Origin of the sequence: Amycolatopsis sp. ATCC 39116, from assembly GCF_000231075.2 — a bacterium.
Classification (GTDB): domain Bacteria; phylum Actinomycetota; class Actinomycetes; order Mycobacteriales; family Pseudonocardiaceae; genus Amycolatopsis_E; species Amycolatopsis_E tucumanensis.
The window spans coordinates 1-115,343 of sequence record NZ_AFWY03000018.1 but is presented as its reverse complement, the minus strand read 5'-3'; the positions used below and the strand labels follow the sequence as shown (position 1 = coordinate 115,343).

Genomic DNA, 115,343 nt, shown 5'->3' with positions numbered 1-115,343 from the left:
CGAAGACGTACGAGGAGGTCCGGCGCGGCACACTGCCCGAGCTGGCGGCCTGGGCGGCGGACGGCGTGCGCGGCGAGATCACGGTGGTGCTGGAGGGCGCCCGGCCGCGGGCGGTGTCGGTGACGGACCTGGTGGCGGAGGTGTCGGCACGCGTGGCGGCCGGTGAGCGGCTCAAGTCCGCGGCGGCCGAGGTCGCCGAGGCGACCGGGGTGTCGAAGAAGGAGCTGTACGACGCGGTGCTGGCGGCGCGGCGCGCCTGAGCGTCAGGCCGGGTCCTTCCGCATCGCCCAGGTGACCGGGCCGCCGTCGGGGAGGGGGACCTGCGCGGTCACCTCGAAGCCCAGCCCCTGGTAGAAGCCCACATTCGACTCCAGCGAGGTCTCCAGGTAGGCCGGGTGGCCCTCCTCGGCGGCGGCACGCAGCCCGGGCGCGAGGACAGCCCGGCCGAGGCCCTCGCCCTGGCGGCCGGGCGCCACGCCGACCGTGGCGAGGAACCACGCGGGCCCGGTCGGCCGGTGCGGGGCCATCGCCTCCTCCGCGGCCGCCGCGGCGGCCGCCCGGTCACCGGCCAGCTCGCGCAGCCGCGGGCCCAGCGCGTCCAGGTCGGGTTCGCCGGAGGTGGGCGTCGTCCACACCGCCACCGCTGCCAGGTCGTCGCTCACCCAGACCCGCCCACAGGGCAGCCCGACGTGTTCCAGGAACAGCCGTTGCAGGCCGGTCACCCGCGCGACGTGGTCCGCCGCGGCGACGGTGTGCCGCGTGAACGGGTAGTCCGCGAACGCCGCGCCCAGGGTCGCCGCCGCGCCGTCGAGGTCGGCTGCTGTGCCGAGGCGGATCAGGTGAGCAGTGCTTCCAGCGGGGCGGCTTTGTGCAGACATTCCTGCCATTCTGCCTCGGCGTCCGAATCCGCGGTGATGCCGCCGCCGACCCCGAGCGCGATCGAACCGCCGTGCACCTCGAACGTGCGGATCGCGACGTTCAGCTCCAGCCCGGCCACCGGCGACGCCAGCCCGACGGCGCCCGTGTAGACCCCGCGCGGCCGCGGCTCCAGCTCCGCGATCAGCTCCAGCGCCCGGATCTTCGGCGCGCCCGTCACCGAGCCGGGCGGGAAGGTCGCGGCCAGCAACTCCGCGTCCGAGGTGACCACCCGCCCCTCCACGGTCGACTCCAGGTGCCACACGCCGGGCGCCGGCCGCACCCGCAGCAGCTCGGGCACCCGCACGCTGCCCACCGCGCACACCCGGCCGAGGTCGTTGCGCACCAGGTCGGTGATCATCACGTTCTCGGCCACGTCCTTGACCGACTCACGCAGCCGTTGTGCCAGCACGTCGTCCGCCGGGCCGCGGCGGGGCAGCGTGCCCTTGATCGGCGTCGAGCGGACCCGGTCGCCGTGGCGGGCGAGGAACAGCTCGGGCGACAACGACACGACGCTGCCCCACTCGCCGGTGAGGAACGCGGCGCGGCGCGGCCGCAGCCCCCGTACCCCCTGCGCGAACAACGCGGCGGGCGAGCCCTCGAACGTGCCCTCGAAGCGCGTGCAGATGTTGGCCTGGAACACCTCCCCGGCCTCGATCGCGTGCACGCACGCCTTGACCGCGTCGCCGTGTTCCGCGGGCATCGGCCGGTGCAACGGCCCCGCCTGCCAGGCCGGGCACGGCGCCGGCCGGGTCAGCAGCTCCGCGAACTCCGCCGCCAGGTCCGGGCCGCCGAGCGATTCGAACCACCACCAGCCGTCCGCGTCCAGCCGCAGGACGTGGTCGGCCCAGCCCCACACCGCCGCGGGCAGCGCGGTGCGCCGGCCGGACGGGTCGGTGAGGTCGTAGGACAGGTAGCCGAACCAGCCGCCGCCGACGACCCCCTCCGGAGCTTCGACCCGCGGTTGCCGGTCCGGCACCTCGAACGGGTCGGTGACCGGGCGGAGCTGCACCTCGGGCGCCAGCACGGCCTGGGAGCCGAACCACTCGCCGCACAGGCCGGCCGCCGTGCCGATCCCCCGGGAGCGGGCGCGCTCGTCGAGGAGAAGCAACACCTCATCCGGTGTTCTTCCCCGGCCAAGCCTCGTTCGCGTCACCCGCACGGGAACATTGTGACCTACCGTCGGACGCATGCGTGTGGTCGAGACGGAGCAGATCTGCAAGGTGACGGGCGCCGATTCGATCAACCGGACCGACCGGTTCGCCATCCACGGCACGGATCTCGGCATCCTGTGGGACGGCGGTGACGGGCGGGTCTTCGTGTTGTTCGGCGACACCTTCGGCGAGGGCTGGGGCGGCGACGGCGGCGGCCCGAACAGCGCCGACTGGCGCAACAACGTCCTCGCCTTCTCGACCAGCACGGACCTGGCCGCCGGCCTCACCCTCGACGGCGTCGTCACGCGGCCGGACGGCACCGCCGCCCAGGTCATCCCGCGGGACGGCCGCCGGGACGAGGTGACCGTCATCCCGAACTCGGGCCTGGCGGTCGACGGGCTCCAGGTCGTGCACTACATGTCCGTGCGGCAGTGGGGCCCGCCGGGCAAGTGGACCACCAACTACTCCGGCCTCGCCGTGTCCGACGACGGCGGGGTCACCTGGGCCAAGCCGTGGAGCGCGCGCTGGATCAACCGCGCCGAGCGGGACGACCCGTTCCAGATGTGCGCGCTGGCCCGCGAGGGCGACCACGTCTACCTCTTCGGCACCACCAACGGGCGGCACGGCGACGCCTACCTGGCCCGCACGGCGATCCCGCACCTGCTGGACGCGTCGTCCTACGAGTACTTCGACGGCCGCGGCTGGACCCGGGACGAGTTCGCCGCCGCGCCGGTCATCCCGGGCCCGGTCGGTGAGCTGTCCGTGGCCTACGACGTCCACCTCGGACAGTGGCTGGCGATGCACCTGGACGACCCGGGCGGCGCGATCCTGCTGCGCTCCGCCGACCGGCTCACCGGGCCGTGGTCGCCCGGCCAGGTCGCCGTGCCCGGGCACCGGTACCCCGGCCTCTACGGCGGTTACCTGCACCCGTGGGCGCTGGACGGCCCGGACGTCTACTACCTGATGTCGCAGTGGGGCCCGTACAACGTGTTCCTGATGCGGAGCACGCTAGAGCAGTAGGTCGGCCAGCGTGAACGGGTAGACCAGGGCGTCCATGCCGATGGGACCGGACACACCGGGCATCGGCGGCACCGAGCTGTGCTCGTGCAGCGCCAGGCGCGGGTGGAACCAGCCGGGGCGGCCCGGGATGTCGTTGTGCCGTGCCACCCACAGCACGACTTCGCGGTCGGCCCACTTCTGCGGGTGCAACCGGCGTAACCAGAGCCCGTAATCGGCGTAGATCACGACCCGCTGGATGCCCGCGGACTGCCGCACGGTCTTGATCCACGCCTTCACGAACCGGTCGTCGACGCCCTCCGCCTCGACTTCGAGCGTCGGTGCGAGCGAACCGGGCCCGAACACGCCGAGCCCCCGGCCCGCGCGCACGCACAGCTCGGCCTGGTCGTGGGGCGCGCCGGGGCGCGCGTAATGGCGGATGCCGGTGCGGATGCCGGCCCGCTGCGCCGCTTCGATTTGTTTCCCGGCGCCGCGGTCGAGCCAGTTGGTGTTCTCGGTGACGGTGATGGAGGCGAAGGAGACCGCGCCGGACCGGACCGCGTCCCAGTCCGCCACGGTCGCGTGCAGCGCGAGGTTGATCCCGCGCTCCGTGCTGCCCTCCGTCAAACCGCCGCCTTCATTCCACGCAAATGCGCTCGCCAGGACACTGCGTAGTCACCATAAGCGCGAAAAGCCCCGGTTGCCGTATCGACGCACCCCCCGAAAAGGGTGTGACTCACGGCAAGTACCGGGCGTGGCGGCGCGGGGTGACGGCACGGTCACCGTCGGAGAGTCCACAGTGGAGGTGGCGCCGGGCGGAACCCCGGCCGCCGGCCCGCGGACCGGCGGCCGGGTCTGCTAACCCCCGATGCCCGAATTCCGGGCGGCTTCGACGATCGTGGCGGCGTCCTCGGGCAGCAGGTGGCCCGCGGCGACCGAGGACTGCGCGGCGGCCTGCACCTTGGCCACGTAGTCGGCGTTGGTCGGGTACAGGCGGCTCAGCACCGGCTCCGCGGTGGGCGGGAACGACGGGTCGGACGGGTCGCCGTCGTCGTGCCGGTCCCACGGGTCCGCGTCGCCGTTCCACGGGTCCCGCGCGCCGTAGAGGCCGCAGAAGACGCCGCTGTCCGTGGTGTCCCGCTCGCCGCTCAGCGTGCGCGTCGGCACCGCGACGTCGGGCAGCCGGATGCCGCCGGTGGCCAGGCCGGTGGCCGGGTCGCGGCGGTCGGCGTCGAGCAGCGCGCCGCTCGCCGGGCGCGGTCCGCCCTGCGCCCACATGGTCAGCGCCCGCAGCGCGGCGTTCATCGAGTAGTGACCGGGCCCGTCGTTGTAGGGCGCGGACCCCGCGGCGCAGCTCGGTTGCGGCGCGGCCGACCCGGCGGACTTCTGCACCGTCGGGCCGCCGAGGTCGACGGCCCACTGGTCGCCGTGGGCGGTGCCGGCCAGCTCCCAGTGCACGATGCGGTCGGTGTCCGGCTGCCGTGCCGCCGCCGCGCCCGGCACGTCGGTCTCGGTGAGCACCACGAACACCGGAACCGCGGTGTCGGTCCGGATGCGGCTCGGGTCCGGCATCGTCAGCACGTCGACGAGCCTGCCGCTGATCGGGGCCGCGACCGCGCTGTTGCTGTGGATCATCAGGCCGTCGTAGACGCGCGCGACCGGCTGGACGGCGTTGGCGTAGGTGGTCATGAACCCGGCCGACTGCGATTCCCCGTCGGCGAGCAGCGTCCGGATCTCCAGGCCGCCCAACGGGTCCGGCCCGTTCGGCGTGCGCAACGCCTGTCCCGCCTGGGAGAAGATGTCGTAGGCGTAGGCGTCACCGGGGTGCACGAGGCTGCCGTAGCGGGCCGGGTCCCAGCCACGCAGGCCCGCGATGTCGCCGAGCCCGCCGTTGACACCGACGGACTGCGCCGACACGCCGACCCACGCGTAGCCCTGGCGCAGCAGCTCGTCCCGCATGAACCAGTAGTCCGGCGACAGTTCGAGCTGAGCGCTGACGTTGAGCCACTCCACGACGACCGTGCCGTTGAAGCGCGCCGGGTCGCTCGGCCGCCGGACCAGCAGCCGGGTCCGGTACGCGGCCTGGGTGGTGGGCCGGACGTCCCAGCGGCCGGACGAGGTCCACAGCCCCGACTTGGCGTACGCGGTCGCGGTGCCCGAGATGAAGAACTCGCTCTCGGTGTAGCCGAACGAGCCGAGGTCCTCGGCCGCGGCGAGGAACGGGAACCCGCGGCTGCCCGCGGGTGGTGTGGTGATCGTCGGGCTCGCGGCCGCGGCCGTGGCGGGCAGCACCGCGGCGAACACCGCCAGTAACGTTGCGAGGACGGCTGTGCGCACTGGTCACCTCCGTGATCTGGGGAGGGCCAGTGTGGGGCGGCCGCGGTCGCCGCGGCATCGGCGAAATCACCGGTGTGGCGACCGCGGCCGCGCCGTTAGGCGTTCTCCTTCTGGAACGTGCGCGTGCCCCAGAACACGGCCAGCACCGTCATCACCACGAGGATGATCGAGCCGGTCATCAGCGCGTCCATCGTGAGGTCGCCGCGGAAGGTGGCCCGCTCGGCGTCGACGACGTGGGTGAACGGGTTGATCCGCGAGATGGCGTAGAGCCAGTCCGGCGCGAGGACGCTGGTGATCGGCAGCAGGATGCCGGACAGCAGCAGCACCGGCATCAGCACGGCGTTCAGCAGCGCCGGGAAGGCCTGCTCGCTCTTGAGCGTCAGCGCCACCGCGTACGACGCCGAAGCCAGCGTCGCCGCGACCAGTCCGACGATCACCAGGCTCAGCAGCACCCCGCCGACCGGCGCGTCCAGTCCGAACGCGACATACGCGAGCACCGTGATCAGCACCGCCTGGATGACCGCCTGGATCACGTTGTTGGCCACCTTGCCCAGCAGCAGCCCGACCCGGCTGGCCGGCGTCACCCGCAGCCGTTCCAGCACGCCGCTGCGGTAGTCCATCAGCAGCGCGAACCCGGCGAACGACGAGCTGAACAGCGCCAGCTGGATGATCAGCGCCGGGGTCAGGATGGTCCAGCTGGTGCCCGGCGGGAAGCCCGGCGTGCTGCTGACGACCTTCTCCATCAGCGGCCCGAACAGCACCAGGTACAGCACCGGCTGCATGATGCCGATCATGATCCACGCGGGGTTGCGCATGGACAACGTCCAGTCCCGCTTGAAGATCAGCCACGTGTCACGCAACATGGGCGGCCTCCTCGTGCTGCTGGGACTGCTCGGCGTCGCGCAGCGACCGGCCGGTGAGCGTGAGGAACACGTCGTCCAGCGTCGGCCGGTTCACCTGCATCGAGGTCATCGCGATGCCGTCGGCGTCCAGGCGCCGCAACAGTTCCGGCAGCGCGGTGTCCCCGCGCGGCACGCGGAACCGCACCTCGGCTTCACCGGTGGTCACCTCGTGCGCGCCGTCCAGGCGGCCGGCGACCTCGGCCGCGGCGTCCACGAACTCCGGGGCCACCCCGATCGTCACGCCGTCGCCGGACACCCGCGCCTTGAGCGAGTCCGGCGACCCCTCGGCCACGATCTCCCCGTTGTCGATCACCAGGATCCGGTCGCACAGCGAGTCGGCCTCGTCCAGGTAGTGCGTGGTGAGGAACAACGTCACGCCGTGGTCCGCGCGCAGCCGCCGGATGTGGTCCCACAGGTTGGCGCGGCTCTGCGGGTCCAGCCCGGTGGTCGGCTCGTCGAAGAAGATCAGCTTCGGGTCGTGGATCAGGCTCAGCGCGATGTCCAGCCGCCGCCGCTGGCCGCCGGACAGCGTCTTCGTCAGCCGGTCGTCCAGCCCCACGAGGTCGAGCTGGTCGATCAGCTCCCGGCCCCGCCGCAGCGAGTCCTCCTTCGACATGCCGTAGAGCCGGCCCTGCAGCTCGATCTCCTCGAGCACCTTCATCTCCGGGGTGACGCCGCCGCCCTGGGCGACGTACCCGATCTGCCTGCGCACGCCGACCGGGTCGGCCAGCAGGTCGCGACCCGCGACCTGCGCTTCGCCCGCGGTCGGGCGCAGCAGCGTGGTCAGCATCCGCAGCGTCGTGGTCTTGCCGGCGCCGTTCGGGCCGAGGAACCCCACCAGTTCACCCTCGGCGACGTCGATGTCGACGCCCTTCACGGCCTCGACGCTGCGGCCGCGCGCGGTGAACGTCCGCGCGAGGCCGCGTGCCTTGATCATGAGAATCCCCCTTGATTCAGTAGTCAAATTTGACTAGTGATGGCGGCCACTCTGCCCCAACTATCGCGCCGTAGTCAAATTTGATTACTTGATCTCCGGGGGTGCGCCGAAGTGGCGCCCCGGGTCGTCGGCCATGACGTACTCGCCGTCCTGCAGGCGCTTGATCAGGCCCCGCAGCCACTCGATGGTCGCCTCGACGTTCGTGCCCCACAGCCGGTACAGCTCGCCGACGTGCTCCGGGTGGCCCCAGTTGACTCCGCCGTCCAGCACGCTGCGGGTGGTCGCGAGCTGGCCCTCCAGCCACGTCAGGCGGTGCCGCAGCAGCGACAGGGCCCGGTCGCGGGGCAGGGAGGGCAGGAAGGTCAGCGCGGCGGCGAAGGCGAACGCGTCCTGGGCCCCGTCACCCTCGGTCTCCGCGATCATCTGGGCCAGCCGGACCTGGAACTCGGTCTCGCCGTCGTCGGTCAGCCGGTAGGCGATCCGGTCCGGGCCGCGTCCCTCCGGTTCGTCCGGCACCGCCTCCAGCAGGCCTTCGGCCGCCATCTTCTTGAGCGCGTGGTAGATCGACCCGGGCTGGACGTTCGCCCAGCGGTCGGCCGACCAGGCCAGCAGCTCACGCCGCACCTGATAGCCGTGCGCCCGGCCGTACATCCGTACGACGCCCAGCACCAGCAGCCGCGTCGGCGACACCCGACCTCCTTAAGCCTTCCCAGGTAACAATGCACGAGACGGCATCCGTACGCTAAACAGGCATGAGCATCCCTGTGTTGACGGCGGTGGCCTGGCCTTATGCCAACGGGCCCCGTCACATCGGCCACGTCTCCGGCTTCGGCGTCCCGTCGGACGTGTTCTCGCGCTACCAGCGAATGGCCGGCAACCGGGTGCTCATGGTGTCCGGGACCGACGAGCACGGCACGCCGATCACGGTCCAGGCGGACAAGGAGGGCCTCACCTCCCAGCAGACCGCCGACAAGTACACGCGCCAGATCGGCCAGGACCTGCAGGGCCTCGGGCTGACCTACGACCTGTTCACCCGCACCAGCACCGGCAACCACGCCGAAGTCACGCAGCAGATCTTCCTCGCGCTGCACCGCAACGGCTACGTCGTGCCCAAGACCACGACCGGCGCGATCAGCCCGTCCACCGGGCGCACGCTGCCGGACCGCTACATCGAGGGCACCTGCCCGATCTGCGGTTACGACGGCGCGCGCGGCGACCAGTGCGACAACTGCGGCAACCAGCTGGACGCCGCGGAGCTGATCAACCCGAAGTCGCGGATCAACGGTGAGACGCCGAAGTTCGTCGAGACCGAGCACCTGTTCCTCGACCTGCCCGCGTTCACCGAGAGCCTCGGCAAGTGGCTGTCGACGAAGACCGACTGGCGGCCCAACGTCGTCAACTTCACCAAGAACCTGCTCGACGACATGCGGCCGCGCCCGATCACCCGCGACCTGGACTGGGGTGTGAAGATCCCGCTGGACGGGTGGCGCGACCAGCCGCTGAAGCGGTTCTACGTGTGGTTCGACGCGGTGATCGGCTACTTCTCGGCCAGCGTCGAGTGGGCCCGCCGCAGCGGGAACCCGGACGCGTGGCAGGAGTTCTGGACCAACCCGGAGGCGCGCGGCTACTACTTCATGGGCAAGGACAACATCACCTTCCACGCCCAGATCTGGCCCGCGCTGCTGCTCGGCCACAACGGCGCGGGAGACAAGGGCGGCCAGGTCGGCCCGTACGGCAAGCTCAACCTGCCGGACGAGATCGTGTCGTCGGAGTTCCTGACCATGAGCGGGTCGAAGTTCTCCACCTCGCGCGGCACGGTCATCTACGTCAACGACTTCCTGCGCGAGTTCGGCCCGGACACCCTGCGCTACTTCATCGCGGTGGCCGGCCCGGAGACCCAGGACACCGACTTCACCTGGGACGAGTTCGTCCGCCGGACCAACTTCGAGCTGGCCAACGAGTGGGGCAACCTGGTCAACCGCTCGATCTCGATGGCGCACAAGAACAACGGCGCGATCCCGGCCCCGGTCAAGCCGGCGCCCGCGGACGAGGAGCTGAAGGCGCTGTCCCGCAAGGCGTTCGAGACCGTCGGCGGGCACCTGCAGCGGTCGCGGTTCAAGCTCGCGGCCACCGAGGCGATGCGGGTCGTGTCCGCGGCCAACCGGTACCTGTCCGACCAGGAGCCGTGGAAGCTCAAGGACGACGCTGATGCCACTGCGCGGCGTGACACTGTTCTCCACACCGCGCTGCAGGTGGTGTCGGACGCGAACACGCTGCTCACCCCGTTCCTGCCGCACTCGGCGCAGAAGGTGCACGAGGCGCTGGGCGGCACCGGCGTGTGGGCCGCGCAGCCGGAGCTGCAGGACGTCGAGGACCTGGACATCCCCGGTCGGATCAACCCGATCCTGACCGGCGACTACGCGGCCGAGCAGGCGCGCTGGGAGTCCATCCCGATCGAGGTCGGCCGCCCGCTGGCCAAGCCGACGCCGCTGTTCGCCAAGCTCGACCCGAAGCTCGGCGAGACCGGTCCGGAGTGGGCCCCGATCGCGCAGTGAGCAAGAAGGAACGGCCACCGGTGCCGGAGCGCCTGCCGGCGCCGGTGGTCGACTCGCACACGCACCTGGACGCCTGCGGCGCGGTCACGGCGGCCGACGTGGCCGAGCTGGCCGACCGCGCCGCGGCGGCCGGGGTGACCCGGATGGTGACCGTCGCCGACGACCTGGACGCCGCCCGCTGGGCCGCGGAAGCGTCCACTTGGGACGAGCGGGTGTGGGCCGCGGTGGCCATCCATCCCACGCGCACCAAGGACTTCGGCGAGGCGGAACAGTCCGAAATAGAGCGTCTGGCGCGCCAGGACCGGGTGGTCGCGGTCGGCGAGACCGGTCTGGACTACTACTGGGACTACTCGCCGCCGGACGCCCAGCAGGAGGCGTTCCGCTGGCACATCGACCTCGCCAAGCGGGTCGGCAAGCCGCTGATGATCCATGACCGGGACGCGCACTCCGACGTGTTGCGGATCCTGGACGAGGAGGGCGCGCCGGAGACCGTGGTGTTCCACTGCTTCTCCGGCGACGAGGACATCGCACGCCGGTGCGTGGACGCCGGGTACGTGCTGTCGTTCGCCGGCACGGTCACGTTCCGCAACGCCCGCGCGCTGCAGGCCGCGGCGCGGCTCGTGCCCTCCGGGCAGTTCCTCGTCGAGACCGACGCGCCGTTCCTGACGCCGCACCCGTTCCGCGGACGGCCGAACGAGCCGTACTGCACCGCTTATACGGTCGCGTTCCTCGCCGACCTCCGTTCGGAGGGGCTGGAACAGGTCTGTTCGGCGGTGTCGGAGACGGCCGAACGCGTGTTCCGGCTGCCGTCCGTCACAGCGGGTTGAACGGACTGCGACATCCGTGGAAATCAACCATCCACCTGGAGGAGTGACGAACGCCACGACATTCCGCCCGGTGTTTGCGCAACCTCGCGGGGTCCGTTACTGTCCCGTGACCGTGCCGCATGATCGCTCCAACCGGGCGAAGAGCGGGACACCCGGAGTCAAGCCAGTGCAGGTCGGGATCGGGGATGGCGAAGACTTCGGGAGCCGTAGTGCGAAAGGGATCGACCTGCTGTGACTGGTAGTAGATGGGCCGACGCGCGTCCGACTGAGGCGATGGACTGGTTCGAGTCCAGCCGTGGTGGCGCGGTGGGCACCCTCGACTGGCCCGACGCCGACGCGTTCTCGGACGACCTGGCTGTCACCGAGCACGACATCCGCACGGTGCTGGGCAACGACGCGGACGATCTCATGGCCGAGGCCGAGATCGACGTCGACGAGCTGATCCGGCTGATCAACGCCGAGACCACGATGCTCCCGGCCCTCGCCATCCCGGACGCGGCCGCACAGGACCGCACGGCCGCCGTGGAGGCCGAGGAGGAGCCGGAGAAGGCCCTCGTCTCCGCGGTCAAGACCTGGAAGCGGCGGTTCCTCCGCGGCTCGGTCCTGGCCCTCCTGATCAGCCTCACCGGTGGCGGCGCCGCCGCCCTGGCCATGAACAAGAGCGTGACCGTCGACGTCGACGGCCACACGCAGACCGTGCACAGCTTCGGCAAGACGGTCGGCGAGGTCCTCGAGGACGCCGGTCTCACCGTCGGTGAGCACGACGCGCTGTCCCCCTCGCCGCAGGCGCCGGTCGGTGACGGCGGCGTCATCAAGCTGGAGCGCGGCCGCAAGCTGAACCTGGTCGTCGACGGGGTCGCCCGCGAGTCCTGGGTTCGCGCGACGAGCCTGCAGGAAGCCATCACGCAGCTGGGCCTGAGCGGCCAGTTCGGCCCGGGCACCGCGTACTCGATGCCGCTGGACGCGGAGCTGCCCCTCGACGGCGCGACCGTCGAGGTCAAGACCCTCAAGAACATCACCGTCTACGACGGCGACGCCGCCCCCCGGCAGATCAGCACCACCGCGATCACCGCGGAGGAGTTCCTGGCGGAGCAGGGCATGTCGCTCGGCCCGGACGACGAGATCGAGGGCGGCCTGGCCCTCAAGCTGACCAACGGCGCCGAGGTGCACATCTCGCGCACCGGGGTCACCGTGATCAACCAGGAAGAGGACATCGATCCTCCGGTCCAGGAGATCAAGGACGCGACCCTCGACGCGGGCGACGAGGTCGTCCAGGACCCGGGCACCGCGGGCAAGAAGCTGGTGACCTACCGGATCACCAAGCGCAACGGCAAGGAGACCGCCCGCGAGGAGCTCTCGACGAAGGTGATCGTCGAGGCCAAGCCGAAGATCGTCCGGGTCGGCACCAAGCAGCCGGTGATCAGCGACAGCGCCATCTGGGACGCCATCGCGAAGTGCGAGTCCGGCGGCAACTGGTCGATCAACACCGGCAACGGCTACTACGGTGGCCTGCAGTTCAACAAGAGCACGTGGGACGCCTACGGCGGCGACCAGTACGCGGCCTACCCGCACCAGGCCACGCGCGAGCAGCAGATCGCGGTGGCGACCAAGGTGCGCGACGACCGCGGCGGCTACGGCGCCTGGCCCGTCTGCGGCGCCAAGGCCACCAGCTGATCCCCGACAGCACACACATGATGACCCCGGCCGGTGGCCGGGGTCATCTTTTTTTCCCGCGTACCGGCACCCGGCAACGAAAGCCCGAAACCCCCCGAACCACCCCTCTCCCGCAACCCGATCCCCAGCCAAATCGGTTGCCGAGCCACCGGGTCAAGCCACGCTTTCCCGGCTTGACGCGGTGTCTCGGCAACCGAACACTGAAAGATCGGGTTCGGGAGGAGCAGACCCGGGCGTAGCGAAGCGAAGCCCGGCGCCCTGGACACCCGCGTAGCGGCTACGATCCATCCCCGTGACAGCACTGCTCGGACCAGCCGAGATCCGTGGCTTGGCCGCCGAGCTGGACGTGCGTCCCACGAAGAAGCTCGGCCAGAACTTCGTGCACGACCCGAACACCGTCCGCCGCATCGTCGACCTCTCCGGGGTGGGCCAAGGCGACCACGTCCTCGAAGTCGGCCCCGGCCTCGGCTCGCTGACGCTCGGCCTCCTGGACTCGGGCGCGCACGTCACCGCCGTCGAAATCGACCCGGTCCTCGGCGAGCGCCTGCCGGCCACGGTCGCCGAGCGCGCCCCCGAGGCCGCCGCCCGGTTCACCGTCCACATCCAGGACGCCCTGAAGCTCGCCGCCGAGGACCTCGCCGACCAGCCCACGCACCTCGTCGCCAACCTGCCCTACAACGTCGCCGTCCCGGTGGTCCTGCACCTGCTCGCCGAGCTGCCGTCGCTGGCGCACGGCCTGGTGATGGTGCAGACGGAGGTCGCCGACCGGATGGCCGCGGGCCCCGGCAGCCGCACCTACGGCGTCCCGAGCGTGAAGCTCGCCTGGTACGGCCCGGCCCGCAAGGTCGCGCCCGTGCCGCGCGCCGTGTTCTGGCCGGTGCCGAACGTCGACTCCGCGCTCGTCGGCTTCGAGCGCGCCGCGGAACCGGTGTCGGACGCGGACCGGGACGAGGTCTTCGCCGTCGTCGACGCCGCCTTCGCCCAGCGTCGCAAGACGCTGCGTGCCGCGTTGTCGTCGTGGGCGGGCTCGGGGGAGAAGGCCGAGGCGATCCTCCGCGCGGCCGGCGTCGACCCCCGCGCTCGGGGCGAGCAACTGGGGGTAAGGGACTTCGCCAAGATCGCCGCGAGCAAGTCCTTACCACCGTTTGTGTGATCTCGCACCCTGATCCGGACCAGGGACTTGCCAAAAAGATGTGAAGTCCGTTCTACTCTTTGAGGTATCCATCCCGAGCGGCTGAGAGACCTGGCTCGCCGAAGCCGCAGCAACCACCCCACCCGGGGGCAGGTGCTAACGCCAGGACCGATGGAGGATTCCTGTGTACCGCACGATGCTCACGAGGCGCCGCGTCGTCGACGAATGTCGTCGCACGGTCTGTGCGTGTCGTCGCTGACCGCTTTCCCTTCACCACCATTTCCTGACTTCGCCTGACCGTCCTCTGTAGACGGTCTCCTTGGTGTGCGGTCGGCGCGTTCGCGCCCGTTGTGCTGGAGCCATTCGTGATCACTGTCGAAAACCTGACCAAGTCCTTCCCCGGTGCCGCCAAGCCCGTCCACGCCCTGCGGGACGTGAGCGTCGAGGTGCCCGCCGGCGCCCTGTTCGGCGTCGTCGGCCCGGCCGGCTCCGGCAAGTCCACCCTCACCCGGTGCATCGCCCTGCAGGAGAAGCCCGACCGCGGCGTCGTCCGCCTGGACGGGCTGAACACCACCGGCCTCGACGGGCGGAAGCTGCGTGAGGTGCGCCGCCAGGTCGCGGTGCTGGACGCGCAGCCGGTGCTGCACGCCGAGCGCACCGTGGCGGGCAACGTCGCGGCCCCGCTGGAGCAGCTCGGCCTGGAGGGCCCGCAGCGGCGCAGCCGCGTCGGCCGCCTGCTCGACCTGGCCGGCCTGACCCAGCGCGCCGCGCTGCGGCCGAGCGAACTCACCCCGGGCCAGCGCCGCCGCGTCGCGCTGGCGCGGTCGCTGGCCGCGGGCCCGGCCGTGCTGCTCGCCGACGACCCGACCGCCGGTGTCGGCGCCGAGGAGACCGGCGCCGTGCTGACCGTCCTCGACCGTGCCCGCGCGGAGCTGGGTGTGACGGTGCTGCTCACCACCCAGGACGGGGCCGCGGTGCGGCGCGTCTGCGACGGGGTCGCGGTGCTGGAGGACGGGCGGCTCGTCGAGCAGGGCACCGTGCTGGAGCTGCTGGCCAACCCGGCGAGCAAGGTCGCGCAGAGCCTGCTGCCCCCGATCGACACGCCGCGCAGCCAGTCGTCGAGCTACGACCGGTCCGTCGACGTGGTGCTGATCGGCTTCGCGGCCGTCGGCGCGCTGCTGCCCGAGGCCTCCGCCCGGTTCGAGGTCGAGCTCGCCACCATCGGCGGCGGCCTGACCCGCGTCGGGGACACCCCGGTGGCCCGCTTCCGCGTCGGCGTCAACGGCAGCCAGGCCGACGCGGCGCTGGCGTGGATCGCCGACCGGGGAGCGCACGTCGTGCACCCGAAGGAAGGCCCGAAGAGCATCGTCGCGGCCTGACCAGGCACGCGAGGAGGGGCGTCCCGGCCGGGCGCCCCTCCTCGTTTTCACTTGCCCCGCACCAGGACCCCGACCGCGATCGCGCCCGCGGCCACGATCGCCGCGGCCCAGCCGTTCGCCACGGCGTAGCCGTGCACGGTCGCCGCGGGCAGGGCCAGGCCGGCGACCGAGGCGGTCGCGCTCGCCGCGATCGTGTTCAGCGACGCCGTGCCGATCGACGCGCCGACCTGCTGGGACGTGGTGATGAACGCCGACGCCACCCCCGAGTCCTTCGGCTCCACCCGGGCGGTCGCGATGTTCATGACCGTCGGCATCGCCAGCCCGGCGCCCGCGCCCAGCACCAGTTCCACCGGCAGGACCAGGCCCCAGTAGGACGTGTCGACCGACAGCTGGGTCAGCCCGGCGAGCCCGGCGGCCATCAGCAGGAGCCCGGTCACCAGCAGCGGGCGCGGCCCGGTCCGCGGGATCAGCCGGCGCGTCAGCAGCGTCGAGACCGTGACATTGCCCAGCAGGAACGGCAGGAACGCCAGGCCGGCGCCGAGCGCGCCGAAGCCCATGATCGCCTGCAGCTGGTAGGTGAGAAACAGGAACATCCCGAACATCCCGAAGGCCGCGACGGCGATGGTCAGGAAGCCCGAGGAGCGGGCGCGGTCGGCCAGGACGTGCAGCGGCAGCAGGGGGTTCCGGACCCGGGCCTGCCGGAACACGAACCCGGCCAGCAGCGCCACCGCCGCGGCCAGCGTGCCGAGCACCACTGCCGAACCCCAGCCGCGGGTCGCGGCCTCGGAGAGGCCGTAGACAAGCCCGGCGATCCCCGCGCTGCCGAGCGCGCCGCTGATCCAGTCCAGTCGCGTCGAGCGGTGGCCCGGCACGTTCGGCAGCACGAACCAGCCCGCGATGGCGGCGGCGACCGCGATCGGCAGGTTCACGTAGAGGCACCAGCGCCAGGACGCGTACTCGGCCAGCGCGCCACCGGCGACCAGCCCGACCGCGCCGCCGGACATCATGATGGCGCTGTAGATCCCGAACGCCTTGGCCCGTTCCTTCGCCTCGGTGAAGGTGATGGTCAGCAGCGAGAGCGTGGACGGCGCCAGCAGCGCGGCGAAGACCCCCTGGGCCGCGCGGGCGGCGATGAGCAGACCCGAGCCGGTGGCCATCCCGCCGAGCGCGGACGCGGCGGCGAAGCCGAGCGCGCCCACGATGAGCGTGTTCTTGCGGCCCAGCCGGTCGGCCAGCCGTCCGCCGAGCAGCAGCAGACCGCCGAAGGTGAGCGTGTAGGCGGTGATCGCCCACTGCCTGGCCACGTCGGACATGCCGAGGTCGGCCTGCGCGGTGGGCAGCGCGATGTTGACGATGGTGGTGTCGATGATGACGAGGAGCTGGGCGAGCCCGACGACGGCGAGCGCCCACCACTTCCTCGAGTCGGCCGGCGCCGTCACCGGCGCCGGAGTGGTTGTCGTCATGGTGGAAACCCCCTGGTGGAGAACTGGGTTAGACTGAGAGCAAGCATTACTAGTCGGCCGACAAGTAATGGCGCTGCCGACACGGTAGGCCCATTCCTAGCCGGGCGTCAAGCAAGTTTGAGAGTTCCTCAGGAAGGACGGTCATGGCGGGGCGGCGGACCGACACGCGCGAGCGCATCCAGCAGATCGCGCTGGACCTGTTCGTCGAGCAGGGCTACGAGAAGACGTCGTTGCGGGAGATCGCGGAAGCGCTCGGGGTGACCAAAGCCGCGCTCTACTACCACTTCCGGACGAAGGAAGACATCGTCCACAGCCTGATCGAGGACATCGGCGCCTCGCTCGACGAGATCATCGAGTGGGCGCGGGCCCAGGACGATCCCGCGCAGGCCCGCGAGGAGTTGCTGCGCAGGCTCTCCGACCTGATCCAGGGCCGGTTCGGCCCGATCATGCGGTTCATGCAGGACAACCAGCCCGCGCTGAAGGACCTGCACGCCGGGCACGTGCTCGCGACACGGATGAAGGGGCTGTTCACCTTCCTCGTCCCCGCCGACGCGAGCCCCGAGGACCAGCTGCGCTCCCGGCTCGCCCTGGTCGCGCTCATGCTCGGCAACAACCCGCAGTTCCTGGACGAAAACCCGAGCGAGCAGTCGGCCGACGTGGCGCTGCGCGTCGCACTGGAGCTTGCCTCTCCGCGCTCTCCGGCGGGCACGTAGGCTTGACTGGTGCTCGCCGTCGTACCGCCACCTGTCACCGTCAGGGTGCCCTCCAAGATCAACCTGCACCTGTCGGTCGGCGACCTGCGCCCGGACGGTTTCCACGACCTGACGACCGTCTTCCACGCGCTTTCGCTGACCGACGAGGTCACCGTCGCGCTGGCCGAGGAGCCGGGTGTCGAGGTCTACGGCGAGGGTGAGCAGGTTGTGCCCACCGGCGCCAGCAACCTCGCGTGGCGCGCGGTCGAGGCGCTGGCCGCGCACGTCGGCAAGACCGACGGGGCCTCGAACGTCCGGGTGGTCCTCCGCAAGGGGATCCCCGTCGCGGGTGGAATGGCGGGCGGCAGCGCCGACGCCGCGGGCACGCTGGTCGCCCTCGCCGCGCTGTGGAAGCTGGACATCGGGCGCGACGAGCTCGCCGGGATCGCCGCGAAGCTCGGCTCGGACGTGCCGTTCGGGCTCTACGGCGGCACCGCGCTGGGCACCGGCCGCGGCGAGCAGCTGGTGCCGGTCCTGTCGCGGCACACCTTCCACTGGGTGCTCGCGTTCGACCAGCGCGGACTGTCCACCGAGCGCGTCTATGCCGAACTCGACCGGCTCCGCGAGACCGGCAACCCGCCGCGCGTCGGCTCGCACGCGCCGGTCGTCGAGGCGCTGGCCTCCGGCGACCCGCGTCAGCTGGCCCTGTTGCTCGGCAACGACCTGCAGGCCGCCGCGGTGTCGCTGCGGCCCGGCCTGCGCCGCACGCTGCGCGCCGGGGTGAACGCCGGCGCGCTGGCAGGCACCGTGTCCGGTTCCGGCCCGACGTGCGCGTTCCTGTGCGCTGACGCGGAGTCCGCGCTCGAGGTCGCGGCCGAGCTGGCCGGGGCCGGCGTGTGCCGGACGGTGCGGGTCGCGCACGGCCCGGTGCCGGGCGCGCGGCTCGTCGGCGGCGACGAACACCGGCCCACTCCTCCGCAGGTGCACGCGTAGTGGCGAATTTGATCAACCTCGAGGCGGTCTCCAAGTCCTACGGGGTCCGCCCGCTGCTGGACAACGTCTCCCTCGGCGTCGGCGAAGGCGAGCGCATCGGCGTCGTCGGCCTCAACGGCGGTGGCAAGACCACGCTGCTGGAGGTCCTCTCCGGACTCGCCGAGCCGGATTCCGGCCGGGTGAGCCAGGTCCGCGGGCTGCGGCTCGCGGTGGTCACCCAGCGCACGGAGCTGGCGGAGGGCAGTTCGATCCGCGACGCCGTGCTCGCCGGTTTCGACGCCGAGCACGAGTGGGCGGCCGACGCCCGGGTCCGGTCCATTGTGGAGGGACTTGGGATCACCGAGCTGGGGCTGGACAACCCGACCGCGACACTGTCCGGTGGGGAGCGGCGCCGGGTCGCGCTGGCCGCCGCGCTGATCGGCGACCTGGACCTGCTGGTGCTCGACGAGCCGACCAACCACCTCGACGTCGAGGGCGTGCGCTGGCTCGCCGACCACCTGCTGGCGCGGCGGTCCGCGCTCGTGGTCGTCACCCACGACCGGTGGTTCCTGGACACGGTGTGCGGGCGGACCTGGGAGGTCGCCGACGGCCGCGTCGAGCAGTACGAGGGCGGGTACGCGGACTGGATCTTCGCGCGCGCCGAGCGGGCGCGGCTCGCGGCGTCGATGGAGGAAAAGCGGCGCAACCTCGCGCGCAAGGAGCTGGCCTGGCTGCAGCGCGGCGCGAAGGCCCGCACGTCGAAGCCGCGGTACCGGATCGAGGCGGCCGAGGCGCTGATCGCGGACGTGCCGGAGCCGCGCGACACGGCCGAGCTGATGTCGTTCGCGAAGCGGCGGCTCGGCAAGACCGTGCTGGAGCTGGAGGACGTGACCCTCAAGGCCGGCGACAAGACGGTCGTCGAGGGGCTCACCTGGCGGATCGGGCCGGGTGACCGGTTCGGGCTGGTCGGCGTGAACGGGTCGGGCAAGACGACGCTGCTGAAGCTGCTGGCAGGGGAGCGCGAGCCGGTCGCGGGGCGGCGGATCGAGGGCAAGACGGTGCGGCTGGCGCACCTGTCGCAGGAGCTGGACGAGCTGCCGGGGCAGCTGCGGGTGCTGGAGGCCGTCGAGGAGGTCTCGGCGCGGGTCGTGCTGGGCAAGCAGGAGCTGTCGGCGTCGCAGCTGGCGGAGAAGCTCGGGTTCCCGCCGGCGCGGCAGTGGACGCCGGTGGAGGACCTGTCCGGCGGCGAGCGGCGGCGGCTGCAGCTGGCGCGGCTGCTGATGGCCGAGCCGAACGTGCTGCTGCTCGACGAGCCGACGAACGACCTGGACATCGACACGCTGCAGCAGCTGGAGGACCTGCTGGACTCCTGGCCGGGCACGATGGTCGTGGTCTCGCACGACCGCTACCTGGTGGAACGCGTGACGGACGCGGTGTACGCCCTGTTCGGCGACGGCCGGATCACGCACCTGCCCGGCGGAATCGACGAGTACCTGTCGCGGCGGGCGTCCGCCCGTGCCTCGGTGTCGGCGCCGAAGCCCGCGCAGAAGACGTCCAGCGCGGCGGAGTTCCGGGCGGCGCAGAAGGAACTGTCCCGGTTGGAGCGGCGGCTGGACCAGCTGCACGCGCGGGAGACGAAGCTGCACGAGCAGCTCGCCGAGCACGCCACCGAGCCGGACAAGCTGGTCGAGCTGAACACGGAGCTGAAGACGGTGCGCGCGGAGATCGAGGACGTCGAGGCGCGCTGGCTGGAGACCTCCGAACTGGTGGAGTAGGCGCACCGGGCTGCTTCGACGCCATCACTGGGGGTCTTGGTGCCGGTCTCCGGTCAGGCGCGGGCGTAGTCGCCGAGTGAGGGTTCCAGCAGGGCGAACGCCTGCTCGGCCTCCGGGCCGACCACGGCGGCGATCTCCGGGTTGTCCCGGCCGGCCAGGGTCAGCTCCTGGATGCGCGCGAACAGCACCCGGTGCACCTCACCGAGCACCGACGTCGAGGCGCGTTGGCTGGAGACCTCCGAACTGGTGGAGTAGGCGCGCCGGGTTGCTCCGAAGCCATCACTGGGGGCCTTGGTGCCGGTCTCCGGTCAGGCGCGGGCGTAGTCGCCGAGTGAGGGTTCCAGCAGGGCGAACGCCTGCTCCGCCTCCGGGCCCACCACGGCGGCGATCTCCGGGTTGTCCCGGCCGGCCAGGGTCAGCTCCTGGATGCGCGCGAACAGCACCCGGTGCACTCCACCGAGCACCGACGCCGCCGCGCGGGGTGTGATGTCGCCGGGTGCGGCTCCGGTCGCTTCGGCGAGGGTGGCGGCCAGCGCCTCCTCGCGCTGGTCGTGCAGGCCGCGCAGGCACACCGACAGCGTCGGGCTCTCCGCGATCATCCGGCTGAACTCCGGGCCCGCGAACCCCGCGACCGGGTCCTGCCGCTCGACCGCCCCCAGGAAGTCCCGGCGCAGTGCGGCCAGCGCCGACTCACCCGGCTCGCGGGCCACGACCGTGCGGGCCAGGCTCGCCACGAACTGGTCCTGGTGGTCGAACGCCAGGTCCTCCTTGCGCGGGAAGTAGTTGGTCACGGTCTTCTTCGCGACCCGCGCGGCCTCCGCGATCTCGGCGATCGTCGTCTGCTCGAAACCCTTCGCCATGAAGAGCCGGGTCGCCTGGTCGGAGATCAACTGCCGCGTCTCTTGCTTCTTGGCTTCGCGGAGGCCGGTGACGGTCATGAGCGAATCTTACCCTCGTCCTACTTTTACGTTGACAACTAGCCTGCGTTCAGGATAAGTTTACGTCGGTAGTAAGTTTACTCCTGTGAGGTGTTCGTGCCAGACCCCACCGTGCTCCACCCGCTCGCCGAGCACCCGCGCGTGGTGTTCCTGAAACCGCTGGTCACCGATCCGCGTTTCCAGGTCGGCGAGTTCACCTACTACGACGACCCGGACGCCGCCGCCGAGTTCGAGACCCGCAACGTCCTCTACGCCTACGGGCCGGAGAAGCTGATCATCGGCAAGTACTGCGCGATCGCCTCCGGCACGCGGTTCCTGATGGCCGGGGCGGAACACCCGACGATGGGGGTGTCGACCTACCCGTTCACGATGTTCGGCGGCGCGTGGGCGGAGTCCACACTGGACCTCGTCACGAACATGCCCAGCCGGGGCGACACGGTGGTGGGCAACGACGTCTGGTTCGGCTACGGCGCGACCGTCATGCCCGGCGTGACGATCGGCAACGGCGCGATCATCGCCGCGGGCGCGGTCGTCACCGCGGACGTGCCGCCGTACACGATCGTCGGCGGCAACCCGGCCCGGCCGATCCGCGCTCGCTACGAGCCGGAGGACGTCGAACGGCTCGAACGCGCCGCCTGGTGGGACTGGCCGGTCGAACTGGTCACCCGGCACGTGCGGACGATCATGTCCGGCACGCCCGCCGACATCGCCGCGATCAAGGAGGTAAGGGCTTGACGTTCGACGTGACAGCCGAATTCGACCGCCAGGTCGCCAACCTGGTGGACCGCGGCTACCCGGCGCTCGCCGGGCTCGACGAGGACGGCTTCCGCGCACTGGTCGAGCCGCTGCGCGCCGCGGCCCGGGCCGGCGACCTCGACCCGGAGGCGGGCCGCGTGCCGTTCCTGCTGGTCGTGACCCGGAAGGTCGCACCGATCGAGGAGACGATGCCGCGCACCACCCTGCACCGCGGGAGGCTGCCCGGGTTCGTCGACCACTCCTTCGAACCCGGATCGCTCGACCGGTTCGTGTCCACTGTGGACCTCCCGGCCCCGGACGCCTACCTGTTGTTCGACGTCGAGCGCGGCGAGGAGTTCTGCGGCGCGGTCCCGAACGACGCGATGGAGGTGATCGCCGGCCGCAGCCGCACCCTGCTCACCATCGAGGAGGGCATCGCCCTGATCACGCACTTCCCGGAGGTGCTGGTCAAGAACAAGTGCTTCTCGCTGGGCGGTTCGCGCTGCGGCGACCGGCGGGTGCCGGCGATCTGGATCAGCAAGCGGGCGCCGAAGCTCGGCTGGTGCTGGCAGGGCAACCCGCACACCTGGCTGGGCATGGCCTCGGCCGGCTCCCGCGCGGTGTGACCGCCGGTGCCGGGCGGGCCACCCCGCCCGGCACCGGGTCTCACATCTCGGTGCCTGCCGAGAACATCACCGGCCGGACCTCGATGCCGAGGCCGTCGACCGCGGCGTCCGGGATCATCGCGGCCAGTTCCAGTGCGCGTTCCCGGCTTTCGACGTCCACCAGGTAGTACCCGCCGAGGTACTCCTTCGCCTCCAGGTACGGGCCGTCGGTCACCACCTGCGCGCCGTCCCGCACCCGCACGACCGCGCTGTTCGACGGGTCGGCCAGCGCGGTCGTGCCGATGAACTCGCCGGACTCGCGGATGGCGTCCATGAACGGTCCGTGCCCGCTCATGATCGCGTTGCGCTCCTCCTCCGCCAGCGACTCCCACACGGCGGGGTTCATGTGCATGATCAGCAAGTACTTCACGGGTGCCTCCTCAAGGGCTGTCTTACCAGGAGGTCGGAGCGCGGGGGCGGGTTTCGACACCGCCGCCGGGACGATCCGGGGAACTTCGTCGCCGGATAAGGTGAGCGCCATGAGTCGGTTCGTGGAGACGCTCGTCCGCACCGCTGCGGAGGGTGGTCAGTTGCGTGGCATGGTCACCGGGGAGCCGAAGGAGCCGGTCCGCCGGACCTGGGCCGAAGTCCACGAGCAGGCGCGGCGCATGGCCGGCGCGCTCGTCGCCGGTGGCCTGGAGCCGGGCAGCGCCGTCGCCGTGCTGGCCGGGGCGCCTGCCCTGATCGCGCCGACGGTGCAGGCGGTGTGGCTCGCCGGGGGCAGCGTGACGATGCTGCACCAGCCCACCCCGCGCACCGACCTCGCGCTGTGGGCCGAGGACACGGTCAAGGTGCTGGGCATGATCGACGCGAAGCTGGTCGTGCTCGGCGAGCCGTTCGACGCGCTCGCGCCGGTGCTCACCGAGCACAACATCGGGTTCCGGATGATCACCGACCTGTTCGAGGGCGAGCCGATCGCCGAGCCGGTGGCGCGTGGCGAGGACGACCTGGCGCTGCTGCAGCTCACCAGCGGCTCGACCGCCGACCCGAAGGCCGTGCGGATCACCCACGGCAACCTCTACACCAACGTCAAGGCCATGGTGGAGCGGGCGGAGTTCGACTTCGCGAAGGACATCATGGTGTCCTGGCTGCCCACCTTCCACGACATGGGCATGGTCGGGTTCCTGACCGTGCCGATGACGTTCGGCGTGGAGCTGATCAAGATCACCCCGGCCGAGTTCCTCACCGGGCCGCTGATCTGGCCCGAGCTGATCAGCAAGTACCGCGCCACCACCACCGCGGCCCCGAACTTCGCCTACGCCATTGTCGGCAAGCGGCTGCAGCGGGTGGAGGACGAAAACGCTTACGACCTGTCGACGCTGCGGATCGCGCTGAACGGGGCCGAGCCGATCGACGAGTCGGCTGTGCAGTCGTTCGTCGAGGGCGGCGCCCGGTTCAAGATGCCCGCGGAGTGCGTGTTCCCCGCGTACGGCATGGCCGAGGCCACGCTCGCGGTGTCGTTCGCGCCGCTGTTCACCGGACTGACGCTGGACGTCATCGAGGCCGACGCGCTCGAGGCGGACAACCGGGCGGTGCCGGTGCCCGAGGGCGACCCGCGGCGCGGGACCGAGGAGGTCCGCTCGTTCGCCGTGCTGGGCCGCCCGCTGGACGGGCTGGAGGCGCGGATCGTCGACGACAGCGGCAAGGTGCTCGGCGACCGCGAGGTCGGGGAGATCCAGCTGACCGGCCCGGCCGTGACGCCCGGTTACCTGACGATGGAGGGCCCGAAGCCGACGCAGGACGCCGAGGGCTGGCTCGCGACCGGCGACCTCGGGTACCTGGTCGACGGGCAGATCGTGATCTGCGGGCGCCGCAAGGACGTCATCATCATGGGTGGCCGCAACATCTACCCGACGGACATCGAACGCGCCGCGACCGCCGTGGACGGGGTGCGGGCAGGCAATGCGGTGGCCGTGCGGATCGACGCGGGGACGCGCCGGGAGCGGTTCGCGGTGGTGCTGGAGTCGAAGCTGGCCGGCGACGCCGAGGCCGAGCGGAGGCTGCAGAAGGAGGTCGCGGCGCGGGTGCGGGACGCGGTGGACGCCCGGCCGTACGCGGTGGTCGTCCTGCCGGCAGGCAGCCTGCCCAAGACGCCGTCCGGCAAGGTCAAACGCGCGGCGACGGCGGTCCAGTACGCCGACGCGATCGCGAAGAACGCCGCCTCCTGACCGCCGCCCCACCCGGCCCGGGTGGGGAGTTCATTCGCTGGGGTGTGGGGTTCGCGGGGCCGGGCGCAGGGCTCGCTGGGCGTGGGGCTCGCCGGGTGTGCGCGAGCCCCACGTTCCAGGGAGTGTGGTCTGCGCTCAGGCGCGAGTTCGACGGTTGCTCACTCCGTGAGGGTCACCTTCGGGATCTCGGCCGGGTCGCCTTCCGCGCGTGGTGCGGTCGCCTGCGTGACCGTCCGGGCCTCGGGCACCGGGTAGGGGCGGCCGCCTCGGCGGGCGAACTCGTCTTCGACCTGGTCGAGGAACTCGTCGACCTCGCGCTCGTCGTAGCCCCGCTTCCCGAGCAGCGGCTTGCTGAACATGACGTGGTGCACCTCGGCGGCCGTCAGGTCGTCCTCGCCCACCAGGGTCCTGGCGATGCGCTCGACGAACTCGTCGACCTCGTGCTTGGCGTACCCGCGCCGGCCGATGGGGGCGTTACCGAACTCGACTCGATAAACGTCTTCGGCGGAAAGGGACATGTGGAGTGCTCCAGTTCAGCGTGGACGGGACAACTTCCCTAATCCCGTCCTAGCCGCCGGATCAAACCTCCGGAAGAGCATTTGTCCCCCTGGAACACCATGGAGCGGTGAGAGGAACACCTGTGGGTGACTGACGCTCACCCAGCGTGGAAGTCGTTTTGGGCCGCCGTCAGCCCTTTGCCGATCAGCGCTTCGACGGCGTCGGCGCACCGGTCCAGCTCCAGCGGGAGGTCCTTGCGCTCCACCGTGGAGAAGTCCTTGAGCACGAAATCGGCGGGGTCCATCCGGCCAGGGGGCCGCCCGATGCCGAAGCGCACGCGGTAGTAGTCACGCGTGCCGAGGGACTTGCTGATCGACCGCAGCCCGTTGTGGCCGCCTTCGCCGCCGCCGAGCTTGAGCTTCAGCCCGCCGAACGGCACGTCCAGCTCGTCGTGCACGACGACGACGCCGCTCGGGTCGACCTTGTAGAACTTCGCCGCGCCCGCGACCGGCCCGCCGGAGACGTTCATGAACGACCGCGGCTTGACCAGCACGACGCGACGCCCGGCGAGACGCCCTTCCAGGACCTCGCCGCCGGACTTGTGGGTCTTGAACTTGCCGCCGACGCGGGCGGCGAGCTCGTCGAGCACCATGAAACCCACGTTGTGCCGGTTGCCGGCGTAACGCGGGCCGGGATTGCCGAGGCCGACGAGCAGAACCAGCTCGCCGGCCCCGGGAACGTCCGAACTCACTTACTCGGCGGCGCTCTCGGCCGCCTCGTCGCCGGTCTCCTCGGCGGGCTCCGCGGAGGTGGCCTGCGCCTCGTTGACGGCGACGACCAGGCTCTCCGGGTCGGTCAGCAGGACCGCGCCGGCGGGCAGGGTGACCTGCGAGGCGAGGATCTGGGTGCCGGCCTCGGCGCCCTCGATGGACACCTCGAACTGCTCCGGGATGTGCAGCGCCTCGACCTCGATCGACAGGGTGTCGACCTCCTGCACCTGCAGGGTGCCCGGGGCCGGCTCGCCGGTCAGCACGACCGGGACGTCCACGGTGACCTTCTCGCCGCGCTGGACGACCAGCAGGTCGACGTGCTCGATGTAGTTCTTGATCGGGTGCACGGTGACCGTCTTGGTCAGGGCCAGCTCGGTGTCGCCGTTGAGGCTGAGGGTGAGGACCGCGTTGCTGCCGTTCTCACGGATGACGCGGGCGAACTCCAGAGCGGGCAGGGCCAGGTGGCGGGGGTCGGTACCGTGGCCGTACAGCACGGCGGGAACCTTGCCGGCGCGACGGGTGCGGCGCGCGGCGCCCTTGCCGAACTCGGTGCGGGGCTCGGCGGACAGACGTACCTCGGACACGGTGTAGCACTCCTTCAAACAATTTTGCGTGGCGGCGCAGATGGCGGGTGGTCGCATCGGCGGCGAGTTCCACGGACATGCTCGAGCAGCGGACCTCAAGCCGCCGCGTCGATCACGTCGGGCACCGGGTGCAGCATGGAGCCCGCCTCGCCGAGACAACCTGTTCAGTGTAATCGGCCGGAACCACAAGGGTTACCTGGGGTCCAACCCCACCGGAGCCGGGTGGTCATCGCGTCGCCTGACACGGCCGGGGAGTCCGCCCTGCGGGCGGTGCGCCTTGCGGCGCCGGAAGGTCACCTTCCGACCACCCCCGCCCCCTCTCCCTGATTGTGTTTCAGTCGCCGAGCAGGGTTGTCAAGGCGGGAAAGCGTGCCTTGACAACCCTGGTCGGCGACCAAAGATCGGCTGTGGATCGGGGGCGGGGGAGGTCTGGTTGGGGTGGTCGGTGGCGTTGCGTCGCCGGCTTGCGGTTGGGCGGTGGTGCGGAGCTTCTGTGTAAACCGATCGGATGACAGCTTGGCCGCTCAGGAACTCCGGAACCTGAAAGTGCGTCTCATTCACGAACTGCCGTTCCACTGGTGAGCGAGGAGGCCGGATGCGCCTGCGCGGTCTCGCGGTGCTCGTCCTCGTCCTGCTCGTCGCCTGTGAGGCTCCCCAGCGGCCCGCCTCGCCGGATCCTCGCTCCGCCGTCGACGAGGCCCTCACAGCCCTCGCCGGGGAAGCCGCCGTCGCGTATCGGGTTCCTGGTGCGACCCTCACCGTTACCAAGGGCGGGCTCGTCGAGGGGCAGGTTCCGGTCCAGGACGACACCGTGCGGGCCCTCCGGGTGGGTGGCTCGCTCTACGTTCGCGCCTCCCCGGCCTACTGGCAGCGGCAGGGCATGTCCGCGCCCCGCGCCGAGCGGTTCGGCTCCCAGTGGACCAGGGCGGACCGCGGGATGCCGTTCGACCCGGGGCGGCTCCTGGCGCCGCAGGTGGTGGCCGCTGCGCTGCGGGCCGCACTGCCGGTGGGCGTGCCGGTCGAGGCAGGCGGCGCGTTCGACCTCGGTGGGCTCCGGGTCACCGCGACCTCGCCCCACCGTGTGCTCAGCTTCCCGCCCGCTTTCCTCGGGCCCATCGCCGGCCAGTTCGGGCCGCACGAGATCGCCCTCGGCGACGTGCACCTGCCCGGCCTGCGCGAACGCCTCGACGAAGGTGTGGCCGAACTCGGGCAGCCCCTCATCGCCGGGCCGGTCGTCGCCGCCAGGGTCACCGACCACGAACTCGGCTGCACGGCCGGCGGCGCCTGCACGGACACCGTCCGCGTCGACAACCGCCTGCTCGGCGCGGCCCCCGGGGCGGCCGCGCGCGTCAGCCTCACCTCGGCCGTCACCTCCGACGCCCTCGGCACCCGCACCTGCGCGCGGGAGGTCGTCCTCCCGCTGGACACCGCCGCCGACGTCTCCTGCTCGGTCAAATTCACGCTGCCCCGGGCCGACGGCGCGACCAGGCTGCAGGCCGCGCCGTCGGTGACCGCCGAACCCGTCGCCCTCGTCGACCCCGGCGCGCTCAACCGAGACATCGCCGCCGAGCTAGGCCCGTAGCAGCGGGATCACCGGCGCGAACTCCTCCATCGCCATCTCGAACACCGTGAAGTACGTGAACCCGTACCGCTCGCGCATCGCCCGGATCTTCGCCGCGATCTGCTCCGGCGTCCCGGCCAGCATCTGCGGCGCGTCCACCAGCCGGGCGGCCGACCAGCCCAGCTCCGACGGCACCCCGGCCAGCCACTCCTCCAGCGCCGGAACCGGGTCGTCGGCCACCACGACGTTCTGGATCAGCATGTTGTGCTGCACCTGCCGATCGCCGGCCCGCTCGCGGAAGAACCCGACCCGGTCGTCCAGCTCCGCGGCGGAGGCCAGGTCGAACGTCCCCGGCGGGTAGCCGCGCGCGTGCTTCAACCCGGCGAACCCGACGATGTCCGCGTGCTCCGCCGCCAGCCGCAGCACCCCGTTGCTGTTGCCCGCGATCAGCAGCGGCGGCGCGTCGTCCAGGCGGTCCCGCAGCACCTCGATCGTCCGGGCCAGGTGCTTGATCCGCTCGGCGGGCGGCGCGAACGGCAGCCCGGCGTCGTCGAACTCGGACTTCATGTGCCCGGACCCGAGCCCGACGTCCAGCCGTCCGCCGGTGAGCAGCGCGGTCGAGGCGACCTCCCGCGCCAGCAGCACCGGGTTGTAGAAGGGCGCGTTGAGCACCATGTGCCCCACCCGCACCCGGTCGGTGGCCTGCGCGGCGGCGACCAGCGCCGGGAACGGCGCGGGCATGCCCAGGTGGTCGGGGATGGTGATGGTGTCGTAGCCCAGCTCCTCGGCGCGACGGCACTTGGCCGCCCAGTCGTCGCGCCCGGTCAGGAACCGCAGGGAAACACCGAAGCGGTAGTCGTTCATGCCCGTGACGCTAGGCAGGAAAAAGCCCTTCCGCCGCCGGTTTCGCCAGCGGCGGAAGGGCCAGGGGAGAACTCAGGCGTTGCCGTCGAACAGGCTGGTGACCGAGCCGTCCTCGAACACCTGCTGGATCGCCTCCGCCAGCAGCGGCGCGATCGACAGGACCGTCAGGTTCGGGAACCGCTTCTCCGGCGCGATCGGCAGCGAGTTCGTGACGATGACCTCGCGCGCCTTGCAGTTGGACAGCCGCTCGGTGGCCGGGTCGGAGAGGATGCCGTGCGTGGTCGCGATGACGACGTCCGCGGCGCCCTCGGCGAGCAGCGCGTCGGTGGCCTTCACGATCGTGCCGCCGGTGTCGATCATGTCGTCCACCAGGATGCACAGCTTGCCCTCGACCTGGCCGACGACGCGGTTGGCCACGGCCTGGTTCGGCTTGTCGGGGTCACGCGTCTTGTGGATGAACGCGATCGGCCGGTCGCCCAGCTGGGCGGCCCACTTCTCGGCCAGCCGCACGCGGCCGGAGTCCGGCGAGACCACGGCGATGTCGGCGTCGCCGTAGGTCTTCTTGATGTGATCGGCCAGCAGGGTCTGCGCGAACAGGTGGTCCACCGGTCCGTCGAAGAAGCCCTGGATCTGCGCGGTGTGCAGGTCGACCGTCATGATCCGGTCGGCGCCCGCGGTCTTGAACAGGTCGGCGATCAGCCGGGCCGAGATCGGCTCGCGGCCCTTGTGCTTCTTGTCCTGCCGCGCGTACGGGTAGAACGGCATGACCACGGTGATGCGCTTGGCGCTGGCGCGCTTGAGCGCGTCCACCATGATCAGCTGCTCCATCACCCACTCGTTGATGGGCGTGGTGTGGCTCTGGATGACGAAGGCGTCCGTGCCGCGGACCGACTCCTCGAAACGCACGAACAGCTCGCCGTTGGCGAACGTGTGCGCCGTCTGCGGGGTGATCGTCACGTTGAGGTGCTCAGCGACCTCCTCCGCGAGTTCCCGGTGTGCGCGGCCGGAGAAGAGCATCAGGTTCTTCTTCGGCGTGCCGGACTTAGGACTCATCAGACGACTCCCGCTCGGTCTCTTCCTTGTTTTCCTGCGCGGCGAGCGCAGCCTGAGCCGCCTCCGCCGCTGGAGTACCCGGCCTGCGCCGGGGCACCCAGCCTTCAATATTGCGCTGTGGTCCAGTCGACACCGCCAGCGCCCCCGGCGGGACGTTCCGCCTGATCACAGTGCCAGCGCCTGAGTACGCACCGTCACCAACGGTGACCGGCGCGACGAACATGTTGTCCGATCCGGTCTTGACATGGGAACCGATGGTGGTGTGGTGCTTGCGCACGCCGTCGTAGTTGACGAACACGCTGGACGCGCCGATGTTGCTGTACTCGCCGATCGTGGCGTCCCCGACGTAGGTCAGGTGCGGCACCTTGGTGCCGGTGCCGATGTCGGCGTTCTTGGTCTCGACGAACGTGCCGATCTTGCCCTTGTCGCCCAGCTTGGTGCCCGGCCGCAGGTAGGCGAACGGGCCGACGCTCGCGCCCGCGCCGATCTCGGAGTCGTAGCCGTGCGCGCGGACCACCTGGGCGCCGGCGCCGACGGTGACGCCGGTGAGCGTGGTGTCCGGCCCGATCACCGCGCCCTCGCCGACCTTCGTGCCGCCCTTGAGCTGCACGCCCGGCTCGATCACCACGTCACGGGCCAGTTCGACGTCCACGTCCAGCCACACCGACGCCGGGTCGACCACGGTGACCCCGGCGCGCTGCCAGCGCTGCACGAGGCGGCGGTTCAGCTCGGCGCCGATCGCGGCGAGCTGGACGCGGTCGTTGACGCCCTCGGTCAGCCACGGGTCGTCCACGACGAGCGCGCCGACGCCACGGCCGTCGCCGCGGGCGATCGCCAGCACGTCGGTCAGGTACAGCTCGCCCTGTGCGTTGTCGGTGGACAGCCGGGTCAGCGCGTCGGCCAGCACGGCCGCGTCGAACGCGTAGACGCCGGAGTTGATCTCGTCGATCTCCAGCTGCTCCGGCGACGCGTCCTTCTGCTCGACGATCGCGGTGACCGCGCCGGCCGCATCGCGCACGATCCGGCCGTAACCGGTCGGGTCGGCGACCACGGACGTCAGAACCGTGACCGCGTGGCCGTTCTCGCGGTGCTCGGCCAGCAGCGCGGCCATGGTCTCGGTGTCCAGCAACGGGACGTCGCCGTAGCTGACGAGAACTGTGCCCGAAAGTCCTTCCGGCAGAACGGACAAAGCACACGAAACCGCGTCGCCGGTGCCATTCTGCTTCTCCTGCACCGCGGTCGCGACGGGCCGCCCGAGCGCCTCGCCGACCTTGCCCAGGTGCTCGGTGACGGCCTCCCGGCCGTGTCCGACGACGACGACCAGGTGGTCCGGCGAAAGCCCGGCTGCGGCCCGCACGGCGTGCTCGACCAGCGGCCTCCCGGCCAGCGGGTGCAGCACCTTCGGGGTGTTCGAACGCATCCGGGTGCCCTCGCCCGCGGCGAGGATGACAGTGCTCAGCGGGCCGGTCACGGCACTCCCAACGAATACGGGACGGGTGGTGGCGGGGCCCGATCCTACGTGTCCTGCCTGGCAGCCGGCTGTGGGTCGCCCTCGGAGCCGGGTTCCGCCTCTGCGATAAGGGACTCGCCCGCCGTCGACTGGGCCGTCGCGACCTGGTTCCCGCCGCCGCGTTTCGCCTGGTACATCGCGGCGTCGGCGCGGGCGAGCACCTGGTCGGCCCGCTCCTGCGGGCGCAGCGACACCAGTCCCACCGAAAGGGTTACCCCGTGCGACAGGTGGTGGGGCAGCGAGTCGACCGCGGTGACCGCCCGGCCCAGCGCCTGCTTGGCCGCCGAGACCGGCGCGCCGGGCAGCAGCGCGACGAACTCGTCGCCGCCGTAGCGGGCCACGATGTCGTCACCGCGCAACGCGTCCCGCAGCGTCGAGGCGACCACGCGCAGCACGTCGTCGCCCTCGGCGTGCGAGTGCTGGTCGTTGACGCCTTTGAAGCCGTCCAGGTCGATCAGCGCGACCGCGAGCGGCTGGGCGGTGGTCGACGCGGACAGCGTGCGCAGGTGCTCGTCCAGCGCGCGCCGGTTGGGCAGGCCGGTCAGCGGGTCCTGCAGCGCCTGCTGGCTGATCGCGCCGTGCTGCGCGGACAGCCGCTCGTGCTCGCGGCGCGTGTCCAGGGTCGCCAGCTGCGACTCCCGCATGTGCCACAGCTCGACCTCCAGCGCGGCCGAGTACTCCGCCAGCGCCCGCGACGACTCGCTGTCGGCGTCGCTGTCCAGCCGCGCGATCTCCCGCATCAGGTGCAGGTTCATCGACGGCATCGAGTTGTCCTCGGCGAGGGTGAGCTTCGTGGCGTGCAGCGCCTTCAGCGCGTCGTCGTGCTGGCCTGCGTGCTCCAGGCAGCGGGCCAGCGCGATCGTGACGATCACCTGCTCGTGCGGGTAGCCCGGCTCGATCAGCAACCGCCGCAGCCGGTCGACGTGCGCCGGCTCCGGCGCGGCCAGCGCGAGGGCGGCCGCCAGCACGCCCACCTGGTCGACCGCGGCCACGCCGATCTTCCGCGGGAACAGCGACTCGGCGAACGGGGCCTCGACCGCGACGGCCATCGAGGCGGCCGTGCTGAACTTCGCGGCCGCCTCCTCGTGCCGCGCGACCCGCTCCAGCCGCAGGCCCCAGCCCAGCAGCATCTTGATGCGGTTCATCAGCTGCAGCGTGATCTCGTGCGGACCGGCGGTCTCCCGGATGGCCTGGTGGGCCCTCGCGATGACCTCCTCGGCCGCCTCGTACACGCCCAGCTGGTTGAGCACGATCCAGCAGTCCAGCAGCGCGCTGGACTGGGCCTTGGCCCACTCCCGGCGCGACATGTGCATGTCCGGCGTGTTCGAATCGTCCAGGATCGCCAGCGCCCTGGCGATCTCGGTCAGCGCCGCGTCCTCCTGCTTGGCCAGCACCAGGCGGCGGCCGCGCAGGGCGTGGGCGTCGGCGCGGAACAACGCGAGGCCGTGGCGGCGGGTGTGGGCCAGCATCTCGTCGAGCAGCGGCTCGGCTTCGGCGGCGAGACCGCGGGTGACGAGCCTGCCCAGCGACGCCGCGCGGAGGAGCTGGGAGACCAGGACCGGCTCACCCCGGCGCTGGGCCTCGTCGAGGAGCTCGTCCATCGTCCGGACGATCTCGAGCTGCTCGCCGTGCTCCGTGTGCTGCACGGCGGCGATCAGTTCCCGGGCGCGCCCGGCCAGCCAGGCATCGGAGAGCTCGGCCAGTGCCGGCCGCCTGGTCTTCGGTCTGCTCTCGCCTTGCAGCGTGGCGCACCCCCTTCGGGCACGTCGGGGTAGGGCACGGCAGCTCCGCCGCCAGGACTCGAACCTGAACTATCAGAACCAAAATCTGAGGTGCTGCCAATTACACCACGGCGGATCGTGCCTGGTCAGGATAGCGACGTCGAAAAACCGCGCCAGTCCTGGGGTTGTGTCCGAGGTTTGAACGGCTCCCCAGGGGGCAAAACCTCCTGTACCGTAACTTACGGAAACGTAGGTTAGGACGACCTTTCTCAGGGTTTGCCCAGGTAGGAAGAAGTGTTGCGCATGACATCCACTCCGGTAATGGAACCACCTCAGACCAAGGGCCCGAAACCGGTCATCGCCGGTCAGCGAGGCGCCGGTGTTCAGTTCTCGGTCTACCTCGGCGTGATACTCCCGCTGGCCGCGCTCATCGCCGCCGTGCCGTTCGCTTGGGGGTGGGGACTGAGCTGGGTGGACGTCGGGCTGTTCATCGCCTTCTACGTCATCAGCGGGCTCGGGATCACCGTCTCGTACCACCGCTACTTCACGCACGGCTCGTTCAAGGCCAAGCCGTGGCTGCGCGTGGCGCTGGCCATCGCCGGCAGCTTCGCGGTGCAGGGCCCGGTCATCACCTGGGTCGCCGACCACCGCCGCCACCACGCCTTCTCCGACCGCGACGGCGACCCGCACTCGCCGTGGGCGTTCGGCACCTCGCCGCTGGCCATCGCCAAGGGCTTCTGGCACGCGCACATGGGCTGGCTGTTCGAGCGGGACACGAGCAACGCCGAGCGGTTCGCCCCGGACCTGCTGAAGGACCCGGCCATCAAGAAGGTCGACGAGCTGTTCTGGCTGTGGACGCTGCTCACGCTGACGCTGCCGGCCCTTCTCGGCGGCCTCATCACCTGGTCGTTCTGGGGTGCGGTCACCGCGTTCTTCTGGGCCGGGCTGGTCCGGGTGTGCGTGCTGCACCACGTGACGTGGTCGGTCAACTCGGTGTGCCACATGATCGGTGAGCGGCCGTTCGCAGCGCGCGACAAGTCGGCCAACTTCTGGCCGCTGGCGATCCTGTCCTTCGGCGAGTCCTGGCACAACCTGCACCACGCCGACCCGACCTCGGCGCGGCACGGTGTCAAGCGCGGCCAGATCGACATCTCGGCCCGCGTGATCTGGGCGTTCGAGAAGCTCGGGTGGGTGCACAACGTGCGCTGGCCCACCCCGCAGCGCCTGGCACGTCTGTCGTCGGAATAGGGCCAGCCCCTCGCCCACCACCACCCTCAATGGAAACGCTGCGCGTTGCAGTTACTCTCCATGAGTGGCGGGACGACGTCGAGCGAAGCGTGAGGCCACCGGGGTGCGGCCTCCGGGGCCGGTGCCCCGCGTCCGGATGACGGGCGCGGAACGCCGGCAGCAACTGCTCGACGTCGCCCGCAAGCTCTTCGCCGAGAAGGGCTTCGACGGCACCTCCATCGAGGAGATCGCCCACCGGGCGAACGTCTCCAAACCCGTGGTCTACGAGCACTTCGGCGGCAAGGAAGGCATCTACGCCGTCGTCGTCGACCGCGAGACCCAGTCCCTGCTCGACCGGATGGTGTCCACTTTGCACGGTGGGCACCCCAGGGCGATGCTCGAGCAGGCGGCCGGCGCGCTGCTGGCCTACGTCGAGGAGTCGCACGACGGCTTCCGCATCCTCGTCCGCGACTCGCCGGTGGCCAGCGCCTCCGGCACGTTCTCCACGCTGCTCAACGACATCGCGATGCAGGTCGAGCACATCCTCGCGCAGCAGTTCGACGCGCGCGGCTACGACGACAAGCTCGCGCCGCTCTACGCCCAGGCGCTGGTCGGGATGGTCGCCCTGACCGGCCAGTGGTGGCTCGACGCCCGCCGCCCCAAGCGCCACGAGGTGGCCGCGCACCTGGTCAACCTGGCCTGGAACGGGCTGTCGCACCTGGAGCACAAGCCCAAACTGCGCCTGGACTGACCGGATTCCCGCTACACTGCGCCACGAGTCGACAGCACGGCGTTGGGGGCGGTGTGGTGAGTGGGGGCCGGCTCCGGCTGAGTGTGCTCGGCCCGCTCCGGGCCTGGCGCGGCGACCAGCCCCTCGACCTGGGCCCGGTCCGGCAGAAAGCCCTGCTCGCCGCGCTCGTGTTGCGCCCGGACGTGGTGGTCGGCGCCGGTGAGCTCCTCGACGACGTGTGGGGCCTCGAACCGCCGGGCACCGGCCGCCGCGTGGTGCCGGTCTACGTCCACCGGTTGCGCAAGTGCCTACGCGCGAGTGAAGACGAGCCCGCGGACGCCGTGATCGCCCGCGACAGCAGCGGCTACCGGTTCGTCGGCGCCGCCGCCGAGGTGGACACCGTGACCCTGGACCGGATCGCGGCCGAGGCCGCGGCCGCGGAGCGTGCCGGTGATCTCGCCGTCGCGGTGCGCGCCGCCGCAGACGCGCTGGACCTGTTCGACGGTGAGCCGCTCACCGGGCTGCCCGGCCCCTTCCTCGACGGGCACCGGCTCCGGCTCACCGAACGCCGCATCGCGCTGCAGCTCGGGAAGGCCGGGTGGCAGCTGCGCCTGGGACGGCACGGCGAGGTGATCGACGAGCTGTCCGCGCTCGCCGGCGTCCACCCGCACCACGAGGAGCTGGCCGCGCTGCTGATGCGCGCGCTGTACGCGGCGGGACGGCGGGCGGACGCGCTGGCCGTGTTCACCGGGCTGCGCCGCCGCCTCGTGGACGACCTCGGCGTGGAGCCGGGCGCCGAACCGCGCCGGGTGCAGCAGGCGGTGCTGCGGGGTGACGACACCGCGCTCGGCGTCACGCGCAAACGCCCGCCCCGCAACGAGTTGCCCGCGGACGGCGGTGAACTCGCCGGGCGTGCGGACGAGCTGGCGCGGCTCGTCGAGCCGGGCGACCCGGAGCTGGTGACCGTCATCGCGGTCGACGGCGTCGCGGGCGCGGGCAAGAGCGCACTCGCCCTCCGCGCCGCCCACGTGTTGCGTCCGGACTTCCCGGACGGCTGCCTGCACCTGAACCTGCACGGGCACACCGAGGGGCACGAGCCGCTGCGCCCGGCGCACGCGCTGGCCCGGCTGCTGCGGGCGATCGGCGTCGACACCGGGCCGGTCGGGCCGGACGTCGACGAGCTGGCCGCGACCTGGCGGTCGGCGACCGCGTCCTCGCGGCTGCTGCTGGTGCTCGACGACGCGAAGAGCGCCGAGCAGGTGCGGCCGTTGCTGCCCTCCGGCGCGGGCAGCACGGTGCTGGTGACGAGCAGGCAACGGCTGACCGGGTTGCCCGCCGACCGCCGGGTGTCGCTCGACGTGCTCGATGCCGTTGCCGCGGAAGGACTTCTGCGCCGGGTCGTCGGCGCCGAGCGGGTCGGGCGGGAGCCCGGCGCGGTGCGCGAGCTGGTCCGGTTGTGCGGCGGGTTGCCACTGGCGCTGCGGATCGCGGGCGCCCGGCTGCAGAACCGTCCGATGTGGACCGTCGAGCACCTGGTGGACCGGCTCGCCGACGACTCGCGCAGGCTGGGCGAGCTGACCGCGGAGGACCACGGCGTCGAGGCGGCGCTGCGGCTGTCCTACCGCCAGCTCGCGGCCGCCGAGCAGCGCACGTTCCGGGTGCTCGGGCTGGCACCGACGGTCGAGTTCGACGCGCGGGCGGTGGCCGCGATGCTCGGGCTAGCCGAACCGGTGGCGGGGGATTCGCTGGAACGCCTGGTGGACGCGAGCCTGCTGCTGCAGCCGGCCCCTGGGCGCTACCGGCTGCACGACCTGGTGGCGGTGTTCGCCCGGCGGCTGGGCGCGGACGAGCCCGGGGCCAGGGCCGGGGTGCTGCGGCTGTACGCGGCCGCCGCGCGGATCGCGAGCGACTGGGGCGTCCACGACCCGTCGAGCGGTCCGCCGGTGGACGACGTGCCGTTCACCGGCTGGGCGGACGCGGCGGGCTGGCTCGACTCGGCAGGCGGCGAGCTGCCGGACGTCGTCCGCTACGCGGCGGAGGCCGGGGAAGCGGACTACGCGTGCTGGATCGCCGAGGGGCTCGTCGAGTACGTGGTCCGGCAGGGCCGCTACGACGAGTGCCGCGCGGCGCTGGAGATCGCGCTCCCGCTCGCCGAGCAGTGCGCCGACCCACGGATGCGGTCCGCGGTGCGGTTCGGGTTCGGGGTCGCGGAGGGCATGCAGGGCCGCTACGAGCGGAGCCGCCCATGGCTGCACGAGGCGCTGCGGATCAGCAGGCAGGCCGGGGACCGCCGGGAGGAGGCCCGCGCGCTCTGCGGCCTCGGCACGCTCGCGGTTGCGTGCGGCGACACCGGCGAGGCGCTCGCCCTGCTGCACGAGGCCCACGAGCTGGGGCGCAGGCTGGACGACCCGTTCCTGTGCGGGATGGCGGTCGCCAACATCGGCCTGACCCACCTGCGGCTCGGCCGGTTCGACGAGGCCCGCGCCTGCCTGGAGCAGGGGGTCGCATTCGGCGAGAAGATCGGGCGGCCGCGGGCGGTGGCGATGGCGGTGGGCAGCCTGGGGAAGTTCCACCTGGCGGTCGGACGGCACGCGGAAGCAGTGGGCGCGTTGCGCCGGGCCGCGGGGGCCGCCGAGGAGGCCGGGGACATCGCGCTGACCGCCGACTGCCTGTCGATGTGGGGCGCGGCGGAGTCCGGGCTCGGCAACGCGGAGGCGGCGCTGGAGCTGCAGCGGAGGGCGTTCGCGCTGGTCACCGAGCGGACCCGGCCGCAGCTGGAGCTGGAGATCCGCAACCGGCTGGGCGCGAGCCTGCTCGCGGTCGCGGACGTGTCTGGGGCGCGGGAGCAGTTCGAGGTGGTGCTGGCCCGGACCTCGGGTGATCACGTGGAACGGGTGCGGGCGGGTGCGGGTTTGGCGGCGTGTGAGGTGCCGGGTCGTTGATCAGGTGGCGCGGGGTGGGCTGGGCGAGCGGCTTCTCCAGGGCGCGGCGGTGCGCTCCTCGGGTGGGGGCGAGGTGCTGGCCTGGACCTCGGGTGATCCACGTGGAACGGGTGCGGGCGGGTGCGGGTTTGGCGGCGTGTGAGGGGCCGGGCTGTTGATCAGGTGGTGCGGGGGTGGGCTGGGCGAGCGGCTTGTCCATCGCGTCGGTGCGCTCCCCGGGCGGGCTTCCAGGCGGTTCGAGGTGCTGGTCTGGACCTCGGGTGACCACGTGGAACGGGTGCGGGGTTGGCGGCGTGTGAGGTGCCGGGCCGTTGATCAGGCGGCGTGGCCGGGCAGGGCCGTTTCCTTCCGCAGGGCGCGCAGGATGTCCAGTTCGCGCTCGATGTCGCGTCGCTTGGCTTCCAGGCGTTCGGCTTGCTCGGCGAGCAGCTCCTCCAGCACGCCGTTGCGCTCCTCGGGCGGGGCCTCCAGGCAGGGGAGCAGTTCGTTGACCGTGGCGCTGGACAGGCCGGCCGCGAACAGGTGCTGGATCAGGACCACCCGCTCGACCATCGAGCTGTCGAAGTCGCGCCACCCGCCCGGCGTGCGTGACGACCGGATGAGCCCCTGTTCCTCGTAGTACCGCAAAGACCGGGTGCTGACCCCGGTGGCCTCCGCCAGCTCCCCGATGCGCATGAGCCTCCTCCAGACCGTCCGCCGCTCCCCATTCTTGCAATTGACACCGGTGTGAAGTTTCACGATGTGCGGTGCACAGCCAAACTCCGTGAAAGGAACCTCCGTGCACTGGTTCTACCTCGGCGTCGCCGTTCTCTTCGAGATCGCGGTCGCCATCTCCGCAGGCAAGGCCCAGGGCTTCACCCGGCCCGCCTGGACCGCCGCCACGCTGGTCAGCGGCGGCATCGCCACCTACCTCCTCAGCCTGGCGCTGCTGACCTTCGACGTGGGCGTCGGCTACGCGATCTGGACCTCCGTCGCCGGCGTCGGGATCGTCGTCCTCGGCGTCGTCCTGTTCGGTCAGCGCCTCGACTGGCGCAAGGTGCTCGGCATCGCCGCCGTCATCGCCGGCGTCGTCGGCCTCCAGCTGAGCGGAGCCGCGTGATGGCGCGCCGCACGTCCACCGCACCCGCCGCCGCCTGGCCCGTCCTCCTGCTCGCCGGCGCCTTCGAAGTCGGCTACGCCCTGTCCGTCGGCGGCAGCCAGGGCTTCACCGTGCTCTCCTGGTCGCTCGTCGCGGTCGTCTTCTTCCTGCTCACGCTCTTCGCGCTGAGCCTCGCCCTGCGCAGCATCGACGTGGGCATCGGCTACGCGGTCTGGGCCGGCATCGGCGCCGCCGGAGCCGCCCTGCTCGGCCCGGTGTTCTTCGACGAGACCCTCACGCCGGCCAAGGCGCTGTGGCTCACGGTGATCATCGCCGGCGTTGTGTGGCTCAAGCTCGCCGACCGCCCTCGGGCCTGATGCGTGTCAGAGCCGTGTCAGCCGGGTGTCAGCGCCGGCCGTGATGGTGGGTCCCAGCAACCGCCACGAAAGGATCCCCGGTGACTCAGACGGTTCCCATCCCGAACGGACTCCCCACCGACCGCGACGCCGGCCCCTTCGACCCGCCCACCGGGTTCACCCGGCTGCGCGAGTCCCGCCCGGTCTGCCCGCTGGTCTTCCCCGACGGCCACGAGGGCTGGCTGGTCACCGGCTACGACGAGGTCCGGCAGGTGCTGGCCGACACCCGGTTCAGCTCCCGCCTGGACCTCGACATCATCCACGTGCCGTACCCGACCCCGGGCATGCCGGAGCAGACCGAGCCGTCCCCGCAGATGCCCGGCCTGTTCATCTCCATGGACCCGCCGGACCACACCCGGCTGCGGCGCAGGCTCACCGGCGCCTTCACCGTCAAGCGCATGAAGCAGCTCGAAGAGCACATCAACGACATCGCCGAGCGGCACCTGGACCAGATGGCGCGGCTCACCCCGCCGGTCGACCTGGTCAAGGAGTTCGCGCTGCCGGTGCCGTCGCTGGTGATCTGCGAGCTGCTCGGCGTCCCGTACGAGGACCGGGAGACGTTCCAGCACAACGCGGCGCGGTTCATGGTCAAGGACATCGAGCTGGAGGAGAAGATCGCCGTCGTCGGCGCGCTCACCGGCTACCTGGCGGAGCTGGTCACCCGCAAGCGCGCCGAGCCCGGCGAGGACATCCTGTCCGACCTGGCCCGGCAGGACGACCTCAGCATCGAGGAGCTGACCGGCATCGCCTTCCTGCTGCTCCTCGCCGGGCACGAGACGACGGCGAACATGTTGGGCCTGGGCACCTTCGCGCTCCTGGAGCACCCCGCGCAGATGGCCGATCTGCGTGCGAACCCGGAGCTGGTGCAGGGCGCCGTCGAGGAACTCCTGCGGTACCTGTCCGTCGCCGACGTCTTCTACCGTTACGCCACCGAGGACCTCGAAGTCGGCGGCGAAACGATCCCCAAGGGGGCGACCGTCGTCGTCTCGCTGCTGTCCGCCAACCGCGACCCCCGCCGCTTCGACGAACCGGACGAGCTGGACGTGCACCGCAACGCCCGCGGGCACATGGCCTTCGGCCACGGCGTCCACCAGTGCCTCGGCCAGCAGCTGGCCCGGCTGGAGATGCGCGCCGGGTTCGCCGGGCTGTTGCGCCGCTTCCCGGACCTCCGGCTCGCCGTCCCGGCGGACGAGGTGCGGCTGCGGACCGACATGAACATCTACGGCGTGCACGAACTGCCGGTCACCTGGTGAACTCGGCGATCAGCTTCCGGTAGGTGTCGAAGGCGGGCTTGGCCGTGTAGTCGTCCCGCAGCAGGCCGAACTGGTGGAACAGGCCGGGGTTCGCGCTGTCCGCGTCCCGCAGCGCGAAATGGGTGTAGCAGCTCACGCCCGCGTCGGCGGCAGCGCGGACGACGGCCTCCACCACCTCGGCTTGCCGCTCGGCGGAGCGCCCTGGCCCGGTCGGCCAGCCGTGCTCGGTGATGTGCAGCGGGACGTCCCCGAACCCGGCCGGCGCGAGGACGTTCTCGCGGTGGTGGCGCAGCAGGCCCGCCACCGCCGCGGGCAGCTCCGCCGCCGCGACCGGCTGGAAGACGTCCGGGAAGAAGTCCAGGCCCACGTAGTCCACCTGGCGCACGAACTCGGCGCCGCCCGCCTTCGCGAGGTCCGCGATGAACGACGCGCCCGGCCCGAACAGCGGGGTGGTGTTGAAGCCGACCCGCAGATCGTGCCCGAGTTCGGTCGCCCGCTCCTTGGCCGCGGCGACCCCGGCGACAATCGCGTCGATCACGCGCGGGTAGTAGCCGTCGAGCACCGGGTTGTCCGGCACGTTCGGCTCTTCCGCGATTTGCAGCGTGCCGGTCACGGCGCCGTACTGCTCGACCAGCCGCCGCACGAACGCGCGGTAGCCGTCCACATCGCCGCTCGCGGACTGGTACTGCGCGACGAGGTCCAGCACGCGGCCGTCACCGGTGTACTGCGCGGCGTCCGCCGGGGTCAGCGTCTCGTGTGGACCGTCCGAAGTAGAGTCGTCGAACCCGAGGTAGGCGCGGATGAGGAACGGGCCTCCGCCCCGCAACGCGGTCAGCGCTCCCCGGATCCGCGCGGGGTTGTCGGGCGGTCCGCCCGCCAGTTCGCCGGAGTCGGTCCCGGTGACACCGCCGGGGTAGATGCCGAAGAGCATGCTCAGTCCTTTCCGGGCCAGGTCAGGGCGCCGCCGCGGATCTCGGCGACGAGGTTTTCCACCCACGCGATCTCCGCGCGGGTCTGGTGGAGCGCGTACTCGGCTTCGATGACGTGCAGACGCGGCACGCCGCTCTCCAGCACCGCGGTCAGCCGCTCCTGGTCGGCGTCGGCGCGTTCGGACAACCGCTGCGCGCGCTCGGTCAGCGCGGCCGCGGCGCCGTCCGGCCCGAGCGCGCCGACGTAGGCGATCGCGCCGAGGAACTCGGGGAACTCCCGCTTCGGCTCGCGGATCCGGCTGTCCAGCCTGCGCACCAGCTCGTCGCGGCCGGCGTCGGTGAGCGCGTAGACGGTCCGTTCCGGCCGGTTGCCGCTGCGTTCGGTGCCCTGCGGCGTGATCCACTCCGCCGCGGCCATCGCCTCCACAACGTCGTACAGCGTGCCCCGGTTGATGGCGCTCGCGCTGCGGGCACGCAGCTCCGTGAACACCTGGTACGGGTGCATCGGCGACTCCAGTAGGAGGCCGAGTACCGCCAGGACCAGCGGATTCTCCAGTGCGCGACGTGGCATAGTCGAAAACTACCATCAGACTTCGACCATTACAAATCCACCCAAGCTTCCGCGCCCGAACCCCGTCGTTAGGGTCTGGACCAGCCGTGGACGGGAGGGGTATGAGCGACCAGGGAACCGACGAGGGTTACGCCAGGGGCCTGAAGAACCGCCAGATCAGCATGATGGCGATCGGCGGCGCGATCGGAACCGGCCTGTTCCTCGGGGCGGGTGCGGCGATCGAGACGTCCGGGCCCGCGCTGATCGCCTCATACGCCGTCGCGGGCGTGGTCATCTTCCTGATCATGCGCGCGCTCGGCGAGCTGCTGATGTACCGGCCGGTGTCCCGCAGCTTCGTCGACTACGCCGAGGAGTTCGTCGGCCGCTTCGCCGGGTTCGCCACCGGCTGGGTCTACTGGCTGATGTGGGTGGTCACCGCGATGGCCGAGATCACCGCCGCCGGGATCTACGTGCAGTACTGGTTCCCGGACATCCCGCAGTGGGTCACCGCGGCGGTCGTGCTCGGGCTGTTGTTCCTGGCCAACCTGATCTCGGTCAAGGTGTTCGGCGAGTTCGAGTTCTGGTTCTCGATGATCAAGGTCGTGACGATCGTCGGGGCGATCGTGCTCGGGCTCGCGGTCATCGTGTTCGGGATCGGGCCCGCCGGTGAGCACGCGACGTTCGCGCACCTGGTCAGCGACGGCGGGTTCCTGCCGCACGGCGCGGGCAGCGCGCTGCTGGCGCTGCAGAGCGTCATGTTCGCCTACCTCGGCGTCGAGCTGATCGGGCTGACCGCGGGCGAGGCGGAGAACCCGCGGGTCGTGCTGCCGAAGGCGATCAACAGCGTGATGGTCCGGATCGGGGTGTTCTACGTCGGCGCGCTGGTGGTGCTGCTGTCGCTGGTGCCGTGGACCGAGTTCCACGGCGGCGAGAGCCCGTTCGTGCGGGCCTTCGACGCGGTCGGCATCCACGGCGCGGCGGGGATCATCCAGTTCGTCGTGCTGACCGCGGCACTGTCCTCGTGCAACTCGGGCATCTACTCGACCGGTCGGATGCTGCGCACCCTCGCCGTGCACCGGTCGGCGCCCGCCGCGTTCGGCAAGCTGTCGAAGCGGCAGGTGCCCGCGGCGAGCATCACCGCGTCCGCGATCGTCATGGCGGCCGGCATCCTGATCAACGCGGTCGTGCCGGAGAAGGCGTTCGCCTACATCACCAGCGTCGCCACGGTCGGGGTGTTGTGGACGTGGGGCGTGATCGTGGTGTGCCAGCTGGTCTACCGCCGCCGCAGCGACCGCGGCGAGCTGCCCGCGTCGGAGTTCCGCATGCCGGGCGCGCCGTGGACCGGGTACCTGGCGCTGGCGTTCCTCGCGCTGGTCGTGGTGCTGCTCGGGTTCGGTGAGGACACCCGGGTGGCCCTCTACGTCACGCCGATCGTGGCGGTGGTCATCGGGGCGGGCTACCTGCTGAGCAACCGGCCGTCGCGCGTCAAGCAGCGGGCGTGATGCGCAGGAGCTTGTCGTCGTTGCCGTCCGACGTGGTCACGTACAACGCGCCGTCGGGGCCGCTGCGCACCGCGCGCAGCCGGCCGTACGTGTCGTCGAACTCGGCGGGCAGGTAGACCTCGGTGACCGCACCCGCCGGGTCCACCGTGAACATCAGCATCTTCTGGCCCTTGAGCGCGACCACGGCCAGCCTGCCGTCCAGCGCGCCCCACTGCGGCCCGGACACGAAAGCCGCGCCGCAGATCGCCTCGGTGATGTCCCCGGAGGTCCACAGTGGCCGGACGGCGTCCGGGAACCGCTGCAGGTCCGTCATCGGCACGTCCTCGTCGTAAGAGTCGACGGTGCCGCCCTGCGACGGGTCCCAGCCGTAGTTGCCGCCGGCGCGGATCAGGTTGATCTCGTCGTCGAACGTCGGCCCGTGCTCGCCCACGAACACCTGGCCGGTGCCCGGGCGCACCGCCACGCCCTGGATGTTGCGGTGCCCGAAGCTGTAGATCCGCTGCTCGTTCGGGTCGGCCGAGGAGATGAACGGGTTGTCCGGCAGCGGCGCGCCGGTGTTCAGGTCGATGCGCAGCACCTTGCCGCCGAGGCTGTGCCGGTCCTGCGACACGTCCGGCCGCGCGGTGTCGCCGGTGCCGACGAGCAGCGCCCCGTCCGCGGCGATCTCCGGGCGGCACCCGGAGTGGCGGCCGCTCTGGTTGACCGGCAGCCCGGTCAGCAGGTCGCGCACCTTGGTCGCGCTGCGCTCGTCCGCCGACAGCGTCCAGGTCACCAGACGGACGTCGACCGCGCGGCCGCCCTCCTGGTGCGTCTGGCAGGTGGTGAACCGGCGGCTGGTGGCGAAGTCCGGGTGCACGACCATCCCCATCAGACCGCCCTCGCCACGCGCCCACACGTCGGAGAAGTCGGCCTGGACCTGGGTGACCGCGGTGCCGCGCACCAGCGCGAGCCGCCCCGGCCGCTGGGTGACGAGCATCGAACCGCCGGGCAGGAAGCCGACGTCCCAGCCGTGCTGCAGCCCGCCGGTCACGACGTCCACCTTCAGCGCGAGGCTCTGCCCGCTGACCGTGGTGGGCGCGGCGACGGTGGCCGGGGTCGACGGCAGGTCCTGTGCGGGCGAAGACGAGCAAGCCGTGACGGCGAGGACGGCGAGCAGTACGGCCCCGATGCGGCGCATGGGGTCATTGTGCCCGGTGTCCGGTGAAGTCCGGGTCTTGATCGCGGGTTTCGGTGCGGTAGATCGTCAGGCCCCGCCGCTGGTAGTTGGCCAGCGCGGCGGGCTGCCCGTCGAGCGTGCAGGTGTGCACCCACACGCGCCTGGTCGGCTCCGCCCCCGGCCAGCGCTCCGGCAGGTCCCACGCCCGCCGCAGCGCCACCGTCAGCAGGTGCCCGCCGATCCCGCGGCCGGTGAACGCGGGCAGCAGCCCGAAGTAGGCCAGTTCCACCTCGCCCGGCTTGGTGCCGTCCAGTTCGGCGTACCCGGCCGGGGTGCCGCGCAGGTACGCCACCCAGGTCTCGTAACCGGGCTGCGCCAGCAGGTCCAGCCACCGCTGCCGGTCCCAGCCGAGCCGGTCCGTCCACTGCCAGTCACCGCCGACGGTGGTGTAGAGGAAGCGGTTGAACTCCGGGCTCGGCACCTCGGCGCGGGTGATGGCGACCGGCTCGTCCGGCGCGGCGGACGGCCGGATCGCGGCCGGGTCCGTCTGCTCCAGGTACCAGGTGGTGATCTCCATGTCCCGATCGTCCCACCGCGATCTCCTGCTGGAGGAGGAGAACGTGCGGCCGCGATGCCGAGGTGGCCGGGCGGTGGCGTTCCTAGCGTCGGAGACATGTCCATCACCAGGGAATTCCTCCGGGCCCCCGCGCACACCGGCGCGATCGCGGCCAGCTCACGGCGCCTGGCGGCGGCCATGGTCGCGGGGATCGGCGTGGAGCGCGCGGCGCACGTCGTCGAACTCGGGCCCGGCACCGGGGTGTTCACCGGAGCCCTGCTCGCCCGGCTGGGACCCGGCGCGCGGCTGACGGCCGTCGAGGTCAACCCGCGGCTGGCCGGCGCGCTCGCGCGGCGGCACGCGGGCGTCGAGGTGATCACCGGATCGGCCGAGGACCTGGCCCGGCACGTGCGCACCGCCGACGTCGTCGTGTCCGGGCTGCCGTGGGCGCTGTTCCCGCGCGCCCGGCAGGAGCGCGTCCTCGACCAGGTCGGCGAGGTCCTCGCGCCGGGCGGACGGTTCGCGACCTTCGCCTACCTGCACGCCGCGTGGCTGCCCGCCGCCAGGCGGTTCGAGGCCGCGCTGGCCCGGCGGTTCGGGTTCGTCGGCCGCAGCCGGGTGGTGTGGGGCAACCTGCCGCCCGCCTTCGTGCACCGAGCGGCCGTGACGCCGTGATCGACGCCATCGCCACCCTCCCGCCCGCGCTGGTCTACCTGGTCGCGGCGGCGGTGATCGCCGCGGAAACCGCGCTGCTGCCGGGGATCGTGCTGCCCACTCTGTCGACGCTGCTGCTCGTCGGCTTCCTCGCCGGGCAGGGCACCGTCGACCTGTGGCTGGCGATGGCGGTCGTCGCGGCCGCGGCCGTGTTCGGCGACCAGCTGGCCTACCTGGAGGGGCGCAGGCTGGGCCGGCGGATCACGTCGGCCCGCTGGCGCCGGGTCGAGTCGCGCATCGCGCGGTACGGGGTGGTGGCGGTGTTCGCGGCGCGGTTCCTCGCCGGGGCGCGGACGCTGATGCCGCGGGTGGCAGGCGCGGCGGCGGTGCCGTACCCCCGGTTCCTGCTGGTGAGCATGGCCGCGGCGGTGGTGTGGGTGGTGGCCGCGCTGCTGGTGGGCAAGGCGGGCGGGTCGCTCATCGGGTGAGGATGTGCGCGGTCTCGTCGTCGGCGGGCAGGAACGTCTCCAGGCGCAGCTCCGACACCGTCACGTCGACCGCGGTGGCGAACGTGGTGATCGCGGTGAGCAGCCGCATCTCGCCGCGGGAGGTGCGCAGGACCAGCGGCACGGCGAACCCGAGGTGGTCGGCGTCCAGGTTCGGCGGCCCGGGCAGGTAGCCCTCCAGCTCGGCGAGCAGTTCGGCGTGCCGGGGGTGCGGGGCCTTCGCGTGTTCCTGGCGGGGCCGCTCCAGCACGTGGCGGGCCCAGTCGTCGAAGTTCCCGATGCGCGGCGCCATCCCGCGCGGGTGCAGGGCCAGGCGCAGCACGTTGACCGGCGGTTCGAGCAGCTCCGGCGCGGCGCCCTCGGTGAGGATGTCGGCGGCCTTGTTGGTCGCGACCAGGTCGCCGAACCGGTCCACCACGATCGCCGGGTACGGCTCGTGCCCGTCGAGGAGCCGATCCAGCGCGTCGAGCACCGGGCGCAGCGCCGGATCGGACAGGTCGGTCTCCGGGTAGGTCGGGGCGTACCCGGCGCTGAGCAGGAGCGCGTTGCGTTCGCGCAGCGGCAGTTGCAGCGACTCGGCCACGCGCACGACCATGCCGCGCCCCGGCACCGACCGGCCGCTCTCCATGAAGCTGACGTGCCGCTGGGTGGTGCCCGCGCGGAGGGCGAGTTCGAGCTGGGACAGGCGCCGCCGGGTGCGCCAGTCCTTGAGGGCACTTCCGAAAGCCGTCGTCACCCCGCATGCTTACTACCGGGAGCGCGTCGCCCGCCATTCCCCGCGGGGAATGACCGACTGGAGGTGTCTGGTGCCCGAGCGGTTCACGGACGAAGAGCTGGCCTTCCTCCGGTTCGCGCGGTTCGGCGAGCTGCCGCCGCGCGTGCTGCCCGACGAGCTGGTGGAGGTCGTGGAGACCGAGCAGCCCGACCTGCCGGTGCGGCAGGCGTTCGAGATCGGGCCGGGCGGGCCCGCCTGATCATTCCCCGGCGGGAATTGTCGCCAGCGCGCCCCGGCGACAGCGTGAGGGCATGCAGATCGGACTTCTCCTGCCCGCCGGGCAGGCCCAGCTCGCGGCCGGCGGCACGGTCGCCGACATCGTGGACATCGCCGTGCGCGCCGAGCGCCTCGGCTTCGACTCGGTCTGGGCGGGCGACTCGCTGTCGCGCGCCCGGGTCGAGCCGCTGACCCTGCTCACCGCCGTCGCGCAGGCCACCGAAACCGTGCGGCTCGGCACCGCGACCCTCATCCCCGCCTACCGCCACCCCGCGCAGGCCGCCCTCACGATCTCCTCGCTCGACCTCGTCTCCGGCGGTCGGCTGATCCTCGGCGTCGGCGCCGGGTTCCCCGGCCGCAGCGAGCACGAGTTCGACCTGGTCGGCGTGGACTTCAAGACCCGCTTCTCGTACCTCGACGACACCGTGACGCTGTGGAAGCAGCTGTGGACCGGCCACCCGGAGTCCTTCCACGGCAAGGTCCTGCACTACGACTGGCTGCCCGAGGTGCCGCGCCCCGCCCAGCCGGGCGGCCCGCCGGTGTGGCTCGGCGGCATCACGCCGGCCGCGCTGCGCCGCGCCGGGAAGCTGTACGACGGCTGGCTGCCGTACCCGCCCGACCCGGCCGACTACGCGAGCGGCCTGGCCACCATCCGCGAGCAGGGGCGCGACGTCACGCCCGCCCTCTTCGCGACCGTCCACCTCGGCGGGGGCACGGCGGCGCTGGAGGAGTACTGCCAGGCCACCTACCAGGCGCCACTCGACTGGGTGGGAAAGGTCCAGGTGATGATCACCGGCGGCCCGGACGAGGTGATCGCCCAGCTCAGGCGCTTCGCCGAGGCCGGGGCCCGGCACATCCTGCTGCGCATCGCGGCGCTCGACCCGCGGGACATCGACCACCAGCTCGCGGGACTCGCCGAAATTTTGTCGCCCCTGCGACGTACCCTGGAACACGAGAGCCCCTGATCCCTCCGCCAGCCCGGGCAGGGGTGTGCCCGCGTGCTCCAGGGAGATCGTTTTCGTGTCCGACCCGCAGTTGTCCGGCCTGCTCTCCGCCGTCCTGCCCGATCCCGCCCTGCGCGCGGTGATCGAGCGGGCCGGCGCGCCCCTGCTCGAGCTCTCCGGCGCCACGGCCACCCGCCAGCTGGTGGTCGCCGCGCTGGCGTCCGACGCCGGGGCGGGCCGCCCGGTGCTGGCCGTCACCGCCACCGGCCGCGAGGCCGAGGAGCTGACGGCCGCGCTGGCGAGCCTGATCGGCGCCGACGCGGTGGCCGACTTCCCGTCCTGGGAGACGCTGCCGCACGAGCGCCTCTCGCCGCGCGCGGACACCGTCGGCCGCCGCCTGGACGTGCTGCACCGCCTGCACACCGACCGCGCCCCGCGCGTGGTGGTGGCCACGGTCCGCAGCCTGATCCAGCCGATGGCGCCGGGCCTGGGCAGCCTCGCGCCGGTCGAGCTGCGCGTCGGCGAGGAGGAGGAGTTCGAGCCGCTGCTGGAGCGGCTGGTCGAGCTGGCCTACACCCGCGTGGACATGGTCGAGAAGCGCGGTGAGTTCGCCGTCCGCGGCGGCATCCTGGACGTCTTCCCGCCGACGGCCGACCACCCGTACCGCGTCGAGTTCTGGGGCGACGAGGTCAGCGAGGTGCGCGCGTTCGCGGTGTCGGACCAGCGGTCGCTGCCCGGCGAGCTGTCCTCCGTCTACGCCCCGCCGTGCCGGGAGCTGCTGCTCACGCCGGACGTGAAGGCCCGCGCCGGCGAGCTGGCCGAGCAGTACGAGGCCGACGCGCAGCTGGCCGAGATGCTCACCAAGCTGGCCGGCGGCATCCCGGTCGAGGGCATGGAGGCCCTCATCCCGGTGCTGTGCGAGGGCGAGCTGGAGCTGCTCACCGACGCGATGCCGGAGGGCACGCACGTCGTGCTGGCCGACCCGGAGAAGATCCGCGCCCGCGCGGCCGACCTGGTGCGCACCGGCCAGGAGTTCCTCGAAGCGTCGTGGATGTCCGCCGCAGGCGGGGGTCAGGCGCCGATCGACCTGGGGGCGTCGGCGTACCGCAACCTGGAAGAGGTCGCCAAACACGCCGGCGAGACCGGCCGGGCGTGGTGGACGCTGTCGCAGCTGACCAGCGAGGACGCGGACGTCATCCGGATCGGCGTGGAGGCCTCGCCCGCCTACCGCGGCGACCTGGAGCGCGCCGTCACCGACCTGCGGGCGCATCTGGCCGCGGACGGCACCGCGGTGCTCGTGGTGGCCGGGCACGGCACCGCCGCCCGCGCCGTCGAGCAGCTGTCCACCGCCGGAATCTCCGCGACGCACGCGGCGGACGGCCTCCTCGACCAGCCCGCGCCGGGCATCGTGACGGTCGCCTGCGGTGGCCTCGCCGAGGGGTTCGTCGCGCCCGAGCTGCGGCTGGTCGTGCTCACCGAGGCCGACCTGACCGGCCGCGGCGCCACCGCCGGCTCGGCGACGCGCGACCTGGGCACGAAGATGCCGTCGCGCCGCCGCAACGCGGTCGACCCGCTGGCCCTCAAGCCCGGCGACTACGTGGTGCACGACCAGCACGGCATCGGCCGGTTCGTGGAGATGGTGCAGCGCACCGTCGGCGGCGCCACCCGCGAGTACCTGGTGCTGGAGTACGCCTCGTCCAAGCGTGGCCACCCCGGCGACCGGCTGTACGTGCCGAGCGACCAGCTCGACGAGGTGTCCCGCTACGTCGGCGGCGAGCTGCCCACGCTGAACAAGCTGGGCGGCTCGGACTGGAAGAACACCAAGGCCAAGGCACGCAAGGCGGTCAAGGAGATCGCGGCCGAGCTGGTGCAGCTCTACGCGGCCCGCCAGGCCTCGCCGGGGCACGCGTTCGGCCAGGACACGCCGTGGCAGCGGGAGCTGGAGGACGCGTTCCCGTTCACCGAGACCAACGACCAGCTCGCCGCGATCGACGAGGTCAAGGCGGACATGGAGCGCGGTGTGCCGATGGACCGCGTCATCTGCGGTGACGTCGGCTACGGCAAGACCGAGATCGCCGTGCGCGCGGCGTTCAAGGCGGTGCAGGACGGCAAGCAGGTCGCGGTGCTGGTGCCGACCACCCTGCTGGCCCAGCAGCACCTGAACACGTTCGCCGGCCGGATGGCGTCGTTCCCGGTGACCATCAAGGGACTGTCCCGGTTCACCGACAAGATCGAGGCGGAGGCGACGCTGGCCGGCCTCGCCGACGGCACGGTCGACATCGTGATCGGCACGCACCGCCTGCTGCAGACCGGCATCCGGTACAAGGACCTGGGCCTGGTCATCGTCGACGAGGAGCAGCGGTTCGGCGTCGAGCACAAGGAGCACATCAAGGCGCTGCGCACGCACGTCGACGTGCTGACCATGTCGGCAACGCCGATCCCGCGCACGCTGGAGATGTCGCTGGCCGGCATCCGCGAGATGTCGACGATCCTGACCCCGCCGGAGGACCGGCACCCGATCCTGACCTACGTCGGCGCGTACGACGACAAGCAGGTCGCCGCCGCCATCCGTCGTGAGCTGCTGCGTGACGGCCAGGTGTTCTACGTGCACAACCGGGTGTCCTCGATCGAGAAGGCGGCGCGCCGGATCCGCGAGCTGGTGCCCGAGGCGCGGGTGGTCACCGCGCACGGCCAGATGAACGAGGAGAAGCTCGAAAAGATCATCCAGGGCTTCTGGGAGCGCGAGTACGACGTGCTGGTCTGCACCACGATCGTGGAGACCGGCCTGGACATCTCGAACGCGAACACGCTGATCGTCGAGCGCGGCGACCTGCTCGGGCTGGCGCAGCTGCACCAGCTGCGCGGCCGCGTGGGGCGCGGGCGGGAGCGCGGCTACGCGTACTTCCTGTACCCGCCGGAGAGCCCGCTCACCGAGACCGCGCACGACCGGCTCGCGACGATCGCGCAGAACACCGAGCTGGGCGCGGGCATGGCGGTCGCGATGAAGGACCTGGAGATCCGCGGCGCCGGGAACATCCTCGGCGCCGAGCAGTCCGGGCACATCGCGGGCGTCGGGTTCGACCTGTACGTGCGGCTGGTCGGCGAGGCGGTCGACGTGTTCCGCCGCAGCGCCGGCGAGGCGCCCGCCGAGGAGGAGGAGCTGCGCGAGGTCCGCGTCGACCTGCCGGTGGACGCGCACATTCCGCACGACTACGTCCCCGGCGAGCGGCTGCGCCTGGAGGCCTACCGCAAGATCGCGGCCGCGGTGGACGACGACGAGCTGCGCGCGGTCGAGGAGGAGCTGATCGACCGCTACGGCCAGCCGCCCGCTCCGGTGCAGCGGCTGCTCGCGGTGGCGCGGTTCCGGCACGTGTGCCGCTCGGCGGGCGTCACCGAGGTTTCCGCACAGGGCAACAACATCCGCTTCGCGCCGCTGGAGCTGATGGACTCGCAGATGGTCCGGCTGAAGCGGCTGTACCCGAAGGCGAACTACAAGGCCGCGATGCGGATGGTGACGGTGCCCAAGCCGACCGAAGGCCCGGCGGGCGGGCGGATGGGCGCGCCCGCGCTGCGTGACGAAGCCTTGCTGGACTGGTGCACCAAGCTCCTGATCAACTTGACCAAGAAGCCCGCCCCCGTCGGTTAGGAGACGCCGTGGTCACGCGGAACGAAGAGAAGAGCCGCTACGAGATCTTCGTCGAGGACAAGCTGGGCGGGTTCGCCGAGTACCGCGAGCGCGGCGACAACGTGATCTTCACGCACACCGAGATCGACGACGCGTTCTCCGGCCAGGGCCTCGGCTCGAAGCTCGCCAAGGCGGCCATCGAGGACGCGGTGGAGCGCGGCAAGACGATCGTGCCGCTGTGCCCGTTCATCGCGGCGTACCTGCGCAAGCACCCCGAGCACGACGCGCACGTGCGCTGGCCGCAGGGGCAGTGAAGTTCGCTCGTCCGGGTCCGGTATGAGAGGGTACGCGGTGTGATGCGGATCATGGGTCGCTCCCGGTCGCTGCTCGCCGCGCTCGTCGCCTGCCTGCTGCTCGCCGGGTGCGGGTCCGGGCCGAGCCAGGTGGGCTCCGCCGTGATCTTCAGCGACCGCGAGATCACCGTGGACCAGGTGCAGGACCTGCTGGACAAGGCCGTGCGCGAGCACCCGGCCGCGCAGCAGCTGTCCCAGCAGCACAAGCTGGACCTGCTCGGCCGCGAGGTCGTGCGCCAGCTGGTGGTCCACGACGTCCTCACGCGCGCCGCCCAGCGGGAGGGGCTGGCTGTCGACCCGCGGCTGCTCGACCAGTTCCTCGCCGCCGACCCGCTCGCCGACCCGGTCGACACCGCGGGCGCGGATCCGTCGCAGCTGGCGCAGCAGATCGCCAACCGGGTGCGCGACCACCGCGAGGTGATCACCGACAGCCTGTTGCTGCAGGCGCTGGGTCAGAAGTACCTCGACCGCATGTCGGTCACGTTCGACTACACGTCGGTGTCCTCCGACATCGGCGGCGACCAGCCGCTGGACCGGCGGGAGCGCGCGATCGCCAAGGCCGAGGAGATGGCGAAGAGCCCGACGGCCGCCGCCGAGGTCATCCGCGCGGACGCGGCCGCGGGGGAGCGCACGAGCACCGGCGAGGCGGTGCCCGCCGCGCAGGCCCCGGACCTCGCCACGCTGGTCCTGTTCGGGGTGCCGCCGGGCACGGTGGTCGCGTTCCAGCCGAGCCAGGAGCAGGCGGTGTGGATCGTCGCGATCGTGCGGGAGCGGAACCTGAACGCGCCGTCCTCGGGCGAGCAGGTCGCGCAGCCGTCGGCGGCGCAGCTCGCGGCCATCGGGCAGCGGCTGCTCCAGCCGTACGTCGAGGAGGCCGGCGTTCGCATCAACCCGCGCTACGGCGTGTGGGATCCTGTGGCCATGAACCTCGCCCCGAGCAGCGCCGAGACCACCGGCGCCGTCGTGCCGGTGAAGGGTGCCGCACAGCCGTGACGGTCGTGCTCCTGCCCTACCCGGACGCCGGGATCCCGCCGGCCGCCGTGCCGTTCCTGCGTGGCGCGCACGCCGTGTACGCGTCCGGGATCGACGGTGAGCTGGCCGATCTGCTGGGCGCGAAGCCCACGCCGGACGACCTGGCCGCGGAGCCGGGCCCGGTGGTGCTGTTCGCCGCGGACGCGGCGGATCCCGCGGTGGAGGCCCTGGTGCGGGCCGGTTCGCGGGTGATCGCCCAGCCGTCCGGGGCGGGCCTGGTCGAGGCCGCGAAGGTGATGGACCGGCTGCGCTCCCCGGGCGGTTGCCCGTGGGACGCCGAGCAGACCCACGACTCGCTGCGGCAGTACCTGGTCGAGGAGACCTACGAGCTGCTGGACGCGATCGAGGAGGGCGACCGCGCCGCGCTGCGCGAGGAGCTGGGCGACGTGCTGCTCCAGGTGCTCTTCCACGCGCGCGTCGCCGCCGAGGACGCCGAGGACCCGTTCGACGTGGACGCGGTGGCGTCCGCGCTGGTCGCCAAGCTGGTCGGGCGGCACCCGCACGTGTTCACCGACGCCGAGCGCGTGCACACCGCCGCGCACCAGCAGGTGCGCTGGGAGGAGCTGAAGCAGGCCGAGAAGCGTCGCGAGTCCAGTGTGGACGGTGTGGCGCTCGGGCAGCCGGCGGTCGCGCTGGCGGGGAAGCTGGGGCAGCGCACCGGCCGCGCCGGCCTGCCCGCGGACCTGTTCCCCGGTGGCGACTCGTCCGCCGAGCAGCTGTTCCGGCTGGCCGCATCCGCGCGGCGGTCCGGGGTCGACCCGGAGGGCGAGCTGCGCGCGGTGGCGAAGCGGTTCGCAGCCGACGTGCGGGCGGCCGAGAAGTCGGCCAGGGCGGCCGGCCTGGACCCGGCGGCCATGGACGCCGACGCGTGGCGCGCCCACTGGCCTCAGGCGAACAGCGACTCGCCCCAGTAGCCGGTCTCGGCCACCCCGGGCGGAACCGCGAACAACGCCGAGCCGGTGTGTTCGAGGTACTCCATCATCGAGTCTTTCGCCGACAACGCCTTCTGCATCGGCACGAACTGGGTGCGCGGGTCGCGGTTGAAGCAGATGAAGAACAGGCCCGCTTCGAGGTGCCCGACGCCGTCGGAGCCGTCGACGAAGCTGTAGCCGCGGCGCAGGATCCGCGCGCCGTTGAGGTTTTCCGCCGACGCCAGCCGGATGTGGGCGTCCGTGGCGATCAGCGGTTCGCCGTCCGCGCCGCCGACGTGCAGGTCCACCGGGTCGAACTCGGCGGTCTGCCCGAGCGGCGCGCCGGTGCCCTTCGCGCGGCCGACGATCCGCTCCTGCTCGTCCAGCGACGTCCGGTCCCATGTCTCGATGTGCATCCGGATCCGCCGCGCGACCAGGTAGCTGCCGCCGGCCATCCAGTCCGGGCCGTCGCCCGGCGCGACCCACACGTGCTGCGCCAGCGCGGCCGGGTCCTCGGCCTTGAGGTTGTTCGTGCCGTCCTTGAAACCGAAGAGGTTCCGCGGCGTCACCTGCGACGTCGACGTCGAGGCGCTGCGCCCGAACCCGAGCTGCGACCACCGCACCTCGGTGGTGCCGAACCCGATTCGCACCAGGTTGCGCACGGCGTGCACGGCGACCTGCGGGTCGTTCGCACACGCTTGGATGCAGAGGTCACCGCCGCTGCGGGCCGGGGCCAGGTTGTCCTTGGGGAAGGCGGGCAGGTCGGCCAGCGCGGCCGGCCGCTTGCCCGCGAGCCCGAAGCGGTCGTCGAACAGGGACGGCCCGAACCCGATCGTCAACGTCAGCGCGGCCGCGGGCAGGTCGAGCGCCTCGCCGGTGTCGTCCGGCGGCGCGGCGCCCGCGCCGCCCACCGCGCCACCCGGAACCACTTCCTGCCCGGCGGTCATCCGGCGTGCGGCGTCGGTCCACTTGCGCAGCAACGAAACCAGCTTCGCCCGGTCCTTCGTCGTCACGTCGAGCGCGGCGAAGTGCAGGTGTTCCTGCGCCGGCGTGACGATCCCGGCCTGGTGCTCGCCGTGGAACGGCACGACCTCCGGCGCGGCCTGCGCTTCCGGCGCGGAGAGCGCGTGGTCGATCCCGGCGCCGGCCGCCGCGCCGGCCCCGGCGAGAGCGACGCCGGCGCCCGCGATCCCCAGCAGCCGGCGGCGGGACACCTGCGTCATCGCGCGACGACCTCCGCCGTCCTGCTCAGCGGCTCGCTCAGGGCGTCCACGGCCGAGGCGAACTCGCGGATCTGGTCCTGGGACAGTTCGGTGTAGTACTTGAACCCGTCGCCGGCGCGCTGCGCGTCGAGCAGGGTCTGCACGTTCTTGAACTGGGCGTCCACTTCGGACACCAGCGCCGGGTCGCGTTCCTGCAGCACCGGCCGCAGGGCCTGGATCGCGGCCTCGGAGCCGTCCAGGTTGGCCTGGAAGTCCCACAGGTCGGTGTGCGAGAAGGTCTCCTCCTCGCCGGTGATCTTGCCGGTGGCGACCTCGTCCATCAGCTCCTTGGCGCCGTTGGCCAGGTCGAGCGGCGTGAGCTGGATGGCCTTGGCCTGCGTCACCAGCGTGGTCACGTCGGCGACGAGCTTGTCGGCGACCTGCGCGCTGTCGGCCTGCAGCCCGGTGACCCACAGGTCCTTCTCCAGCCGGTGGAAGCCGGTGAACTGCTGGCCTTCTTCGAGGTCGGCCTCGCGCACGTCGATCGCCGGGTCGAGGTCGCCGAACTTCTCCGCGACCGGCTCGATGCGCTCGTAGTAGACGCGGGTCGGCGCGTAACGGGCCTTGGCGTCGTCGACGTTGCCGGACTTGACGGCGTCGGCGAACTTCTGGGTTTCGGTCAACAGCGCGTCGCTCTGGCCGGCCACGTAGGTGGCGTAGCTCTTGGTGGCGTCCCCCAGCCTGGTGTTCGCGTCGGCCTGGCGCGTGGCGCCACCGGTGACCGTGAACGCGCCGCGGATGCCGTCGCCGGTCATGCCCGGTTTGCACGCGGTCTGGTACGCGCCGGCGTCGGGCACCTCGACGGTCAGTTTCCGGGTCAGACCGGGTGCGATGTTCTCGACCTCGCCCATGATCCGGTCGCCCTCGGCGTAGAGGTAGAACTCGGTGACCTTGGTGCCCTTGTTGGTCACCTCGAACGTCACGTTGCCCGCGTTCGCGGTCGTCGCCGACACGGTGCACGCGGTGTCGGTGGCGTCGACGGTGATCGGGCCGCCCGCCGCGGTGTTCTGTTCACCGCCGGAGCAGGCGGACAGCACGAGCAGCGCGCCGAATCCCGCGGCGGCGAGTGGGGTCTTGCGCAAGGTCACTCCTTGGAACCGGCCACCGCGGGGGTGGTCCTGTCTGCGGGCCGCCGCAGGAACAGCGGCAGCACGATCACGACGTAGGCGATCCAGGCGATGGCCTGGAGCACGGTCGTCTGCTGCGAGTAGTTGAAGACGCCCTTGAGCAGCGCCCCGTACCACGAGGTCTCCGGGATGGCGGTGGACGCGTCGAAGGCGAGGGTGTGCAGGCCGGGCAGGAAACCGGCTTCCTGCAGGTCGTGCAGGCCGTAGCCGAGGACACCGGCGGCGACGAACACCAGCAGGACGCCGGTGATCGTGAAGAACCTGCCGAGGTCGAAGCGGATGGCGCCGCGGTAGAGGCCGTAGGCGATCGCGACGGCGATGGCGATGCCGACGGCGAACCCGATCAGCGGCTGGGTGGTGCCGCCCTGCGCGGTCTGCACGGCGGCGTAGAAGAAGACCGCGGTCTCCAGCCCTTCCCGTCCGACGGCGAGGAAGGACAGGAGCAGGACCGCGAGCGGTCCGATCGCGAGTGCCTCGTCCATCTTGCCGCGCAGCTCGGCGGTGATGCTCTTCGACGCCTTGCGCATCCAGAAGATCATGGCGGTGACGAACCCGACGGCCACGATCGACAGGCTGCCGCCCAACAGTTCCTGTTGCTCGAACGACAACTGGGCGGTGGTGAAGGTCAGGATCGCGCCGACGCCGACCGAGAGGAGCACTGCCGCGGCGATGCCCGGCCAGACCCAGCGCAGCGCCGAGCGCCTGCCGGTCTTCACGAGGAAGGCGACGAGGATGCTCACGACGAGGGCGGCCTCCAGGCCTTCCCGGAGGCCGATGAGCAGGCTCGAGAACAACACGGGTGGCCTCCCTGGGCGCATCGGACGGAATAGGTTTAGGTAAGGCTCACCTGAATGTCCATCCCGATCTTGTTCGCCTGAACGGAGTAACCTCGCAAATCCGACTGTGCGCAGCGTGTTTGCGCAGGTAGGACACATGGGAACGGGTCGATAACGAAGTTGTGTGATCCGCCCGGCAAGGCGACTGGATAACCTGTCCGGGTGGCAGAACCCACTCAGCCGGGGGACGCCCGGATCCGGCGGTTTTCGCTCCGCGTCCTCATCGGGGCCGCGGTGGCCGGGACCGGGCTGGTGCTCATCCTGACCATCGGCGTGACCCGGCCCGGCGGGGACCCGCAGCCGGTCCAGCCCGCGGTGGCCGCGCGGACGTCGGAGCCGCCGGTGGGTGCGACGGCGCCGCCCCTCGCCCGGCTCGCCCCGGAGGACCGCCCGCGGGAGTCGGACCTGAGGGCGCTGGACACGTGGTCGAACGAGGTCGCCGCGGCGACGAAGCTGCCGGCGCGCCTGCTGGCCGGTTACGGCCGGGCGGAGATGTGGATGCGCGCGGAGTGGTCCGGATGCCACCTGTCGTGGGCGACGCTCGCCGCGATCGGCCAGGCGGAGGCGGTCGGCACCGGCCCGCTCCCGGTGCCGGACGAGATCTGGAAGCAGTGGTCGGCCCGCGCGTCGGGCGACGGAAAGCAGCCGGACCCGAAGGACGTCGACGACGCGGCGCTGACGGTGGCGAGGTCCCTGTGCTCGACGGGCGCCGACCTGGCCACCCCGCAGGGCTGGTGGGCCGCGATCACCGGCAGCCCCACCCTGGCCGCCGAGGCGCAGCTGATCTTCGACACCGCCACCACACTCGCCAAGGCAGCACCGCGCTAGCGGCGCGCAGTGCACACAACCCGAGCTGGGTGGTCATCCCGTCGCCTGAAACCGCAACGATCACTTTGAGCCAGGCCCGCAACCCAGGCCGCCAGCGCGCAGCCGACAACGCAACCTTGCGGGCCTGGCTCAAAGTGATACACCCAACCGGAAGGCGACGGGATGACCACCCAGCGACCACCCACCCGAGGCGAGGGGCGCGCCCTCGGCCATCCCGGAGCCTGCCCGTCCGGCGAGGACATCCCTTGATCTTTAGAGCCGCACCGACCCCGGCGACGCGCCCAGCCGGAAGATCAACCCTCCTGAAGACGAACCCGCGCATTCACCTCGGACAACGCGTCCTGGTACTCCGGCACCGGGTTCATCGCCCAGGCCATGCGCAGCTGTCCCAGAGCTTCGACCAGCCGTCCCAACCTCTGGAGCGTGCGTCCCAGCACGAAGCGGGCGTAGTGGTCGGACGGGTCGAGCTCGAGGACCCGCGTCAGCGCCTGCTCGGCGCGGTTGAGCTGGGCGGAGTGGAAGTAGGCGCGCCCGGCCAGCAGCTGGACGCTCGGCTTGTCCGGTTCGCTTTCCAACACCGGCTGCAGCGCCTTCAGCGCGTCCAGTGGACGCCGCTTCTCGACGAGATCCTCCGCCTCGCGAAACGCGTGCAGCGGGTGGCGGCCTGCTGTTCCCCGCGGGGTCTCTGAGTCTTCCATCTTCTGATCGACGTTACCCCCGGAAAGCGCGTTTCGGCAGGGGCGATCAGGGTGGCTCGGGGCGGCATGATGCACTAACCGGTCATGAGCGAAGAACCGCGGTATCTCGGACTCTCGCCCTACCTGTATTACACCGATGCCACGGAGGCGCTCGACTGGCTGGTGCGCGTCTTCGGCTTCACCGAGAAGGTCCGCTACGTGGACGCGTCCGGCCAGGTCTTCCAGGCCGTGGTCGCCGCGGGTGACGCCGAGATCGTGCTCGCCGGGGTCGGCGCCGACTACTGGGAGGCGAAGGGCGTCGACCGCCCGGTCGGGCAGCTCAACGTCGTGTACGTGCCCGACGCCGACGCGCAGCACGAGTACGTCTGCGCGGCGCTCGGGGAAGGCTGCGACGTGCCGCCGCCGCAGGACCAGCCGTACGGGGCGCGGGTGTTCACGGTGCTGGATTGCGGGGGCAACAGCTGGACGTTCTGGCAGCAGATCTCGGACACCGCCGATCTGCCGTCCGGGTGGCAGGAGGTCAGGGCCGGCGAGTGACGCGTGCCTCCACCGGGTGAACGGCGATGGCGGCTACGCTGGTCGCGTCTTCGCTGGACAAACCGATGAGGAGCAGTTGTGGCGGTCATTGAGCAGGTAGGCGCGCGCGAGATCCTGGATTCGCGTGGCAACCCGACCGTTGAGGTGGAGGTGGCTCTCGACGACGGCACGCTGGCGCGGGCCGCTGTCCCGTCGGGCGCGTCCACCGGCGAACACGAGGCCGTCGAGCTGCGCGACGGTGACCCCAAGCGCTACAACGGCAAGGGTGTCGAGCGCGCGGTCGCCGCGGTGCTCGACGAGATCGGCCCCGAGCTGGCCGGTGTGGACGCCGTCGACCAGCGGATCGTGGACCAGAAGCTGGTCGACCTGGACGGCACCCCGGACAAGTCGCGGCTGGGCGCGAACGCGCTGCTGGGTGTTTCGCTCGCCGTCGCGAAGGCCGCCGCCGAGTCGGCCGAGCTGGAGCTGTTCCGCTACCTGGGCGGCCCGAACGCGCACGTGCTGCCGGTGCCGATGATGAACATCCTCAACGGTGGCGCGCACGCCGACACAGACGTGGACATCCAGGAGTTCATGATCGCCCCGATCGGCGCGGAGTCCTTCCGCGAGGCGCTGCGCTGGGGCACCGAGGTGTACCACTCGCTCAAGTCGGTGCTGAAGGGCCGCGGCCTGGCCACCGGTCTCGGCGACGAGGGCGGGTTCGCGCCGAGCCTGTCCAGCAACCGCGAGGCGCTGGACCTGATCACCACGGCCATCGAGAAGGCCGGGTACGCCCCGGGCCGGGACATCGCGCTGGCGCTGGACGTCGCCGCCACCGAGTTCTTCTCCGCGGGCTCCTACACGTTCGAGGGCAGCAAGCGGACCGCCGAGCAGCTGGGCGCCTACTACCAGGAGCTGGTGGACGCCTACCCGCTCGTGTCGATCGAGGACCCGCTCTCCGAGGACGACTGGGACGGCTGGGTCGCGCTGACCCAGCAGATCGGCGACCGGGTCCAGCTGGTCGGCGACGACCTGTTCGTCACCAACCCGGACCGCCTCGAGGACGGCATCAACCGCGGCGCCGCGAACGCGCTGCTGGTGAAGGTGAACCAGATCGGCACGCTGTCGGAGACGCTCGACGCGATCGCGCTGGCCACGTCCAGCGGCTACAAGTCGATGATGAGCCACCGCTCCGGCGAGACCGAGGACACCACGATCGCCGACCTCGCGGTCGCGACCGGGGTGGGCCAGATCAAGACCGGCGCCCCGGCGCGCAGCGAGCGCGTCGCGAAGTACAACCAGCTGCTGCGCATCGAGGAGACCCTCGGCGACGCCGCCCGGTACGCCGGCGAGCTGGCGTTCCCGCGGTTCTCGGCGGAGAGCTGACCGGCGTAGATGACGCAACGCGGATCCCAGCGCGTGAGGCGCCCCCGGCGCACGGAGGGCTCGTCGGCCCGCCGTGCGGAGGGGGCGCCCGCGCGCCGTCCGCAGCTCGCCCGGCGGGTGGCCGCCGGGAAGGCGCGCCTGCGCCGGAGCCAGGGCAAGCCCGGCGCCGGCGCGGCGCGGGTGCTGGGGATGTCCACCACGCGGCGGGCCGCCGTGCTCGCGATCGTGGTGTGCGCGCTGGCGTTCACGGTCGCCGTGCCGCTGCGCACGTACCTCGCGCAGCGCGCCGAGGTGGCCGAGCAGGAGCAGCGGCAGGCGCAGCTGCAGCACGACGTGCAACTGCTGGAGCAGCGCAAGGCCGCGGTGTCGGACCCGGCGCAGGTCGAGGCGGAGGCCCGGCGGCGGCTGCGGTACGTCATGCCCGGGGAGACGCCCTACATCGTGCAGTTGCCCGGTGAGGGCGCGGTTCCGCCTGCCGGGCAGGCGCCGGACCCGGTGGCTTCCGGGGATGCCGCCTGGTATCAGCAGCTGTGGAGCACCGTCGGCGGCTGACGGCGCGATGGCTGCGACAATGGGTTCGTGAGCAAGACGGACCTGCCCTCGTTCGAACCGGTCACCGAGGCTGACCGGATCATCATCTCCGAGCAGCTCGGCCGGCCCGCGCGTGCGTTGCGGGCGGTGGCCGCGCGCTGCCCGAGCGGGCACCCGTCCGTCGTGCAGACCAACCCGCGGCTGGAGAACGGCACCCCGTTCCCGACGCTGTACTACCTGACCTGCCCGCGGCTGACGTCGCTGGTCGGCAGGCTGGAGGCGTCCGGGATCATGAAGGAGATGACCGACCGGCTCGCGGAGGACGCCGAGCTCGCCGCGGCGTACCAGCGGGCCCACGAGTCGTACCTCGCCCAGCGGGACGCGCTGGAGCCGCTCGGGCACGAGGTCACGGCGGGCGGCATGCCGGGGCGGGTCAAGTGCCTGCACGTGCACCTCGCGCACAGCCTCGCGATGGGCCCGGGGATCAACCCGTTCGGCGACGAGACGCTGGAGCTGCTCAAGGCGGACTGGCCCAGCGGCGACTGCGCGAAGTAGCTTCTCCGGCGCTGGGCGCTGGGCGCTGGGCGCTGGGCGCTGGGCGCTGGGCGCTGGGCGCTGGGCGCTGGGCGCGACTGAGCCACCGAGAGCGCGGTGCCTAGCAGGGCGCTGCGGGCGCTACGCCTCGCTTGACGCTGAGCCCGCCGACGTGGCCGCTCTGGTTGCCCGCGGTTAGTGCTGGGCGCGCCCGCGACCGAGCCGCCGCGAGGGTGGTGTCCGGCGGGGGTGCTGCGCCCCGCTGGACGCTGAGCCCACCGACGCTGGCCGCTCTGGCTGCCCGCGGTCGGTGCTGGGTGCCCCGCGACTGAGCTACCGGGAGCGCGGTCGCCCGCAGGGCGCTGCGGGTGCTGCGCCCGGCTGGACGCTGAACCCACCAGCGTTGGCCGCCCTGCTTGCCGGCGGTGGTTGCTGGGTGCGCCCGCGACCGAGTGGCCGGGAGCGTGGTGTCCCGCGGGGCGCTGCGCCCCTGCTGGATGCTGAGCCCGCGGCGCCACGCCCGCTGGGCGTCGAGCCCGCCAGCGTGACGCCGATGGGCGTCGAGCCCGCTGGCGCTACGCCCCGCCGGGTCGAGTCTGTCGGCGGTACGCCCCCGCTGGATGTCGAGCCCGCCAGCGCGACGCCGATGGGCGTCGAGCCCGCTGGCCTACGCCCCGCCGGGCGTCGAGTCCGTCGGCGGTACGCCCCCGCTGGATGTCGAGCCCGCCAGCGCGACGCCCGATGGCGTCGAGCCCGCCAGCGTGACGCAGATGGGCGTCGAGCCCGCCGACGCTACGCCCGCCGCCGAGTCCACCGGCGCTGGCCGCTCTGCTCAGCCGGCGCTGGGCGCTGCCGGCTGAGCACGCCTCCGTTGAACGGTCCTTTCAACCGGCGCCACCCACCACTGCACCGTTCGGCCGCAAGCAATCCGCCAATTAGCCGCACAACCCAATCACGCGAAAAGCCCCGCACCCCCACGACATTCCCACTCGCCCACCCACCGATGGCCACTTCGTGCCACAAAAACCCGCACCCGCCGCACAAAAACCCCTACCAACGTCGGAACTTCCGGCTAACACTTCTGGCCGGTTCCGACGATCACCTTCTCGGTAACACGGACTTCACATCCCGCGGTTCAGCATCGGATGTGTCGCCGCTCGGGGAGGGATGAGGATGTGCGCCGGACTCGTGTGAGGGCTGCCCGCCGCAAGGCGCGAAGAATCGGCCTGGCCCACAAGACCACGCTCGCCGCGATGGGCGGCGTGCTCGCCGTCATCCCGGCCGGCCTGGCCGGCGGCGGCACCGAGACCTGGACGGCCACCACCCCGGTCGACCAGAACCGCGCGATCGGCCCGATCCAGGGCGCGCCGCCGGAGATCCTGCGCGTCAGCGTCAATGGTGAGCTGCCGAAACCACCGGAACCGGTCCCCGCGGAGGAACTGCCCACCGGCCCCCTCGGCATCCCCGGCACCGCCCTCAAGGCCTACCGCAACGCCGCCGACGTCATGACCCTCGAGCGCCCGGAGTGCCACATCGACTGGGCGTTGATCGCGAGCATCGGCCGCATCGAGTCCAACCACGCGCGCGGCGGGTACGTCGACGCGAACGGCACCACCCGCGAGCCCATCCTCGGCCCGCAGCTGAACGGCGTCGGCCCGGTGGCCGCGATCCCGGACAGCGACGGCGGCCGCTGGGACCGCGACACGGTGTGGGACCGCGCCGTCGGCCCCACCCAGTTCATCCCGACCACCTGGAACTTCTACGGCGCCGATGGCAACCACGACGGCGTCGCCGACCCGAACAACATCTACGACGCCACCCTGGCCACCGCGCGCTACCTGTGCTCCGGCGGTCTGGACCTCGCCGACCCGGCCCAGCTGCGCGCCGCCATCTACCGCTACAACAACTCCGACGCCTACGTCGAAACGGTGATCCGCTGGGCCGAGGCCTACCGCAGCGGTGTCGCGCTGCTGCCGGACAGCGACGTGCCGGTCGGCGCGCCGTCCGCGACAGCCGTCCCGACCCCGCCTCCGGTCACTCCGCCGCCGACGATCCTCGCCGCGCCACCGCCGAGCACCCTCCCGTCGCCGTCCGGGCGCACCGACCTGGGCACCACCACCACGACCACGGGCCGCACCACGACGACGACCACCACCACGACCACGACGACCACGACGACCTCGCCCCCGGAAACCACGCCGACCTGCCAAAGCACCACGCCGCCGAGCCCGACGACGACCACCACGGCGCCGCCCACGTCGGAGACGCTGCCGCCGTGCGCGCCACCCGAGACGGGCGCGGAGACCTCGACCACGGGTTCGACGACCGGGCCGACCCCGTAGGGTGGGCGCATGCCCCGTGTTGCCGCGATCGACTGTGGAACGAACTCCATCCGTCTGCTGGTGGCCGAGCTGACCGAGCGTCACGACGGCACCTTCGACCTGCGTGACCTGCATCGGGAGATGCGGATCGTGCGGCTCGGGCAGGGCGTGGACGCGACCGGACGGCTGGCGCCCGAGGCGCTGGAGCGCACGCGCGCCGCGCTGAAGGACTACACCATCGCCGCGCGGCGCAAGGGCGTGGAGAAGGTCCGCATGGTCGCCACCTCGGCGACGCGCGACGCGAGCAACCGCGACGAGTTCTTCGCGATGACGCGCGAGGTCCTCGGCGTGGAGGCCGAGGTGATCTCCGGCGACGAGGAGGCCCGCCTGTCGTTCATGGGCGCGGTCGGCGAGCAGGACCCGGACGACGGGCCGTTCCTGGTAGTCGACGTCGGCGGCGGCTCGACCGAGCTGGTCCTCGGCGAGTGGGACGGCAAGCGCGCCACGGTCACCGCGGCGAAGTCGGTCGACATCGGCTGCGTGCGGATCACCGAGCGCGCGCTGAAATCGGACCCGCCGACGTCCAACGAGATCGTGGCCGCGCGCGAGTTCGCCACCGGCGTGCTCGCCGAGGCGTTCGACGTCGTGGACGTGTCGAAGGCCCGCACCTGGATCGGCGTCGCGGGCACGGTGACCACGCTGTCCGCGGTGGCCCAGGAGCTGCCCGAGTACGACTCGGAGCGGACGCACCTGTCGCGACTGACCCCGGCCGACATCACCCGCGTGTCGGGGCACCTGCTGGAAGCCGACCACGACGCGCGCGCCGCGAACCCGGTGATCCACCCCGGCCGGGTCGACGTCATCGGCGGCGGCGGGCTGATCGTGCAGATCCTCGCCGAGGAGATCGGGCGCCGCGGCGGGCCGGCCGAACTGGTGGTCAGCGAGCACGACATCCTCGACGGGATCGCGCTCTCGCTCGCCTGAGCCGCGCGGCTCCCGCACCCGACGAAGGTAGGGTTTTCGTACCGGATCGGGCGATCCGGAAGGTAGGTTCCTCCTCACCCTGATGAGGAGGAGTTCCTTGAGACGAACCAGGTTGCTCATCGCGGCGCTCGCGGTCCCGCTGATCGGCGGGGCCGTCGTTCTTCCCAGCGCGAGCGCACAACCCGCCGCGCTGTCCGGGCCCGCCACGGAGTTCACCGTGCTGGCCTCCGGCGAACAGAGCGTCGCCGCCGCCGAGCAGGCCATCCGCGAGGCCGGCGGAACCGTGGTGCGGACCAACACGGCGGTCGGCCTGATCACGGCCACCGCCCCGGCGAACGGCTTCGTGCAACGCGTGTCGGCCGACGACGCGGTCTACGGAGCGGCGAAGGCGACGGCCATCGGCCAGGCCCCCACCGGCAAGGTCGCGCCGAAGCGGTCCGACGTGGAGAAGGAAGGCCGCCAGGCGCCCAAGAGCAGCGGCGCGACGACCGGCGCCACCGGCACCGACCCGCTGGACGACCAGCTGTGGGGCCTCAAGTCGGTGCGCTCGGACATGTCGCGCACCGTGCAGCCGGGCAACAAGCGCGTCAAGGTCGGCGTCATCGACACCGGTGTGGACGGCACGCACCCCGACATCGCCCCCAACTTCGACCGCGGCGCGTCCCGCAACTTCACCCGCGACATCCCGACCGACCCGACCGGCGCGGTCGTGGACGGGCCGTGCGAGTTCCGCGGCTGCGTCGACCCCGCCGACCACGACGACAACGGGCACGGCACCCACGTCGCAGGCACGATCGCCGCGGCCGCGGACGGGTTCGGCATCTCCGGGGTCGCCCCGAACGTGACGCTGGTGAACCTGCGCGCGGGCCAGGACTCCGGATTCTTCTTCCTCCAGCCGGTCGTCGACGCGATCACCTACGCCGGTGACGCGGGTGTCGACGTCGTCAACATGAGCTTCTACGTCGACCCGTGGCTCTACAACTGCGCCTCGAACCCGGCGGACTCGGCCGAGCAGCAGCTGGAGCAGCGCACCGTCACCGAGGCCATGACGCGGGCGATGAACTACGCCTACCGCAAGGGCGTCACCGAGGTCGCGGCGCTGGGCAACCAGCACACCGACCTGGGCGCGCCGCAGCCGGACACGACGAGCCCGGACTACCCGGCGTCGTCGGCCCACCCGCGCACGATCGACAACGCGACCTGCCTGTCGCTGCCGGTCGAGGGCCCGCACACCATCGGGGTCTCCGCGTTCGGCCCGTCCGGCGCGAAGGCGGACTACTCGAACTACGGCCTGGAGCAGATCTCGGTGTCCGCGCCGGGCGGCTTCTTCCGCGACGGGTTCGGCACGGACTGGTACCGCACCAACGAGAACATGATCCTGTCCGCGTACCCGCGCAACGTCGGTGTCGCCGAAGGCACGATCGACGCGGACGGCAACGTGACCCCCGACGGTGCGGCCGCGGGCGTGCAGAAGGCGGTCACGAAGGACGGCCGGGCGGCGTACTACCAGTTCCTGCAGGGCACGTCGATGGCCGCCCCGCACGCGAGCGGCGTGGCGGCGCTGATCGTGTCCGAGTACGGCCGGGCGGGCCGCGGCGGGATCACGATGAGCCCGGACGCGGTGCAGCGGATCATCGAGGGCACGGCGGCGCCGATCGCGTGCCCGGTCCCCGCGACGGTCGACTACCTGGACGAGGGTCGCGATGACTCGTTCACCGCGACCTGCCAGGGCAGCCCGTCGTTCAACGGTTTCTACGGCCACGGAGCGGTGGACGCCTACGCCGCGGTGACCAGGGGAGCCGCATACCTGCGCGGCTGAGGTGGTGGCGGAAGGGCCGCTCCCGCGCCCGCGGGGGCGGCCCTTCACGCGTGTGCCGGGCGGGTGATGAACGCGGCTGCCGGCTTCACCGGCGCTGCCAACGTCCTGCCCTTCTCGCTTGCGTGGCGGCCGCGGCCCTGGTCAGCGATCGGTGTACTTGACCGCCGTAAGGGTGATCACCGTGCCGGGGGTGACCTTGGTGCCCGCGGGCGGGTCCTGTCCGACCTGGACCCAGTTGCTGTCCACGACGAGCATGCGGCCGAGCCCCTTGCCGTCGACCTCGCGCAGGTTGTAGAGACCGGCGGCCTGCATGGTGTCCTGGGCCTGCTGGTGGTTAAGCCCGGACACGTCGGGCACGGTGATCAGCTCGGCCGCGCCGGCCGAGGTCCGCGCCGCGGACTCCGGGGCGCTCACCGGCGCCGGCGAACTGCTCGCGGTCTCCCCGCCCGGTCTCACCGGCGAGGTGCCGCACGCACCGACAACCGCCAGGAGCACGACTGCTCCCGGCACGGTCGCCCACGTCGTCCTGCTGCGCTGCCGCATGTCCGCCCCTCGGGATTGATCAACGTTCACCGGGTGAATGTCGACGTGGCGGGAACGGCCGTTTCAGCAGTTTGAACACCGTTCTCGATCTGTTACCGGCGTGCCGCCCCGCCCTGCCAAGCGGGGCGGCACGCACTATCAGCGGTTGCTGCTCGACCGCACGAACTCGGCCAGGTCCTTCGACTGCTGGACCCGTGACGGCTCGTGCACGTACATCATGTGCCCGGCCGGGTAGTAGGCCGATTCGATGTTGCCGCGCAGGTTCTCCGGGATCTGCAGGTGCGCCAGCACGTGCTCGGCGGCGTAGTAGGGCGTCGCGCCGTCGTAGTAGCCCAGGGCCACGTGCACCTTCAGGTGCGGGTTCGCCCGCATCGCCGCGCTCAGCGCCTCCACCGCCGACACCGCGCGGCCCTCGAACTCCGAGTACGACCAGTTCCGCACCACGTCCATCGACAGGACCTCGTACGGCAGGTCGTTCTCGTAGCCCAGCTCGGACCGGACGTAGTGGTTGAAACCGGCCGAATACGCCCCGATGATCCGCGACACCGACGCGTCGTCGCTCATCAGTTCGCGTCCGCCGTCCGGCTCCCACGTCGTGAAGCGGCCGTCCATCCGGCCCGTGGTCAGCCCGCGCTCCCGCAGCAGCTCGGTGAAGAACCGCACGTGCTCGATCCGCAGGTTGACCCGGTCCACATAGGACTCGTCGAGCCCGGTCAGCGACGCCAGCTTCCGCACCGCCGCGGCCTTCTCCTCCGGCGTCAGCCGCGAACCGCGCGACAGCGCCCACGGCAGCTCGCGCGCGGCGAAGTCCTCGGCCTCGGCCAGCACGTCCGCCAGCTTCCGCTTGCCGTGCTTGCCGTGGTAGTGCGCGATCGCCGCGTACGTCGGCACGAACAGCGGGTACGGCTGGTCGTTGCCCTCGGTGAACCGGATCGTGCCGAAGTCCAGCACGCTCGAGATGAGCATCAGGCCGTTGAGGTAGAACCCGTGCCGCTCCTGCAGGTGCCCGGCCAGCGCCGCCGCCCGCAGCGTGCCGTAGGACTCGCCGGCCAGGTACTTCGGCGACAGCCACCGGCCGTTGCGTGACGTCCACAGCCGGATGATCTCCGCCACCGACTCCACATCGGCGGTGAACCCGTGGTAGTCCTTGACGCTTTCGCCCTTCTTCGGCCGCGAGTAGCCGGTGGACACCGGGTCGATGAACACCAGGTCGCTGTGCGCCAGCAGGGTTTCCGGGTTGTCCAGCACGCGGTACGGCGGCGGCTCGGGCGAGTCGACGTCGCCGGACACCACCCGCCGCGGCCCCAGCACGCCCATGTGCAGCCACACGCTCGCCGAGCCGGGGCCGCCGTTGAAGGCGAACGTCACCGGCCGCGAACCCGGCTCCGCGCCGTCGAGCGTGTAGGAGGTGAGGAACACCTCGGCCTTGGCGGTGTGGCCGTCGAACTTGCCGTCGGTGTGCACTTCCTTGCGCAGCACGACTCGTCCGGTTTGCGCGGTGTACGCGAGTTTGCGCCGCTTGACGGTGAGCGTGTGCTGCGTGGTGACGAGGTCGTCGCTCGGTTCGGGCGCGGCCTCGGTCTTCGTCTCCTCTTCGGGGGTTTCCGGCATGATCGCCAACCTAGCGGAGCACACTGACGATGTGACCCGACGAAAGCCCCGCACCCTCGCCGAACTGGACACGGCGGTCAGCGAGTGCCGCCGCTGCCCGCGTCTCGTCGAGTGGCGCGAGGAGGTCGCCGCGACCAAGCGGGCCGCCTTCGCCGACTGGACGTACTGGGGCCGCCCGGTGCCCGGGTTCGGGCCCGCGGACGCGTCGCTGGCCATCGTCGGGCTCGCCCCGGCCGCGCACGGGGCCAACCGCACCGGCCGCATGTTCACCGGCGACCGCTCGGGCGACTTCCTCTACCGGACGCTTTACGACATCGGGCTGGCGTCGCAGCCGACGTCCACCCACATCGGCGACGGCCTGGAGCTGCGGGGTGTCCGCATCACCGCGCCGGTCAAGTGCGCGCCGCCTGCCAACAAGCCGCTGCCCTCGGAGCGGGACAACTGCCGCCCGTGGCTGGTGCGGGAGTTCGAGCTGTTACTTCCGACACTCCGCGCGGTGGTCGTGCTCGGCGCGTTCGGCTGGCAGGCGCTGCTGCCGGTGCTGGCGCAGACCTGGACGGTGCCGAAACCGGCGCCGAAGTTCGGCCACGGCGCTCACTTCGTCCTGTCCGGGACCCCCGATCTTCACCTTTTTGGGTCATTTCACGTCTCGCAGCAGAACACTTTCACCGGACGCCTCACCCCGGCCATGCTGCGCGACGTGCTGAGCCGTGCGGCGGGCGTGGCCGGGCTCCTCTGAATCGTTTCGCGCAGGTCCGCGACCCTGGTCACAGGTGGGGAGGGTCTACGAGCGCCCAGCCGGTGGGAGTGGGAAGATGTGCCTATGGCCGCAGCGAAGTCGGAACCGACTCGGATCCTCATTCTGGGTGGCGGTTACGTCGGGCTCTACACCGCGTTGGGACTCCAGAAGAAGCTCCGCGCCAACGAAGCCTCCGTGACGATCGTCGACCCTCAGCCGCACATGACCTATCAGCCGTTCCTGCCGGAAGCGGCGGCTGGGGCCATCGAACCGCGCCACGTCGTGGTGCCGCTGCGGCGCGTGCTCAAGCGTTGCCACGTCCTGACGGCGCGGGTCAACAAGATCGAGCACGAGCGCAAGACCGTCACGGTGGAGGCCGCCGACGGGCACATCGAGCAGCTGAACTACGACGTGCTCGTGGTCGCGCTCGGCGCCGTGCCGCGGCTGCTGCCGATCCCCGGTCTGGCCGAAGAGGGCATCGGCATCAAGACCATCGGTGAGGCCATCTACCTGCGCAACCACGTGCTGACCAAGCTCGACGAGGCGGCCAGCACGCTGGACCCCGAGCTGCGCAAGCGCCTGCTCACCTTCACCGTCGTCGGCGGCGGGTTCGCGGGTATCGAGGCGCTGGCCGAGCTCGAGGACATGACCCGGTTCGCGACGCGGTACTACGAGAACATCCAGCCGGAGGACATCCGCTGGGTGCTCGTCGAGGCCGCGGGCCGGATCCTGCCCGAGGTCCGCGAGACGCTCGGCGTGTGGACGGTCGAGCAGCTGGAGAAGCGCGGCATCGAGGTCTACCTGTCGACCGCGGCGAAGTCGTTCGAGAACGGCCGGGTGGTCCTCTCGGACGGCACCGAGTTCGACAGCGACACGATCATCTGGACCGCCGGTGTGAAGGCCAACCCGGTGCTGGCCAACTCGGACCTGCCGATCGACAAGCGCGGCCGGGTCGAGGCGACCGCCGCGCTGCAGGTCGTCGGCCACCCGGACGTCTGGACCGCGGGCGACAACGCCGCGGTGCCGGACCTGTCGCGCACCGAGAGCGACCCGACGGCCACCTGCCCGCCGAACGCGCAGCACGCGGTCCGGCAGGCGCGGCACCTGGCGAAGAACATCATCAAGACGCTGCGCGGCGGCCAGCCGGTGGACTACTTCCACAAGAACCTGGGCGCGGTGGCCGGCCTCGGCCTGCACAAGGGCGTCGCGGACGCGCTGAACCTGAAGATCAAGGGCTTCCCGGCCTGGCTCTTCCACCGCGGCTACCACCTCAAGGCGATGCCCACGTTCAACCGCAAGGTGCGCATCCTGCTGGACTGGATGCTGGGCGGCCTGTTCCGGCGTGAGGTCGTGTCGCTGGGGCAGATCAACAACCCGAAGGAAGAGTTCACGCGGGCTTCGAAGTCCTGACCTGCGCTGGGGCTGCGGGGGCCGTTCGCCTAGGCTGACGGTGCCCCCGTAGCCCAACCGGCAGAGGCAGTCGACTTAAAATCGATTCAGTGCGGGTTCGAACCCCGTCGGGGGCACTGGATCGCAGGTCAGGGCGTTGGGGCTGAGGATCGTGAGATCAGCAGCTTCAGCCGGCTGAGCGCGTGGTGAGTGGCTCCAACGCTGGGGGCCCAAGTTCGTAAAGATCGCACCTCACGAAACCACCCAAGGCGCGCAAGCGATCAGCAGCGCTCGGGCGACGTCGATGTGACGGGTGCGTTCGAGGCGAGCCACCCGGGCCTGCCCGCCAGCGGAGATGCCTGGGACGACCGCTTTGTGTGGCCGACGCCGACGGCGTGGACGAGATCGACTGGCAGCCCGTGCTCCAGGCGGGCACGCGCGTGCTCGGTCTCGACTGCCAGGGGCGGTGGGTGCTCGGTGACGGGTGGGGGCGCGTCCAGCCGTTGGACTGGCTCGTGCCCCTGCTGCCGATGCTCGAGCTCCACTACGCCGAGGTCGAACGCGCGACCGCCGGGGTGCCTGCTGACCCGCCATGGGAGGAACTGCTGCGTCTCGCGCTGACCAGTGGCAGCGACTACTGGTCCGCCCGTGCCCTGGACTGGCTCGAAGGCGGCCATCCGGTCTCCGCGTTGCTGGGCGTCCTCGACGAGGTCAGCAGAACCGGCGCGACGCAGCGGATACGGCACCGCGCACGGCGACTCTGGAAGGACGCGAACCAGGGCCTGGAGTCCTCTTCGGCCGAATGAGCACCGTGCTGCGGGGTCATCACTGTGCTTGACCCACAACCTTGCTGTCCGCCCGGCGGGCGCAGCGCCTGTGGAGGCAATAAGATCGTCTGGCGTCGATGTCGATGTGGCCGAGCGCGGGGTGCGTTTCCGGCAACCGCTGACTGTTGCCGGAGGTAAACCGTGCTCCGCCGGATCGGGCTGCTTGTGCTGGCGGCTCTCCTGTTCATCCCCGGGGTCGCGTCCGCCGAGGAGGAGTTGCGTCCCGACCTCGGCATGGCGCCGCTCAGCGACGTGAAGGTCACCACGAGCCCGGCAGGCCAGCAGCAGCTCCGTTTCTCGGCGACGATCGTGAACGTGGGGCGGGGGCCGTTCGAGGTCGAGGCGTCCCGCGTGTCCGTGGACGCGCCGTTCCGGGTCGTGCAGCGGGTCTCGCGGGCGGATGGCTCGCGGGCGGACGTGGGCGTTCCGGCCGGGCTCGTGTACGGCGGCGACGGGCACGACCACTGGCACATCCGCGACCTCGAGACCTACCAGCTCGTGCGGCTGGACGGCGGCGTGGTGAGCGTGGCCGCGAAGGCCGGTTTCTGCTTCTACGACACGAACTCCTACCGGCGCTCCCTGCCCGGTGCCGCGCGGTCCAAAGTGTACTCGGAAAGCGGTTGCGGCGACCGCGGTTCGCTCACGGTGACGATGGGGCTGTCCGTCGGGTGGGCGGACCGGTATGTGTCGACGCTGCCGGACCAGTTCGTGGACATCACCGGCCTCCCCGACGGCCACTACCGGCTCATCGCCACGGCCGACGCGCAGGGGCACTTCACCGAGGCGGACCGCACCAACAACGCGACGTGGGTGGACCTCTCGCTGACCAGCCGGAAGGGCCGGCCGTCGGTGCGCGTCCTCGCGCACGGCCCGGCCGCCTGAACGGCTCCGGTCTCAGACGCCGAACCGCCCGCGGGCTTCGGCCGCCTCGTCGCCGGCCAACCAGCTGATCGCGAATTCCCGTCCGTAGCAGTCGAAGGTGCCGGAGGACAGTTCGGCCACGGCGTCCTCGGTGTACATCCAGCCGCCGTCGGTGTGGAGCCATTCGCCGTCGGTGAGCACCTCGGCGAACCAGTCGAGCCTCTCGACGCCCGCCGACCAGGTGCGGCGCCACCAAGGCCCGCGCGCCTCGTACCAGACCTGCGTGAGCAACAGCAGGTAGCCCGCGGTCCGGCCGTCGGAGTCGAGCAACCGCGCGACGCGGTCGCGGTAGGGATCCAACCGATGGTCGACGACAGCCGGCGAGTTGGCAATGTGGGTCCGCAGTCGCACCCGACCAGTATGCGGTGGGGGAGGACGTTTTCCGGCCTGGTTTTCGGACGTTGGCTTTCCGGTACCGGCGCCACCTCCGTGGGAGCGGCCGACGACGGCCACTCGAACGACGGGCTGGTCGACTTCCTCGAGCGGGGCGGTCACGTGGTTCGGCGACTCCACGCCAGCGCGGCGTGCAATTCGGTGAGGGCGGTGCGTACTTCGGCCTCCGAACGGAGAGATCGGGGGTGGTGCGGTCGGATGAAGCCGATGTCCGTTTCCACGGGTGGGCCTGTGCTCGTGATGATCCAGATCGTCCACGCCTCAGCCACGGGTTGGGCCACCACGTATCGGCGGAGTTCGAACCCCACCACGTCGCGCCACGGCTTCGTGCACGTCCGCGTCAGCGTGCAGTACCGGACGCCCTCCGCGCCCACGTGCACGCCGACCCGGCTCAACCGGAAACCCAGCACGCTCCAGCCGGCGAAGAAGACCATCGCCGCTACCGCGCCGGGCACCGACCCGACCTCACTGCCGCCGAAGAGGAGGACGCCGCCGACCAGCGTTGTCAACCCCAGTCCGATCCACACGAACACCCCGTAGACGACCCTCCAGGGGTGCGGGCAAACCCGCCGCCAGCCCGTCATCTCCGGATTGACAACCCGGCGCCGGCCGTTGTCGAGTTTCAGCCGTCTGCTGACAGTACCTCGCGCAGTTTCTCCAGCACCGCTGGGTCCTCGATGGTCGACGGCACCGCCTCGTCGCGGCCTTCGGCTATTGCTCGCATCGACTTGCGCAGGATCTTGCCCGATCGCGTCTTCGGCAGCGCGTCCACGACCGTCACCGACCGGAACGCCGCCACCGCGCCGATGTCCCGGCGCACCGCGGCCACCAGCTCCTCCTCCAGGCCCTCCGCGGACGCGCCCGCCTTGAGCACGACGAAACCCCGCGGCAGCTGGCCCTTCAACGAATCCGCCACCCCGACCACGGCGCACTCCGCCACCGCGGGATGCGCCGCCAGCACGGCTTCCATCGCGCCCGTCGACAACCGGTGTCCTGCCACGTTGATCACGTCGTCGGTCCGGCCCATCACGAACAGGTAGCCGTCCTGGTCGACGAAACCACCGTCGCCGGTCAGGTAGTACCCGGGATACCGCGACAGGTACGACGACACGTACCGCGAGTCGTCGTTCCACAAGCCCAGCAGCGTGCCCGGCGGCAGCGGCAACCGGACGCACACCGCGCCCTCCGCGCCGCGCGGCAGCTCCTCGCCGGACTCCGCCAGGATCCGCACGTCGTAACCGGGCATCGGCACGCTCGGCGAGCCCGGCTTCAACGGCAATGGCTCCAGCCCGCGCGGGTTGGCCGCGATCGCCCACCCCGTCTCGGTCTGCCACCAGTGGTCCACCACCGGCACCCCGAGCCGCGCCGTCGCCCAGTGGTACGTCTCGGGATCCAGCCGCTCGCCCGCCAGGAACAACGTCCGCAGCGTCGGCATGTCCCGCAGCAACTCACCCGACGGATCCACCTTCTTGATCGCCCGCACCGCCGTCGGCGCGGTGAACAGCGCCTTCACCCCGTACGACGAGACCACCCGCCAGAACGCGCCGGCGTCGGGCGTGCCGACCGGTTTTCCTTCGTACAGCACGGTCGTCGCGCCCACCAGCAGCGGTCCGTAGACGATGTAGGAGTGCCCGACGACCCACCCGACGTCGGACGCGGTCCACCACACGTCGCCCGGCCCGATGTCGTAGATGTTCGCCATCGACCAGGCCAGCGCGACCGCGTGCCCGCCGTTGTCCCGCACCACGCCCTTCGGCTTGCCCGTCGTGCCGGACGTGTACAGCACGTACAACGGATCCGTCGCGGCAACCTCCACACAGGACACTGGCGAAGCGTTCGCCACCAGACCGGCCCAGTCGTGCTCGCCCGGTCGCAGCGCAGCCTGCACCTGTTCCCGCTGGAAGACCACCACCTGGGGCGACTCGCCGGACAGCGCGATCGCCTCGTCGACGATCGGCTTGTACTCGATCACCCGCGTCGGCTCGATGCCGCACGAACCGCACACCACCACCTTCGGCCGCGCGTCGGCGATCCGCACGGCCAGCTCCTTCGGCGCGAACCCGCCGAACACCACCGAGTGCACCGCACCCAGCCGCGCGCACGCCAGCATCGCGATCACCGCCTGCGGGATCATCGGCAGGTACAGCACCACCCGGTCGCCGCGCTCGACGCCCAGCCCGCGCAGCGCTCCGGCGAACCGGGAGACCTCGTCCAGCAACTCGGCGTAGGTGTAGCCGGCCGACGAACCGGTGACCGGCGAGTCGTAGATCAGGGCGACGCGGTCACCGTGCCCGGCGGCGACGTGCCGGTCCAGCGCGTTGTAGCAGGTGTTCAGCCTGCCGCCGGGGAACCACCGGTACCAGGGCGGGCGCTCGGCGTCCAGCGCGCGATCGGGCTGCCGCGTCCAGCTGATCGCCGATGCGGCGGAGGTCCAGAAACCCTCCGGATCACGCAGACTTTCCTCGTAGACGCCGGCGTACCCGCCCATGCCCCGTCCTCTCAGTCCAGTTCGGACAACTCTTCGTCGGTCAGCAACCGCGACCGGATCAGGAACCGCACACCCTCCGGGGCCTCCAGCGAAAACCCGCTGCCCCGGCCGGGAACCACGTCGATCGTCAGGTGCGTGTGCCGCCAGTACTCGAACTGCGCGGCCGACATCCACACCGGGATCGGGGCCGGCACCCCGGCGACCGCGAGATCGCCGAGGTGCACGTCGGATCCGCCGGTGCGGAACTCCCCGGCCGGGTAGCACATCGGCGCGCTGCCGTCACAGCACCCACCGGACTGGTGGAACATCAGCGGACCGTGCTGTCCGGTCAGCCGTCGCAGCAGGTCCGCGGCGGCGTCGGTGAGATCCACCCGGCTCATGATCAGAAGAACCCCTGCGCGTTCGGCGAGTACGACACCAGCAGGTTCTTCGTCTGCTGGTAGTGGTCGAGCATCATCTTGTGGGTCTCCCGCCCGATGCCGGACTGCTTGTAGCCGCCGAACGCCGCGTGCGCCGGGTAGGCGTGGTAGCAGTTCGTCCACACGCGACCGGCCTGGATCTCGCGGCCGGCGCGGAACGCGGTGTTGCCGTCGCGCGACCAGACACCCGCGCCCAGCCCGTACAGCGTGTCGTTGGCGATCTTGATGGCGTCGTCGTAGTCGTCGAACTTCGTGACCGACACGACCGGGCCGAAGATCTCCTCCTGGAAGATCCGCATCTTGTTGTCACCGGCGAACACCGTCGGCTGGATGTAGTAGCCGCCGGCCAGCTCGCCGCCGAGGTCGGCCTTGCCGCCACCGGTGAGGACCTCCGCGCCCTCCTGCTTGCCGATGTCGATGTAGGACAGGATCTTCTCGAACTGGTCGTTCGAGGCCTGCGCGCCGATCATCGTGTCGGTGTCCAGCGGGTGGCCCTGCTTGATCTTCTCGACGCGCGCCACGCCGTCGGCGAGGAACCGGTCGTAGATGGACGACTGGATCAGCGCGCGCGACGGGCAGGTGCAGACTTCGCCCTGGTTGAGGGCGAACATCGCGAAGCCCTCCTGAGCCTTGTCGTAGAACGCGTCCTGCTCGGCCGCGACGTCGGCGAAGAAGATGTTCGGGCTCTTGCCGCCCAGCTCCAGCGTGACGGGGATGATGTTCTCGCTGGCGTATTGCATGATCAGGCGGCCGGTGGTGGTCTCACCGGTGAAGGCGACCTTGCGGATGCCCTTGTGCTGGGCCAGCGGCTTGCCGGCCTCGACGCCGAACCCGTTGACGACGTTGACCACGCCGGCCGGGACGACGTCCGCGATCAGGCTCAGCAGCACGTGGATCGACGCCGGGGTCTGCTCCGCGGGCTTGAGGACGACGCAGTTGCCCGCCGCGAGCGCCGGCGCGAGCTTCCAGGTGGCCATCAGGATCGGGAAGTTCCACGGGATGATCTGGGCGACCACGCCGAGCGGCTCGTGGAAGTGGTAGGCCACGGTGTCCGCGTCGACCTGGGAGATGCCGCCCTCCTGGGCGCGGATGGCGCCGGCGAAGTAGCGGAAGTGGTCGATCGCCAGCGGGATGTCGGCGGCCAGGGTCTCCCGGACCGGCTTGCCGTTCTCCCACGACTCGGCGACCGCGAGCTTCTCGAGGTTGGCTTCCATCCGGTCGGCGATCTTGAGCAGCACGGCGGCGCGCTCGGCGGGGGAGGTGCGACCCCACGCGGCGGCGGCGCCGGTGGCGGCGGCGACCGCGCGGTCGACGTCCTCGGCCGTGCCGCGCGCGACCTCGGTGAAGGTCTTGCCGGTGACCGGCGTCGGGTTCTCGAAGTAGTCGCCCTTCGCCGGCGGGACGTATTCGCCGCCGATGAAGTGGTCGTACCGCGGTTCGAACGCGACGACGCTGCCGGTTTCGCCCGGCGCGGCGTACTTCGTCATGAGCCTGCCTCCTGGATCGGTGTTCGGTGCGAACGGCTTCGGCGCACCGGGCGCCAAGCTAGGGAAGGCGACGTTGCAGCGTCGTTGCAACGGTTGCCGAACGCGGCAGGCGCCCGGCATGCTTTCGGTGCCCGTTCCGTCGACGACGCCGGAGTGCTCAATGGACGCCGAAACCGTGACCGACGCCCCGACGGCGCTGCACCTGGCGTCGGACCCGCTGGCGCAGTTCGAGGTACTGCAACAGGTTCGCGAAGCAACTCTGAGTGGTGATCGCACGCAGTTTTCACCCCGTCCGGTGATTTCCGAGTCCTGGCAACGCTCACTCGCCGCGCACATCGATCCGGACGATTTCCGTCCGCCGATCGTCTACGCGCCGGACGAGGTGGCCGACGTCCGCGACGCCCACCCGTTGCACGCCGTTCTGCCGACGTTGCGCGAACTGCTGGGCAGCATCGCCGACGAGTCGCGGCACGTCATGATCGTCACCGATGCCGAGGGCACGATCCTGTGGCGGGAGGGACCCGCCAACCTGTGCAGCCAGGCGGACCCGGTCGGGCTGTGCGAGGGGACCGGCTGGTCCGAGCGGGCGATCGGCACCAACGCGATGGGCACCGCGCTCGCCGTGGACGCCCCGGTGCAGATCTACTCTGCCGAGCACCTGGTGAAGACCTACCACGGCTGGACCTGCGCGGCCGCCCCGATCCACGACCCGGACACCGGCGACCTGCTCGGCGCGATCGACGTCAGCGGGCTGCTGGACACGCTGCACCCGGCGACGGTTTCGCTGGTCAACGCCACCGCGCAGCTCGCCGAGAGCCACCTGCGGCGGCGGATGGAGTGGCTGGACGGCCAGTTGCTGACGAAGAACATGCCGCACCTCGCGCGGCTGCGTGGCGAACCGGGAGCGTTGCTCACCCCGACCGGGCGGGTGATCGCGGCCGACCGGCTGGGGCGGCTGCCGAAGCGGGTCGCGGTGGACGCCGACCGGGTGCTGCTCGACGACGGCCGGGAGGCGCACGTCGAGCCGCTGCCGGAGGGGTACCTGCTGCGGCTCCGGACGACCACGGCCACCCGGCGGCCGACGCTCGAACTGTCGTTCCTCGGCGACAACCCGGCCGCGGTGATGAACGGCCGCGCGCTGCCGCTCACCCTGCGCCGCGCGGAGATCCTCGCGCTGCTCGCGCTGCACCCCGCCGGGTTGACCGCCGAGCAGCTGGCGTTGCAGCTCTACGGCGACGACGGCAACCCGACGACCGTGCGGGCGGAGATCCACCGGTTGCGCGGGCAGCTCGGCGGCGACGTCATGCGGGCCAAGCCCTACCAGCTTCGTGCCGAGGTGGAGGCTGATTTCCTGCGTGCGCGGCGGGCGTTGAACACCGGTGACGTCGCCGCGGCCGTCGCGGCCTGCCCGGCGCCGTTGCTGAACCGGTCGGACGCGCCCGCGATCCGAGCCGAGCGGGAGCAGCTGGTCGCCGCCGTGCGCACCGCGGTGCTCGGCCACGCCGATCCGGACGTGCTGTGGACCTTCGCACAGAGCGAGACCGGCCGGGACGACGTCGAGGTGTTCGAGCACCTCACCCGCCGCCTGCCCGCCGACGACCCCAGGCGGGCCGTGGCGTCGGCCCGCCTGGAGTGGCTGCTCGGCGAGGACTAGCCGACGAACTTCTCCTCGGCGACCTGCCGCGCGTGCAGCACGTCGCCGATGAAGAAGTCGTACAGCAGCGCGCCGACGACGGCGCCGACGAGCGGCCCGGCGATCGGCACCCACAGGTAGGGGTCCATCGCCGTGTCGCCCCAGCCGGCGAAGAACGCGAACAGCCGCGGCCCGAAGTCGCGTGCCGGGTTGATCGCGTAGCCGGCGTTCGCGCCGTAGGACAGCCCGATCGCGGCGACCGTGAACCCGATCAGCAGCGGCCCCATCTTCGGGGAGATCGCCTTGTTGCGGGCGTCGATCAGGGCGAGCACCACCACGAGCAGCACCGCCGTGCCGACGACCTGGTCCAGCAGCGGGCCGAACCAGCTGGTGAAGTACGGCGCCGGGACGGTCGCGAAGATCGAGAACGTCGCCTCGCTCTTCGGTGTCCCGGCCGCGGTGTCGAACGCGCTGATCGCCGGGTGGTAGACGGCGTACACGAGCGCGGCGCCGGTGAACGCGCCGGCCAGCTGCGCGCCGCAGTAGCCGGGCACCTTGCGCCACGGGAACCGCCGCCGCACGGCCATCGCGAGCGTCACGGCGGGGTTGAGGTGCGCCCCGCTGACGCCGCCGGCCACGTAGACCGCGAAGGCCACGGCGAAGGCCCAGCCCCACACGATCAGCAGCCAGTCGCCGGTGCCCTGGAAGATCGTGGTGGCCCCGGCGGTGCGCCCGGAGCCGGGCAGGCCCGCGACGGCCATCGCCACGCAGGCGTCGCCGAGCGCGATGAGCAGGAACGTGCCGAAGAACTCGGCGAGCAGGTCGCCGCGGCCGCCGGTCAACCGGCTCAGGCCGGCGGGCCGGCGCAGGGGTGCCACATCGGTCACTGGGTCCTCCTTGACGCAGTACGGATGCCGGACAGGTTGCGAAGCCGCGGGTTGCACCGACGTTGCGCCGCTGGGCCGGCCGCAGTTCGCTCGGGTGGCCGGCTCGCTGGGTGGTGGCCAACACGCTGGCGGGGGTGGCCGCCCGCCGCACCTGCCGCAGCCTGTCGGGGGCGGACCGCCCGCCGCCCGGAGCGGCGAGCCCGCCACCGGGAGGGATCGACACGGCCGCCGGTGCGGCTGTCGCCGCCTTCGGGGGGAGACTCGCCGCCGGGTGGCCGGCTCCTCGCGGGCGCGGGGAACGCTGAGCCGGGGGTGGCCCGCTCGCCGGAGCGGCGATCGCCGCGTGGAGTGGGGGACTTGCTGCTCGGCGTGGTCATCGTCGCGTGGAGTGGGGGACTTGCTGCTCTGCGTGGTCATCGCCGCCTGGAGTGGCCGAGCCTCGCCGGTGCACGGAACGCTGCGCTCGGTGCCGCCATTGCCGCCCGGGCCGGGCGGCTCGCCGTCCGCAGCGGCGAGCCCGCCGCCGAGAGCAGCCGCCACGGTGCCGGTGTGCCCGCCGCCGGGTGGCGGGGTGCGGTTCCTCCGAGTGGGGTTCGCCGAGCCGAGTGGGGGTTCGCCGAGCCGGGTCGCCGCTCACCTCGGCCCGTGACGTGCAACGTTGATGCAACGTGACGCCGCTTACGGTCCGGCCCGTGACTACTCCGAGCCAGGTGGACCTCGACCCGGGCCGGGACTACCCGCTCGCGGCGCGGCGCCCCGAACTGCTGAAGACCCCGACCGGAAAACGCCTCGACGAGCTCACCATGGCGGCCGTGCTCGCCGGTGAGGTCGCGCCGGAGGACCTGCGCATCGCGCCGGAGACCCTGCGCCTGCAGGCCCAGATCGCCGAGCGTGTCGGCCGCCCGCAGCTCGCCCAGAACTTCCGCCGCGCGGCGGAGCTGACCGCGCTGCCCGACGAGCTGGTGCTGTCGATCTACAACTCGCTCCGGCCGCGCGCCTCCACCAAGGCAAAGCTCGGCGAGATCGCCGACGAGCTGGAGTCCAAGTACTCCGCGACGCTGTGCGCGCAGCTCGTCCGCGAGGCCGCCGACGTCTACGAACGACGCGACATCCTGGCACGGGAGGACGGCCGATGACGGGCGCACGACGGTCGAAGCGGACCGAGGCTCTGGAGCAGCGGCCGGTCAACCTCGACGGGTTCGTCGAGGAGTGGCCCGAGGTCGGCATGGTCGCGATGGACAGCCCGTACGACCCCGAACCGGGCGTGCGCGTCGAGGACGGCGTGATCGTCGAGATGGACGGCAAGCCACGGGCCGAGTTCGACTTCCTCGACCAGTTCATCGCCGACCACGCGATCGACGTCGAGGCCACCGAGCACGCGATGGCCGTGCCCGCGGTGGAGATCGCGCACCTGCTGGTCGACCCGCGCGCCACCCGGCAGGACGTGCTCGCCCTGACCCGCGGGCTCACCCCGGCGAAGCTGCTCGAAGTCGTCAAGACCATGAACGTGGTCGAGATGATGATGGCGCTGCAGAAGATGCGCGCCCGCCGCACGCCGGCGAACCAGGCGCACGCGACCAGCGCGCGGGACAACCCGGTGCAGGTCGCCGCCGACGCCGCGGAAGCCTCGCTGCGCGGCTTCCGGGAGCTGGAGACCACGCTCGGCGTCGTCCGGTACGCGCCGCTGGTGGCGATCGCGCTGCAGGTCGGCGCCCAGGCCGGCACGCCGGGCGTGCTGACCCAGTGCGCGCTGGAGGAGGCCACCGAGCTGGAGCTGGGCATGCGCGGGATCACCGCATACGCCGAGACGATCTCGGTGTACGGCACCGAGCCGGTGTTCTGCGACGGCGACGACACCCCGTGGTCCAAGGCGTTCCTCGCCTCGGCCTACGCCTCGCGCGGCATCAAGATGCGGTTCACCTCGGGCACCGGGTCGGAGGTGCAGATGGGCAACGCCGAGGGCAAGTCCATGCTGTACCTGGAGATCCGCTGCATCCTGGTGACCAAGGGCGCCGGGGTGCAGGGCCTGCAGAACGGCTCGATCAGCTGCATCGGCGTGCCCGGCGCGGTGCCGGCCGGGATCCGCGCGGTGCTCGCGGAGAACCTGATCGCGAGCATGGTCGACCTGGAGTGCGCCTCCGGCAACGACCAGTCGTTCTCGCACTCGGACATGCGCCGCGTCGCCCGGTTGCTGCCGCAGCTGCTGCCCGGCACCGACTTCGTCTGCTCGGGCTACTCGTCGACGCCGAACTACGACAACATGTTCGCGGGATCCAATGTGGACGCCGAGGACTACGACGACTGGAACGTGCTGCAGCGCGACCTCCAGGTCGACGGCGGCCTGCGGCACGTGCCGGAGGCGGAGATCCTCGCCGCCCGCAACCGCGCCGCCCGCGCGCTGCAGGGCGTGTTCGCCCAGTTGGACCTGCCGCCGATCACCGACAAGGAGGTCGAGGCGGTCACCTACGCGCACGGCAGCAAGGACCTGCCGCTGCGGGACGTGCTGGAGGACCTGAAGGCGGCGCAGTCGGTGATGGACCGCGGCGTGACCGGGGTGGACATCGTGAAGGCCCTGGACGGCGCCGGCTTCACCGACATGGCCGAGTCGCTGCTGGCGGTGTTGCGGCAGCGCGTGTCCGGGGACCTGCTGCACACCTCGGCCATCCTGACGCCCGAGCTGGAGACGTTGTCCGCGATCAACGACGTCAACGACTACGCCGGCCCGGGCAGCGGCTACCGGCCGACCGGGGCGCGCTGGGAAGAGATGAAGCGTCTGCGCCACGTGGTGAGCGCGCAGAACCCGGAGCAGGAAGTCGTCTGAGGAGGAGTGCCATGACGGACACCAGTGTGGGCAGCCGGCGCACGCTCACCCTCGACGAGCGCGGTCCGGCCGGGCCGGGCACGCGCAGCGACGAGGTGGTGATCGGGTTGTCGCCCGCGTTCGGCGACTTCTTCACCAAGACCATCGTGGACATCCCGCACGCCGAGGTGCTGCGCGAGCTGCTCGCCGGCATCGAGGAGCAGGGGGTGCACGCGCGGGTCATCCGGTTCCGCGGCGGCTCGGACCTCGCGGTGATCGCGCACGCGGCGGCGAAGCTGTCCGGGTCGGGCATCGCGGTCGGCGTGCTGTCCCGCGGGACCACCATGATCCACCAGAAGGACCTGGTGCGACTGTCCAACTTGGAGCTGTTCCCGCAGGCGCCGCTGATGGACCTGGAGACCTTCCGCAAGGTCGGCCGCAACGCCGCCCGCTACGCGAAGGGCGAGTCACCGGAGCCGGTGCCCGCGCGCAACGACTTCATGGCCCGCCCGCGCTGGCAGGCGAAGGCGGCGCTGCTGCACATCAAGGAGACCGAGTTCGTGGTGCCCGGCGCCGGACCCGTCGAGCTGGACGTGCGGATCCAGCTGGCCGACGCGGGCTGATCGCCATGGCGCTCGTGGTTGGCGTCGACATCGGGAACTCGACCACGGAGGCCTGCGTCGCCGAGATCGGGCCGGGCGGGCGCGTGACGTACCTGTCCGGCGCGCTCACGCCGACGTCCGGGGTGAAGGGCACGACCGACAACGTGCCCGGGGTCGTCGAGGTCGTGCGGCGAGCCCTGTCGTCCGCCGGGCGGCCGGTGCGCGAGCTGAGCGCGGTGCTGGTCAACGAGGCCACGCCGGTGATCAGCGGACTGGCGATGGAGACGATCACCGAGACGATCGTGACCGAGTCGACGATGATCGGACACAACCCGGACACGCCCGGCGGTGCGGGACTCGGCGTCGGCGAGACCGTCGCGTTCGGATCGCTGCCGGACTGCGCACCGGGCTCGAAGGTGATCTGCGTGGTCGGGTCCGGAGTGGACTTCGAGGACGCGGCGGCGGGCATCAACAAGGCCGTCGCGCGTGGCGTCGAGGTCACCGGCGCGATCGTGCACGCCGACGACGCGACGTTGATCGCGAACCGGTTGTCCGCGCCGATCCCGGTGGTCGACGAGGTCACGCTGGTGGAGAAGGTGCCGCTCGGCATGCCTGCCGCGGTCGAGGTGGCCGAGCCGGGGCGGACGATCCGGACCCTGTCGAACTCCTACGGCATCGCGACCGTCTTCGACCTCGACGCCGAGCAGACGCGGATGATCGCGCCGGTCGCGCGGGCGCTGGTCGGCAACCGGTCCGCGGTCGTCGTGCGCACGCCCAGCGGGGACGTGACCGGCCGGCGCATCCCGGCCGGGAGCCTGACGTTGATCGGTGAGCAGGTCAAGCGGTCCGTGGAGATCGACGCGGGCGCCGCGGAGATCATGGCGACGTTGCGGCGGGTCCGGCCGCTGACCGACGCCACCGGCGAGGCGGGCACGCACGTGGGCGGCATGCTCGCGCGGGTCCGCGACACGATGTCCGAGCTGACCGGCACCGCGGTCGGCGCGGTGCGGATCCAGGACGTGCTGGCCGTCGACACGTTCGTGCCGCAGGAGGTGACCGGCGCGCTGGCCGGGGAGTTCGCGCTGGAGAACGCCGTCGCGCTGGCCGCGATGGTGCGCACCAGCCGCGGCCCGATGCGGCTGCTCGCCGAGAAGTTGCGTGAGGCGCTGGGTGTCGAGGTGCTGATCGGCGGGGTCGAGGCCGACATGGCGGTGCTCGGCGCGCTGACCACGCCGGGCACCGGGCGGCCCGTCGCGATCCTCGACCTCGGCGGCGGGTCCACCGACGCCGCGGTGGCCGGGGACGGGGTGGTGCGCTCGGTGCACCTGGCCGGGGCAGGCGACCTGGTGACGAAGCTGATCGACTCCGAGCTCGGCCTGGACAACCGTGAGCTGGCCGAGGACATCAAGAAGTACCCGCTGGCCAAGGCCGAGAGCTTCTTTCACGTGCGGATGGAGGACGGCACCGCGCGGTTCTTCGACGAACCGCTGCCCGCGGAGGCGTTCGCGCGGGTGGTCGTGTTGTCCGACGCCGGGATGCGGCCGGTGCCGACGCGGCACAACCTGGAGAAGATCCGCCAGGTGCGGCGCTCGGCGAAGCACAAGGTGTTCGTGGTCAACGCGTTGCGCGCGCTGGAGCAGGTCGCGCCGGGCGGCAACCTGCGGCAGATCGGGTTCGTCGTGGTGCTCGGCGGGTCCGCATTGGACTTCGAGATCCCGGACATGATCGCGGAAGCGGTGGCCGGGATGGGGATCGTGTGCGGCACGGGCAACGTGCGCGGCAGCGAGGGGCCGCGCAATGCGGTGGCGACCGGGCTGGTCGCGAGCCACGCGCTGGACGTTTCGCTGGAAACGGCGGGCTGATGCAGGGGCCGGCGGTGGTGGTGCGGTGCCTGGACGTGACTTCGCCCGCGCTGCGCGAGATCCGTGCCGGGATGGAGGAGGAGGGCGTGCCGCTGGTGGTCGAGGAGGTGTCCGAAGGGGACGCTGTTGATCTCGGTTATGCCGCTGCTCGGCTGTCCTCTTTGGATGTGGGGATCGGCGTCGCGGACGAGGTGTGCGTCCACCACGCCAAACGCCCGGCCGGTTCCCCCGCGCTGACCGGGTCGCTGTCCAGCGCGCGGGTGCTCGGACACAACGCGGCCCGCATGGTCGTCGGGATTCCGCTCAAGTGAAGGAGAAAACGTGGCACCACGTCTCGCACTGGCCGATGCCCAGCCGGTTCTCGAAGCCGCGCTGGCGAAGGCCGAGGAGATCGGGCAGCCGATGAACGTGGCCGTCGTCGACGACGGTGGGCACCTGATCGCGTTCGCCCGGCAGGACGGCGCGATCCTGGGCAGCATCGACATCGCGATCCGCAAGGCGCGCACGGCCGCGCTGCTGAAGATGACGACGGCTCAGCTGGGCGAGGCGGCGGCGCCCGGCGCGCCCTTGTACGGGATCGAGGTGACCAACGGCGGGCTGGTCATCTTCGGCGGCGGGATCCCGCTGGTGCGGGGCCGGGAGGTGGTCGGGGCCGTCGGGGTCAGTGCGGGCTCGGTCGAGCAGGACACCGAGGTGGCCGAGGCGGGCGTGGCGGCCTTGCCGAAGCGGGGGCGCCGCTGACAGAGTCCGGGGCATGACGGTATGGCCGATCCTGCACTACGACGACACGTCGGCGGCGCTGCGGTTCCTCGTCGACGTCCTGGGGTTCACGGAGGAGGTCGCCGCCCGGGACGACGACGGTGACGTGGTGCACGCCGAGGTGAGCTGGCCCGGCGGCGGGCGGCTGGTGTTCGGCGGGACGAAACACGTGGAGAGCGTGCACGGGCGGATGCGCGCGGGCAGCAACGCGGTGTACGTCGTGACGGACGACGTGGCGGGCGTGTACGAGCGGGCGCGGGCGGCGGGTGCTTCGGTCCTGGAGCCGCCGCAGCACGCCCGGTTCGGTTCCGGGGCCGAGTCGCTGATCTGCACGATCGAGGATCCGGAGGGCAACCTCTGGACCTTCGGCACGTACCGGTGAGCCGGGAGATCCGCTCGCTGGAGGACGTGCTGCGGCTGCTGGACGGGATGGTGGCGCCGGGCGTCCGCGGCGGCGGGTGGGACGGTTTCCACGCGGACCGGGATGTGCCGTTCGGCGCGGACAAGCCGGACGAGAACCTGGTGGCCTGGATCGAGGGCGGCCTGATCGAGCCGGGGCGCGCGCTGGACGTGGGCTGCGGAGCGGGGCGCAATGCGCGGTACCTGGCCGCGCAGGGCTTCGACGTGGACGCGGTCGACATATCGCCAACCGCGATCGAATGGGCGGCTGGGGAGCCCGGTGTGCGGTTCCACTGCGGGAACATCTTCGAGGTGTCCCTCCGCGGGGCGTACGACCTGGTCTACGACTCCGGGTGCTTCCACCACCTGGCGCCGCACCGCCGGCTGAGCTACGTGGACATGCTGCGGCGGTCGCTGGCGCCTGGCGGGTACTTCGGCCTGGTCAGCTTCGGCGACGGCGGTGCCGAGTTGTCCGACTCGGAGGTGTACGAGCAGGGCAGCACGGGCGGTGGGCTGGCGTATTCGGCGGCGGACCTGCGCGAGATCTTCGGCGAGCTGGACGTGGTCGAGCAGCGGGACATGGCGGAGCAGCCGGAGGACTCGGAGCTGTTCGGGAAGTCCGGCCTGCGGACGGCGCTCTTCCGGGCCCGGGGGAGGCGTGCGCGGGAGGACCGCGCCACGGTGCTGCGCGGGCTGCTGGCGGTCTACGACCAGCGCCACGACTTGGTCGACGCGCTGTGGGAGGCGACGGACCCGCAGGCGGCGGTGCAGGAGGTGCTCGGCGTCAGCGAGCTACAGGCGCGGGCGATCCTGGACCTGCAGCTGCGCCGCCTGACGCCGTGGCAGCGGGACTTGCTGCGCGAGGACTTGGCGCGGCTGGAGGAGTAGTCAGCACTCGCTCTTCGGGAGGTAGCCCTGCTCGCAGGCGTACTCGCGCTGCAGGTCGCCCGAGGTCTTGCCGCGGCCTGGACCGCCGGGGTCGAGGTAGCCCTGGTACTCGGGGCACTTCGGGTTGAACCGGCCCGCGTTGACAGCCCGCTGGCCGCAGCCGGGTCCGCTGTCCGCACGCGGTGAGCGCCTGGTCGTCGTGTGGGTGGACGAATTCGGCGGTGGTGCCACCGGGGTCGGCGAGGGCGGCGGGGTCGCCACCCGCGGCGAAGTGGTGGACGGCGCGGACATGGACGTCGACGGCGGTGCGGACGTGGCCGGCGGCGCGGCAGGCTTCTCGCCGCAGGCACTCGCGGCGAGGACCACAGCTGCCACCAACCCGGCGACGCGCGCTTTCACACCTGTGAATCGCAACCACCGCGGCCGCCGTTAAGCGAGAGACCATCGCAATTTGAAGACCTGCGGTATCTCATGCTGTGGGCTGAACGGCCACAACGTCGCGTCCATTCAGGTGATTCCAACGCCGATCAGTGACACCGGGAGCCGATGGCGCGATCTCCACTCGCGGTAACACCGTGGCCGCTTGTGGACGCTGGCGAGTAGGGGGCAAAGGGGCTTCCCCGCGCGCAGATCCTCTGGCATTCTGTAGGGCTCGTCGGGGGACGGCGGGCCCTGGAGCCAAGTGCTACCCAGGCCGTAAGCCCGTCTTCGCGAGGGAGATGCAGCGGAATGACCGCGCAGGTGGATACCCGCCGACTGACCGTTGTCGCAAACAAGGTCGGCGAGTGGCGGAAGAGGCTGATCGACCTAAGTCACCGCAATACGTTGCTCTACTTCCGAGACACGAAAACCGCGACCCTCGATTTGAGTCAGGCCGATGCCGAGGCGCTCGCCGCGCTCGAATCCGGCGCCAAGGTGAGGCTGCGTGCGCTCGTGCCCGATGAGGAACTGCATCGGGATGCTTGTCAACGAGCGCGGAACCTGAGCCGCAAGATACGCATCTTCGATGAGGAACAGGGCATCGATGTCGGGCGGGTTGCCTTCGGGCTGGTGCGGGCCTCGGCTCGTCGGAACGGGCAGGGCAGTGTTCCGGCGCTTCGAGCTCCCTTGCTCCTCCGGCCACTCGTGTTGACTTCAAGGACCGCGGCCGACAGTGATTTCACGCTTGCCTTGACCGATGAGGCCGAACTGAACCCCGTCCTGATCCACGCGCTGGATGAGCACTACGGCCTGGAGGTCGAAGGACTCGAGGACGTCCTCGAGTCGGCTGCTGACGGGACCACCGGCGTGGAGCTCGCTGAGAGGCTGCACGCGCGATTAGCCGATGCTGCCGCTGCTCACGGCATTGAGTTCACGTTCGAACGCGCGGTGGTCGTCGGTACCTTCAACTACGTCAAACTTCCGATGGTCGAAGATCTCGCGAACGCCACCGAACTGCTGACCTCGCATGACCTCGTCGCCGCACTTGCCGGGTTCGAGCCGGCGAAGCAAGCGCTGATCGCCGACGCCGGAGAGTTCCACACGCCGGGCGTCGACGAGCTCGATCCCGCTGACGAGTACCTCGTCCAGGACGCCGATTCGTCACAGCACCGCGCGATCATGACCGCACTGGGCGGGCAGCACCTCCTGGTGGAAGGTCCGCCTGGCACTGGCAAGAGCCAGACCATCGCGAACATCATCGCCGGTGCGGCGGCGACAGGGAAGAAGGTGCTGTTCGTAGCGGAGAAGCGGGCCGCCATCGAAGCGGTGCTCAACAGGCTCGCCGACGTCGGGCTGGATGGTCTCGTCTTCGACCTGCACCAGCAGAACGCTTCGAAACGGGAGATCGCGCAGCAACTCGCGCAGAGCCTCGACCGCGTCGCCAAAGAACCGCCCGTCGACACCGAGGAGCTGCATGAACGCCTCGTGGCGTCCCGGCAGCGTCTCCTCGACCACTCCCGTGAGCTGCACCTGCGCCGGGACCCGTGGAACATCAGCGCATACGAGGTCCGCTCCGAATTGCTGGACACACCGGACAACGGCGTGCCTGGTGTGTTCCGCGGCGCCCGCCTGCAGGCGCTGAACGCGGCCACGGTGCGCGAAGTCGAACGAAGGTTGAAGGACTTCGTCGAACTCGATGGTTTGCGGATCCTGCGCGGAGACACCCCCTGGGCAAACGCGGACGTCCGAACCGAGGACGATGTGCGCAAGATCCTGGTCGAGCTCGATCAACTCGCCGACGGGACGTTGCGGCGCGGCCAGGACGGGATGCACCGCCTGCTTCGGCAAACAGGGCTGGCCGCTCCCCAGGACATCGAGAGCTGGGAGCACGTCCTCCGGCTGCTCGACGACGTCTCGAAGAGCGTCGAGGCCTTCGGGCCGGAAATCTTCGGGGCACACCTCGATGCGTTCCACTGTGCTACCGGTGATCGGAAAGTCCGCGATCGGTACGCGCCGCACCTGACCCTGTCCTGGAAGCAACGTCGCGCGCTGGTGAAGCAACTCAGGTCGATGTCCCGCCACGGGCTGGTGAAGCGCCCGGCGTTGCACAGCGCGGTCACCCAGGTCCTCGAGCAGCGCGGCCGCTGGCATCGTCTGGGCGGACAGCACACTGTGCCCGCGCAGGTGGTCGGACTCGACGAAGTCATGCGCGATTATCAAACTCTGCGGACACAGCTGGCAGCGGTCGCGGCTTCCGCTCGACGCCCTGATCTGACTCCCGGTCCGGCGCACGAAGTCGAGCACAAGCTCGATGAGCTACGCGGCGACGGCCAGATGCTGTTCCGGATGCCGGCGTTGAACGCGCACCTGCAATTCTTCCGGCAACTGGCGCTCGATGACCTGTTGGCTCAGATCGCCCAGCGGAACATGACCGCCGAGCAGGCGTGGCAGACCTTCCGACGTGCTTGGCTGAAGTCTCTGGATGACGAGTTCAAGATCCAGTCAAGGGAGCTCGGGCAGTTCGTCCCCGATCGTCAGGACCGAGCCGCCGATGATTTCCGCGTGGCGGACACACGTCACCGGGCGCAGGCCGCTCGTCGGGTGCGGCGGCAGGTCGCGCGCATGGCGAGGCAGGCCGGTGACGCGTATCCGGAGCAGGCACGCGTGCTACGGCAACAGGCGAGCCGGAAGAGCCGGCACATGCCCACCCGCAAACTCGTCCAGCAGGCGTCGGATGTGCTGCTGTCTCTCCGGCCGTGCTGGGCGATGTCGCCGCTGGTCGTGAGCCGGATGCTTCCGGCCGAGCGGCTCTTCGACCTGGTCGTGTTCGACGAGGCGAGCCAAATCCAGCCGCACGACGCGATCACCGCCATCATGCGCGGTGAGCAGTTGGTGGTCGCCGGTGACGAGAAGCAGTTGCCGCCATCCACCTACTTCGAGCGGATCCTCGCCAGCGAGGACGGGGATGATGACGAGGACGACCTCGGTGACTACGAATCTATCCTGACCGCGTTGCGATCCGTCATCCCGACGACCCAGATGCTGAGGTGGCACTACCGGAGTGCTGACGAGCGCTTGATTTCCTTCTCCAACCGCGAGATCTACCGGGATGCGCTGGTGACCTTCCCTGGCCCGGCGAAGGACAATCCCGTCACACTGGAATTGGTGAACGGCGAGGCATCGCCAGGTCAGGACGGCTCTGCGCCTGCCGAGGTGGACCGGGTCGTCGAGCTGATCATGAACCACGCGCGGACGCGGCCTCACGAAAGCCTCGGTGTGATCACACCTGGTGAAAAGCACCAGGCCCGAATCGAACGCCGGCTGGCGCAAGCTCGTCGTGAGAACCCTGAGCTGGAGGAGTTCTTCTCAGAAGAGGTGGAACTCACCCGCCGGTTCTTTGTCAAGAACCTGGAGAGCGTTCAGGGCGACGAGCGCGACGCGATCATCCTCAGCCTGGGCGTGGCGCGCAGCGCTTCGGGGCGGATCAACCGGACGAGCTTCGGTTTGCTGAACCGGAAGGGCAGCGAGCGCCGGGTGAACGTAGCTGTTACGCGGGCGAAGAACCGGATGACCGTGGTCGCCTCATTCTCGTCCGCCGACCTCGACCCTTCGCCCGACGTCACGGGAACCGAACTTCTGCGCCGCTATCTGGACTTCGCTGAGCGGCTCGGGCGGATTGAACAGGTGGGTTCGCTGGGCAATCGGCCGCTGAACGGCTTTGAGCGCTCCATCCACGACGCCTTGATCGAACGTGGCGTGCCGGTCTATCCGCAATGGGGATTCTCGGATTACTGGATCGATTTCGCGCTGGGGCATCGCGACCATCCCGGACGTATGGTGCTTGCTGTCGAAGCCGACGGTGATCGATACCATCGCGCTCCGTCAGCTCGGGACCGGGACCGTCTGCGGCAGGCGCACCTGGAAAAACTCGGCTGGCGCTTCCACAGGTTGTGGTCGTCGGCTTGGTTCGCCGATCCCGCCAAAGAGACTGAGCGAATCATCGCGGCCTGGCAGCAAGCGATGGATGAAGCCGACGCGCCGGTGGAGGAGGCGCCCGTCCCGGACGACGACATCCAGCTCGCCGAGGAGGTTTCGGTCACGCGGGGTCCACGGCCCCGCGTCATTCCGGGGCTGTCGATCCAGCAGTACACGGAACGTCAGCTCATCGACGTGTGCCGGTGGCTGATGACCGATCGCTTGCATCTCAGCCGTGACGAGCGGTTGACCCAGGCGATGACCGAGCTGGGTTTCCAGCGCCGCGGCCCGCGGATCGTTGAACGACTCACTGCCGCGATCGATGTCGCACAGAGGCTGGCTGACCAGGAGGAGAACTGAGATGGTTCCGTTGGACCCGCGGACGCTCGATCGTCTGGCGAAGATCATCGTCGATATCGGCGGTCCTTATGAACGCAAGGGTTATGAACTCGAGGAGCTGCTGCGGAACGCGCAGTGGGAGGACGTGCCTGATTACGATGGCTCGCCGCGAGTGCCGTGGCTCCGGGAACAACTGGAGAAGCGGCGCGAGAACCTGGCCGAGATCGAACGTCTCCTGTGCCGGCTTTGTGACCCCGTCGAGTATGACGATGGTGAGGTCAGCGCGAATGAGTTCCGTGAGGTTGTCAACGCGAGACTCGAACCGGAAGGCCTTGTCGTCACGCTGGTTGGCGGTCGGCCGGTCGTCGGGCAGGCGGGCTCGGACGGATCTGCACCGACCTTCGCCGAACCACCGGATCTTCGCGGCAGGCTGGAGAAGCTGATCAGTGACCCGGCGACTGTGGAGGTGCTGATGGGCAGGGTCGAGGAGACCCGGATCTGCTTCTCGAACGGCGCCTACCGGATGGCGACGATCGGCATCGGAACGTTCATCGAGGGGTTGCTGCTCTCGGTCCTCCTCGAGCGTGACGATGACCTGCGGACGAACGGTTTTCCGGACGTACGTCAGCGGATCCCTGCGGAAAAGCGCTCGGGAAAGCGCGTTTCTGCGGACTTCGCGTCCATGGAACTGCTGATCGACACCGCGTTCGTCAAGGACTGGGTGCAGCTCGACGCCACGACATTCGCGCACACCGTGCGTGACTTCAGAAACTTCATCCACCCGCGCAAGGAGCTGGCCGAGCAGCCGCGGTTCGACGGAGATACGGTCATGCTCTGCTGGGGTCCCGTCCAGGCGCTGCTCAACGACCTGGAGCACAGTCTGCCTCCGGTGTGAGCCGCGTGCAGCGACATCGCCCGGCTACTCCGGCTTCGTGCCGAGCAAGTGGTGCGCTTCCAGCGTGATCTGCATCTTCAGCCGCTCCTGCGGGTCGCCCAGGCGGGCTCCGAACAGCTCCGTCAGCTGCGCCACCCGGTACCGCACCGTTTGCGGGTGGATGTCCAGCAACCGGGCGATCTCCAGGGTGGCTCCGTTGCACTTGAGCCACGCCAGGAGCGTCTCGGCCAGTCGTAGCTGCTGCTTCGCCGTCAGGGACGCGAACGGGGCCAGCACCCGGGCCGACAACTCGTCCAGCAGGAAGCGTTCCTGCAGCAACCACAGCGTCGTCAGGTGGTCCGCCGCATGCACCACCTGCGCGGCCGGGATCACGCCACCTCTCATCAACTCCAGCGTGCGTCGCGCCCAGTGGAGGGACGTTGCGGCGTCCGAGAGCCGTACGCGGGGGCCCACGGCTGCCCGCCAGTGGGGCATCTCCGGCAGGTCCCGGGACGGGTCCGGCGTGATCAGGCACGGCTCGGCGCCTTCCAGGTCCAGCAACACGTCGTCGCCGAGGGTGGGGGCGAACTGCTCCTCCGTCAGCGGCTCCAGTGCGACCACGGTGACCCACTCGGGCAACGTCCACTGCGCTGCCTCCGCCATCGACGCCACCGCCGCGGGCGATGACGGTGGCGTCGCAAGGATCAGCTCCAGCAGCCGGCGCCGCCGCCGTTCCAGTGTGCCCGTCGCGCGTGCCTGTGCCAGCGTGTAACCCTCCACGGAGTACGACGAAATCTCGTCCACGTAAGCGAAGATCGCTTCCGCGCTCACGCACAGCATCGGCACCGGCAACCGCATCGACTGGCCGAAGTTCGACACGTACCGCCAGGCCGCCTGGCCGCCAGCGCGGTACGCCGCCTGCAACGAGTTCAGGCTCCCGCCGTCGTGGTAGACGCGTTTGCCGACCTCGTGGAACAACTTGCCCCAGCGGTCCGGTGTGGACCGCGTGTCCTCGATGCTGTCCAGGCAGCTCACCACCGCCTGTTCGATGGCCCGCACGATCACCTCGCCGAACTGCCCCTCCAGTGGCTGGGCGTACTCGGGCACCGCGTGCTGGATCTCGTCGAGGATCCTCGTCGCCAGCCGGTCCGCGTGCGGGCGGAACCGCCGGGCGAGCTCCGCGGGCAGCGAGAGCCACAGTCGCCGTGCCTGACCGGTCGCCATGTCCCGAATCAACGCACATCCGCTCACACCACGCAACGCTCGCCCGCCGACACTGTCACGCCTGAACGCACCCGCCGCGGAAAATGTGTCACCGGCAAGCGAAAAACCTCGTCACCCCTGTTCCCGCGCGGACGCCGTTGTTAGCTTGGCGCTCCGGCCAGGTTGGGAGGAGGTGGATGGCAGGACTCGCGTCACGGTGCTTCCGGCACGCGCCCTGGGTGATCGCGCTGTGGTTGCTCGCCCTCGCCGGTCTCGTGCTCGCCGCGCAACACGCCGGCGCCGCGTACCGGGACACGGTCGCGTTGCCTGCCGCGGACAGCACCCGCGCCGCCGAGCTGTTGCCCAAGGGCGACATCGAACGCGTGGTCGTCACCACCCCGGGGACGATCGACACGGCCAGGGACCAGATCGAACCGCTGCTCCGCGAGCTGTCCGATTTGGACCGCGTCGTCCAGGTGGTGTCCCCCTACGCCGCACCGGAACTGGTGTCGGCCGACCGGCGCACCGCGGTGATCCTCGTCAGCTTCGACGCCCCCGCCGACCGACTCGGAGCCGAACTGGCCCGCGAACTCATCGAAACCGTACGAACGGACGACCTGACCGTCGGCGTCTCGGGACAGCTCGCCGCGATGACGGTCGGCGCGCCCAACCTCGGCAACGCCGGCATCGGCCTGCTCGCGGCCGCGATCGTCCTGCTGATCACGTTCGGCTCGCTCACCTGCGTGGTGCTGCCGGTGGTCACCGCGGCGGTGTCGGTCGGGTCCGCGCTGGCCGTGGTCGTGCTGCTGTCACACGTGCTGACCGTGCCGAAGATCAGCACCGAGATCGCCGCGCTGCTCGGCCTCGGCGTGGGCGTGGACTACGCGTTGTTCGTGCTCACCCGCTACCGGCAGGGGCTGCGCGAAGGCCTGCCGCCGAGAGCGGCGCTGGAACGCGCGGCCGACACCTCGGGCCGCAGCGTGGTCTTCGCCGGGGTCACGGTGTGCGTGTCGCTGGCCGGGATGTTCACCGTCGGCATGGCGTTCCTGGACGGCATCGCCATCACGTCCGCGGTGTCGGTCGGCCTCACCATGCTCGCGGCGCTCACGCTGCTCCCGGCGCTGCTGCGGTTCACCGGCATGCGGAAGCTGCCCCGGCATTCCGCGCCCGGCCGCGGCTGGGCCGGGCTGGCACGCTCGGTCACCCGTCGGCCTGCGCCCTACGCGATCGCCGCGGTGCTGGTCATCGCGGTGCTGGCGGCGCCGGCGCTGGGACTGCGGCTGGGCATGCCCGGCGCAGGCCACGATCCGCCCGGCAGCCCGACGAAGGTCGCCGACGAGCTGCTCGCCGAGGGTTTCGGCCCCGGCGCGAACGGCCAGCTGGTCCTCGTCGCCGAGCGGCCCGATCCGGTGGCCGCCGAAGCCCTCCGCGAGATCGTCGCCACCAGAGCGGACGTCTCGCCGGGACCGGTCCTCACGGTCACGCCCCGCACCGGCCCGGACGACCCGGCAACCGCGGAACTCGTGGGGTGGCTGCGGGAGGTCGCCGGTCCCGGCTGGCACGTCGGTGGCGCGGTCGCCGTGCAGACCGACTTCTCGGCCGCGGTGACCAGCAGGTTGCCGCTCTTCCTCGCCGCCGTCGTGGCGATCTCGGTGCTGCTGCTGGCACTGGTGTTCCGCAGCGTGCTGATCCCGCTGACCGCGGCGGTGATGAACCTGCTCACCGCGGGCGCGACGATCGGCGTCGTGGTGGCGGTGTTCGGTGGCCCGATCGAGCCGTACCTGCCGGTGTTCCTGTTCGCGGGCCTGTTCGGGCTGTCGATGGACTACGAGGTCTTCCTGATCTCCCGCATCCAGGAGGAGTGGCGCCGCACCGGGCACACGCGCACCGCGATCGTCGACGGGCTCGTCTCGACCGGGCGCACCATCACCGCGGCCGCGTTGATCATGGCGCTGGTGTTCGCGGCGTTCGCGTTCGTGGACAGCCGGGTCGTGCGCGAGGCGGGAGTCGGGCTCACGGTCGCGGTGCTGCTGGACGCGGTCGTGATCCGTTGCCTGCTCGTGCCCGCGGTCATGGTCCGGCTCGGCGCGGCGAACTGGTGGCCATCGCGTCGTCGTGAGCATCCGGCCGCGCCGATCCCTGACGCACGTGACAAAGCCGGGTGGATCCATTGAACGCCAAGGGTTTGATCGTTAGCGTCGGCCCGATGAAACACCGCGTGACCGCCGTCGTTCTCGCGTTGCTGGGGACCGTCCTCCCGGGAGTGTCCACCGCGGCCGGGGGTTTCGGCACGCAGTTCCTGGACATCCACGCGGCCGACGGGGTCGCGCTCGGTTCGATGGTGCTGGAGCCGTCGACCCCGGGGCCGCACCCGCTGGCCGTCCTCATCGGAGCGTGGGGCGGCGGCCGGACGCAGAACATCATTCCGGCACGGGACCTGGCGAACCGCGGCTACGTAGTGGTTTCCTACGGCGCACGGGGTTTCGGCGAGTCGACCGGTGAGGTCGAGGTCGCCGGGACGGAGGACATCAGCGACGTCACTACGGTGATCGACTGGGCGCTGCGCAACACCGACGCGGATCCGTCCCGCATCGGCGTCGACGGCGTCTCCTACGGCGCCGGGATCGCGTTGATCGCCTCCGGTTTCGACCCGCGGATCCGGGCCGTGGCCTCGCTGAGCGGGTGGGCCGACCTGGTCGCCTCGCTGAGCACGAACGACACCCGGCACGGCCTCGCCGGCCTGGTGCTCTACCTGTCGGGCAAGGCCAACGGCACGCTCAGCGCGGAAACCGACGCCATGCTGCGGACTTACCTGGAACCACGCATCTCCGACGCCGACTCGGCGGCCGTGATCGAGTGGTCCCGGCCCCGCTCGCCGGCGACGTACCTGGACCGCATCAACGCGAACCGGCCTGCGGTGCTGGCCATCCAGACGTGGAGCGAGACGATGTTCCCGCCGGGCCAGATGGCCGAGTTCTTCCAGCGCCTGACCGGGCCGAAGCGCGCCGAGTTCGTGCCCGGCGACCATGCGGCCACCGAGTCCGGCGGCCTGCTCGGACTGCCCAGCGACACGTGGACCTCGGTCTACCGCTGGTTCGACGCCCACGTGGCGGGCACCGACACCTCGATCGCAGGCGAACCGCCGGTCGTCACCCGCGCCCGCCCCGGCATGCAGCAACCGGCGTACCACTCCAATTGGGACGAGATGCTGGGCGAGCCGGAGCGCGCCTACCTCGGCGCGGACACCTTGCAGGACCAGCCCGCCGCGTGGAGCCGCAGCGTGACGGCGAACCGCGACACCGTCGCCGACGGCGGCGTGCCGCTGGCGACCTACAGCCTGGAGGCGATGACCGGCAACCCGCCGAACATCTTCCTGCCCCAGGTCGACCCGGGCAGCGGCGCGGTGTGGAGCCAGGCGCTCACGCGCGAACCGGTCGAGATCCGCGGCTCGATGCACGCACACCTGACCGTGATTCCGCCCGCCGCGACCGGCACCGCTGTCGCCTACGTCTACGACGTCGACCCGTTCGGCATGGGCAGCCTGATCAGCTACCTGCCCTACAGCTGGAAGACCGCGACGCCGGGGCAGCCGCTGCCTGCCGACTTCGTGTTCACCCCCACCGCCTACACCGTCGCCGCGGGGCACCACCTCGCGCTCGTCATCGACTCCAAGGACCCGCTGTTCCTGGACTGGAACTCCGGCGGCGGGCGGCTTGGTTTCGCCTCCACCACCGCCGATCCGGCCTGGCTCGACGTACCTGTGCAACCCGGGAGGGCTTGAGTGACCACCACCATCCGCGAGGAGTTCACCGCGCTGCGCGCCGGCGGCCTCAACTGGGATGTCCTGCCGTTGCGCCTGTTCGCCAAGGGCAACGCGAAGTTCTGGAACCCGGCCGACATCGACTTCGGCCAGGACGCGCGGGACTGGGCGGCGCTGTCGGATGCGCAGCGGTTCGCCGCGACGATGCTGTGCGCGCAGTTCGCCGGCGGCGAGGAGGCCGTCACGCACGACATCCAGCCGTTCCTGTCCGCGATGGCCGCGGAAGGCCGGTTCGCCGACGAGATGTACCTGACCCAGTTCTGCTTCGAGGAGGCCAAGCACACCCAGGTCTTCCGGTTGTGGCTGGACGCCGTCGGAGTCACCGGGAACCTGCACGAGCACGTCGAGGACAACCCTGGCTACCGGGCCATCTTCTACGACGCCCTGCCCACGGCACTGGAGCGGCTCAAGCACGATCCCAGCTCGGCGAACCAGATCCGCGCCTCGGTGGTCTACAACCACGTCGTCGAGGGCGTGCTCGCGCTGACCGGGTACTTCGTGTGGAACCGGGCCTGCCGCGCGCACGGAATCCTGCCCGGGATGCAGGAGCTGATCCGCCGCATCGGCGACGACGAACGGCGGCACATGGCGTGGGGCACGTTCACCTGCCGCCGCCATGTCGCGGCTGACGACGCGAACTGGCAGGTCGTGCAGGACGAGATGCAGGCGCTGCTGCCGCACGCCATCGCGCAGATCGAGTGGACCACGAAGAAGCTCGACGGCGACCCGTTCGACCTGCGGCTGGACGGTGTCATGGAGTACGCCGCCGACCACGCGATGCGCCGCCTCAAAGCGATCGAGTCGGCACGCGGGATGCCGGTCGCGCAGATCGACCTGGACTACAGCCCGGAGCAGCTGGAAGAGGACTTCCACGACGAAGACGCGGCGCGGTGAGCGGCCGTGAACCCGGGCCGCACGCTGCTGGTCGTCGCGCTCGGCGCGTTCGTGACGACACTGGACAACACGATCGTCGCCGCCGGGGTGCCCTCGATCGGGCACGACCTCTCGCTGGACCTCGCGACGCTGCAGTGGGTCAGCATCGGCTACATGCTGCCGTTCGCGGGCCTGCTGCTGGTCGCCGGGACGCTGGTGGACCGGTGGGGGCAGCGGGGCACGCTGGGCGGCGGGCTCGTCGCGTTCGGGCTCGGGGCGGTGGCCGGCGGCTTCGCGACCACCGGTGCGCTGCTGATCGCGGCACGCGTGGTGCAGGGCCTGGCCGCCGCATTCCTGGTGCCCGCCCTGCTCAGTCTGCTGCGCACCAACCTGGACAGCAGGCAGCGGGCCATCGGCGCGACGCTCTGGACGGCGTGCCTCGCGGTGGCGCTCGCGCTCGGCCCGACGCTGGGCGGGCTGCTGTCCGAGTACCTCGGCTGGAGCTGGATCTTCTTCAGCAACGTGCCGTTCGTGCTGGTCATGCTCGTGTTGCTGCCGGCGACCGCGGGCACCGGACGGGTGCGGGACGCACGGCGGCCCGCGCTCGGTGCGATGGTGCTGGTGACGGCCGGGCTCGTGCTGGTCGCGGCCGCGATGGTCGGACTCGGCGACGACGCCCGGCTGTCGGAGGCGGCGCCGCTGCTGGGCGGGCTGGCCCTGATCGCCTGGTTCACGGTGCGGGAACGCCGCGCGCGGGAGCCGCTCGTGCCGCGCGATCTGGTGCGGGAACGGGTGTTCACCGGCGCGCTGGCCGTGCAACTGCTGTGGGGACTCGGGGTGTCCGGGATCTTCTTCTTCACCCCGTTGCTGCACCAGGACTCGCTGGGCCTGAGCCCGGTGGGCGCGGGCCTGCCGCTGGTGCTGGTCGCGGTCGCCATCATGGCGGTGACCCCGGCGGTGCCGCGGATCATGGCGCGGCTCGGTCCACATCGGACGGTCTGTGCCGGGCTGCTGGTGGTGGCGCTCGGTCTGCTCGCCGTGGCCGTCATCAACCACATCCCCGAGGTGCCGCCGCGGATACCCGGCCTGCTCCTGATCGGCGCCGGCTCGGCCCTGACCACGCCGTTGACCTCGTACTCCCTGGAAATCATCGACGAACGGCACGCGGGCACCGCATCGGGACTGCTGACGGCGTCCCGTGAGCTGTCCAGCGCCATGGGCGTCGCGCTGATCGGCGCGGTGCTCACGGCCGTACGCGCCGCCCGGTTGGACGAGGGCGCGCTGGGCGGGCCCGCGCTCGCCACCGGTTACACCGCCGGGCTCATCGTCGCGGCGGCTTTGGAAATAGCCGGTGCGGTGCTCGCCCTGTGGGTGTTCCGCGCGCCCGCCCGCAAAGTTCTGCCTGTCGTGACAACGGAGTCGGCCGGATCCTCGTCCCGCGGTGAGTAAGCCGGGACACGATCGATTGACACCCCATTCAGCCCGAAAATAACCTCCGGCGCACGGATTTTTCGGGCACGGAATTCCCCGAGGGACTCGATGACTGAGAACTCTTCGTTCGCGACCATGCTCGGACACTGGGCCCGCGTGCAGGGCGACGAGATCGCCGTGACGTTCCTGGACTACCGCACCAGCGCGGACGGCAACGCGATTTCCCTGACCTGGCGCGAACTCGACGACCGCGTGAGCGCGGTGGCGGAGCGCGCCCGCGAGCTGGCCCTGCCGGGCGACCGCGCGGCCGTGCTGGTGAACCAGTCCGCCGACTACGTGGTGGCGTTCCTCGCGGCGATCCGCGCCGGCCTGGTCGCCGTCCCGTTGTTCGCGCCGTCCCTGCCCGGGCACGGCGACCGGCTCACCGCGGTGCTCGACGACTGCTCGCCCGCGCTCGTGCTGACCACCGACGACGAGCGCGACGACGTCAAGGGACTGGTGACCGGACCGGAAATCCTGGTGGTGGACGCGGTTCCGGCCGAGCCGGGCAGGCGGGAGTGGCCGGCGCCGGACCCGGACGACCTCGCCTACCTGCAGTACACCTCGGGTTCGACGCGCAGCCCGGCGGGCGTCATGCTGTCGCACCGCAACGTGGTCACCAACGCGCGGCAGGCGTTGCGGGCCTACGGCGCGCGGCGCGGCGCCACGTCGACGGTGAGCTGGCTGCCGCTGTTCCACGACATGGGCCTGATCCTCGGCGCCGGCGCGCCCGTGGTCGGCGGCCTGACCTCGGTGCTGATGGACCCACTGGCGTTCCTGGAGCGGCCGGAGCGGTGGCTGCGCGCGTTGTCGGCGAGCCCGGGCGCGATCAGCGCCGCGCCGAACTTCGCCTACGCCTACAGCGCGTCCCGGGTGTCCGAGCGGGAGAAGAGCTACCTGGAGCTGAGCCGGGTGGTGTCGCTGATCAACGGCAGCGAACCGGTTCTGCCGTCGACGATCGCGAAGTTCCAGGACGCGTTCGCCGAGTGCGGGCTGCGGCCCGAGGTGCACCGCGCGTCCTACGGCCTGGCGGAGGCGACGGTGCTGGTGTCGGTGACCGACGCCGGATCGCCGTCGCGGCAGGTCACCTTCGACCGGGACCGCCTCGCGGCCGGCACCGCGACACCCGCCTCCGGCGGCGCCACCACGACCCTGGTGTCCTGCGGGCGGCCGGTGGACCAGCGGATCCGGATCGTCGACCCGGACGGGCGCCCGGTCCCTGACGGCACGGTCGGCGAGATCTGGGTCAGCGGCCCGAACGTCGGCCTGGGCTACTGGGACCGGCCGGACGCCACCTTCGGCCGGCAGGTGCCCGGCGAGGACGGCGACTGGCTGGCGACCGGCGACCTCGGGGTCCTGTTCGAGGGCGAGCTGTTCATGACCGGCCGGATGAAGGACCTGATCATCGTCGACGGCCGCAACCACTACCCGCAGGACGTCGAGCAGACCGTCGAGGCCCACCCGGTGGTGCGGCCGCACTCCGCCGCCGCCTTCTCGGTGCCGGTCGAGGACGGCGAGGCGCCGGTGGTCGTGCTGGAACGGGCCCGCGACACCGAAGCGGACTTCGGCGAAGTGGCGGCCTGGCTGCGGTCCGAGGTGTCCGCGGTGCACGGCCTGCGGCTGCGGGACGTCGTGTTCACCGAACCCGGCGAGGTGCCGAGAACGTCGAGCGGAAAGATCAGCCGGGCGCTGACTCGGCAGCGCTACCTCGACGGCTCGCTCGACGCGCGGCGGCTCGCATGACGGGCCTGCGTGCGTGGCTGGTGGACCGGGTGGCGGCCGCGCTGGGCGTTCCCGCCGCCGAGGTCGACCCGGCGAAGCCGTTGCAGGAAACCGGATTGTCCTCCCGCGACGCGATGACGTTGACCGGCGACCTGGGCCGGTTCCTCGGCCGGTCGCTGCCCGCGACCCTGGTCTGGGAGCACCCGACGATCAACGACCTCGTCGCCGCACTGTCCGACGTGGAGCGTGAGGCGGCGGCGCAGTGGACCCCGGAGCCGGGCGAGCCGGTCGCCGTCGTCGGGATCGGGTGCCGTCTGCCCGGCGGCATCACCTCGCCCGGCGGGTTCTGGCGGTTCCTCGAGTCCGGCGGCGACGGGATCGGCGACCTGCCCGAGGGCCGCTGGGAGTCCTTCGCCGACGCCGCCGAGCTGGCCGCGCTGCCGCGCCGGGGCGGCTTCCTCGACGACGCGCTGGGTTTCGACGCCGCCTTCTTCGGCATCACCCCGCGTGAGGCCGAGGCGATGGACCCGCAGCAACGGCTGCTGCTCGAAGTCGCCTGGGAGGCGCTGGAGCACGCGGGCATCCCGCCGTCCTCGCTGCGCGGCACGCGTACCGGCGTGTTCGTTGGGCTGTCGGCCGCCGAGTACGGCTACCTGACGATGACCGACGTGTCCGCGATCGACGCGTGGTCCGGCACCGGCGCCGCCGCGAGCATCGCCGCGAACCGGCTGTCCTACCTGCTCGACCTGCGTGGCCCGAGCCTCACGATCGACACCGCGTGCTCGTCGTCGCTGGTCGCGGTCCACCAGGCGGTGCAGAGCCTGCAGCGCGGCGAGATCGGCACCGCGCTGGTCGGCGGCGTGAACCTGCTGCTCACCCCGGGGATCACCGCGAACTTCACCGAGGCCGGGGTGCTCGCCGCGGACGGCCGGTGCAAGCCGTTCGACGCGCATGCCGACGGGATCGCCCGCGGCGAAGGCTGCGGGGTCGTCGTGCTGAAGCCCCTGCGTGCGGCGCGCCGCGACGGCGACCGGGTGCTGGCGGTGATCCGCGGCAGCGCGGTCAACTCCGACGGCCGCTCCAACGGCATCACCGCGCCCAACCCGGAGGCGCAGGCGGCGCTGCTGCGGGACGCCTATGCCGCGGCCGGGCTGGATCCGTCCGTTGTGGACTACGTCGAGGCGCACGGCACCGGGACGCTGCTCGGCGACCCGATCGAAGCCGGGGCGCTCAAGCGCGTGCTCGGCCGCGGGGCGGACCGGCCGCTGCTCCTCGGCTCGGTGAAGAGCAACCTCGGCCACCTGGAGGGCGCGGCCGGCATCACCGGCCTCATCAAGACCGTGCTCGCGTTGTCCCGGCGGCGGGTGCCGCCGAGCCTGCACTACCGCGAGCCGAACCCGCACATCGACTTCGACGGCCTGCGGGTGGTCACCGAGCCGGCGCCGTGGCCGCGGTACTCCGGCGTGGCCAGGGCGGGTGTGTCTGCGTTCGGGTTCGGTGGCACCAACGCGCACGTCGTGCTGGAGGAGTGGCCGGCGAACCCGCGGTTCGCGGACGACGCCGGGCCGCACGTGTTCGCGGTGTCCCGCCGGTCGGCCGACGGGCTGCGGGACCGGGCTGCCGAGCTGGCCCGCTGGGTCGAATCGTCCGACGTGCCGTTGAGCGCGGTGGCCTCGACGCTGGCCCATCGCCGCGACAACCTGCCGGTGCGCGCCGCCGTCGTCGCCTCCACCCGGGAGGAGCTGGCTGCCGCGCTGCGGGACGTGCAGCCGGGGCAGGGAAGCCTCGACGGGGTCGTCTTCGTGTTCTCCGGCTACGGCTCGCAGTGGACCGGCATGGGACGGCGGCTGCTCGAGACCGAGCCCGCGTTCGCCGCGGAGGTGGACCGGCTGGACCCGGTGTTCCGCGCCGAGGCCGGGTTTTCGCTGCGGGAGGTGCTGGCGGGCGAGCCGCCGGACCTCGCCGCGACGCAGCTGGCGTTGTTCGGGATGCAGGTCGCCCTCGCCCGGCTGTGGCGGGCGCACGGCGTGACTCCCGCGGCGGTGCTCGGGCAGTCCATGGGCGAGGTCGCCGCCGCCGTCGTCGCCGGGGCGCTGGACGTCACCGACGGCCTGCGCGTGATGACGACGCGGGCGCGGCTGCTCGGCGAGATCGACTCGGCGGGCACGGGCGCGATGGCCGTGGTCGAGGCGTCGGCCGCGGAGATCGCCGAGTTCGCCGGGGTCGAGGTGGCGGTGTACGCGTCGGCGTCGCAGTGCACGGTCACCGGTGACGCCGAAGCGGTCAGCGCGCTGGTGTCGCATGTGGAGGGTCAGGGCCGGTTCGCGAAGCTGCTGCCGGTGAGCGGGGCCGGGCACTCGCCCGCGGTCGACGCGATCCTGGACCGCTTCCGCGCCGGGCTCGCGATCGAGCCGGGCAGCCCGGAGGTGCCCTGCTACACCAGCGTGCTCGACGATCCGCGCGACAAGCCGCTGTTCGACGTGGACTACTGGGCGGCCAACCTGCGCCGCCCGGTGCGGTTCGCGCAGGCACTGGCGGCGGCGGTCGAGGACGGCCACGGCACATTCGTCGAGATCGCCCCGCACCCGGTGGCCCTCGCGGCGATCGAGCAGGCCGGGGCGACCGGGCTGCCGACCGCGAACCGCAAGACCGACGAGCAGCTCGCGTTCTTGACCAGCCTCGCCCGCCTGCACGTGCTCGGCCACCCCGGCGTGTTGACCACCCGGGAGCCGAAGCAGCCGCCGGTCGATCTGCCCGGCGCGGTGTGGCGGCACGAGCGGTTCTGGGCTCACCGGCGGGCGCGGGCGGCAGGCCACCCGCTGCTGGGCACGCACGCCGAGGTGCCGGGCAGCAACCAGCGCGTGTGGCGCGGGGAGATCGGCACGGACCGGCATCCGTGGCTCGCCGACCACGCGGCCTTCGGCACGCCGATCTTCCCGGCGACCGGGTTCGTCGAGCTGGCGCTGTCCGCGGCCGGACCACGCGTCACCGACGTCGAGCTGCGCCAGATCCTGCCGCTTGGCCCCGAGCAGGAGGTCACGACTTCGCTGGTGGACGACGTGATCAGCGTGCACACCAAACCGGGCGACTGGGTCTGCCACGCGACCGCCCGCGTCGGCGAGGAGGTGCCGCTGGAGCCGCTCGGCCCGGTCGACGGCGACCCGGTCGACCTCTACGCCGCGCTGGACGCGATGGGCATGAGCTACGGCCCGGCGTTCCGGCTGCTGCGCGACGTGACCGCGGTGGCGGGACGCGCGTCGGCAGTCATCGACATGCCGAAGCCGGCCGGGCACGTCCTGCACCCCGCGCTGGCCGACGCCTGCCTGCACGCCCTGGCCGCCGCGACCGGACCGGCGCTGCGCGAAGCCGACGGGCTGTTCCTGCCGATGTCGATCGGCGCGGTCACGGTCGCCGGCGACCCGCGGTCCGGCGTGCGCGTCGACGCCGTCGTGGACTCGCTCTCCGGCGACGACCTGCGTGGCACGGTGCAGCTTGTCGCCGCCGACGGCGCGGTGCTGGCCGAGTTCCGCGACGTGCACGCCCGCCGGTTCCGCCGGTCCGCGCTGCCGGTTCCGTTGTCCGGCAAGCTGTTCGAGGCGTCCTGGACGCGGACCGGCCTGCCCGGTGCGGCGGAGGAGGACCGGACCTGGGTGCTCGTGCACCGCGGGGAGCCCGGCCTGCGGTTCGGCGACGACCGCGTGGTCGTGGTCCCGCCGGACGACCCGCGGGCCCTGCGTGCCGCGCTGGCGACCCGGCCGGACGGCGTGGTGTGGTTCGCGCCGGAGGCGGACGGCCCGGAGCTCGTGCACGAGGTCACGCGGCTCGTTGCCGAGCTCGCCGAATCGCCGGCCCGGCTGTGGCTGGTGACCGGTTCGGCGGCCGCGGTCGACCCCGGCGAGGCGGGCCGCCCGGACCTGGCGTGCCTGCGGGCGCTGGTGCGGGTCCTCGCGTTCGAGCACCCCGAGCTGCACGCGAGCCTGGTCGACGTCGACCCGGAGTCGCTGGACCAGCTGCCCGCCGAGCTGCGCGCGGACGGCCCGGACGACGAGATCGCCTGGCGCCGCGGCGTCCGGCACACGCGGGAGCTGACCCGGCCCCGGCTCGGGGCGGCCGGGCGGCAGGCGGTGCGCGACGGCGCCTACGTGATCACCGGCGGGTTGGGCGGGCTCGGTTTGGTCGCGGCCCGCTGGCTGGCCGATCGCGGTGCGACGCGGATCGTCCTGTCGTCCCGGAGCGTGCGTGCGGTCGACGTGCCCGGTGCGGTCGTGGTGGCGGGGGACATCGCCGAACCCGGGGTAGCGGAGCGGCTCGTCGAGGCCGCGACCAGCGGTGGGATGCCGCTGCGTGGTGTCCTGCACGCGGCCGGGGTGCTCGCCGACGGCGCGGCGGTGTCGCTGACCCCGGAGCAGCTGGCGACGGCGTGGCGGCCGAAGGCGACCGGCGCGTGGCGCCTGCACGAGGCCACGCTCGGCCACGACCTGGACTGGTGGCTGGTCTACTCCTCGGCGGCCGCGTTGTTCGGCTCGCCCGGCCAGACCGCCTACGCGACGGCCAACGCCTACGCCGACGCGCTCGTGGAGTGGCGCCGCGCCCATGGCCTGCCCGCCGCGACGATCAACTGGGGCGCGTGGGGCGAGGCGGGCGCCGTGGTCGGCACGACGAACCCGGTGCTCGAACCGCTCGGCACCGCCGAGGCGCTGGAAGCGCTGGAGGCCGTCCTGGCCCGAGACCGGGCGGCCACCGGCGTGGCCCGGCTCGACGCGGACGCTGTGCTCGAATTGTTCCCGCGCCTCGCCGACCGGCCGTTCTTCGACCTGCTCGTGCCGCGGCGCACGGCGGCGTCGGCGTGGCCGGGCATGGCGGCGCTGGAACCGGCGACCGCGCACGCGGCCATCGCCGACCACCTGACGTCGCTGGTCGCCGGACTGATGGGCTTCGCGCCGGAACAGGTCGACCGGCACGTGCCGCTCACCCAGCTCGGCCTGGACTCGCTGCTCGCGATGCGGGCGCGCGGCGCGGTCGAGCGGGACTTCGGCCTCCCGCTGCCGGTGCCGATGCTGCTGCGCGGCGCGAGCCTCGCCGAGCTGGCGGCGCACCTCGCGGAGCAGGCCGGGTTCGACGCCGGTACCAGTGCGGTCACCGAGGTCGTCGTCGGGCCGCGCGATCCCGCCGAGCGCTGGGTCGCCCGGCACTGGCACGACGTGCTCGGCAGCTTCTCCGGGGTGCACGAGGACTTCCCCGGCGATCCGGCCGAGCTGCGCGCGGCGATGTCGGCCGAACTGGCGGACCTGCCCGCGAACCTGTTCGACCGGCCGACGATCGCCGCGATGGCCGACCTGCTGCGCGACCGGATCGAGGGCTCCGGCCCGGTGCGCTGCCTGCGTGCGGGCACCGGGACCCCGGTGTTCCTGTTCCACCCGGCAGGCGGACCGGCGAGTGTCTACACGCGACTGGTGCGTGACCTGCCTGGCGAGTTCCCGGTGTACGGGTTCGAGCGGCTGGACGACCTGGACACCGTCGAGGCGAAGGCGGCCCGCTACCTGGAGATGATCCGCGAGATCCAGCCGCGCGGGCCGTACCGGCTCGGCGGGTGGTCGTTCGGCGGCTGCCTCGCCTACGAGTGCGCGCGGCAGCTGGACGAGCCGGTGGAGCTGGTGTTCCTGATCGACACCATCCTCCCGCTGCCTGCCGACGCGCCGGCCGAGGACCTGCTGCTGGACCGGTTCGACCGGTTCGCCACGCACATCGAGCAGACCTACGGCGTCGCGCTGGACATCCCGCGCGACGAACTGGCCCGGCTCGGCGAGGGTGAGCAGATCGGGCTCGTGATGCGGCAGCTGGCGGAGAAGGTTCCCGGGCTGGGCGAGGGCGTGCTGCACCACCAGTACACGTCCTATGTGGACGCCCGGGTTGCGGAGCGGTACGCGCCGCGGCGGTACGACGGTCCGGTGGTGCTGTTCCGCGCGCAGGAGCCGCATCCGCTGACCACCGCGCTCGACCCGCGCTACCTGCGTGCCGACGAGGCGCTGGGCTGGGACGAGTTCTGCCCGGACCTGGAGATCGTGCGGGTGCCCGGCGACCACGTCTCGATGATCGACCCGCCGCACGTGTCCGTCATCGCGGCCGCGCTCGGCGACCGGATCACACGGAAGTGAGGACCGCAGTGGACGTCCCGTTCGCCCCGACGACCGCCTACCGGATCGCCGACCTGGCCGCCCGCCAGGACGAAGCCGTGCGCATCGCCGAGAAGCGCGCGATCGACCGGCAGCACGCGAAGGGCAAGCTGACCGCCCGCGAGCGCATCGACCTGCTCGTCGACGACGGGTCGTTCGTCGAGCTGGACCAGTTCGCGCGGCACCGCTGCACCGAGTTCGGCATGGACGGCAACCGCCCTTACGGCGACGGCGTGGTCACCGGCCACGCCACTGTGGACGGTCGTCCGGTGTGCCTGTTCTCGCAGGACTTCAGCGTGTTCGGCGGCAGCATGGGGGAGGTCTTCGGCGAGAAGGTCCTCAAGGTGATGGACCTGGCGATGTCGATCGGCTGCCCGGTCATCGGCATCAACGACTCCGGCGGCGCGCGCATCCAGGAAGGCGTGGTGTCGCTGGCTTACTACGCCGAGCTGGGGCGGCGCAACGCGCACGCGTCCGGGGTGATCCCGCAGATCTCCATGATCATGGGCCCGTGCGCGGGCGGCGCGGTGTACTCGCCCGCGATCACCGACTTCACCGTGATGGTCGAGGACACCTCGCACATGTTCGTCACCGGGCCGGACGTCGTGCACGCCGTGACCGGCGAGCGGGTCACCGCTCAGCAGCTCGGCGGCGCCGCGGTCAACAGCGAGATCTCCGGCAACGCCCACCACCGCGCGACCGACGAGCGGGACGCGATCGACTGGGTGCAGACCCTGCTCGGCTACCTGCCGCTGAACAACCTGGACGCCGCGCCGGAGTACGCGGACGAGACGTCCCGCGAGATCACCCCGGCCGACCTCGAACTGGACCGGATCGTCCCGGACTCGCTCAACCAGGCCTACGACATGACCGAGGTGATCCGGCGCCTGGTCGACGACGGCGAGTTCACCGAGATCCACGGCGCGTTCGCGCCCAACATGATCTGCGCCTTCGGCCGCGTCCAGGGCCGCTCGGTCGGGATAGTGGCGAACCAGCCGCTCCGGCAGGCCGGGGTGATCGACATCGACGCCTCCGAGAAGGCCGCCCGGTTCGTGCGGTTCTGCGACGCGTTCGGCATCCCGATCGTCACCCTGGCCGACGTGCCCGGCTACCTGCCCGGCACCGAGCAGGAACGGCAGGGCATCATCCGGCGCGGCGCGAAGCTGATCTACGCCTACTCCGAGGCGACCGTGCCGAAGGTGACCGTGGTGACCCGCAAGGCCTACGGCGGCGGGTACGCGGTGATGGGTTCCAAGCACCTCGGGGCGGACGTCAACCTGGCCTGGCCCACCGCCGAGATCGCGGTGATGGGCGCCGAGGGCGCGGTCGAGGTGCTGCACCGGCACGAGCTCGCTCGCCTGTCCAGAGAGGACCGGGAGGCGGCTGTCCGGCGGCTGACCGAGGAGTACCGCAAGCACCACGCGAGCCCGTACCTGGCCGCGGAGCGCGGATACGTCGACATGGTCCTGCCGCCGTCCCAGACCCGGCTCCAGGTGGCTCGCGCGCTGCGCACGCTCCGCACGAAACGGCAGACGCTGCCGGCGAAGAAGCACGGCAACATCCCGCTGTGAAACCACCCGAGGAGAACCGATGAGAACCGACCGGGCCGGGCGCTGCCGTCGCCGCTGGGCCTTGCTGGTGTTACCCGTCGTCGCCGTGATCACCGGTGCCGCCCTGGCCGCGCCGGTGTCGGCCGCCACGGTCAGCGCCGACGATGGAGCGAAAGTGGTCAAGGAGACCTGGATCGACGACCGCACGGTCGACCTGGAGATCGACTCGCCCGCGCTGGGCGAGACCGGCATGGTGCGGCTGATCGTGCCGGTGAAGTGGCGCGCCGAACCCGCCCGGACCTGGCCGACGTTGTGGCTGCTGCACGGGTGCTGCGAACCGGCGGATTACCAGTCCTGGGACCGGTTCACCGACGTGAAGGCGTTCACCGCGGACAAGGACGCGATCGTCGTCATGCCCTCCGACGGCGAGGCAGGCATGTACACGAAGTGGTGGAACTTCGGGCTGAAGTCCACACCGGACTGGGACCGGTTCCACACCGAGGAGGTCCGCCAGATCGTCGAGCGCGGCTACCGCGGCGGCACGAAACGCGCGGTGGCCGGGGTGTCCATCGGCGGCTACGGCGCGCTCGCGTACGCGTTCCTGCACAAGGGGATGTTCGGCGCGGCCGCCTCCTACAGCGGGATCCCCAACACGTTGTTCCCCGGCACGCCCGAGGTGATCCAGGGCATCCTGATCCGCGCCGGGCACTACAACTTCTTCGACCTGTGGGGCGACGAGAAGGCGAGCTGGCCGATCTGGTGGTCCCGCAACCCGTACGACCACATCGACGACCTGCGCGGCACCGCGCTCTACATCTCGTGCGGCGATGGCCGGACCGGCCCGCTGGATCCGCCGGGGCAGTCCGATCCGCTGGAACCGGCGGCGCTGCTCACGTCCAAGAGCTTCACCGAAAAGCTGAAGCGAATGGGCGTTCCGGCCACTGTGGACTACTACGGCGCAGGCACCCACAGCTGGCCGTACTGGGAACGGGCACTGCACAACTCGTGGCCGGTGCTCGCTCCGGCTCTTGGTCTGTGAAGGAGAAAATGTGAAGAACCGCAATTTCCGCCGACGGCTGCTGGCCGCGCTGGTGGGTTTCGTGCTGCTCGCGGGCGGCGCGGTGGCCATGTCGGCGCCGTCCGCGGTGGCGGCTCCAGTTCTGCCGGGCCCGTTCGACGACTCGTTCTACACCCCGCCGTCGCCACTCCCGGCGGGCAACGCCGGTGACGTGATCCGCTGGCGGCCCGCGGTGCCGCTGATGAACGCGGCGAACGCGGACGCCTGGGAGGTCATGTACCTGTCGACGAACGCGCTGGGCGCGCGCAACGCGGTGACCGGCACGGTGCTGGTGCCGAAGGGCGTGGACCCGGCGAAGGCGCCGATCGTCGGGTTCGCCGTCGGCACGCAGGGCCCGGCGTTCAAGTGCACCCCGTCGAAAGCCATCGAGCGCGGCACGCTCTACGACCAGCCCGCCATCAACGACTCGCTGGCCAGCGGCTACGCGGTCGCGGTCACCGACTACGAGGGCTACTCGCCGAACACGGTGCCGACCTACATCACCGGGCAGTCCATGGGCCCCGCGGTGATCGACTCGGTGCGCGCGGCGCAGCGGCTTTCGCAGGCCGGGCTGTCCGACGACGCCAAGGTGATCTTCCAGGGCTACTCGCAGGGCGGCGGGGGCGCGCTGTGGGCGGCGGAGAAGCAGCCGGCGTACGCGCCGGAGATGAACCTGGTCGGTGCGGTGGCCGGCGGGGTGCCCGCGGACCTGACCGAGGTCGCGAAGGGCCTGGACGGCTACCTGGGCTTCGGCTTCCTGGCGTTCGCCGCGGTCGGCCTGGACACCGCTTACCCGGAGCTTGACCTGGACTCCTACCTCAACGACACGGGACGGCAGCAGATCGCCGAGGCCAAGCAGAACGCGTGCGTGGTGGAGCTGCTGACCAACTACGCGTTCAAGAGGATCTCCGACTACACGACGTCGAACCCGCTGGACACCCCGGCGTGGCAGGCGCGCCTGGCGGAGAACAAGCTCGGGGCGGCGCCGCCGCGGGTCCCGGTGTTCCAGTACCACGCCGCGACGGACGAGATCGTGAACACGCCCCAGGCGGACGCGCTGCACAGGCATTATTGCGCGGCGGGCGTGACGGAGCAGTGGAACACCTACGTGTCCGACCACTTGAGCGGCATTTTCGCCGGCAACGCCGACGCCCACCGGTGGATCGTGGACCGGTTCGCCGGAACGGAGGCCCCGACAAACTGCTGACGGCGGCTGGCGGTCTCTTGGCTTCGAGGGGGTTGCTGCTGGCGGTCCTTGGCTTTGACTCCACAGGTTTGCCCCGCCAAACGTGAGGGTTGGGCGGCCCGGCTTCCCACCGGACCGCCCAACCCTCACACACGTTGCCGCCCGGTGCCGCCGATGAAGGGCCCATTCATCCCCACACGACTGGCCTACTCACGCGGCCCACTCGCCCGGCCTACTCGCTCGGCCTGGTCGCTCGGCCCACTCGCCCGGCCTGGTCGCTCGGCCTACTCGCTCGGCCTACTCGCCCGGCCTGGTCGCCCGGCCCGGTCGCCCCGCGCCGGGCGCCGCCGCGCGGACTTCACTCACCTCCCGGCCCGTGTCGCGCCGATGAACGGTCCATTCATCACTTCGCGGCTGATCCATTCACGCGGCCCGGGCGCCCCGCCGCAGGCTCCGCTGCCCAGTTCGCACGCACCTCGCTGCCGGTGCCGCTGATGAACGGTCCATTCAACCCACATGACTGGTCCATTCACGCGGTCCAGGCGACCCACCTCGGGTTGCGACTCCCCGTCCCAGCCCTCGGCGGCGCGTGAAGGGGCCACTCATCGCTTCGCGATTGGTCCATTCACGTGGTGGAGGTGACTCGCCTTGGGTTCTGGCTCCCCGTCCCGGCCCTCGGCTGCGCGTGAATGGTCCATTCATCGCTTCGCGACTGGCCCAGTCGCGCGGCGGGGAGCCCCGCCGCAGCCTGGCGCCCTGCCGCAGGCTCCGCCGCCCAGTCCGCACGCACCTCACCGCTCGGTGCTGCCGATGAACGGGCCGTTCATCCCCATACGACTGGTCCACTCATTCAACCCAGGCACTCCACCAGAGGACCCAACTCCCTGTCCCAGCTGCCCCGCCCTGCATGAATGGTCCATTCATCGCAGCGCGACTGGCCCACTCGCGCCATCACGAAGTGTCCACCCGCGCAACCGCCGGTCATCTGAGCGCAATCGCCGGGCATCTCAGCGCAGGTGCCGCTCGAAGAACCGTCCCGCGCTCTCCAGTTCGAAGCGCGGCACGTCGGCGTGCCGGCCGGGGTTGGCGTGCAGGCTCTTCTCCTCCGACGCGAACGCGTCGAACAGCGCCAGGCCCGCCTCGCGCGGGATGAGTTCGTCGTCCCACTGGAGCAGGAACTCGATCGGGATCCGCACCCGCCGCGCGGCCTCCACCAGCAGATCTCCGGCGAGCCCGAACACCGCCGCGGCTATCCGCCGGTCTGCGGCGGCCAACGGGATCCCGGTCGCACTGCCCATCGACACACCCCAGAACCCGACCGGCCCGACCCCCGGCAGCGCGTCCAGCACCCGCTGCCACTCGGGCACAGCCTGCGTCGCCCGGGAGACGTTGTCCCGCGCGATCTCGTCGAGAACCGGCTCGCCCGCCGCCATCCGCTGCCGGATCAGCGCGCGGATCCGCTCGTCCTGCTCGGTGCGTGGCCGGTCACCGTGCCCCGGCGCGTCAATGGCCACGACCGACAAACCGCAGGCCCGCACGAAGTGGTGGGCTCGTGCCACCATGCCCGGGGCCTTCTTGTGCTGCCCGCCGCCGTGTGCCAGGAGCACCAGCGGACCGCCGACGGCGCCGACCGGTGACCAGAACACACCGGTGACGTCGCCGAGCGAGAACGAACGTTCCGAGACGCCGTCAGCAGCAGTCTCCGAGGTGAAGCGCATGAGTGATGCCTTTCGGGAGGAGAACCCAACCGGATACCGCGAAAATGGGTCTCACCTCCTCAGGCCGTCACGAACGCCGCGACGTTACCCATCCGCTCTCCTGTGATCAACATGGTTTTCCGGTTTTTCCAGAGCCCGTGTGCCAAGGTGGCCTCATGAAGGTGTTCGTCACCGGAGGCACCGGCGCGATCGGTGGGCACACTGTTCCCGCGTTAGTCCGATCGGGTCACCAGGTCACCGCGTTGTCCCGGAGCGCAGAAAAGGACGCCGTGCTCGAACGGCAGGGCGCGAAGCCCGTGCGGGCGGACCTGTTCGACCGCACGGCACTGGCGGAGGCGATGGCCGGGCAGGACGCCGTGATCAACCTGGCCACCGCGATCCCGCCGACGTCCAGGTTCCTGGTGCCGGGGGCGTGGCGGGCCAACGAGCGGATCCGGACGCTCGGCTCGGCGACGGTCGTGGACGCGGCGCTGGACGCCGGCGTCGGGCGGGTCGTGCAGGAGTCGGTCAGCATGTTGTACCGGGACCGGGGCGCCGAGTGGGTCGACGAGGACTCCCCGGTCGACCACTTCCCGATGACCCGCGGCAACTACGCGGCCGAAGCCAACGCGAGCCGCTTCACCGAGGCCGGGGGCGCCGGCGTCGTGCTGCGGTTCGGCTGGTTCTACGGCCCCGGCGCGGCACACGCCGAGGAGATGCTGGCCGCGGCACGGCGGCACATCGGCATGATGCTGGGTCCGCCGGAGGGCTACCTCTCGCCGATCCACCTGGCCGACGCTGCCTCCGCGGTGGTCGAGGCGCTGGCGGCGCCGTCCGGCACGTACAACGTCGTGGACGACGAGCCGCTGACGAAGCGCGCGTTCACCGAGGCACTGGCACGCGCCGCCGGAGCACGGCTGTGGGTACGCGGCCCGGGCCGGGCGGCGCTGCTCCTCGGCGAGCGGCTGACCTCGCTGACTCGCTCACTGAGGGTGAGCAACGCCCGCTTCCGCACGGCGACCGGCTGGGCGCCGCGATACCCGAGTGCGCGGGAGGGCTCGCTCGCGACGGCTGCGGCGCTGTCCCGCTGAGGGCAGGGTGCCCTTCGAGGGGAGGAGCGCGGCTTGGACTCCGCGACTGCATGCCGCGGTAGCCGAGTGCGCGGGATGGCTCGCTCGCGACGGCTGCGGCGCCCCTGCCTTGACGCCCACAAGAAGGGGTTCACAGGCCGGCGAGCCCCGGTCTGAGCGAACTTCATGCCGACCGGGCCGCGCCGTCCTGGTGAGCGCGCCGAAAAATCACCGCCGCCAAAACCCCCTCCTCGGGTGAGGCCGAACGGACGCCCGCCCCGGGCGCCGGCCCT

The 115,343-nt window shown here is 71.4% G+C and carries 101 protein-coding genes, 2 tRNA genes and 1 riboswitch (1 of these 104 running past the window's edge); of the genes, 63 read left to right on the top strand and 40 right to left on the bottom strand.

The window, feature by feature from the left end; genetic code table 11:
* Positions 1-260, top strand: partial view of a 16S rRNA (cytidine(1402)-2'-O)-methyltransferase gene (rsmI, locus tag AMY39116_RS0320190; protein ID WP_038533558.1) — the final stretch only. It extends 568 nt beyond the left edge of the window; 260 of the gene's 828 nt are visible here — the last part of the coding sequence; its start codon lies off the left edge, out of view; the stop codon is at positions 258-260.
* 3 nt (positions 261-263) lie between these two features.
* Here rsmI and AMY39116_RS0320185 read toward each other — a convergent pair whose 3' ends face one another.
* The gene (locus AMY39116_RS0320185) at positions 264-878 is read right to left on the bottom strand and encodes a GNAT family N-acetyltransferase (protein WP_020419453.1); all 615 of its coding nucleotides are present in this window, start codon (positions 876-878) and stop codon (positions 264-266) included.
* Positions 836-2,029, bottom strand: coding sequence for an aminodeoxychorismate synthase component I (locus AMY39116_RS0320180; protein ID WP_020419452.1), 1,194 nt, complete (start codon positions 2,027-2,029; stop codon positions 836-838). The genes AMY39116_RS0320185 and AMY39116_RS0320180 overlap by 43 nt, the downstream gene beginning before the upstream one ends.
* 76 nt (positions 2,030-2,105) lie before the next feature.
* On the opposite strand from AMY39116_RS0320180, the gene AMY39116_RS0320175 reads away from it, so the two are divergent.
* Positions 2,106-3,089: a DUF4185 domain-containing protein gene (locus AMY39116_RS0320175; protein WP_020419451.1), complete on the top strand. Its 984-nt coding sequence runs from the start codon at positions 2,106-2,108 to the stop codon at positions 3,087-3,089.
* Here AMY39116_RS0320175 and AMY39116_RS0320170 read toward each other — a convergent pair.
* The 5 genes from AMY39116_RS0320170 to AMY39116_RS0320150 form a co-directional block, all read right to left on the bottom strand.
* Entirely contained in the window at positions 3,078-3,692 is a 615-nt protein-coding gene (locus AMY39116_RS0320170) for a glycoside hydrolase family 25 protein (RefSeq protein WP_020419450.1), read from the bottom strand. The two genes, AMY39116_RS0320175 and AMY39116_RS0320170, sit on opposite strands and share 12 nt — an antisense overlap.
* A 231-nt stretch (positions 3,693-3,923) precedes the next feature.
* On the bottom strand, positions 3,924-5,402 hold the full coding sequence (locus AMY39116_RS0320165; RefSeq protein WP_027936082.1) for an alpha/beta hydrolase domain-containing protein: 1,479 nt from the start codon (positions 5,400-5,402) through the stop codon (positions 3,924-3,926).
* Between the two features lie 95 nt (positions 5,403-5,497).
* A complete protein-coding gene (locus AMY39116_RS0320160; RefSeq protein WP_020419448.1) occupies positions 5,498-6,265 on the bottom strand; it encodes an ABC transporter permease in 768 nt (255 codons plus the stop codon).
* Positions 6,255-7,241, bottom strand: coding sequence for a daunorubicin resistance protein DrrA family ABC transporter ATP-binding protein (locus AMY39116_RS0320155; RefSeq protein WP_020419447.1), 987 nt, complete (start codon positions 7,239-7,241; stop codon positions 6,255-6,257). The genes AMY39116_RS0320160 and AMY39116_RS0320155 overlap by 11 nt, the downstream gene beginning before the upstream one ends.
* An 84-nt stretch (positions 7,242-7,325) precedes the next feature.
* Positions 7,326-7,931: a PadR family transcriptional regulator gene (locus AMY39116_RS0320150; RefSeq protein ID WP_020419446.1), complete on the bottom strand. Its 606-nt coding sequence runs from the start codon at positions 7,929-7,931 to the stop codon at positions 7,326-7,328.
* A 62-nt stretch (positions 7,932-7,993) separates the two neighbouring features.
* Between AMY39116_RS0320150 and metG the strand changes: the two genes are divergently transcribed.
* The 5 genes from metG (at position 7,994) to AMY39116_RS0320125 (ending at position 14,808) form a co-directional block, all read left to right on the top strand.
* Positions 7,994-9,796: a methionine--tRNA ligase gene (gene metG / locus AMY39116_RS0320145; protein WP_027936081.1), complete on the top strand. Its 1,803-nt coding sequence runs from the start codon at positions 7,994-7,996 to the stop codon at positions 9,794-9,796.
* On the top strand, positions 9,793-10,623 hold the full coding sequence (locus AMY39116_RS0320140) for a TatD family hydrolase (protein ID WP_020419444.1): 831 nt from the start codon (positions 9,793-9,795) through the stop codon (positions 10,621-10,623). The genes metG and AMY39116_RS0320140 overlap by 4 nt, the downstream gene beginning before the upstream one ends.
* 273 nt (positions 10,624-10,896) lie before the next feature.
* The gene (locus tag AMY39116_RS0320135) at positions 10,897-12,297 is read left to right on the top strand and encodes a resuscitation-promoting factor (RefSeq protein WP_020419443.1); all 1,401 of its coding nucleotides are present in this window, start codon (positions 10,897-10,899) and stop codon (positions 12,295-12,297) included.
* Between the two features lie 292 nt (positions 12,298-12,589).
* Positions 12,590-13,450: a 16S rRNA (adenine(1518)-N(6)/adenine(1519)-N(6))-dimethyltransferase RsmA gene (gene rsmA, locus AMY39116_RS0320130; RefSeq protein ID WP_027936079.1), complete on the top strand. Its 861-nt coding sequence runs from the start codon at positions 12,590-12,592 to the stop codon at positions 13,448-13,450.
* A 65-nt stretch (positions 13,451-13,515) separates the two neighbouring features.
* Positions 13,516-13,607, top strand: a riboswitch (SAM riboswitch).
* Positions 13,608-13,794: 187 nt separating this feature from the next.
* Positions 13,795-14,808: a methionine ABC transporter ATP-binding protein gene (locus AMY39116_RS0320125; protein WP_020419441.1), complete on the top strand. Its 1,014-nt coding sequence runs from the start codon at positions 13,795-13,797 to the stop codon at positions 14,806-14,808.
* Between the two features lie 47 nt (positions 14,809-14,855).
* On the opposite strand, the gene AMY39116_RS0320120 is transcribed toward AMY39116_RS0320125, so the two are convergent.
* A complete protein-coding gene (locus AMY39116_RS0320120) occupies positions 14,856-16,271 on the bottom strand; it encodes a DHA2 family efflux MFS transporter permease subunit (RefSeq protein WP_235716177.1) in 1,416 nt (471 codons plus the stop codon).
* A 143-nt stretch (positions 16,272-16,414) separates the two neighbouring features.
* On the opposite strand from AMY39116_RS0320120, the gene AMY39116_RS0320115 reads away from it, so the two are divergent.
* The 3 genes from AMY39116_RS0320115 to AMY39116_RS0320105 are packed head-to-tail and all read left to right on the top strand — an operon-like array spanning position 16,415 to position 19,710.
* The gene (locus tag AMY39116_RS0320115; protein ID WP_020419439.1) at positions 16,415-16,984 is read left to right on the top strand and encodes a TetR/AcrR family transcriptional regulator; all 570 of its coding nucleotides are present in this window, start codon (positions 16,415-16,417) and stop codon (positions 16,982-16,984) included.
* A gap of 9 nt (positions 16,985-16,993) precedes the next feature.
* Complete coding sequence (locus AMY39116_RS0320110) at positions 16,994-17,956, top strand: 4-(cytidine 5'-diphospho)-2-C-methyl-D-erythritol kinase (protein WP_027936078.1); 963 nt, start codon at positions 16,994-16,996, stop codon at positions 17,954-17,956.
* Positions 17,956-19,710 carry an ABC-F family ATP-binding cassette domain-containing protein gene (locus tag AMY39116_RS0320105; RefSeq protein WP_020419437.1) on the top strand — a complete coding sequence of 585 codons (1,755 nt, stop codon included), beginning with the start codon at positions 17,956-17,958 and terminating at the stop codon, positions 19,708-19,710. The genes AMY39116_RS0320110 and AMY39116_RS0320105 overlap by 1 nt, the downstream gene beginning before the upstream one ends.
* 53 nt (positions 19,711-19,763) lie before the next feature.
* On the opposite strand, the gene AMY39116_RS47870 is transcribed toward AMY39116_RS0320105, so the two are convergent.
* Together AMY39116_RS47870 and AMY39116_RS0320095 are read right to left on the bottom strand one after the other, a co-directional pair.
* Positions 19,764-19,898, bottom strand: a complete 135-nt coding sequence (locus AMY39116_RS47870; protein ID WP_255346855.1) for a hypothetical protein — start codon at positions 19,896-19,898, stop codon at positions 19,764-19,766.
* A gap of 120 nt (positions 19,899-20,018) precedes the next feature.
* Positions 20,019-20,648, bottom strand: a complete 630-nt coding sequence (locus tag AMY39116_RS0320095; protein WP_020419435.1) for a TetR/AcrR family transcriptional regulator — start codon at positions 20,646-20,648, stop codon at positions 20,019-20,021.
* Positions 20,649-20,738: 90 nt separating this feature from the next.
* On the opposite strand from AMY39116_RS0320095, the gene AMY39116_RS0320090 reads away from it, so the two are divergent.
* Together AMY39116_RS0320090 and AMY39116_RS0320085 are read left to right on the top strand one after the other, a co-directional pair.
* Positions 20,739-21,383, top strand: coding sequence for a CatB-related O-acetyltransferase (locus AMY39116_RS0320090; RefSeq protein WP_020419434.1), 645 nt, complete (start codon positions 20,739-20,741; stop codon positions 21,381-21,383).
* Positions 21,380-22,009: a DUF5701 family protein gene (locus AMY39116_RS0320085; protein WP_020419433.1), complete on the top strand. Its 630-nt coding sequence runs from the start codon at positions 21,380-21,382 to the stop codon at positions 22,007-22,009. The genes AMY39116_RS0320090 and AMY39116_RS0320085 overlap by 4 nt, the downstream gene beginning before the upstream one ends.
* Before the next feature lie 40 nt (positions 22,010-22,049).
* On the opposite strand, the gene AMY39116_RS0320080 is transcribed toward AMY39116_RS0320085, so the two are convergent.
* Positions 22,050-22,418 (bottom strand): YciI family protein, encoded by a 369-nt coding sequence (locus AMY39116_RS0320080; protein WP_020419432.1) that lies wholly within the window; start codon positions 22,416-22,418, stop codon positions 22,050-22,052.
* 109 nt (positions 22,419-22,527) lie between these two features.
* Here AMY39116_RS0320080 and AMY39116_RS0320075 point away from each other — a divergent pair, with 109 nt between their 5' ends.
* Positions 22,528-24,216, top strand: a complete 1,689-nt coding sequence (locus AMY39116_RS0320075) for a fatty acyl-AMP ligase (protein WP_020419431.1) — start codon at positions 22,528-22,530, stop codon at positions 24,214-24,216.
* 158 nt (positions 24,217-24,374) lie between these two features.
* On the opposite strand, the gene AMY39116_RS0320070 is transcribed toward AMY39116_RS0320075, so the two are convergent.
* From AMY39116_RS0320070 to AMY39116_RS0320060, 3 genes are all read right to left on the bottom strand, one after another.
* Positions 24,375-24,734: a DivIVA domain-containing protein gene (locus AMY39116_RS0320070; RefSeq protein WP_020419430.1), complete on the bottom strand. Its 360-nt coding sequence runs from the start codon at positions 24,732-24,734 to the stop codon at positions 24,375-24,377.
* A 137-nt stretch (positions 24,735-24,871) separates the two neighbouring features.
* Positions 24,872-25,465, bottom strand: coding sequence for an aminoacyl-tRNA hydrolase (pth, locus tag AMY39116_RS0320065; RefSeq protein ID WP_020419429.1), 594 nt, complete (start codon positions 25,463-25,465; stop codon positions 24,872-24,874).
* Positions 25,466-26,068, bottom strand: coding sequence for a 50S ribosomal protein L25/general stress protein Ctc (locus AMY39116_RS0320060; RefSeq protein ID WP_020419428.1), 603 nt, complete (start codon positions 26,066-26,068; stop codon positions 25,466-25,468).
* A gap of 595 nt (positions 26,069-26,663) precedes the next feature.
* Between AMY39116_RS0320060 and AMY39116_RS0320055 the strand changes: the two genes are divergently transcribed.
* Complete coding sequence (locus AMY39116_RS0320055; protein ID WP_020419427.1) at positions 26,664-27,650, top strand: hypothetical protein; 987 nt, start codon at positions 26,664-26,666, stop codon at positions 27,648-27,650.
* Here AMY39116_RS0320055 and AMY39116_RS0320050 read toward each other — a convergent pair.
* The 5 genes from AMY39116_RS0320050 to AMY39116_RS0320030 form a co-directional block, all read right to left on the bottom strand.
* On the bottom strand, positions 27,639-28,493 hold the full coding sequence (locus tag AMY39116_RS0320050; RefSeq protein WP_020419426.1) for a TIGR03621 family F420-dependent LLM class oxidoreductase: 855 nt from the start codon (positions 28,491-28,493) through the stop codon (positions 27,639-27,641). The two genes, AMY39116_RS0320055 and AMY39116_RS0320050, sit on opposite strands and share 12 nt — an antisense overlap.
* A 72-nt stretch (positions 28,494-28,565) precedes the next feature.
* Entirely contained in the window at positions 28,566-29,546 is a 981-nt protein-coding gene (locus AMY39116_RS0320045; protein WP_027936077.1) for a ribose-phosphate diphosphokinase, read from the bottom strand.
* Positions 29,536-31,017 (bottom strand): bifunctional UDP-N-acetylglucosamine diphosphorylase/glucosamine-1-phosphate N-acetyltransferase GlmU, encoded by a 1,482-nt coding sequence (gene glmU / locus AMY39116_RS0320040; RefSeq protein WP_020419424.1) that lies wholly within the window; start codon positions 31,015-31,017, stop codon positions 29,536-29,538. The genes AMY39116_RS0320045 and glmU overlap by 11 nt, the downstream gene beginning before the upstream one ends.
* 44 nt (positions 31,018-31,061) lie before the next feature.
* Positions 31,062-32,702, bottom strand: a complete 1,641-nt coding sequence (locus AMY39116_RS43265; RefSeq protein WP_020419423.1) for a diguanylate cyclase — start codon at positions 32,700-32,702, stop codon at positions 31,062-31,064.
* 139 nt (positions 32,703-32,841) lie between these two features.
* A tRNA-Gln gene (locus AMY39116_RS0320030) sits at positions 32,842-32,913 on the bottom strand.
* 185 nt (positions 32,914-33,098) lie between these two features.
* Between AMY39116_RS0320030 and AMY39116_RS0320025 the strand changes: the two genes are divergently transcribed.
* The 3 genes from AMY39116_RS0320025 (at position 33,099) to AMY39116_RS0320015 (ending at position 37,676) form a co-directional block, all read left to right on the top strand.
* Positions 33,099-34,025, top strand: coding sequence for an acyl-CoA desaturase (locus AMY39116_RS0320025; protein WP_020419422.1), 927 nt, complete (start codon positions 33,099-33,101; stop codon positions 34,023-34,025).
* Positions 34,026-34,161: 136 nt separating this feature from the next.
* Entirely contained in the window at positions 34,162-34,755 is a 594-nt protein-coding gene (locus AMY39116_RS0320020; protein ID WP_020419421.1) for a TetR/AcrR family transcriptional regulator, read from the top strand.
* A gap of 56 nt (positions 34,756-34,811) precedes the next feature.
* Positions 34,812-37,676: a BTAD domain-containing putative transcriptional regulator gene (locus AMY39116_RS0320015; RefSeq protein WP_027936075.1), complete on the top strand. Its 2,865-nt coding sequence runs from the start codon at positions 34,812-34,814 to the stop codon at positions 37,674-37,676.
* A 315-nt stretch (positions 37,677-37,991) separates the two neighbouring features.
* Here AMY39116_RS0320015 and AMY39116_RS0320010 read toward each other — a convergent pair whose 3' ends face one another.
* Positions 37,992-38,351 (bottom strand): MerR family transcriptional regulator, encoded by a 360-nt coding sequence (locus AMY39116_RS0320010; RefSeq protein ID WP_020419419.1) that lies wholly within the window; start codon positions 38,349-38,351, stop codon positions 37,992-37,994.
* A 103-nt stretch (positions 38,352-38,454) separates the two neighbouring features.
* Between AMY39116_RS0320010 and AMY39116_RS0320005 the strand changes: the two genes are divergently transcribed.
* The 3 genes from AMY39116_RS0320005 to AMY39116_RS0319995 all read left to right on the top strand — a co-directional run bounded on the left by AMY39116_RS0320005 (position 38,455) and on the right by AMY39116_RS0319995 (position 40,423).
* Positions 38,455-38,775 carry a multidrug efflux SMR transporter gene (locus AMY39116_RS0320005; RefSeq protein WP_020419418.1) on the top strand — a complete coding sequence of 107 codons (321 nt, stop codon included), beginning with the start codon at positions 38,455-38,457 and terminating at the stop codon, positions 38,773-38,775.
* On the top strand, positions 38,775-39,131 hold the full coding sequence (locus AMY39116_RS0320000) for a multidrug efflux SMR transporter (RefSeq protein WP_020419417.1): 357 nt from the start codon (positions 38,775-38,777) through the stop codon (positions 39,129-39,131). Before AMY39116_RS0320005 ends, AMY39116_RS0320000 begins: the two co-directional genes overlap by 1 nt.
* Before the next feature lie 80 nt (positions 39,132-39,211).
* Positions 39,212-40,423: a cytochrome P450 gene (locus AMY39116_RS0319995; protein ID WP_020419416.1), complete on the top strand. Its 1,212-nt coding sequence runs from the start codon at positions 39,212-39,214 to the stop codon at positions 40,421-40,423.
* Here AMY39116_RS0319995 and AMY39116_RS47575 read toward each other — a convergent pair.
* Both AMY39116_RS47575 and AMY39116_RS0319985 read right to left on the bottom strand, forming a co-directional pair.
* Complete coding sequence (locus AMY39116_RS47575) at positions 40,413-41,354, bottom strand: hypothetical protein (RefSeq protein WP_020419415.1); 942 nt, start codon at positions 41,352-41,354, stop codon at positions 40,413-40,415. The two genes, AMY39116_RS0319995 and AMY39116_RS47575, sit on opposite strands and share 11 nt — an antisense overlap.
* A gap of 2 nt (positions 41,355-41,356) precedes the next feature.
* A complete protein-coding gene (locus AMY39116_RS0319985) occupies positions 41,357-41,923 on the bottom strand; it encodes a PadR family transcriptional regulator (RefSeq protein WP_027936074.1) in 567 nt (188 codons plus the stop codon).
* A 101-nt stretch (positions 41,924-42,024) separates the two neighbouring features.
* Between AMY39116_RS0319985 and AMY39116_RS0319980 the strand changes: the two genes are divergently transcribed.
* On the top strand, positions 42,025-43,404 hold the full coding sequence (locus AMY39116_RS0319980) for an amino acid permease (protein WP_020419413.1): 1,380 nt from the start codon (positions 42,025-42,027) through the stop codon (positions 43,402-43,404).
* Here the strand turns inward: AMY39116_RS0319980 and AMY39116_RS0319975 are convergent.
* Entirely contained in the window at positions 43,388-44,581 is a 1,194-nt protein-coding gene (locus AMY39116_RS0319975; RefSeq protein ID WP_020419412.1) for a sorbosone dehydrogenase family protein, read from the bottom strand. The genes AMY39116_RS0319980 and AMY39116_RS0319975 overlap by 17 nt on opposite strands.
* A gap of 4 nt (positions 44,582-44,585) precedes the next feature.
* The gene (locus tag AMY39116_RS43260; protein WP_020419411.1) at positions 44,586-45,137 is read right to left on the bottom strand and encodes a GNAT family N-acetyltransferase; all 552 of its coding nucleotides are present in this window, start codon (positions 45,135-45,137) and stop codon (positions 44,586-44,588) included.
* A gap of 96 nt (positions 45,138-45,233) precedes the next feature.
* On the opposite strand from AMY39116_RS43260, the gene AMY39116_RS0319965 reads away from it, so the two are divergent.
* Entirely contained in the window at positions 45,234-45,791 is a 558-nt protein-coding gene (locus AMY39116_RS0319965; protein ID WP_020419410.1) for a class I SAM-dependent methyltransferase, read from the top strand.
* Entirely contained in the window at positions 45,788-46,258 is a 471-nt protein-coding gene (locus tag AMY39116_RS0319960) for a DedA family protein (RefSeq protein ID WP_020419409.1), read from the top strand. The genes AMY39116_RS0319965 and AMY39116_RS0319960 overlap by 4 nt, the downstream gene beginning before the upstream one ends.
* Here the strand turns inward: AMY39116_RS0319960 and AMY39116_RS0319955 are convergent.
* On the bottom strand, positions 46,248-47,012 hold the full coding sequence (locus AMY39116_RS0319955) for a helix-turn-helix transcriptional regulator (protein WP_020419408.1): 765 nt from the start codon (positions 47,010-47,012) through the stop codon (positions 46,248-46,250). The genes AMY39116_RS0319960 and AMY39116_RS0319955 overlap by 11 nt on opposite strands.
* A gap of 70 nt (positions 47,013-47,082) precedes the next feature.
* On the opposite strand from AMY39116_RS0319955, the gene AMY39116_RS46840 reads away from it, so the two are divergent.
* The 6 genes from AMY39116_RS46840 to AMY39116_RS0319925 are packed head-to-tail and all read left to right on the top strand — an operon-like array spanning position 47,083 to position 54,135.
* Positions 47,083-47,250: a hypothetical protein gene (locus AMY39116_RS46840; RefSeq protein ID WP_020419407.1), complete on the top strand. Its 168-nt coding sequence runs from the start codon at positions 47,083-47,085 to the stop codon at positions 47,248-47,250.
* 52 nt (positions 47,251-47,302) lie between these two features.
* Positions 47,303-48,232 carry an LLM class flavin-dependent oxidoreductase gene (locus tag AMY39116_RS0319945; RefSeq protein WP_020419406.1) on the top strand — a complete coding sequence of 310 codons (930 nt, stop codon included), beginning with the start codon at positions 47,303-47,305 and terminating at the stop codon, positions 48,230-48,232.
* 55 nt (positions 48,233-48,287) lie between these two features.
* Positions 48,288-51,857 carry a transcription-repair coupling factor gene (gene mfd, locus AMY39116_RS0319940; RefSeq protein ID WP_020419405.1) on the top strand — a complete coding sequence of 1,190 codons (3,570 nt, stop codon included), beginning with the start codon at positions 48,288-48,290 and terminating at the stop codon, positions 51,855-51,857.
* Positions 51,858-51,865: 8 nt separating this feature from the next.
* Positions 51,866-52,150: a GNAT family N-acetyltransferase gene (locus AMY39116_RS0319935; RefSeq protein ID WP_020419404.1), complete on the top strand. Its 285-nt coding sequence runs from the start codon at positions 51,866-51,868 to the stop codon at positions 52,148-52,150.
* 51 nt (positions 52,151-52,201) lie between these two features.
* Positions 52,202-53,182: a hypothetical protein gene (locus AMY39116_RS0319930; RefSeq protein ID WP_235716176.1), complete on the top strand. Its 981-nt coding sequence runs from the start codon at positions 52,202-52,204 to the stop codon at positions 53,180-53,182.
* Entirely contained in the window at positions 53,179-54,135 is a 957-nt protein-coding gene (locus AMY39116_RS0319925; protein WP_020419402.1) for a MazG family protein, read from the top strand. Before AMY39116_RS0319930 ends, AMY39116_RS0319925 begins: the two co-directional genes overlap by 4 nt.
* On the opposite strand, the gene efeB is transcribed toward AMY39116_RS0319925, so the two are convergent.
* From efeB to efeU, 3 genes are read right to left on the bottom strand one after another with little or no spacing between them, the layout of a single operon-like run.
* Complete coding sequence (gene efeB / locus AMY39116_RS0319920) at positions 54,108-55,355, bottom strand: iron uptake transporter deferrochelatase/peroxidase subunit (RefSeq protein ID WP_020419401.1); 1,248 nt, start codon at positions 55,353-55,355, stop codon at positions 54,108-54,110. The genes AMY39116_RS0319925 and efeB overlap by 28 nt on opposite strands.
* Positions 55,352-56,482 (bottom strand): iron uptake system protein EfeO, encoded by a 1,131-nt coding sequence (efeO, locus tag AMY39116_RS0319915; RefSeq protein WP_020419400.1) that lies wholly within the window; start codon positions 56,480-56,482, stop codon positions 55,352-55,354. The genes efeB and efeO overlap by 4 nt, the downstream gene beginning before the upstream one ends.
* Entirely contained in the window at positions 56,479-57,318 is an 840-nt protein-coding gene (gene efeU / locus AMY39116_RS0319910; protein WP_020419399.1) for an iron uptake transporter permease EfeU, read from the bottom strand. Before efeU ends, efeO begins: the two co-directional genes overlap by 4 nt.
* A gap of 201 nt (positions 57,319-57,519) precedes the next feature.
* Here efeU and AMY39116_RS0319905 point away from each other — a divergent pair, with 201 nt between their 5' ends.
* The gene (locus AMY39116_RS0319905; protein ID WP_020419398.1) at positions 57,520-58,185 is read left to right on the top strand and encodes a hypothetical protein; all 666 of its coding nucleotides are present in this window, start codon (positions 57,520-57,522) and stop codon (positions 58,183-58,185) included.
* 293 nt (positions 58,186-58,478) lie between these two features.
* Here AMY39116_RS0319905 and AMY39116_RS0319900 read toward each other — a convergent pair whose 3' ends face one another.
* Positions 58,479-58,883 carry a tetratricopeptide repeat protein gene (locus AMY39116_RS0319900; protein ID WP_020419397.1) on the bottom strand — a complete coding sequence of 135 codons (405 nt, stop codon included), beginning with the start codon at positions 58,881-58,883 and terminating at the stop codon, positions 58,479-58,481.
* Between the two features lie 84 nt (positions 58,884-58,967).
* Between AMY39116_RS0319900 and AMY39116_RS0319895 the strand changes: the two genes are divergently transcribed.
* The 7 genes from AMY39116_RS0319895 (at position 58,968) to AMY39116_RS0319860 (ending at position 66,974) form a co-directional block, all read left to right on the top strand.
* Positions 58,968-59,420 (top strand): glyoxalase/bleomycin resistance/extradiol dioxygenase family protein, encoded by a 453-nt coding sequence (locus AMY39116_RS0319895; RefSeq protein ID WP_020419396.1) that lies wholly within the window; start codon positions 58,968-58,970, stop codon positions 59,418-59,420.
* 78 nt (positions 59,421-59,498) lie between these two features.
* Complete coding sequence (eno, locus tag AMY39116_RS0319890; RefSeq protein ID WP_020419395.1) at positions 59,499-60,785, top strand: phosphopyruvate hydratase; 1,287 nt, start codon at positions 59,499-59,501, stop codon at positions 60,783-60,785.
* A gap of 33 nt (positions 60,786-60,818) precedes the next feature.
* On the top strand, positions 60,819-61,337 hold the full coding sequence (locus AMY39116_RS0319885; protein ID WP_020419394.1) for a septum formation initiator family protein: 519 nt from the start codon (positions 60,819-60,821) through the stop codon (positions 61,335-61,337).
* 27 nt (positions 61,338-61,364) lie between these two features.
* Positions 61,365-61,871, top strand: a complete 507-nt coding sequence (locus AMY39116_RS0319880; RefSeq protein ID WP_020419393.1) for a DUF501 domain-containing protein — start codon at positions 61,365-61,367, stop codon at positions 61,869-61,871.
* Positions 61,872-63,040: 1,169 nt separating this feature from the next.
* The gene (locus AMY39116_RS0319870) at positions 63,041-64,192 is read left to right on the top strand and encodes a lytic transglycosylase domain-containing protein (RefSeq protein WP_020419391.1); all 1,152 of its coding nucleotides are present in this window, start codon (positions 63,041-63,043) and stop codon (positions 64,190-64,192) included.
* A gap of 9 nt (positions 64,193-64,201) precedes the next feature.
* A complete protein-coding gene (locus tag AMY39116_RS0319865; protein ID WP_027936071.1) occupies positions 64,202-65,155 on the top strand; it encodes a Ppx/GppA phosphatase family protein in 954 nt (317 codons plus the stop codon).
* A 112-nt stretch (positions 65,156-65,267) separates the two neighbouring features.
* On the top strand, positions 65,268-66,974 hold the full coding sequence (locus AMY39116_RS0319860) for a S8 family serine peptidase (RefSeq protein WP_020419389.1): 1,707 nt from the start codon (positions 65,268-65,270) through the stop codon (positions 66,972-66,974).
* 141 nt (positions 66,975-67,115) lie between these two features.
* Here AMY39116_RS0319860 and AMY39116_RS0319855 read toward each other — a convergent pair whose 3' ends face one another.
* Both AMY39116_RS0319855 and AMY39116_RS0319850 read right to left on the bottom strand, forming a co-directional pair.
* Positions 67,116-67,469 (bottom strand): PASTA domain-containing protein, encoded by a 354-nt coding sequence (locus AMY39116_RS0319855; protein WP_020419388.1) that lies wholly within the window; start codon positions 67,467-67,469, stop codon positions 67,116-67,118.
* A 186-nt stretch (positions 67,470-67,655) separates the two neighbouring features.
* Positions 67,656-69,128, bottom strand: a complete 1,473-nt coding sequence (locus tag AMY39116_RS0319850) for a S10 family peptidase (protein WP_020419387.1) — start codon at positions 69,126-69,128, stop codon at positions 67,656-67,658.
* Here AMY39116_RS0319850 and AMY39116_RS0319845 point away from each other — a divergent pair.
* The 5 genes from AMY39116_RS0319845 (at position 69,127) to AMY39116_RS0319825 (ending at position 72,965) form a co-directional block, all read left to right on the top strand.
* Positions 69,127-69,867, top strand: a complete 741-nt coding sequence (locus tag AMY39116_RS0319845; RefSeq protein ID WP_020419386.1) for a uracil-DNA glycosylase — start codon at positions 69,127-69,129, stop codon at positions 69,865-69,867. The genes AMY39116_RS0319850 and AMY39116_RS0319845 overlap by 2 nt on opposite strands.
* Positions 69,868-69,951: 84 nt before the next feature.
* The gene (locus AMY39116_RS0319840; RefSeq protein WP_020419385.1) at positions 69,952-71,277 is read left to right on the top strand and encodes an NAD(P)/FAD-dependent oxidoreductase; all 1,326 of its coding nucleotides are present in this window, start codon (positions 69,952-69,954) and stop codon (positions 71,275-71,277) included.
* A gap of 42 nt (positions 71,278-71,319) precedes the next feature.
* A tRNA-Leu gene (locus AMY39116_RS0319835) sits at positions 71,320-71,393 on the top strand.
* A 258-nt stretch (positions 71,394-71,651) separates the two neighbouring features.
* Entirely contained in the window at positions 71,652-72,062 is a 411-nt protein-coding gene (locus AMY39116_RS0319830) for a hypothetical protein (RefSeq protein WP_157358624.1), read from the top strand.
* A 162-nt stretch (positions 72,063-72,224) separates the two neighbouring features.
* Entirely contained in the window at positions 72,225-72,965 is a 741-nt protein-coding gene (locus AMY39116_RS0319825; protein WP_020419383.1) for a lysyl oxidase family protein, read from the top strand.
* Positions 72,966-72,977: 12 nt separating this feature from the next.
* On the opposite strand, the gene AMY39116_RS0319820 is transcribed toward AMY39116_RS0319825, so the two are convergent.
* From AMY39116_RS0319820 to adh, 5 genes are all read right to left on the bottom strand, one after another.
* Entirely contained in the window at positions 72,978-73,355 is a 378-nt protein-coding gene (locus AMY39116_RS0319820; protein ID WP_157358623.1) for a hypothetical protein, read from the bottom strand.
* 140 nt (positions 73,356-73,495) lie between these two features.
* Positions 73,496-73,981, bottom strand: coding sequence for a hypothetical protein (locus tag AMY39116_RS0319815; RefSeq protein WP_020419381.1), 486 nt, complete (start codon positions 73,979-73,981; stop codon positions 73,496-73,498).
* A gap of 38 nt (positions 73,982-74,019) precedes the next feature.
* Positions 74,020-75,885, bottom strand: a complete 1,866-nt coding sequence (locus AMY39116_RS0319810; protein ID WP_020419380.1) for a propionyl-CoA synthetase — start codon at positions 75,883-75,885, stop codon at positions 74,020-74,022.
* Between the two features lie 11 nt (positions 75,886-75,896).
* Positions 75,897-76,265: a DUF779 domain-containing protein gene (locus AMY39116_RS0319805; protein ID WP_027936068.1), complete on the bottom strand. Its 369-nt coding sequence runs from the start codon at positions 76,263-76,265 to the stop codon at positions 75,897-75,899.
* A gap of 2 nt (positions 76,266-76,267) precedes the next feature.
* Positions 76,268-77,791 (bottom strand): aldehyde dehydrogenase, encoded by a 1,524-nt coding sequence (gene adh / locus AMY39116_RS0319800; protein ID WP_020419378.1) that lies wholly within the window; start codon positions 77,789-77,791, stop codon positions 76,268-76,270.
* 160 nt (positions 77,792-77,951) lie between these two features.
* On the opposite strand from adh, the gene AMY39116_RS0319795 reads away from it, so the two are divergent.
* Positions 77,952-79,445: a GAF domain-containing protein gene (locus tag AMY39116_RS0319795; protein ID WP_020419377.1), complete on the top strand. Its 1,494-nt coding sequence runs from the start codon at positions 77,952-77,954 to the stop codon at positions 79,443-79,445.
* Here the strand turns inward: AMY39116_RS0319795 and AMY39116_RS0319790 are convergent.
* Entirely contained in the window at positions 79,442-80,311 is an 870-nt protein-coding gene (locus AMY39116_RS0319790; protein ID WP_020419376.1) for an MIP/aquaporin family protein, read from the bottom strand. The two genes, AMY39116_RS0319795 and AMY39116_RS0319790, sit on opposite strands and share 4 nt — an antisense overlap.
* Positions 80,312-81,003: 692 nt before the next feature.
* Here AMY39116_RS0319790 and AMY39116_RS0319785 point away from each other — a divergent pair.
* Genes AMY39116_RS0319785 through AMY39116_RS43255 form a run of 8 tightly spaced genes read left to right on the top strand, consistent with a single transcriptional unit; the run spans position 81,004 to position 87,621 of the window.
* Positions 81,004-81,447 (top strand): diol dehydratase small subunit, encoded by a 444-nt coding sequence (locus AMY39116_RS0319785; RefSeq protein WP_235716175.1) that lies wholly within the window; start codon positions 81,004-81,006, stop codon positions 81,445-81,447.
* Positions 81,444-83,132: a propanediol/glycerol family dehydratase large subunit gene (locus tag AMY39116_RS0319780; protein WP_020419374.1), complete on the top strand. Its 1,689-nt coding sequence runs from the start codon at positions 81,444-81,446 to the stop codon at positions 83,130-83,132. Before AMY39116_RS0319785 ends, AMY39116_RS0319780 begins: the two co-directional genes overlap by 4 nt.
* Positions 83,133-83,143: 11 nt before the next feature.
* Positions 83,144-83,734, top strand: coding sequence for a propanediol/glycerol family dehydratase medium subunit (locus AMY39116_RS0319775; RefSeq protein ID WP_020419373.1), 591 nt, complete (start codon positions 83,144-83,146; stop codon positions 83,732-83,734).
* A gap of 5 nt (positions 83,735-83,739) precedes the next feature.
* Positions 83,740-85,575 (top strand): diol dehydratase reactivase subunit alpha, encoded by a 1,836-nt coding sequence (locus tag AMY39116_RS0319770; protein WP_020419372.1) that lies wholly within the window; start codon positions 83,740-83,742, stop codon positions 85,573-85,575.
* Positions 85,575-85,886 carry a glycerol dehydratase reactivase beta/small subunit family protein gene (locus AMY39116_RS0319765; protein WP_020419371.1) on the top strand — a complete coding sequence of 104 codons (312 nt, stop codon included), beginning with the start codon at positions 85,575-85,577 and terminating at the stop codon, positions 85,884-85,886. Before AMY39116_RS0319770 ends, AMY39116_RS0319765 begins: the two co-directional genes overlap by 1 nt.
* 10 nt (positions 85,887-85,896) lie before the next feature.
* Entirely contained in the window at positions 85,897-86,316 is a 420-nt protein-coding gene (locus AMY39116_RS0319760; protein WP_020419370.1) for a heme-binding protein, read from the top strand.
* Between the two features lie 13 nt (positions 86,317-86,329).
* The gene (locus AMY39116_RS0319755; RefSeq protein WP_020419369.1) at positions 86,330-86,716 is read left to right on the top strand and encodes a VOC family protein; all 387 of its coding nucleotides are present in this window, start codon (positions 86,330-86,332) and stop codon (positions 86,714-86,716) included.
* Positions 86,713-87,621, top strand: a complete 909-nt coding sequence (locus AMY39116_RS43255; protein ID WP_020419368.1) for a bifunctional 2-polyprenyl-6-hydroxyphenol methylase/3-demethylubiquinol 3-O-methyltransferase UbiG — start codon at positions 86,713-86,715, stop codon at positions 87,619-87,621. The genes AMY39116_RS0319755 and AMY39116_RS43255 overlap by 4 nt, the downstream gene beginning before the upstream one ends.
* On the opposite strand, the gene AMY39116_RS46215 is transcribed toward AMY39116_RS43255, so the two are convergent.
* Entirely contained in the window at positions 87,622-87,987 is a 366-nt protein-coding gene (locus AMY39116_RS46215; RefSeq protein WP_157358622.1) for a hypothetical protein, read from the bottom strand.
* A 363-nt stretch (positions 87,988-88,350) separates the two neighbouring features.
* Between AMY39116_RS46215 and AMY39116_RS0319740 the strand changes: the two genes are divergently transcribed.
* The gene (locus AMY39116_RS0319740) at positions 88,351-92,376 is read left to right on the top strand and encodes an AAA domain-containing protein (RefSeq protein WP_020419366.1); all 4,026 of its coding nucleotides are present in this window, start codon (positions 88,351-88,353) and stop codon (positions 92,374-92,376) included.
* A gap of 1 nt (position 92,377) precedes the next feature.
* Entirely contained in the window at positions 92,378-93,250 is an 873-nt protein-coding gene (locus AMY39116_RS0319735; protein ID WP_020419365.1) for a hypothetical protein, read from the top strand.
* A 24-nt stretch (positions 93,251-93,274) separates the two neighbouring features.
* Here the strand turns inward: AMY39116_RS0319735 and AMY39116_RS0319730 are convergent, their stop codons facing one another.
* Positions 93,275-94,453 carry a helix-turn-helix domain-containing protein gene (locus AMY39116_RS0319730; RefSeq protein ID WP_020419364.1) on the bottom strand — a complete coding sequence of 393 codons (1,179 nt, stop codon included), beginning with the start codon at positions 94,451-94,453 and terminating at the stop codon, positions 93,275-93,277.
* Positions 94,454-94,629: 176 nt separating this feature from the next.
* Between AMY39116_RS0319730 and AMY39116_RS43250 the strand changes: the two genes are divergently transcribed.
* The 9 genes from AMY39116_RS43250 to AMY39116_RS0319685 all read left to right on the top strand — a co-directional run bounded on the left by AMY39116_RS43250 (position 94,630) and on the right by AMY39116_RS0319685 (position 112,304).
* Positions 94,630-96,606 (top strand): MMPL family transporter, encoded by a 1,977-nt coding sequence (locus tag AMY39116_RS43250; RefSeq protein ID WP_039791657.1) that lies wholly within the window; start codon positions 94,630-94,632, stop codon positions 96,604-96,606.
* A 32-nt stretch (positions 96,607-96,638) separates the two neighbouring features.
* On the top strand, positions 96,639-98,213 hold the full coding sequence (locus AMY39116_RS0319720) for a CocE/NonD family hydrolase (RefSeq protein ID WP_027936067.1): 1,575 nt from the start codon (positions 96,639-96,641) through the stop codon (positions 98,211-98,213).
* Entirely contained in the window at positions 98,214-99,146 is a 933-nt protein-coding gene (locus tag AMY39116_RS0319715) for a R2-like ligand-binding oxidase (protein WP_020419361.1), read from the top strand.
* 6 nt (positions 99,147-99,152) lie between these two features.
* Positions 99,153-100,574 (top strand): MFS transporter, encoded by a 1,422-nt coding sequence (locus tag AMY39116_RS0319710; RefSeq protein WP_020419360.1) that lies wholly within the window; start codon positions 99,153-99,155, stop codon positions 100,572-100,574.
* Positions 100,575-100,664: 90 nt separating this feature from the next.
* The gene (locus AMY39116_RS0319705; protein ID WP_020419359.1) at positions 100,665-102,338 is read left to right on the top strand and encodes a fatty acyl-AMP ligase; all 1,674 of its coding nucleotides are present in this window, start codon (positions 100,665-100,667) and stop codon (positions 102,336-102,338) included.
* A complete protein-coding gene (locus AMY39116_RS0319700) occupies positions 102,335-108,472 on the top strand; it encodes a type I polyketide synthase (protein ID WP_027936066.1) in 6,138 nt (2,045 codons plus the stop codon). The genes AMY39116_RS0319705 and AMY39116_RS0319700 overlap by 4 nt, the downstream gene beginning before the upstream one ends.
* Complete coding sequence (locus tag AMY39116_RS0319695; protein WP_027936065.1) at positions 108,469-110,061, top strand: acyl-CoA carboxylase subunit beta; 1,593 nt, start codon at positions 108,469-108,471, stop codon at positions 110,059-110,061. The genes AMY39116_RS0319700 and AMY39116_RS0319695 overlap by 4 nt, the downstream gene beginning before the upstream one ends.
* 19 nt (positions 110,062-110,080) lie before the next feature.
* Positions 110,081-111,079, top strand: a complete 999-nt coding sequence (locus AMY39116_RS0319690) for an alpha/beta hydrolase family protein (RefSeq protein WP_020419357.1) — start codon at positions 110,081-110,083, stop codon at positions 111,077-111,079.
* Positions 111,080-111,089: 10 nt separating this feature from the next.
* Complete coding sequence (locus AMY39116_RS0319685) at positions 111,090-112,304, top strand: lipase family protein (RefSeq protein WP_020419356.1); 1,215 nt, start codon at positions 111,090-111,092, stop codon at positions 112,302-112,304.
* A gap of 986 nt (positions 112,305-113,290) precedes the next feature.
* On the opposite strand, the gene AMY39116_RS0319680 is transcribed toward AMY39116_RS0319685, so the two are convergent.
* Positions 113,291-114,001, bottom strand: a complete 711-nt coding sequence (locus tag AMY39116_RS0319680) for an alpha/beta fold hydrolase (RefSeq protein WP_020419355.1) — start codon at positions 113,999-114,001, stop codon at positions 113,291-113,293.
* A gap of 155 nt (positions 114,002-114,156) precedes the next feature.
* Here AMY39116_RS0319680 and AMY39116_RS0319675 point away from each other — a divergent pair, with 155 nt between their 5' ends.
* Positions 114,157-115,071 (top strand): NAD(P)-dependent oxidoreductase, encoded by a 915-nt coding sequence (locus tag AMY39116_RS0319675; RefSeq protein WP_020419354.1) that lies wholly within the window; start codon positions 114,157-114,159, stop codon positions 115,069-115,071.
* Positions 115,072-115,343 lie beyond the last annotated feature (272 nt).

Coding starts and splice junctions, on each gene's coding strand:
- AMY39116_RS0320025 (WP_020419422.1), top strand. CDS start 33,099: ATGGAACCACCTCAGACCAAGGGCCCGAAACCGGTCATCGCCGGTCAG.
- AMY39116_RS0319985 (WP_027936074.1), bottom strand. CDS start 41,923: ATGCCACGTCGCGCACTGGAGAATCCGCTGGTCCTGGCGGTACTCGGC.
- AMY39116_RS0319780 (WP_020419374.1), top strand. CDS start 81,444: ATGACGGGCGCACGACGGTCGAAGCGGACCGAGGCTCTGGAGCAGCGG.
- AMY39116_RS0319730 (WP_020419364.1), bottom strand. CDS start 94,453: ATGGCGACCGGTCAGGCACGGCGACTGTGGCTCTCGCTGCCCGCGGAG.
- AMY39116_RS47575 (WP_020419415.1), bottom strand. CDS start 41,354: ATGCTCTTCGGCATCTACCCCGGCGGTGTCACCGGGACCGACTCCGGC.
- AMY39116_RS0319815 (WP_020419381.1), bottom strand. CDS start 73,981: ATGACGGGCTGGCGGCGGGTTTGCCCGCACCCCTGGAGGGTCGTCTAC.
- AMY39116_RS0319865 (WP_027936071.1), top strand. CDS start 64,202: ATGCCCCGTGTTGCCGCGATCGACTGTGGAACGAACTCCATCCGTCTG.
- AMY39116_RS0320095 (WP_020419435.1), bottom strand. CDS start 20,648: ATGACCGTCACCGGCCTCCGCGAAGCCAAGAAGCAAGAGACGCGGCAG.
- AMY39116_RS0320115 (WP_020419439.1), top strand. CDS start 16,415: ATGGCGGGGCGGCGGACCGACACGCGCGAGCGCATCCAGCAGATCGCG.
- AMY39116_RS0319765 (WP_020419371.1), top strand. CDS start 85,575: ATGCAGGGGCCGGCGGTGGTGGTGCGGTGCCTGGACGTGACTTCGCCC.
- AMY39116_RS0319930 (WP_235716176.1), top strand. CDS start 52,202: ATGGGTCGCTCCCGGTCGCTGCTCGCCGCGCTCGTCGCCTGCCTGCTG.
- AMY39116_RS0319720 (WP_027936067.1), top strand. CDS start 96,639: ATGAAACACCGCGTGACCGCCGTCGTTCTCGCGTTGCTGGGGACCGTC.
- AMY39116_RS0319690 (WP_020419357.1), top strand. CDS start 110,081: ATGAGAACCGACCGGGCCGGGCGCTGCCGTCGCCGCTGGGCCTTGCTG.
- efeB (WP_020419401.1), bottom strand. CDS start 55,355: ATGACGCAGGTGTCCCGCCGCCGGCTGCTGGGGATCGCGGGCGCCGGC.
- AMY39116_RS0319775 (WP_020419373.1), top strand. CDS start 83,144: ATGACGGACACCAGTGTGGGCAGCCGGCGCACGCTCACCCTCGACGAG.
- AMY39116_RS0319840 (WP_020419385.1), top strand. CDS start 69,952: ATGGCCGCAGCGAAGTCGGAACCGACTCGGATCCTCATTCTGGGTGGC.
- AMY39116_RS0320160 (WP_020419448.1), bottom strand. CDS start 6,265: ATGTTGCGTGACACGTGGCTGATCTTCAAGCGGGACTGGACGTTGTCC.
- AMY39116_RS0319975 (WP_020419412.1), bottom strand. CDS start 44,581: ATGCGCCGCATCGGGGCCGTACTGCTCGCCGTCCTCGCCGTCACGGCT.
- AMY39116_RS0320045 (WP_027936077.1), bottom strand. CDS start 29,546: ATGAGTCCTAAGTCCGGCACGCCGAAGAAGAACCTGATGCTCTTCTCC.
- AMY39116_RS0319740 (WP_020419366.1), top strand. CDS start 88,351: ATGACCGCGCAGGTGGATACCCGCCGACTGACCGTTGTCGCAAACAAG.
- AMY39116_RS0319680 (WP_020419355.1), bottom strand. CDS start 114,001: ATGCGCTTCACCTCGGAGACTGCTGCTGACGGCGTCTCGGAACGTTCG.
- AMY39116_RS0320070 (WP_020419430.1), bottom strand. CDS start 24,734: ATGTCCCTTTCCGCCGAAGACGTTTATCGAGTCGAGTTCGGTAACGCC.
- AMY39116_RS0319945 (WP_020419406.1), top strand. CDS start 47,303: ATGCAGATCGGACTTCTCCTGCCCGCCGGGCAGGCCCAGCTCGCGGCC.
- metG (WP_027936081.1), top strand. CDS start 7,994: ATGAGCATCCCTGTGTTGACGGCGGTGGCCTGGCCTTATGCCAACGGG.
- AMY39116_RS0320155 (WP_020419447.1), bottom strand. CDS start 7,241: ATGATCAAGGCACGCGGCCTCGCGCGGACGTTCACCGCGCGCGGCCGC.
- AMY39116_RS0319755 (WP_020419369.1), top strand. CDS start 86,330: ATGACGGTATGGCCGATCCTGCACTACGACGACACGTCGGCGGCGCTG.
- AMY39116_RS0319795 (WP_020419377.1), top strand. CDS start 77,952: ATGGACGCCGAAACCGTGACCGACGCCCCGACGGCGCTGCACCTGGCG.
- AMY39116_RS0319900 (WP_020419397.1), bottom strand. CDS start 58,883: ATGGAAGACTCAGAGACCCCGCGGGGAACAGCAGGCCGCCACCCGCTG.
- AMY39116_RS43250 (WP_039791657.1), top strand. CDS start 94,630: ATGGCAGGACTCGCGTCACGGTGCTTCCGGCACGCGCCCTGGGTGATC.
- AMY39116_RS0319845 (WP_020419386.1), top strand. CDS start 69,127: ATGATCGCCAACCTAGCGGAGCACACTGACGATGTGACCCGACGAAAG.
- AMY39116_RS43260 (WP_020419411.1), bottom strand. CDS start 45,137: ATGGAGATCACCACCTGGTACCTGGAGCAGACGGACCCGGCCGCGATC.
- AMY39116_RS0320185 (WP_020419453.1), bottom strand. CDS start 878: ATGTCTGCACAAAGCCGCCCCGCTGGAAGCACTGCTCACCTGATCCGC.
- AMY39116_RS0319770 (WP_020419372.1), top strand. CDS start 83,740: ATGGCGCTCGTGGTTGGCGTCGACATCGGGAACTCGACCACGGAGGCC.
- AMY39116_RS0319735 (WP_020419365.1), top strand. CDS start 92,378: ATGGTTCCGTTGGACCCGCGGACGCTCGATCGTCTGGCGAAGATCATC.
- AMY39116_RS0320135 (WP_020419443.1), top strand. CDS start 10,897: ATGGACTGGTTCGAGTCCAGCCGTGGTGGCGCGGTGGGCACCCTCGAC.
- adh (WP_020419378.1), bottom strand. CDS start 77,791: ATGACGAAGTACGCCGCGCCGGGCGAAACCGGCAGCGTCGTCGCGTTC.
- AMY39116_RS0319675 (WP_020419354.1), top strand. CDS start 114,157: ATGAAGGTGTTCGTCACCGGAGGCACCGGCGCGATCGGTGGGCACACT.
- AMY39116_RS0320010 (WP_020419419.1), bottom strand. CDS start 38,351: ATGCGCATCGGGGAGCTGGCGGAGGCCACCGGGGTCAGCACCCGGTCT.
- AMY39116_RS0319965 (WP_020419410.1), top strand. CDS start 45,234: ATGTCCATCACCAGGGAATTCCTCCGGGCCCCCGCGCACACCGGCGCG.
- AMY39116_RS0320075 (WP_020419431.1), top strand. CDS start 22,528: ATGAGTCGGTTCGTGGAGACGCTCGTCCGCACCGCTGCGGAGGGTGGT.
- AMY39116_RS0319705 (WP_020419359.1), top strand. CDS start 100,665: ATGACTGAGAACTCTTCGTTCGCGACCATGCTCGGACACTGGGCCCGC.
- AMY39116_RS0320175 (WP_020419451.1), top strand. CDS start 2,106: ATGCGTGTGGTCGAGACGGAGCAGATCTGCAAGGTGACGGGCGCCGAT.
- AMY39116_RS0320050 (WP_020419426.1), bottom strand. CDS start 28,493: ATGAACGACTACCGCTTCGGTGTTTCCCTGCGGTTCCTGACCGGGCGC.
- AMY39116_RS0320020 (WP_020419421.1), top strand. CDS start 34,162: ATGACGGGCGCGGAACGCCGGCAGCAACTGCTCGACGTCGCCCGCAAG.
- AMY39116_RS0320000 (WP_020419417.1), top strand. CDS start 38,775: ATGGCGCGCCGCACGTCCACCGCACCCGCCGCCGCCTGGCCCGTCCTC.
- AMY39116_RS0319980 (WP_020419413.1), top strand. CDS start 42,025: ATGAGCGACCAGGGAACCGACGAGGGTTACGCCAGGGGCCTGAAGAAC.
- AMY39116_RS0319810 (WP_020419380.1), bottom strand. CDS start 75,885: ATGGGCGGGTACGCCGGCGTCTACGAGGAAAGTCTGCGTGATCCGGAG.
- AMY39116_RS0319700 (WP_027936066.1), top strand. CDS start 102,335: ATGACGGGCCTGCGTGCGTGGCTGGTGGACCGGGTGGCGGCCGCGCTG.
- AMY39116_RS0320055 (WP_020419427.1), top strand. CDS start 26,664: ATGCGCCTGCGCGGTCTCGCGGTGCTCGTCCTCGTCCTGCTCGTCGCC.
- AMY39116_RS0320120 (WP_235716177.1), bottom strand. CDS start 16,271: ATGACGACAACCACTCCGGCGCCGGTGACGGCGCCGGCCGACTCGAGG.
- AMY39116_RS0319850 (WP_020419387.1), bottom strand. CDS start 69,128: ATGCCGGAAACCCCCGAAGAGGAGACGAAGACCGAGGCCGCGCCCGAA.
- AMY39116_RS0319805 (WP_027936068.1), bottom strand. CDS start 76,265: ATGAGCCGGGTGGATCTCACCGACGCCGCCGCGGACCTGCTGCGACGG.
- AMY39116_RS0319895 (WP_020419396.1), top strand. CDS start 58,968: ATGAGCGAAGAACCGCGGTATCTCGGACTCTCGCCCTACCTGTATTAC.